This window comes from Pontibacter populi (assembly GCF_040278685.1).
Lineage (GTDB): Bacteria > Bacteroidota > Bacteroidia > Cytophagales > Hymenobacteraceae > Pontibacter > Pontibacter populi.
The window spans coordinates 56,410-171,752 of the sequence record NZ_JBEOKT010000002.1 but is presented as its reverse complement, the minus strand read 5'-3'; the positions used below and the strand labels follow the sequence as shown (position 1 = coordinate 171,752).

Genomic DNA, 115,343 nt, shown 5'->3' with positions numbered 1-115,343 from the left:
TTGTATAAAATCTGAAACTTTCTGTAGCATAAGCAGCGGCTGGTAAATTTTTCCTAATTTTGATGTATAGTTTGGACAAAAGACTACCGGATGAAGGATAAAAGAAAATTCCTTTATTAAAAATGTCTTTGATCCTTTGTCTGAGATCTAATGAAGTATACAAAATTACTGTTTTCTATTGTCTTTACCTTCCTGGCGCTGACAGTTTTCGGGCAACAGCCCCTTAAACGTGCACCTGGTACACCAAAACAACCGCCGGTAAAGCAGCAGCCAATCAGGGAACAGCAAATACCTGCCCGCCAGCAGCCTGCAACGCAGCAGCAAAATGGTAAGGTTGAGCTGCTCGGGGCTGATAACCTTGTTGGTTCTCTGGTGAACGGACGCCGGGTAGATAAACTGATAGGAAATGTACGTTTTAAACAACGCGATACGTACCTGTATGCTGACTCTGTGTACCAGTATGGCGGTAATACGCAGGTGCTGGAAGCCTTTAGTAATGTGCGTATTACACAGGGCGATACCCTAACTATAACCGGGGATCATGCCACTTACGATGGCACAAAACGAACAGCCCGCATTACCGGAAACGTGGTGATGCAGGACCCGCGCATGAACCTCACCACGCCAAGCCTGGACTATAACCTGAATACCAAAACGGCAGTCTACACCGAAGGAGGTATATTAATTGATCCCGAGAATAGACTGGAAAGTCGCCGTGGTTCTTATAATACCAACACCAAAGAATTTACCTTTCAGCAGAATGTTAAAGTTACCACCGCAGACTATAACATTACCGCCGAAAACATGCGCTACAATACCCAGAGCAAGATAGTTTACTTCCTGGGACCAACTGTAATTAAGGGTCAACGCGGAGACCTGTACGCTGAGCAAGGGAATTATAACACGCTTACCAAGGTCTCTAACTTCGGTAAAAACGCTTACATTCTTACCCCTGAGTACAGGTTAGGTGGCGACGAACTATACTATGACCAGAATACAGGATATGGCATAGCCCGCAAAAATGTATCGCTCAGGTCTTTGAAAGATGATGTAACGATACGTGGGCAGGTGGGCCGATACTGGCGCGACAGGGGCGTGGCAAAAGTTTCTGGTAGTCCTGTCATGGAAACCATCATGAAAAATGATACCCTTTACTTGTCTGCTGACTCGCTTATATCGAAAGAAGCACAGGGGCCGGGTACTAAAAGTATGCTGTTTGCTTATAACAATGTAAAGATATTTAAGCCGGACCTGCAGGGTAAATGCGACTCGCTCAGTTTTAACCGCACCGATTCTGTGATGCACATGAATGTGAAGCCGGTGCTCTGGAGCGAAAATAACCAGCTGGTTGCAGATACCATTCATATTTACCTCCGCAACAAGACTATTGACCGCATGTACATGTACAGCAACGCGTTCATGGCATCCGAAGATACCCTGAAGAACTATAACCAGGTGAAAGGGCGCAACATGGTAGCATTTTTTACCGACGGCGACCTGAAACGTGTTAACGTGAACGGAAACGGGGAAAGCATTTACTTTGCTTTGGAAGGTGATACCACGCTTACCGGCATGAACAAAGCTATCTGCAGTAACATGGTATTAAAGTTTGCAGAAAATAAACTCGACAGGATCTCGTTCCTCGTAAATCCGGATGCCAGTTTTATACCGCCACACGAGCTGAATGATACAGAAAAACAGCTGGAAGGTTTTACCTGGTACCAGGAACTACGGCCAAGCAAGCCGCAGATATTTGCACCAAGGGCAGCTGTAGCTCCTAAAAAGGCATCCGGTAATCAGAAGAAGACCAAAAAGCAAACAAAAGCGCAGCAAAAGAAACGCGAAATGCCTGCTAAAAGACAAACCAACCCAAGGCAGGGAAGAGGTTTGCAAAAACAATAGGCAGCCTTACGCAGGTTTATTCAGGTTAGCCCGATTCATAGTTGTAAATCATATGGATATTGTATAATTTTGCCCGTTCATGAAGAGAAGACTTTCCCATATCGTTGTGCTTTTAGCCCTGTTGCTTACGGCTGCCAGCTGTAGCAACTATCAGAAGCTGTTGAAAAGCAACGATGTACAGCAAAAGTACACTGCCGCTGTTAAGTATTACGAAAAAGGTGATTACTACCGCGCCAGTGAGTTATTGGATGCTGTTGCACCTTTGCTTACAGGTACCGAGCAGGCCGAAGATGCCCTTTTTTACCAGGCGAGCGCAAACTATGAGCTAGGCAATTACCTGCTTAGCGAAACGTATTTCCGTAACTTTTATACTACTTACCCGCGTAGCCCGAAAGCCGAAAAGGCCATGTTTATGCAGGTAAAGTCGTCGTATAACCAGTCTCCGGATTTTGAGCAGGACCAGGCAAGTACTTTAATAGCCATGGAGTCGGTTCAGGAATTTATGATTCGCTACCCGGAAAGTGAGTACACCGAAGAGGCCAGCCAGATACTGGAAAACCTGAGCATCAAACTTGACAAGAAAGCTTTCGACAGCGCGAAACTATACTATAAAATAAAGTACTTTAAAGCGGCTGTTGTAGCACTTGATAACTTCCTGAAAGAATATCCGTCTTCGCCTTACGCTGAAGAAGCCGCTTACATGAAGATCGAGTCGCAGTACGAGTTCGCGAAGGAAAGTGTGCCGGCAAAGCAGGAAGAACGTTATTACGAAGTGGTAGATTTTTACCAGAGCTTCGCAGACCAGTATCCTGAAAGTGAGTTTATGCGTAGTGCCAACCAGATCTACGACAACACGCTGGCTGAACTCGAAAGAATCAAAACAGAAAAATCAACTCAAGCAAATTCTTAAGTAACTATACATATGGCATCAGTTCCATCATCAATCGTAACACGCAACATGGCCGACTTCGCAGAGCAGACCGGCAACGTATATATGTCTGTGTCAGTTATCTCTAAAAGAGCTAACCAGATATCTGTGAAGCTGAAAGAGGAGTTGAACTCTAAGCTTGCTGAGTTTGCTACAACTGTAGATAACCTGGAAGAAGTGTTCGAGAACCGTGAGCAGATCGAGATCTCTAAATACTATGAGCGTATGCCAAAGCCAACCAGCCTTGCTATTGAGGAGTTCCTGGAAGGTAAAGTATACCTGCGTAATCCAGAGGATGAAGAAATGACAGAAGAAACGCTGTAATAGCGGCTCATGCTCCGGCATAAAAAAATAATACTGGGAGTTTGCGGAAGTATAGCTGCTTATAAAGCGGCTCTGCTGGTTCGCCAACTCGTAAAAGCAGAAGCAGAAGTACAGGTGATCCTGACCACTTCTGCTTCTGAGTTTATAACCCCGCTCACACTGGCCACGCTCTCTAAACGGCCCGTGCTCACCCAATTTGTCAGGGATGAAGGCGGCCTCTGGAATAACCACGTAGACCTTGGCCTTTGGGCCGATGCTATAGTTGTAGCCCCGGCAAGTGCCAATACCGTTGCCAAAATGGCCAACGGCTTCTGCGACAACCTGCTTACAGCCACCTACTTATCGGCGCGTTGCCCGGTGTTTGTTGCCCCGGCCATGGACCTTGATATGTACCAGCACCCATCTGTGCAAAGTAACTTTACAAAGCTGCGCGGCTATGGCAACTATATTATAGAAGCCGGTTTCGGCGAACTGGCAAGCGGACTGATAGGGCAGGGAAGATTAGCTGAGCCCGAAGAAATAATGGAGGTACTTCAGAACTTTTTTGCCCGTGAAGGAAAGATCGTTTAAAGGCAAGACCGTACTGCTGACCGCAGGCCCTACCTACGAAGCTATAGATCCGGTACGTTTTATCGGGAATCATTCGACAGGCAAAATGGGCTTTGCCATTGCTGAGGAATTTGCCGCGAAAGGAGCCGATGTTATTTTGGTTTCAGGCCCGACAAACCAGAAAACGACTACTCCAACTATAAACGTACTACCTGTATCCTCCGCCGACGAAATGTATGCTGCCGTACAGGCACATGCCGATGCGGCGGATATTATAGTTTATGCTGCTGCCGTAGCCGACTATAAGCCGAAAGTAGTTGCGGATAAAAAAATAAAGAAAGCCGGCAACGAACTCACAATAGAACTTGTTAAGAACGTTGATATAGCAGCAGCTATGGGCAAACAGAAAAAGCCGGGCCAGTTCTCGGTTGGTTTTGCCCTGGAAACAGATAACGAAAGTGCCAACGCTGCCGAAAAGCTAAAGAAAAAAAATCTGGATATGATCGTGTTAAACTCGCTGCGTGATGAAGGCGCCGGTTTTAAGCACGATACGAATAAAATTACCATTATAGAGCCTGATAAAACAACTGCTTTTGAGTTGAAACAGAAGACCGAAGTGGCGCAGGACATTGTAAACCTTGTTTGGGAACGACTACATGGCTAAGAAACTACTTTTGCTGGTAATGCTAACTATAGCTACGCTTGGCGCGAAGGCCCAGGAATTGCTATGCGATGTAGTCGTTAACAGCGATCAGATACAGTCTACGGACAAGCAGCTGTTTACTGAAATGCAGACCCGTATAGAGGAACTACTGAATACCCAACGGTGGAGCAACCAAGCCTACGGATCAGAAGAACGCATTAAATGTCGCCTGCTGATCAACCTGACCGAAATGCCACAGATCGGTATGTTCAGAGCGAATGTGCAGGTAGTTTCGGTAAGGCCGGCCTATGGTACCGGGTATGAATCTACGCTTTTTACGTTTATAGATAAGGACTGGCTTTTTGAGTACAACAACGCCCAGTTGCTGCAGTTTTCAGACAACAACTATAGTTCTAACCTTACCTCGATGCTGGCTTTTTATGCCTACCTGATAATAGGGATGGATAATGACAGCTTTGGAAAAATGGGAGGCGGACAGGCATTTGATAAGGCAAGAAGCGTCGTAAACCTGGCAGCATCGCAGGGCACTAACTACCCGGGCTGGAAAGCTTTTGATAGTAACCGTAACCGCTACTGGATCATCGATAATCTGCAGGACCCGCAATTTGCTGGTTTTAGGGAGGGTATTTATAAAATGCATCGCCAGGGATTGGATATGATGTCCGAAAATCCGGAAAAAGCACGCAAAACAGTACTGGAAGTGTTGCAGGAAGTAAACCGCCTGAATAAGCAGAAGCCGGGTGCCGCTATAGTTCGCTCGTTCTTCGAGGCCAAGTCTGACGAGCTGCTGAATATGTTTAAAAATGCCGCCCCGGCCGATAAGCAGGCAGCCTACACCTTGCTCACCGAAACCGACCCGACCAACCGCTCAAAATACGACCAATTACTCAAGCGCTAACTTTCCTGATTTGTTCTAAATCTCGGATAAAGCGCGTATCTTCACGGAGGCATAAACTATAGTTTTGCCAAGTTAAGTACATGGGCAAACGCCAGATTCGTATTTCCGGAACCAAGCTGCAACAACATATTCTAGAGCTACTGGATCGACCAGCAGTGCAAGTGGTGTTGCGCAGCAGAGTGGTGCTGGCCGGCAAACTGTTACAGGTAAATCCTGAAACTATAACCGTGCTGGATATGCGCCGAAGCAAACACGTTTTGCCCACTGATCAGATAGAAGAAATTATTTACGACTTAGAAGCGGCCTTTTAGTGTATGCTGATAGACCTTAAAATAAAGAATTACGCCTTAATTGAGCAGCTTGAGATGCACCCGTCGCCGGTGCTGAACATAATTACCGGTGAGACCGGGGCCGGTAAATCTATTATGCTGGGGGCCATTGGCCTGTTGCTGGGCAACCGCGCAGATACCAAACTGCTCTTTAACCAGGAACAGAAATGTGTGATAGAAGGCGTTTTCGATATCTCGCAGTATAATCTGCAGGAAGTATTTTCCGCCGAAGACCTGGACTTTGATAACACTTGTATCCTGCGCCGCGAGATAAGCCCTAGTGGTAAGTCCAGAGCTTTTGTAAATGATACACCGGTAACGCTGGATGTGATTCGCAAGATAGGGGAGAACCTGATGGATGTACACTCGCAGCATGATACGTTGCAGTTAGGCGATACCAGTTATCAGCTGAACATCCTGGATATTTATGCGGGCAATACCTCCCTGGATATCTACGCCGGAAACCTGTCGTACCTGAAAGCCTACAGCGAAACCTACCGCAACTATAAAAAGCTGGAATCAGACTATAAAAAGCTGGAAGACCAGTTGGCGCAGTCGCAGAAGGAGCTTGATTACAATACGTTTTTGCTGAACGAGTTTGAAGAAGCCAACCTGCAGGCCGATGAACAGGAAAGCCTTGAAGAAGAACTGAAGCAACTCGAGAATGCAGAAGACATTAAACTGAAACTGACACAGGCCGTGCAAAGCCTTACAGAATCAGATTTTAATATTACCTCTGCTTTAAAAGATACCGCTTACCTGATTGGCCAGCTTTCTCAGTTTTCGTCTAAGTATGATGAACTGCGTACCCGGGCTGAAAGTGCCCTGATTGAACTGAACGACATTGCCGGGGAACTGGAAGATGCCGAGCGCAAGACCGAAGCCGACCCGCAACGCACCCAGGAAGTACAGGAGCGTTTGAACATGATCTATACCCTGCAGCGCAAGCACCAGGTACAAACTATAACTGAGTTGCTAATTATACAGGAAGAGCTTTCGACCAAAGTAGGCAACGTACTTAACCTGGATACAGCCATCGCCAAAACCAAAAAGGAAATGGATGCGGCGTACCAGGAAGTACTGAAAAAAGCGAAAGAACTGTCGGATCGTCGTCAGGCTTCGTTTGCCAAATTTGAGCAGGAGCTACACAACCTGGTTGCGGACCTTGGTATGCCGAATGCCCGCATCGTTATTCAGCATAAAGAAGCCCAGCCAACTGCAACTGGTACTGACGAGATAAGTATCCTGTTCAGTGCCAATAAAGGTGCACAGCCGCAAACGCTGGTTAAAGCTGCTTCGGGTGGTGAATTCTCGCGTTTGATGCTAAGTGTAAAGTATATGCTGGCTGATAAAACCGCGCTGCCAACTATAGTTTTCGATGAGATCGATACTGGTATTTCGGGTGAAGTAGCAGTAAAAGTTGGTCGTATGATGCAGCAGATGGCACAGAAACACCAGATCATTGCTATCTCGCATTTACCGCAAATTGCAGCGCAAGGCGATTACCATTACTTTGTGTATAAAGAAGACCGCGAAGACCGAACGATAAGCCGCATCAAACAGCTGAACGACGAAGAGCGCGTAAACGAGATCGCTCACATGATAGCCGGTGCCAACCCAAGTGCCAATGCGTATCAAAGTGCGAAGGAGTTGCTTTCACTGTAACAAGATATTGCTATATTGCCGCCGCATTTCGGCTATCTATAGTTTAGAAGGCGGAAATATTGAAAAGGAACAAAAAATAACTTGATAAAGACATGTCTTACAATCTTTTAAAAGGAAAAAGAGGAATCATATTCGGTGCATTGGACGAAAAGTCTATCGCCTGGAAAGTAGCAATGCGTGCGAAGGAAGAAGGAGCAGAGTTTGTATTAACAAATGCACCGCTTGCCATGCGTATGGGCGAGATCAACAAACTGGCGGAGCAATGCAACGCGCAGATCATTCCGGCTGATGCAACTTCGGTAGAAGACCTGGAGAACCTGTTCACGCAGGCGCAGGAAATACTGGGTGGCAAGATCGACTTCGTGCTGCACTCTATTGGTATGAGCCCGAACATCCGTAAAGGCAAGTCTTACGGCGACCTGAACTATGAGTGGTTCCTGAAAACGCTTGATATCTCTGCACTGTCTTTCCATAAAGTAATGCATGTTGCTGAGAAGCAGGATGCCATGAGCGAGTGGGGTTCTATAGTTGCGCTTTCTTACATTGCAGCGCAGCGCGTGTTCCCTGACTATACCGATATGTCGCAGGCGAAAGCGGTGTTGGAGTCTATTGCCCGTAATTATGGTTACCGTTTAGGTCGTAGTAAAAAGATCCGTGTAAATACCATCTCTCAGTCGCCGACTAAAACTACAGCCGGTACAGGTGTTGGTGGTTTCGATGCATTCTTCGATTATGCTGATAAAATGTCGCCGCTTGGCAACGCTCCTGCAGATGCCTGCGCCGATTACTGTGTAACGCTGTTCTCAGACCTGACCCGTTACGTAACCATGCAGAATTTAATGCACGACGGTGGTTTCTCAACGATGGGTATCTCTGAGGATATCGTGGAGATGATCTCTAAGTAATTTGAAAGTTTAAAGATGGGATGATCTGAAAATGATCTTCTCATTCTGAATTATAAAAAATGCCCGGCTAACTATAGTCGGGCATTTTTGTTTTATAGTTATTATATGCCGAAAGTTTAGCGTCAGCGTAACTTGTGGCTTTACTTGAGGCCAGTTTGTAACTGGCGTGCAAACCATAAACTATAATTTCATGTGCTTTTTCGGATTTGCAATCCGAAAGCAAAGTATCCGCGGATTTGTAATCCGCAATAGCAACGGCGATAGCAACTGAAAAAAAACAGATTACAAATCCGCAGTTAATAGGTTCCGGATTACAAATTCGGAACAGCGGTGGCTAAACTATAATTGTGTATAAAGGCAGTTACAAACTGGCCTCAAGTAAAGCCACAAGTTACCACTGCGCTCAAACTGGCGGCATGCTATAAAAAAACCGCTGCCAAACTATAGCAGCGGTTTTTTTATAGTTGGACCTCCAAATCAACTGTCCTCGCGATTAACAGAGTTGATATCGAAAGCTGGGATGCAGACAGACCAGTACTCGGTTTCTTCGTCGTAAGGGTTGGCGTAACGGATGCGGGTACCTGCTTTTATCAGTATAGTTTCACCGGCTTTCACTTCCACTTCTTCGCCGTTGATCTCAATTAATTTGCGGCCGCGGGTAACGATAGTTATCTCGTCAAAGTCCGGGGTCTGGTGTGGTTCGCTCCAGTGTGGTGGGGCTACCATGTGGGCTACACTAAACGCATCGGTGCGGGTAGAGGCATGCCCGAAATGTTCTTCTATCAGTTTGCCATCAGTGGTTGGTACTATAAATGGCTTTGTCTGCTTTATGTATTTTTTCTCGCTCATCTTTCTTAGCTGCTAACTGTAGACCTATTCTTTGGTTGGGCATTCGCCTTTAGTGTAAGACATAACGCCGGCATTATCTGCAACACAGGCATTACCATATGTTTTGTTGTCGCATCCGCAAACAGGGTCGTATTGCATGGTACAGATGGCGTCGGGGTTAATTTTTGTAGGGTCGATGCAGGCAGTTTGCTCTTCGGTGGTTTTGCAGGCATAGAAACCACCTAGGCAAAGGATGGCGAGCGTTGCTACTGATTTTTTCATAGTATAAGGTTTTGTGTAAGTATAAAAATGGTCTCAGTTACTACGGTATCTATAGTTTAGCTAACTAACCGGTAAGGTAACCGTATGTAAACTGAAGCGCGAAATTACAACTAATTGTAAAAGTATACGCCTTTAAATTCAAGTAGGAGATAGCCGGCTTGCCCGGCACCTTCGCATATACATTAAACTTCACAAAAATTAAAGATGGATAAGAACGGAAAGATCCTTTTAGCGACGCTATCAGGCATTGGTGCGGGCATTGTAGCAGGTATTTTGCTGGCCCCGGACAACGGACAAACAACACGCGACAGCGTAAAGCGCAGCCTTACAAAAGCTGGCGAAGACATGGAAAAAACCATGAAGAACTGGATGAGTAAACTAGAGAGGTCCGGCAGAACTGAGCCAGGTAGCAGCTTAGTAATGCACGGCTCCTGGGACGATGTAAAAGGACAGTTAAAGCAGAATTACGCTGAGCTTACCGACGAAGACCTGACCTATGCCGAGGGCAAAGAAGATGAGCTGTTTGGCAAACTACAGGTTAAATTAGGTAAGACAAAAGAAGACATCGTTAGCCTGATTGATAATATTCGTAAGAGCCTATAGTTGTGATAACGTACAGCAGATGCATATTTTAGTCTGTTTACATTAACTATTCGTATATTCTATACTATAGATATAACTAAATACTATATTTAGACGTTATCAAACACACATACTATATGTGTGCAAAAACTTATAAATCATAAATAAAAATACGACTATGAAGGACAATAGCGGTAAAGTAATATTAGCTCTTTTGGCAGGTGCCAGCGCTGGTGTTATTGCTGGTTTAATGATGGCCCCTGACACTGGTGAAGCTACCAGAACAAGTGTAAAAAAATGGGCAAACAAAATGAGCAAAGACCTGGAGAAAAATCTTCAGACTGGCCTGGAAGAGATCAAAAACATGAAAGCCGGTGCTATGGATAAATTCGGTGAAATGAAGTCTGGTATGTCAGGTTCTGGCACTACTACTTCAGGCACTCAGAAAACTGGCACAACCGGTGGCAACAGCTCTACTGGTGGTTCTACTACTGGCGGAAACGCTTAAAAGAGTAACGCTGTACAATACTATGGCTTGTGGTTTAAGCCTTCGGGCTTGCTGAGGTAACTACAGCCTTTTTTGTACTTTTATAAAGCGCCTGTTCGGTATAGAGCAGGCGCTTTGTTTTTCTGTTGCTTCTAACTTTAGGGCAAAAGCCTACGTTTATACTAAGGCAGTACTGTACTGCGTTTACTAATTTTAATTAAACTATAAACCCCATAACTATGAAAACAACCTTGGAATGCAGAACTCTGGGAGAAGATAAAACGAACTATACAAATGCCAGTGTGCGCCAGATGCGACAATCAGATCTAACAACATCTGCCAGCACCGACAGTCATACAACCGGAACTCATACAACTGGTAGTCACACAGCCCGCACACCTTATAATGACGATTGGGATAGAGATAACCTTAACTACGGAACAAGGTCTGGCAAAACCAGCAGAAAAGGTAAGTCCGTTTCTTATGAATCGAAGCGTGAAGGAGTTTCTGGTGGTAAGATAATGGCAGGCGTTATTGCAGGTGCAAGTGTAGGCGTTTTAGCTGGTATATTGCTTGCTCCTGAAAAAGGCAAAGATCTGCGCAAGCAGGTTGCTAATTCGGCATCGCGTTTAGGGGGTAAAGTAACCAAAAGCTTTAACAGTACAAAAGATAAAGTTAGCTCCTGGACAAGCAAGAGCAACTCCGAACCAGACAGGTTTAACCATTACCAAAATCTTACAAACCAGAGCAGCTCCGAAGTAAACAGCATGTACAACGATCCTGCTTTAGGACCAACTGGCGGTACTAATGCACAGCGTTGTTTGTAATAAATACTGAACTACAAAAAAGCCCCTGCTATAGTTTAGCAGGGGCTTTTGTTTTATAGTTAAACTATAGTTACTCGTCTTTTTTCTCCGGCTTCATCTGCGGGAAGAACAGCACATCCTGTATAGAATTTGAGTTGGTCATGATCATTGTTAAACGATCTATACCTACCCCCAGACCTGCAGTTGGCGGCATACCATACTCCAGTGCACGCAGGAAATCTTCGTCCAGCGCCATCGCTTCTACGTCGCCACGTTTTGCCAGTTCCAGCTGCTCTTCAAAGCGGGCACGCTGGTCAACAGGGTCGTTTAGTTCCGAGAAGGCGTTACAAATTTCTTTACCGTTACAAATTGCCTCGAAACGCTCCACTAAACCTGGCTTGCTGCGGTGCTTCTTGGCCAGCGGGCTCATTTCTACAGGGTAATCTGTGATGAAAGTTGGCTGAATCAAATATGGCTCAGCTGTTTCACCAAATATCTCATCGATGATCTTCGCTTTACCCATTGTTGGATCTACATGGATGCCCAGTTTCTGAGCAGCCTGGCGTAGTTCCGGCTCTTCCATGTTCGAGATATCGATCTTTGTAAAGTGCTCGATAGCTTCGTACATGGTGTAGCGCTTCCATGGGCGTGCAAAGTTTATCAGGTTCTCACCAACCTGAACTTCTGTTTTACCGTGCAGGGCAAGGGCAACTTTCTCTACCATTTCCTCTACCAGCTCCATCATCCAGTTGTAGTCTTTGTAGGTAACGTAAAGCTCCATTACCGTAAACTCCGGGTTATGGAAACGGCTCATACCTTCGTTACGGAAGTCTTTAGCGAACTCGTACACACCATCAAAGCCACCAACTATAAGGCGCTTCAGGTATAGCTCGTTGGCAATACGCAGGTACAGCGTCATGTCCAGGGTGTTGTGGTGCGTTTTAAACGGACGGGCCGCCGCGCCACCATGTATAGGCTGAAGGATTGGCGTTTCTACTTCCAGGTAACCTTTGTCGCCTAAGAAATTACGCATGGTGCTAACCAGCTGCGAACGCTTCTTGAAAGTGTCGCGCACATGTGGGTTCACGATCAGGTCAACATAGCGCTGGCGGTAACGCAATTCAGGGTCGCTGAAGGCATCGTAAACATGCTCCACGCCATTCTCGTCAACCTCGCGCTTAACTATAGGCAGCGGGCGTAGCGATTTTGTAAGAACTGTAAGCTCGGTAACGTGAACAGAAATCTCGCCTACCTGGGTTACGAACGCGTAGCCTTTGATACCGATAAAGTCACCGATGTCGAGCATTTTCTTGAACACAGTGTTGTACATGTCCTTGTTCTCACCTGGTGCAATGTCGTCTCTGGATACATAGATCTGGATACGGCCTGTGCTGTCCATCAGCTCGGCGAAAGATGCTTTACCCATAATGCGGCGGCTCATTAAGCGGCCGGCCAGCGTTACTTCCTGGTAGTTGTTCTTCTCCTTATCGAAATTCTCCTTTATCTCCTTGGCAGTAGCCGTAACGTCAAATGTTTCAGATGGATAGGGATTGATGCCCATTTTCTCCAGCTCTTCGCGCTCATGGCGGCGGCGCAGTTCCTGTTCGCTTAGTTGCATGCGATTTTATACTAAAAGTGATGTCTCAAAATCAAGCTGCAAAATTAAGGAATAAATGTGAGAGTTTGGGAGTTTAGGAGTTAGAGAGTTTAGGAGTTGAGAAGGTTAAAAAGTTTGAAAGTTTTAATCAGGATTTAAGGAAAGTGTATTGCGTCTCTACATTAGCATTAATTCTTCTCAACGATAGTTCAGCAACTATAGCCTGGCCCTACAATCTATAAAATCTTAAAAATCTTAGTTCTGGTCGAATAAAAAAACTCCTGCAGGTATAAACCTGCAGGAGTTCAGGGTATAAGTAAAATGGAAAAGCTTATGCTGCTGCTCCCAGTTGATAATCTTCTTCGCCGGGTAGGAGCAGGGGTTTGATCTGTTCTTTAAGCCGGGCAGCAACAAATGAGTTTTGCAGGTGCTTTGGTAATTCCTGTACAAAGGCCTCATACTGTTGTAAACCCATGGCCTGTGCCACGTAGCATTCGTGTATGCCGTTCAGGTAGCTCACAATCTCCAGCAACGACTCATGGAACAGTTTAAAGTCAATCTCAGCCTGCACAAAACGCTCTATCTCTCGGTGCGAGCTGGAAATACGCAGTCTTGCCATCAGGTCGAATAAGGTTGTATAACCAATGCGCCAAGTAAGTTGCTGCCAGTGCTGCGGGCCAAACTTCTGTAAAATTTCACCAGTCTTACTACTTCGAATAGCTGTGGCTGCATTGCCCTGTACAAACTGGCGTACGGCTTTAGCTTTCATGCGGCGTGTCGTTCTTAAAAACTGGCCGATCTGTGCCTGTGCTTCCAGTTCTTTGCCAGCTATCTGCAAACCTGGTTTATAGTGCGCCAAAGGCAAACGGTGCACATTAAAGTCATCGTAATGTCCGGAGGCATAAAAGCTGATAGCATGCGGGTATGCATTCTTAACCACTAAACGTCCGGCTTCGCGCAATACAAGGGCATCGTTATTGGTATTTACGCCACGTGTGCGCAGAAAAGCCTGCAGACCAGCAAATACTGTATAGTAAGCCTGCGGGAAAGTCCAGTGCAGTGCATTACGCATATAGGCTTCATCGCCAAGTTCTGCCGTGGCACGCAAGGCATATTCGGTACTCCAGCTGTTCAGCAGTAAGCGCTTAACGGCTTCAGTATCTTTTTCGGTAAGTTCTGGCTTAACCTCTCTAAAAAATGCGAGTTGTTCCAGCCCATTACCGCTAGTATTTTTGATATGATAATTTATCGCAAAAAAGTAGTTCAGAAACACTTGCGCAGGTATGGATTTTTGCCACTCCTGAGACTCAGGTTGCTGCTCTTCAGCGTACAATGCTACAACGTTTTCTTCTTCTCTCTCTTTCATGTATAGTAAACATTCTGGAGTCGTTAACAGTTGCAAAAAGTATAGTTTTTTAGAGTTAATTATTGAATTTAAGTTACTGTTTTTCAGGTAGTTGTGGTGTATGGGTTAGAAATTTTTAAATAGAATGTAAAGCACTGTGAATGAAGCTGAAAGCAACTATAGTTAGGTGTGTATAGTATTAAAAAGCCAACTACAAATGCATCAAAATATGGAGCTTTCCTATATCCTTAACGAGCTGGGCGAAGAGCGTGAAAAGTACTACAATGCCGTAGCGCCGCCTATAGTGCAAACCAGTAATTTTACCTGCAAAACCGTAGCCGTAATGCGGGAGATGCTGAGGCATGAGCCTGAAGTTTACTTCTATACCCGTGGCAATAACCCAACTGTAACTATACTGGAGAAGAAACTGGCGGCCCTGGAAGGAGCGGAGCATGCCATTGCATTTGGGAGTGGCATAGCGGCTGTATCGGCAGCAGTGCTTTAGCAGGTGAAGGCCGGCGACCATGTAGTTTGCGTTAAAAAACCGTACTCCTGGACCAATGCCCTGATGCGGGATTTTTTGCCAAGGTTTGGGGTAGAAGTAACGATGGTAGACGGAACAGATGCTGCCAATTATAAAAATGCGTTAAAGCCCAATACCACTCTTTTGTACCTGGAAAGCCCAAACTCTTTTACATTTGAGCTGCAGGATATTGAAGCTATAGTTGCCATTGCCAAAGCGCATAACTGCATCACTATAATAGACAACAGCTTTGCTACACCGCTCTTCCAGAACCCGATCGCGATGGGAGTGGATCTGGTGGTGCATTCATGTACAAAATACATTGGTGGGCATTCGGATGTGATGGGAGGGATTATATGTGGGAAGCGCGAAACTATAAACCGAATTTTTGAAAAGGAATATATGACATTGGGGGCTGTTCTTTCTCCGAACGATGCCTGGCTATTGATACGCGGCTTACGCACATTGCCTGTACGCATGGAACGCATAGCTGCCACCACACAAAAAGTAGTAGCCTACCTAAGCCAGCACCCCAAAGTAGAGCAAATTCTGTATCCCTTCCTGGAAACGAACCCGCAGTACGAGCTTGCAAAAAAACAACTGCGCAGCAATACCGGCCAATTTACCATAAAGCTCCGCACCGATGATATTAAGAAAGTTGACCTGTTCTGTGATAGTTTAAACCATTTCCTGATGGCGGCTTCGTGGGGTGGGCACGAGTCCTTGATCTACCCGATGGCGGCGGCTTACAATTCCACCAACTATAAATCCAGTCTTCATTTCTCGCTTGTTCGGTTCTACATCGGGCTCGAAGATGCGGATTACCTTATAAAAGACTTAGAGCAGGCCTTGACAAAAGTATAAGGAACCTTAAATATATATCATCAAACAAATATTTATAGTTTGTGCTTTTCTTATGAATGTTTTGCTTTATCTGTGAATCTTAATATTGCTATAATAATCTTACAAAACCATAACATATAGTAACTGCTTAATTATTAGATTTGTGTTATGCGTCAGCTCTACACAAACCTTAGCCTTTGTATCAGCTCAAAAACAGGGTATAGCTTTCGCATGTTCCTTCATGCAATCAATCAACCTATACAACCTTTATTATGAGTAAACATTTACAAAAGCTTTGCGCTCTTGTGCTGGTTTGCTGCGCTTATTTTAGCAGCACTACAGCTTGGGGGCAGGTAAATCTCCAGCAATCACCTTACTCGGAGAATTTTGATGGCTTAAGTGCCGGCTACCCAACCGGGTGGACAGGGCTTCGTTTTGCTGGTTCTACAGCATCTAACGTAGGGGCTTTTTTATCACCTGTTCCAACAGATGGTAGTGCAAGTTCAGGGGCAGTGTATAGTGCAGGTCTGGATACTGATAGAGCAATGGGTTCGCTTGCGTCTGGCTCTACAATACCGGCTATGGGTGCATCATTTACTAACAACACTGGCAGTACCTTAAACCAGTTGAAAATTTCAGCTGTAATGGAACAGTGGAGAAGCGGTAGCAATGCAACACAAAACGAGGTTGTAAGATTTGAGTATAGCTTAAATGCTAATGCTTTAAATGATCCGAACGCTACCTGGACTGCTAAAACAGAACTAGATCTGAATGAGATATTAACTTCAACTACTGCAGCAGCAGCTATAAATGGCAACGATGCTGCAAATAAGGCTAATATTACTGCTGATCTAACTGCTTTAAACTGGACAGCTGGAAGTACGCTATGGATTAGATGGGTTGATACGGATAATACTGGTTCAGATGGTATTTATTCTGTCGATGATTTTAAAATTGAATTTGCATCTAACAGCACGACACCAGGTATTTTTGCCCCTAGCTCCCTGAACTTAGGCGAAACACTTATTAATACCCCTAAGGTATCGGAATACACTTTTACAGTATCGAATTTAACTGCTGATGTTACTGTAACAGCCGAAGCTCCTTTCATGATCTCGAAAACGGCAGATGGTACTTTTGCTTCTGAGATCACTTATACGGCTACTGAACTGCAATCTGAAGCTAAAGTATTTGTAAAAGTTACGCCAACCACTCTCGGTTCTGTAAGCGGTAAAATTACACATACAAGTGCGGGTGCTACAACTATAGAGCTTAATGCTACTGTATTTAGCCATAGTCCTTTTACCCAGGATTTTAACTTATGTAGCGGCGAGAGTCTTACAGGCGGCTGGATGCAGTATAGCGTAACCGGTGATCAGACATGGGCATGTACTACATTTGGTACTAATGATCCAGAAACTGGTAAAATGACTGGCGCCGTGCAGATGAGCGGTTTTGCGAGTGGCAACAATGCTAACGTAGACTGGCTGATCTCTCCAAAACTTGATCTTTCGGGTTATGATATTCCTTTAGTTAATGTAAACTATAGAACGAAGTTTGCCGGCGATGCCCTTAAAGTAATGGTATCTACAAACTATACCGGCGCTGGCGATCCAACTGCTGCAACCTGGACTGAATTAGTTTCTTTGCCTGCCGACGAAGCAGATGTTTGGAAACTTCTGGAAAACGTTGGTTTGCAGAACTATAAATCAGCAAACACTTACATTGCATTTGTTTACACCTCAACTACCGAAGCAGCTCCACGCTGGACACTTGATAACTTTGAAGTAGAAGACGTAAGCAATTACCTGAACACAAGCAACCTGTTCCTTAACTTTGCAGAAACTGCTCAGGGCAGTACGTCAGCAGCACAGGAGTTTACGTTTAGCGCCGTTGGTTTTACTGAAGAGGTGATAGTAACAGCTCCTGCTAACTTCGAGCTTTCTAAAGATGGAACTACTTACACAGCTTCTTTGAATTATACAGCAACTGAAGCGGCTGCAGACAATAAAATTTATGTGCGTTTTGCTCCTGCTACTACATCATTTATCAGTAGTGGGCCTATTACTTTCAGAAGCGGTGCAACCGAAATTACCCGTGGTATGGTTTCAGGCTCATCTTTGCTTAAAGCCAACACCCTGGAAGTTGTAACCTGGAACATGGAATGGTTTGGTGCCAGCGGTACCGGCCCAACAGACGACCAATTACAGTACGACAACGCTAAAATAGTACTGGAGCAGCTTAATGCTGACATAATCGGTGTACAGGAAGTGGTTGACGAAGCTAAAATGCAACAGCTTGCTACTGCTACAGGTTATACTTACATCTCGAGAACAATGAGCTGGCAGGCAGCTAACGAGCAGAAAGTTGGTTTCCTTTACAAGCCATCTGTTATAACCGTTAGAAAAGACAAAGTGCTGCTTTCTAAGTTATTTGCTGATATCAAAGCTGGCACCACAGACCTGGCTAACTATCCAACAGGTGATGAACTGTTCTGGGCTAGTGGTCGCCTGCCTTACATGATCGAGGTTGATGCAACAATAAACGGTGTGAAGCAAAGGCTGAATGTAGTAAACCTGCATGCCAAAGCTAACGGCGACAACAGTACGCAAGATTACCAAAGACGTTTATATGATGGCCAGGTGCTGAAAGATTCATTGGATGCACAATACGGTAACGCAAATTTAATTCTGCTAGGTGACTTTAACGACGATGTAGATGTGTCAGTAGTCGGTACAAACCAGAAATCTTCTTTCGATATGTTTGTAGCAAGCTCTGACTATACAACGCTTACTTATGACCTGAGTGTAGCCGGTAAAAACACATACGAGTCTGGTTCGCTTAAGAGCTTCCTGGATCACATCTTTATCTCTTCTGAGCTTAACGATGAGTATGTTGCAAGCTCAACTGCTATTGAAGAGCAGTTGCTGAACATAATTACGAACTATAGAACTACTACTTCTGATCACTTACCGGTATCTGCAAGATTTATGTTAACTGCCAGCCCAGCGTTGCCATCGGTAACATTCTCAGAAGCAAGCACTAGCAAAGCAGAAGATGCAGGCTCGTTTAATGTATCAGTTACACTTTCAGTAGCTTCGGCAACAGAGCAAACGGTAACTATAGCACCGATGACTGGCGCAACAGCTACAACTGCTGACTATACTATTACTGGAGCTACTAATGGTGCTGTTACGGTAACTATACCAGCCAATGCTACAACGGTTTCTTTCCAGGTAAACATTACAGATGATACTGACACTGAAGAAGCTGAGCAGGTTGTATTCGAGATCAAGAGCGCAAGCAGTGGTCTTGAAATTGGAACTGCTAAAACGTACACCCTGACTATTGAAGCCAATGACACCCCAACAGGTATTGCAGATGGTACAAAAGGCCAGTTCAGTGTATATCCTACGCTTGTAAATGGTGGCAATGTAAGATTGTTATTGCCAGAGCGCGTAGCTTCTACTGCTAAAGTTACCATGGTTGTTTACTCAGCTGAAGGCAGAAAAGTAATGAACGTTACGGGTACACAGGATGCTGTTCAAACTAAACTGAGCAACCGTGTTTCCAGCTTACCTGCTGGTATGTATATGATCCTTATCGAAACCGGAAAAGAATTCTTCCAGACAAAAATGGTGAAGAACTAAGGTATTTTGATCTATATAAAAACGGCCTGCTGGTTTTACCGGCAGGCCGTTTTTGTTTTAAGGCTTTTATCAAGGAGTAAAGAATATAAGAAGATTACCTCCTTGAGGAGGGTAGGGAGATGTTTTCATAGTTTTGAATTATCCAACCACCCCCAACCCCTCAGAGCTACGCTCGCTACCTTCGAAATCTCTTCTCGGTAGTCTAAGGCAGGGAGCTATTAGTCTTTACCAATTTTTAAGCTATAATTTTATAATTCTAACCTATCCCACGGACAGGTCGCGACCTGTCCCTACGAAACTATAGCCTCGATAAAACTCGAAGCTTACCGGTTCTAACTATAGAAAAGCTGGTGCTATGCGAAAGATCACAGTCTTTGGGTTGAGCGCCTTGTGAATATCTGGTGCCGCAGGCATTGCGACGAAGGAGCAAAAGAGATTCGCACAGCGCGATGCCCGAAGATGGGGCCTCCCGGCCGTGAGGGCACCGAAGCCTGATTGAAACGATTGGTAAGTAAAGCTCCCAGGATTGAAAGAGATTTGAAAGGATAGCTTGGTTCGAAAAGTAGAGTTTCAAACGATCCCTCGGCTTCGCTCGGGATGACAATAAAAAACTGTACCACAAGTTATATTCCATCGACTTTGATTATGATGACAGGCAGAAAGTTTTAAAAATCTTTCCCATAAACTCATCAAACTATAACTACCAGAAGTGTAAAACAAAAAGAGCCGGTTAATGCTAACCGGCTCTTAAACCATAAAATCAATGCTATATTACTTCAAATCTTTTGAAATGATCTCTACCGCTTCTTCCAGGTAAATATCCTGCTTCAGGCTCTTTAAAAACTCCTTGTTACGCGCAACTTTTGCAGTGTCGGTTCCAAGAGCTTTCAGGTCTTCAGGTAATCTGTTTACGGTTAGTACAGGAACTTCTTTCTGAGCGGCTTCGTAGCGTTTTGCTTCTGCTTCAGCACGCTTTTCTTCTTCCATATACTTAGTCAGGGCCAGAGAGCGAACTGTGTTATCAGACTGCTTCTTGAGGCGAGCTGCACTTTCTTCGATCAGCTTGAAGCTCTTGTTCGAATTGATACGGTTCTGGCTATGCTCTTTTACTGCGCTCAGGTTTATGTTGCTGTTTGTCCATGGCTTATAGTTGGCAGGCTTGATCTCATCAAATTCAAGCGGATAATCCTGCTCTTTTTCACCGAACTCCAGGTAAGCATACACATCAGGTAAAATAACGTCTGGTGTAACACCACGCAGCTGCGTAGTGCCACCATTTACACGGTAAAACTTCTGGGTAGTAAGTTTAAGAGCGCCAAATGGTTTGAAAGAGTCGAACTGAGCTGGCAATGCCTGGTCAAGTTCGAAGAACTGTTGCACGGTGCCTTTGCCATAGGTAGGGCTACCAACAATTACAGCACGCTTATAGTCCTGCATGGCAGCAGCCAGAATCTCGGAAGCAGACGCACTGTTGGCATTTACAAGTATTACAAGCGGGCCGGCATACTGCACCTGCGGGTCACGGTCATCCAAAACTATAGATTTGCCACGCGCATCTTTAACCTGAACAATAGGGCCCTGCGGAATGAACAGACCAGCCATTTCTACGGCATCGCTAAGCGAGCCACCGCCATTGTTACGCAGGTCAAGCACAAGGCCCTGCATGCCGGCAGCTTTTAATTTTTCTACTTCACGCTTAACATCTTCGCCACTGTTAGGGCCGCCTTTGTTTTCAAAGTCAGCATAAAAACCAGGTAGTTTAATGTAACCGATCTTGTCTTTGCCATCTATCAACGCTGATTGGGCATATGTTTCTTCAAAAACGATCACATCACGCACGATCGGTATAAGCTTTGTTGAGCCATCCGGCTTTTTAACGGTAAGCCTTACTTCAGTACCTTTTTTGCCACGAATCAGCTGTATGGCATCATCCAGGCGCATGCCTTCTACAATTACTGGCTCTTTAGCACCCTGCGCTACTTTTTGTATCACATCGCCAGGCTTCAGATCACCCTGCATGTAAGATGGGCTACCCGGTACAATTTCAGCAACTCTTATCTGGCCATCTTTTTCCTGAAGCGACGCTCCGATACCTTCCAGGCGGCCGGTAAACTCTATATCAAAGTCAGATTTGGCTTTAGGCGGAAAGTAACCGGTATGTGGGTCATAAACATTAGCAATAGCATTGATGTACGTAGAACGGCGGTCATCGAGAGTAACACGGTTAAGGCGTTCGTACAGGTCATCGTACAGGTCAAGTATCTTCTTGCGGGCTTCTGTTTCCATCTGCTCCACTGTGCGGGCTTCTTTCTTCTCACCCTTCTCTTTAGCCTGTTCCTGCTCTTTCTGCATATCGGCCAGGCGCACCAGTGTCTGGTACTTCAGTTGCTTGCGCCATGCTTCTTTCAGCTCGTTCTTGTCTTTCGCATAGGCCAGTTTTTCACCATCAAGTTCTATAGTTTCATCCTTGGTGAAATCAAAAGGCTTGGCCAGTATCTCTTTATAGTATGCCTGCGATTCTTTTACACGCTGGTCTATTAAACCGGCAGACAGATCGAAAAATTCGTAGCTGCCCTGGCGCAACTGGTCATCAATAGCGGTTTCGTATTTGCGAAGCTTGGCTACATCAGAACTCAGTAAGAATTTTTTGTTATAGTCAAGGCGATCGAGGTATAGTTTAAATGCCTTTTTAGAAAAAGCATCATCTACCTTCTCGGGTTGGAAGTGGCCGGTATTCAGGCCCTGCATCAGTACTTTTAACAGTATCTCATCTTTACCCTCCGGAGTTGAGTTAGAGCGGTAAAAAATAAATGATGCCGTCAGCAGTATAACTGCAAATACCGATAACATTATTTTTAGTCTGGTTGTCAAGGATAGCATTTAGTTAAGTTAGTTGTACTTCAGAATATATGCAAAAGTAGTGCCGCAAGTCTTGTGTCAGTTTACAGCTATAAAGTGTAATGTACTATAAAAAGTTATCTTTTCACAAATGAGTTCCTGCAGGCATATAAAGTTGCTATAGTTTAATAGGTAACATACGTAGCTTAAGTATGTTTCTTATAACTGAAAGTGGTTTTTTTTCGTTTTGAAATAAACAATCAAAATGAAAGCTATGAAAAACATGAATGAAAGAACATCGGAAGTATTAAATGAGTTAACTCAGTTCGTGAACGACAGAATTGAGGGCTATAAAACTGCCGCTAAGGAAACTAAAGATCCGACCCACAAGGCATATTATAATGAACTGGTTAGCCAGAGTCAGCAGTTCTCTAACGAACTGAACAGTTCCCTGAGCCGTGTAGGCGGCGAAACACAGCGCGACACCACGATAAAAGGCAAACTTTACAGAGGCTGGATGGATGTAAAATCCGGCATTACCGGTAAAGACGAAGAGGCCATTATAGAGTCGAACTTATACGGCGAAGAGTGGGCTCAGAAAGCTTATAACGATGCCCTGGAGCACCGTGGTGAATTGCCACAGGAAGTGGTGCAGATGGTAGAAAAGCAAAAACAGGCCAGCCTGGCTACCTGCGAGCACCTGAAGCAAATGAAAAACTCAGTAGATTAATTTTAGTTCTATAAGTTAAAAAGCGAGGGGTTGCCGGTTCGGTGACCCTTCGCTTTTTTTTTTAATAAATCGTTACAACTATAGTTAAGGCACCGCATGAAGAATATCCTGTTTTTTGGAGACAGTTTAACTGCCGGGTATGGTTTGCCAGCCTCGCAGGCTTACCCAAGCCTGATAAAAGAGAAGCTACAGCAAGAGGGCTTTACAAACTACAACGTAGTTAATGCCGGCCTTAGCGGCGACACAACGGCCAGTGGCGTGCACCGGCTGGACAAATGGCTGCACCAGGAGGTAGCTATTTTTGTGCTTGCCCTTGGTGCTAACGATGGACTGCGCGGCATACCTACCCGCGAAACAACTATAAACCTGCAGGAAATGCTGGACAAAGCCAAACGTACCTGGCCCGATGTTAAGATCATCCTGTCGGGCATGGAGATTCCGGATATTGTCCCGGGGCGCTATGCGGCTGAGTTCAGAGTGTTGTTCCGGGAATTGGCTATTCAGAATAATGTATCGTTTGTGCCGTTTTTGCTGGAAGGAGTGGCCGGTATGCGGCATTTAAACCTGCCGGATGGCGTGCACCCTAATGCGGAAGGGCAAAAGCTACTGGCAAAACATACCTGGGCTATACTCAAAGAGCTCCTCTGAAATACTTTAAACTATAGTTTAGGTCCGGTTCTTTAAAGCCAGCTGCAAAGCAAGTGCTTCTTCGTACTGCGCCCGTAATTCTTTTTCGGAAGTACGTGCCCATATACCGAAGGCAGTGGCATCAGCCGAAGTAATATCTTTCAGCACATCTTCGTACTCCTGTATCGTTTCTTTCTGTGCATCGGTCACCTTTTCCCAATAGGCTTTATCAAACTCTACATTCTGCTTTTCATTTAACTCTGTGATATGTTTCTGCTGATTATCCTGCAGGGTAGTATCCAGGGTTACATTGTAGGTTTGTGCCAGTTCCTGTAGTTCGGTGAGTTTGCTGGCGTGGAGTTGCTGCATTTTCTGTGCATGTTGCTTCACCTCGTCTGTAGTTGCTTTCTGGGCGGCCAGTTTACTCATTTCCTGTTGCAGCATTGTATGCCTGGCTATAGTTTGCATCAGCTCTTTTTTGTCATCTGTTATAGTAGAGTCTGAGGCTACAGTTGCGGTTTGTTCGTCGGTGGTGGTTTCTGCAACTTCTGCTTCTTCAGTTTTCTTGTCAGGTGTGCAGGATACAAATGTAACAGCGGCCATTAAAAAGGCGGCGGTGAGTATGCGTTTCATAGTTTATGTGTTAGGTAAAGTATATGGTTTACCTAGTTGCATACGAAACTATAGCAAATTGTTTACTAAGGACTTATATCTGCTGGGCCAGTATGTTCTGGAGCGAAGCCATGGAAAGCGGCTTTTCTATAAACCCGATAACAGAGCTGAAATGTTTTACACGCTCTTTATGCATCGGGTCGTTTGATGTGCTGAACATGGAAATAGCGGTGTTGTACTGATTGTTGTAGCCCAATATGTGGTAACGCTCCAGGAAATCGAAGCCATCCAGCTCAGGCATATTAATATCCAGCAATATCAGGTCCGGAAAAGTGGCATCCGGGTTGCCGTTCATGCTGCGTAGCAATTCCAGGGCCTCTACAGTACTCTGGCACACCGAAACCATGTTGCAAACATTAGCATCTTCCAGAATAATCTGTGAGAACAGGTTATTGATCTGATCATCATCAATTATCAGGATGTGCTCGAGTTTATACATAGTTGCTAGCGCCGAAAGGAAAGGGTGTAATAATCTGGAATTGCAATATAAAGCAGAAATCTATAACCGCCAAGTTAAGTTTTTCGGCAACCAGATTTAAATGTAAAAAGATGACTTGAGATGAATTAAGAAAAGAGTAGTAACCTATAGTTTAGCTAAGCAACTATAGGTTACTATAAAACAGAAAACGCCTGGCTTGTGCCAGGCGTTTTCTGTAATTAGATCTATAACAAAGTGTTAGTAATAGATGTGCTCTCCACGATGCTTCTGGAAATGCTCCTCAAAATAACGGGCATCTTCTGAGCTGTGAGGCTTAAAGCCAAGCACGATATTACCTTCCTTAATCCCAGTTTCGTAAACTTTAGCGCGTTCTTCAGGAATACCTGCTCCAACTAAAGCACCTAAAAGGCCACCAGTTAAACCACCGGCTCCGGCACCAGCCAGACCAGCCGCTAACGGACCAGCTACTACAAGGCCTAAACCAGGAATAGCGATAGATGTACCGATGGCAGCAATTGCACCAACTATGGCACCAAGTGTACCACCAATAGCAGAACCTGCGCCGGCACCTTCCAGAGATTTGTTACCTAGTTCTGTGGTGTCGTCAGCATCTTCATTTTTGAAGTGTCTTTTTCTTGCGTCGTCAGACATCACCACGTTAATATCATCTTTATCATAACCGCGTGCTCGTAATTCGTTAAATGCACGCTCTGCACTTTCTCTGTCACGGAACATGGCTGTCATCATGCCCGCTTTTTCTGTTTTGTTCATCATAGCTTTATTAGTTTTCTATTCGGTTTTATAAAGCAGCAATCTGTAATAGTTACATTTTGCTGTGGTTTATAATAACGGGGTAACCTGTTTTTAGTTACGGAACTGCTTCCAGGAAACAGAATTACCGGAACCCAAAATGCAATTTTTGAGCTTACTTTTTGGGTGGTATCAGTACCTTATCAATTACATGAATAATACCGTTTGAAGCCTCTACATCTGTGGCTGTTACATTGGCGCCACCTACTGTTATTTTCTGCCCACTCAACTGCACAATTATTTCTTCGCCCTGCGTTGTCTTAAGTGCCATTTTATCTTTCATTTCAGCTGCAGTAACCCGGTTTGGTAGTATATGCGACTGTAAGAGTTCCGTGAGTTCAAATTTATTAAGTGGCTGTTTCAGAACTTCCAGCGTGCCCTGTGGTAGCGCCGCAAAGGCCTCGTTGGTAGGAGCAAAAAACGTATAAGTACCCGGGCTTTCTAATGCTACAACCATGTCTGCGTTCCTGATAAGCTCAGATAATGTAGACAGGTTTGGATTTTGCCTGATAAGCGCCACCAGGTTCATTCTGCTCCCGAGCTGGTTGTTTGCCGAGATGTTTGTATCAACTGTATCTTCAGGCAGCACATCAGTTTCTGCTGCTGTAGCAGGCTGAGAGTCTATAGTTGTATCAGTAGTTGTTTCCTGGGTTGTACTGTCTGAACTGGCGCAGCCTGCAAACAGAAATGTAGCTATCAGCAGCATAAAAACAGAGTGGATAATTTTGTATTTCATAGGTATAGTTGATTAAGTGTTTTTTCTATAGTTGAGCAGGTAGTTATAAAACACAAAAGCCCCCGGGTTAACGAAGGGCTTGTGTATTTTATGTCCTGAATTAAAGTCTAGCGGAAGTCATCTTCCATAGCAACTTTGCTCGGTATTATCACATTATCTACAACATGTATTACACCATTAGAAGCTTCAACGTCGGAAACTATAATGTTGGCACCACCTACAGCTATCTGCTTGCCGCCTAGTTGTGTTGTTACCGGTATATATCTGTCCTTGTCAAGCGAAATACGCTGTGTTTCATTAAATGAGGTTGAGCCTACTTCGTTTGGCAGTATGTGCACCATCAGTATTTCAGATAGTTTGGCTTTATTCTGAGGAAGCAGCAGGTTCTCGAGGTCTTCCTGCGAAACTTTAGAGAAAGCTTCGTTTGTAGGTGCGAACAACGTATATGAGCCATCGGCTTTAAGGTCATCAGTCAGGCCGGCAGTTTCCATCAACTGTACAAATGTAGACAGGTTAGGGCTTTGCTTTGCAAGATCTATCAGACTATGGCTCTCTGTGTTTGCTACATTGTCAAACATGTTGTCAATTTCCTCTGTATTTTCAAGCGAAAGTGCTGCGATCGGGATAGTAGCAATTGGTGTTACAGCTACTACTTCTTCGGTAACTACAACTGCATCGGCATCATCAGTATCTCCTGCCATAGTTTGCGTTTCGCTCATGCTAACATCGCTTGCAGTTGTATTATCCATTCCGTCGTTAGAGCTGGCGCAGCCATAAAATGCTGCCGATGCAAGTACTATTGCTGCAAAAGACTTTACTTTTATCATTTTCATAGTTTGTCATTAATTAAATTGAACAATTATTTTCTGCCGGTATAATAGCCGGCGGGTTACTAACTATTTGCCTTTAAGGCAAAATACTTATTAGTATGTTTTAGGGTGATGGTGGCCGTCAGGCTTAGGATGTTCTGCTGATAATCAGCTTATAGTATAGTAGCTATAGTTGGCTTAGTTCGCGAATGGTTTAACCTCCGATTTCACTGGCGGTGATGACGTCATCTACTATGTGTACGACACCATTCGAAACCTCTACATTAGGTTTTACGATTTTTGCGCCGCCTATAGTTACAGTTTTGTCTGTACTTACCTCCACATTAATTACCTTATTGTCCGAGGTTTTAATACGTTGTGCGTCTCTGAAATCTGTAGCATAAACCTTATTTGGCAGGATGTGTGCCTGTAAGATCTTTATCAGTTTTACCTTGTTTTCAGGTTCAAGCAGTTCATTCAATTCTTTTTTGCTTAGATGATCGAATGCGGCGTTGGTGGGAATAAATACTGTAAAAGGCCCGTTTGATTTGAGAACATCAGTTATTTCGGCTTTCTCGGTTAAGGTTACAAAAGTGGTCAGGTTCTGGTTTGAGTTGGCAAGTGCCAGGATGTCAAACTGCCGGGTATTGCCAAGTTCCTCAAACATGTCGTTATAGTTTATCTCAGCGCCGCGTTTTCCTTCTGCGGCATCACCTTCCATTGTCTGTGTCTGGCTTATAGTTGTATTGTCAGTATCATCTATGTTTTCAGAGCTGGCACAGCCAAACAGTAGCAGCGATGCTGTAACTACAGCAGCTACCTGACTTAACATCTTGTTTTTCATAGCCTCACATATTATTTAATTCCCGATTTCTGATGTTTTCAGTACTTCTTAAACTGCTGTCAGGCTAAAATGTTAGATATACAAAAGCGAACGGCCTGTGCAAATTACAATGCACGGGCCGTTCGCTAAGTTATTTGGTAGGTTAACCTGTTAATTATAGACCTTAACCACAAAAACAAAATCTTTCAACTTTTTGAGCTGCTGTGGTCTGCTGTTACCGGCAAGCGTGTTTGCTTTAGGCAACGAAACCGGTGATAAAGTGGTAGCTAAAGGTAGTTCGCTGATAAGCTGCAGTAGGTACGCCGACTTAATGGCAAATGCCGCACCTTCCTGACCTGCCTGCTTCCCGCTGATCACCCCGATCAGGTTGCCTTTATCATCTAAAAGCGGGCCGCCGCTGTTACCCGGGTTAAGCGGAATAGATATCTGGTAAGCTGTCGTGTCGCCCTGGTATCCTGAAGTGGAGCTCAAAGACCCTTCCCCAAAAACGATGTCTTCGCGTGGGTAACCTAAGGTGTAAACCATTTCACCCAGGTCAGACTCAGTAGTTTTAAACGTGTAAGGCAGTTTACTGAAGCCCGCAAACCCCGGATCTTCAACTTTAAGTATAGACAGGTCGTGTACCTGATCGCGGTAAACTTCGCTTACTTTATATTTTGCCCCGGATGTATTCTCGATCATGATAGAATCGGCACCTTCCACAACGTGTGAGCTGGTAACCAGGTAACCGTTGGCACTAAGTGCAAAACCGGTGCCGCTAACACTTGCCGGGCGAGGGGCAGGCTTTGCCGTACTGTTAATGTCTTTTATAATGGCAGTCTGCGCTTTCTTCAGTTTGTCAACCTCCCTGCGAAGCTCAACATAATGGGCTGTCTGCTGTTTTACAGGCTCTTTCATTTGCTGCACACTCCACAGTGTTCCGAAAACGGAGAGTAGCGATACGCTGGCAGCTACGGCCATAGTTTGTGCATGGCGTTTCCAGAACTCACCCCAAAGTGGTATGGTGCCTTGAGTCGTTTTTTCTGTTTCCAGCTCGTTATGGATGGCGTTTAATTTGCGGCGAAGTTCCTGGCGCTGGCCATACTGCTGCATGGAGTTGAGCAGGGTGCGGTGTTCTTTTAATCGCTCGGCTAACCTTAAGTCAGTTTGCAGTAACGCCTCAAAAGCTGCTTTTTCATCAGCAACCATTTTGCCGGCCAGGTACCGCTCTATTTGTTCGTACATCAGGTATTCCATCTCTGCGCTATACTTATGCCTTCACAGGCGTATTAATTTCGGTCTGTAGCCAGAACTATACTTCAGCCTGGTAAGCGGTAAAGAATAATTTCTTCAGGCGCTGCAGGCATTTGTATTTCTGGTTTTTAGCGGTGTCGGTGTTGGTGTAACCAAATCTCTCGGTTATGTCCTGCATGTTCTGCATCCGGATGTAGTAATCTTCCAGAAGCGTTTTGCAGGGTTCGCCCAGTTGGTTCATGGCATCTTCCATCACCCCGAATCTTCGCTCATTTTCTTCCTGCTGCGGCACATCGTCCTCTAATGTCAGGTAGTTCTCTGCATCGTCCATTTTAGTGGCGAAGCGGCCTTTTTCGGCAAGCTTTTTTAGCCAGAGTCTGCGGCACACCGAGTAGAGGTATGTCTTTATCTGGCAGGTAAGCTCCAAACTGTCTGACTTTATCTTTTCGTAAAAAACGATAACGCCTTCCTGGTAAACGTCCTTGGCCTCGTCGTCGGTGCCGCTGTTATTGAGAATAAAATGAGAGATCATCGGGAAGTGGAGTTTGTACAGATGTGCCAGTGCCCGGTCGTCGCCGAACCGGATACCCTCTATGATCGCCTCATCCGTCTCATACAAACCTTTCTTCATTCCGCTCTGGTTTTAATACTGTTTTGTGGTTATAGTAACCCACTGAAAAATATTTTTATTTTTTTTCTCTGAGGCGGGTTACCTCTGTGCTTTTCTGGTATGAACTTCAAAATCGAAACCAAAACACTTAATTACAAACACAAAATGAAAAATTTATTCAAATTCGCCGTTGTAGCTTTCGCTCTTGTATCTTTCACAGCTTGCAACACTGAGCCAGCTACTACTGAAACTGAAGAAACTACTATCGAAGAAACTACAATTGAAGAGACTACAATCGATACTACTGGTACAACTGTAGATACTACTTCAACTACAACTACTACTGACTCTACTACTGTAGTTCAGTAATTAACTTCAGAACTTTAGGATAACACTTATAGTTCTAAAAACACATAAGAAGTCCTCTGTACTAAGGTGCAGAGGACTTCTTATTTTTAAAGCAACTATAAAAAATGCCCTGTTAACTATAGCAGGGCATTTTTTTATAGTTTACTTTTTAGCGTTCTTCCGGCGCTGCATTTCTTTATTTATCAGCGTAAACTCGCGGCTGCTCTGGCCGGCGATGGCTGTATTCTCGTTGGCGCGGCGCAGCAGGTACGGCATTACTTCCCTAACGGGGCCATAAGGCACATACTTGGCTACATTGTAACCTGCATTAGCCAGGTTATACGACAGGTTATCGCTCATGCCAAATAGCTGGGCAAAGTACACACGCTCATCGTCTCGGGCAATGTTGTGTTTGTCCATTAGCTCCATGAGCAAGTAGCAGCTGGCTTCGTTGTGCGTGCCGTTACAGAAAGCAATTCGGTCAATATTCTCCACGCAAAAGCGGAGGGCATTATTAAACAGATCATCGGTGGCCTGCTTGCTTGGGTTTATCGGGTTCGGGTAGCTCATTTCGGAAGCGCGCTTGGCTTCTTTTTCCATGTAGGCACCGCGCACCAGTTTGGCACCAAGGTAGTAATTTTTAGCTACTGCATTTTCAAAGTCGCGCTTCAAAACATCAAGGCGGTCGTGGCGGTATAGTTGGTAAGTGTTGTAAACAATGGTTTTCTCTTTGTTGTAGAGCTCCATCATTTCGTAGGTCAGGTTATCGATCGGTTCCTGAATCCAGCTTTCTTCAGCATCTATAAATACGCGCACATCAGCTTCGTAACATCTTTTACAGATAGCGTTTACGCGATCGCGGCCACGGGCAAAAGCAGCTTTTTCGGCTTCGGTTAAGGTGGTGCCTGCCTGTACTTTTTCCAGTAGTTTAATATCAACAAGGCCGGTAACTTTAAACACCGAGAACGGAATTGCCTTATTGCCACGTGCCTTTTCTACAGTTCTCAAAAGCTCGTTCATGGTTGCATCAAAGCTCTTTTCGTTACCTTCGCCTTCTACCGAATAATCCAGTATAGTTCCGATGTTATAGGCGTTGAGCTGTTTAATGGCTCTTTCAGATTCTTCTATCGTTTCACCGCCACAAAAATGGCTGAAAACAGTTGGCTTTATGATGAAACTAACCGGCAGGTGCAGGTTAATGGCTGTGTTTAAAAGCTTGCCGCCAAACTTTACCAGGGTGTTGTTGTTCATGGTCTTGAACAGCAGGAACATCTTGTATAGTTCGGCATCTGATTTAGATGAAAAAGCGACGGCAGTGTCGTCGAAAGATACGTTTGAAACAGGGTTCATGAAGTATAAAAGTAATGCTGCGCAAAGATAGTGCAACATCTATAGTTATCAACTTGTTTTTTGGTAAGATTTATAGTTGTAAACTGTACAGCAGCGGGCTTTTAAACCTGTAATTATACTTTGCTGCGCTATTTGCACTACCTTTGTGGTAAGAATTTTTTTACAGATGAAGTTCAAAGAAGAAGATAGTTTTTTCAGGAAACTGACCGGCGCGGAGCAACGGCCTGTTATTATAGCCGGCCCTTGCAGCGCCGAAACCGAAGAGCAGGTAATGCAGACAGCCCTTGCCCTGCGCGAACAGAAGGTGGATATTTTCCGGGCTGGTATCTGGAAGCCGCGCTCACGGCCGAATTCTTTTGAAGGTATTGGTTTGAAGGGCTTGCAATGGCTGGGCCGTGTTAAACGTGAATTGGGCATGCTTGTGAGTACCGAAGTGGCTACTGCCCACCACGTAGAAGAAGCCCTGAAACAGGGAATTGATGTACTTTGGATTGGCGCCCGCACCACTGTAAACCCATTTGCTGTGCAGGAGATTGCCGATGCGCTTAAAGGTACCAATGTGCCTGTGATGGTAAAGAACCCTGTAAACCCTGACCTGGCGTTGTGGATCGGTGCCTTAGAGCGTGTATATAATGCCGGCATTACAGATGTAGCAGCCATACACCGTGGTTTCTCAAGCTACGAAAAATCGAAGTACCGTAACGTGCCCTGGTGGCAGATACCGATAGAGCTGAAATCGAAGTTCAGAAGTTTGCCGCTTATAGTTGACCCAAGCCATATTTCCGGTAACCGCGAGCTGTTGCTGCCTGTTGCCCAGAAAGCCTTGGACCTAGGTTACGATGGCATCATGCTGGAGTCGCACCCTGACCCCGATAACGCTCTAAGCGACCCAGAACAACAAGTGACGCCGGCCGGATTGCAGGATATTTTATCGAAACTACAGGTGCGTAAAACTACTTACGACGACCAGGAGCTGATTAACCGGGCCGAGAAACTGCGTTTGCAGATAGACGAGGGCGACCAGCAAATACTGAGAGCACTTGCCCGGCGCATGGAACTGGTAGAACAGATAGGTTACTATAAAAAGCAGAACAACGTACAGATCTTACAGATAAGCCGCTGGAAAGAAATATTCCGGAGCCGACCGCAATGGGCAAAAGAGCTGGGCATGAACCCCGATTTCGTAGCCGAACTATACCGCCTGATCCACGTGGAATCTATACGCATGCAGACGGAAATAATGAAAAGAGAACTGTAGAATATAAAAGAGAAGCTTTTCAGGCTTCTCTTTTATATTCTAGGTTATAGTTATTACAAGCTGGCGCTTCTTTTCTTGCTCAAATAAGTTTCTATCAGTACTGCTGTTAGTGTAACAAAGCCTGCCCCAACAGCAAGCCCCAACTCTTGCAGGCTTAATGGGGTTAATCCGAAGAACTTATCCAGGAATGGAACATAAATAGCAGCTATCTGCAGCAGGAAAGTCAGGGCTGCCATCACTAAAATTAAAGGGTTTGATTTAAGCGAGAATACAGAGTGCCCGTAAGCTCTTAAGCCAAGTGCATGCCCAATCTGCGTAAAGCCAAGTGTAGCAAAGATCATAGTTTGCCAGCGGGTATCCTGCATGTTAGTCGGGTCAAAATAGAATGCACCCATACCTAGCGTAATGGTGGCGATCAAAATGCCAGACCAGGAAACATGTATCAGATCCTTTCGGGTGAGTACAGACTGTTCAGGTGAGCGAGGCGGACGTTTCATGGTATCAGCTTCAGCAGGTTCGGTTCCAAGCCCAAGTCCCATCAAACCATCAGTAAGCAGGTTTAGCCAGAGCAGTTGTAACGGTGTTAAAGCTATATTTATACCTAATAGCGGCGCACATAGCATTACCAGCACTTTCCCCAAGTTACCACCCAACGAGAACTTAACAAACCGGATAAGATTATCGTAGATCACGCGGCCTTCTTCCACGGCGGCTACAATGGTCGCAAAGTTATCATCCAGCAACACCATGTCAGATGCTTCCTTTGCCACATCAGTACCAGTTATACCCATTGCCACGCCTATATTCGCTGTTTTCAGGGCAGGAGAGTCGTTCACGCCATCTCCGGTCATGGCTACTACATCGCCTTTTTTCTGCAGCATTTCCACGATCCGCAATTTATCCTCCGGCGATACCCGTGCATAAATGGATACCCTTCCTACTGCTTCTTCCAGCTCTGTTTCTGACATGTTATTCAGCATTTCCCCAGTTATGGCTTCGGGGTTATCGGTTATGTGCAGTTCTTTGGCAATGGCAGCAGCTGTAAGCGGGTGGTCGCCGGTAATCATAATAGGTCGGATACCTGCAGTACGGCAGGTTGCTACCGCCGATTTAACAGCAGCCCGGGGCGGATCAATAATGCCCATCATGCCCACAAAGATCAGTTTCTCTTCCAGCGGTTTGCCATGGTTGTTGGGTTCCTGCAATTCACGAAATGCAATGCCCAGTACCCGCATACCATTCTGTGCGAGCTGGTTGTTTACTTCCAGCAACTGTTCATGCCATGCTGCTGTCATTTGTTCAGCCCGTCCAGCTACCCATACCTGGTCCGAAATTTTAAGCAGGCTGTCTACTGCACCTTTAGTGCAGGAAATATAAGATGCTTTTGCCAAATGATTAAGTTCTGGAAGATCAAATCCACCGGCTGGTATCTTATGTACAGTGGTCATGCGTTTGCGGGTAGAGTCGAAAGGTTCTTCGTGTACGCGCGGCAGGTGTTGCTCCAGTGCCTCTTTCTCATATCCAGCCCGGTTTGCAGCTAATAGTAATGCTCCTTCTGTAGGGTCGCCTATCACCTGTGGCTCGTTTTCATTATCCGATTTTATGATGCTGTCGTTGCAGAGCATACCTATAGTTAGGGCTAGCGCAGCTTTTTCAGGTACTTGTACACTTCCGTTACCTGTAAAATCGATTTGTTCATCGGGTAAGCTAATAGAAGTCACTGTCATCCGGTTTTCGGTGAGCGTACCCGTTTTGTCGGAGCAGATAATGGTAACAGAACCCAGTGTTTCAACGGCCGGAAGTTTGCGCATCAGGGCATGCCGTTTAAGCATACGTTGTGCGCCAATAGCCAGTGTAATGGTAACTACAGCCGGAAGTCCTTCGGGTACAACGGCAACCGCTAAACTTACTGCAGTCAGGAACATATCTTCCAAAGGTTCTCCTATCAGCACCCCGATGCCCAGCATGAGCGCTGCTGCCACAAAACCAAGTATAGCCAGTAATTTGCCCAGCTGGTCCAGCTTCTTTTGCAGTGGTGTTTGCTTGGCTTCTACTTCCTGTAACAGATCAGCTATTTTGCCGAGCTCTGTTTGCATGCCAGTGCCTGTTACTACTGCCATGCCACGTCCGTAGGCCACGTTAGTACCCAGGTAAACCATGTTTTTGCGGTCACCGAGGGGCAGGTCTTCGCTTTCGAACCTGTCAGTTTCTTTTTCAACTGCTTCCGATTCACCAGTAAGCGCTGCTTCCTGCACACGCAGGTTAGCGCTCTCCAGCACGCGCATATCGGCTGGTACTACGTTACCGGCTTCCAACAGCACCACATCGCCGGGCACCAGCTCTCTTGCCGAAAGCTCCTGAACTTTTCCGTTGCGGCGGGCTTTTACAGTGGGCACTACCATCCGTTTCAGGGCAGCCATCGCTTTTTCGGCGCGGTATTCCTGTACAAAACCCAGCACTCCAAACAGCACCACTATGGCAAGTATGGCTATCGTTTCGATATCCTTACCCAGAAGAGCAGAGATAATAGCGGCTACGATCAGAATAAGTACCATGGTTTGCGTAAACTGTTCCCATAGCATCCGTAACGGGCCTTTACCTGCGCGTTCCTGCAGTTCGTTGTGGCCATACTTTTTCAGCCGCTCGCTGGCCTCGGTTCCGCTAAGTCCGTTTGCTGAAGTACCTAGACTTTTAAGAACCTCATCCGTAGATTTTGTGTGCCAGATGCTCATAGTATATCCGTTTATAGTTAGGTGTATTATTTGGGTGGAGCTGTTTTGTGTTTTGGTAAAGCGTTGATTTGTAGGGTTATAGTTTTCTGCTAACTCTATTGTTTCGTTTATGCTTAAAAAAGTTTGGTACCAGAAGTTCGGCCTTGAGGAAATTCATTGTTTTGTGGCCTCTGCAACACGTATCTTTGTAATAGCTGCAGGTAAATAATACTTATTGAATCTTATTACGCTTAGGGCAGATAATTAATACATGCTCTGCAAATGTGCCTGGGCAAAAACAAACACAGAACATGAATACTGTATATATCGGTCAAGATGCCCTTCACGAGCTGCAAGACCTGTTACATAATAAAGCGTTCAGTAAAGTAGCTGTGCTGGTTGATGAGAATACACTGGCGCACTGCTACCCGCTGGTTAAGCCGTACTTACCGGAGCACCATCTTATACAAATACAAAGCGGCGAAGCCCATAAAACACTGCAGACCTGCGAGTACATCTGGCAACGCATGACGGAGCTTAACCTGGACCGTTGGTCGGTGCTGGTAAATTTAGGTGGCGGAGTGATAGGGGATATGGGCGGTTTTTGTGCAGCTTTGTTTAAGCGCGGAAGCTACTTTGTGCAGGTGCCAACCACATTACTGTCGCAGGTCGATGCCAGTGTGGGCGGTAAAACAGGAGTTGATTTCAAGGGACTAAAGAACCATATTGGGGTTTATAAAGAGCCGGTTGCTGTTTTTATCTATCCTGATTTTTTGCAGACATTGCCTCAGCGGGAGATAAAATCCGGTTACGCTGAAATCATAAAGCACTGGCTGATCGCTGATGCCGAAATGTTTGAAGAACAACGCCACATCGGGCTTTTTACAGAGAACTGGGAAGAGCTGATCCGGCATTCGGTAGCTATAAAATCTAAGGTGGTAGAAGTTGACCCACTGGAAGGCGGATACCGCAAAGTGCTGAATTTCGGCCATACTATAGGCCATGCCGTGGAAAGTTACATGCTGGAAAAACCGGGTCGCGAACTGCTGCACGGCGAAGCCATTGCCATTGGTATGCTCTGCGAAGCCTACCTGTCTGTTAAGAAAGATCTGCTGACCAAAGATGCGTTGGATAAGATCGAAACATTCCTGGTATCGGTATACGAAAAAGTACCGCTTACCGAAGATGACATCCAGGCCTTAAGCCGCCTGGCCTTGCACGACAAAAAGAATACCGGCGCAACTATAAACTGCACGCTGCTGCAACGTATAGGTAGTGCTGTATACGACCAACCAGTTACCTTACCCGAAATACAGGAAGCCCTGCGCTATTACTCTTTGCTATGATACAAACCGTTACACTCTCGCACCCGACCGGTGTACTTCACGGAACTATACAGCTGCCTGCTTCCAAGAGCGAGGCTAATCGTGCGTTGATCATAGCAGCTCTGGCTGGCGGAAATTCAACTATAGAAAACCTTTCCGAAGCTAACGATACCCAACTACTGCAGCGCCTGCTGAAAAGTGATGCTGAAACGATAGATGCCGAAGATGCCGGAACGGTAATGCGATTTCTGACAGCTTACTATGCCGTAACAGGCCAGCAGAAAACCCTGACCGGAACCGAGCGCATGTGCCAAAGGCCAATTAAAATTCTGGTGGAAGCCCTGCGCGAATTAGGAGCAACTATAGATTACTTACAGGAAGAAGGTTACCCGCCACTTAAGATTAAAGGCTTTAAAGGCAATGGAAGCAATAAACTGAAAGTGCGCAGCGATATCAGTAGTCAGTATATTTCTGCGTTGCTGATGATCGCGCCGTTGCTGCCTGATGGTTTGGAATTGGAACTGGAAGGAAAGATCGGGAGCCGGCCTTATATTGAAATGACACTGTCACTGATGGAGCATTTTGGAGTGTCGGCTACGTTTGAAGATAACTCGATAGTCGTGCCGCACCAAAACTATAAAACCGCCACTTTTGCCGTGGAGCCTGATTGGTCGGCGGCCAGTTACTGGTATAGTATAGTAGCATTGGCCAAGGAAGCGGAAATTACGCTGCCTGGTCTTAAAGAAGATTCGTACCAGGGCGATAAGGCTATCGTTGACATCATGAACCGACTTGGCGTTTATACCGAGTTTACAGCATCAGGCATCACACTCAGCAAAAAACACTGCGAAAAACGTGTTGCTTTCGATTTCAGCCATTGCCCTGATCTTGCTCAAACTGTAGTTGCTCTATGCGCCGCCCTTGGTGTAACCCTGGAAATGACAGGTTTAGAAAGCCTGCGTATAAAAGAAACTGACCGCATACAGGCCTTACAGATTGAGGTTTTAGGTATGGGTACGTCGCTGAACGAAATGACACCGGGCGTTTTCCGAATGGAGCCTGCCATATTAACTAAGCGCGAACTTACTTTCAGATCCTACCAGGACCACCGTATGGCCATGGCTTTCGCCCCAATTGCCTTGTTGGAAACCGTACAGATTCAGGAGCCTAACGTAGTGCGCAAATCGTATCCGGGATTTTGGCAGGATCTGGAGAAGGTGGGGTTTAGTGTAATAAATAATGCAGAATGAGTAGTAAGTAAATGCGCCAGTGCGAGCTAGTAGCTCGTATTGTTTAGACAGTTGTTTGAAAGTACGAGATACAAGCTAGCACTAGTCGAATAATTTCACTTCATCTATCACTCGCTGCAAATACGCTGGAGCCATCGCTAATCTGCTGCCGTACCAGCTGAACATCTCGCCATCTACTACTTTTATTTTTGCTTGAGGGCATATTGCCTGGAACTCTGCAATGTGCTTTTCTTTAAAAGGATAAGGCTCTGAAGATAGAAGTATAAGCTGTGGCCTGGCTTGTTGTAGTTGGTCTGACGTGATCTCAGGATAGCGTTCCAACTCAGAAAATACATTCTCAAAACCGCAACGCTGCAGGATATGGTTTATAAAGTTGTTGCCACCTACCGCCATATAAGGCCCACGCCATATAAAGTAAGCTGTTTTTATAGTTGGGGTTCCGGGCTGTAGTTTTTCAAATCCGGATGCTATAGTTTGGGCCAGTTCCGTTGCTTTGGTTTCAGTGCCGGTCAGGTTGCCAAGTTGCAGCATCATTTCCAGCGAGTCTTCAAACGTATAGATATCGCTCATCCAGACCGGGTACTTCGACTGTAGTTGCTCTATGCCTTCTTTATAGTTCTCCTCCTTGTTCCCGATGATCAGGTCAGGTTGCAGTTGATCTATTACATCAAACTTGAAATTTTTAGTGCCGCCAACTATAGTTTTGGTCTTTACCTGAGCTTTTGGGTGGATGCAAAATTTTGTGACGCCAACTATACGGTCGCCTAAGCCTAAATCAAAAAGGAGTTCTGTTTGTGAGGGCACCAAAGAAACGATACGCTGCGGCAAAGTTGGCAGCGTAACCTGGCGGCCCATCTGGTCGGAGAAGATCAATGAATAATGATGAATGAGTAATAAGTATGCTTTAGTTGCTTACGGTTTCGCAAAATAGAGTTTATGGCGCTGCTTTAACCCAACAAAAGGAACCAGGGACTTCAGAACATCTGAACCTGTCATGCCTATAGTTCTTCTTCGGAACTCAACTATAGTTACGATGTAAACCAGCAGCGATAGAAAAATGAACGTGGTGATCTCGACACCTTCACGTGAAGTAATGTAAATAGTTAACGCCATCCAGGGCAGCACCATTAAAATCCAGAAAAGGTAGCGGCTCATAGTTTTAGTCTTTATGGTTTTGCAAAATACAAGCGTTTCCACTCGTGGTAACCTAAACCCGGAACCATCGCTTTTATAGTTGCTGCAAGAGTTAACCCCACTTGTTTACGACGGATGTTAATAGTTATCAGATTCAGGATAAGTGTGTTAATGGCGAATACCCACGGGAATGGGGAGTCTTTACGAACTATAATTGTAACTATAAGGGCCAGCCAGGGTAGCCAGATAAGGAGCAGGAATTGGTAGCGTTTCATGGGCAGAGGGTTTTGTACCTTTAAGTTACACTATTCCTGCAAAAAACAAAACCCCAAAGCTCTTGCGAGGCCCTGGGGTTTTATACTTGGCTAAAAGTATATGTCTTATTTCAGGTAACGGAAGTCCTGCTTGTCTTCTATCTTCAGTATTGTTTCGTAGATCATCTTGATCACATTCTCCACGTCATCTTTATGCACGGTCTCAACAGTGGTGTGCATATACTTTAACGGAAGAGAGATAAGGGCAGAAGCTACGCCGGCATTAGAGTAAGCAAAAGCATCGGTATCGGTGCCGGTTGCACGTGAAACCGCCGAACGCTGGAATGGTATCTCTTTTTCCTGTGCTGTGTTGATGATCAGGTCGCGCAGGTTGTTCTGCACAGCAGGGCCATATGCTATAACCGGACCTTTACCGCAATGGATATCACCACTTGTCTTCTTCTCGTACATAGGCGACTGCGTGTCGTGGGTAACATCGGTAATAATTGCTACATCCGGTTTAATGCGGTGCGCGATCATCTCGGCACCACGCAGGCCAATTTCTTCCTGCACCGAGTTTACAATGTATAAACCAAAAGGCAGTTTGTGCTTACGCTCCTGTATCAGGCGGGCAACTTCAGCGATCATAAAGCCACCGATACGGTTATCCAGCGCACGACCAACATAATAGCGGTCGTTCATCACGGTGAACTCGTCTTCAAAAGTAGCTACGCAACCTACATGTATGCCCATCTTCTCTACTTCCTCGCGGTTAGCAGCGCCACAGTCTAAAAACACAGTTTCTATAGTTGGCGCTTTGTCCTGCTCTACTTTGCGTACGTGTATGGCCGGCCACCCGAAAACAGCTTTCACAATCCCTTTGGCTGTATAGATATTCACTCTTTTTGATGGCGCTATCAGGGCATCGGAACCACCATTACGCTTCAGGTAAATATAGCCTTCCGGGGTAATGTAGTTTACAAACCATGAGATCTCATCAGCATGGGCTTCTATCACTACTTTATAGTCTGCTTCGGGGTTAATTACGCCAACTACAGTACCATAAGTATCTACAAAATAATCGTCAATATATGGTTTCAGGTATTCCAGCCACAGTTTCTGCCCTTCCGACTCAAAACCGGTAGGAGAGGAGTTATTCAGGTATTTCTGCAGGAAGTCGAAAGATTCTTGTCGCATAAATTTCAGTTAGAAATTAAAAATTAGAAATTAAAAATTACAGAAACCAGAGTTTGCAGAATTTTTTATACGCGTCATTCCTAATTTCTAATTTTTAATTCATAATTAAATTAAAGTGGAATATTGCCGTGCTTTTTGCGTGGTAGTGTTACTGCCTTGTTTTCCAGCATCTTAAAGGCCTTAATCAATTTTGTGCGTGTTTCAGACGGAAGAATAACTTCATCTATAAAACCACGGTGCGCGGCACGGTAAGGTGTAGCAAACTTGTCTTTATATTCCTGTACTTTCTCAGCCAGTTTAGCAGCCGGGTCTTCAGCTTCTGCAATCTCACGCTTAAAGATGATCTCAGCAGCACCCTGTGCACCCATTACCGCAATCTCCGCAGTTGGCCATGCATAGTTCATGTCGGCGCCAATATGCTTGGAGTTCATAACGTCGTAAGCACCGCCATAAGCCTTGCGGGTAATTACCGTAATACGCGGAACAGTAGCCTCGCAGAATGCATAAAGTAACTTGGCACCGTTCGTAATAATGCCACGCCACTCCTGGTCAGTTCCTGGCAGGAAGCCCGGAACATCTTCTAACACTAAAAGCGGAACATTAAAGCTATCGCAGAAGCGTACGAAACGGGCTGCTTTGGTGCTGGCATTAATATCCAGTACACCGGCCAGTACCGCAGGCTGGTTACCAACTATACCAATGCTGCGACCACCTAAACGGGCAAAGCCAACTACAATGTTATCACCGAAATTCTTATGTACTTCAAAGAAAGAATCCGCATCAATAATACCATCTATTACTTCACGGATATCGTAAGGCTGGTTCGGGTTTTCCGGAACTATAGTATCCAGCACAGAGCGTGTTTCATCTTGTCCGGCTTCGTAAGGCAGGGAAGGAGGTAATTCCTCGCAGTTCTGCGGGATATAGCTAAGCAGTTTTTTAAGGTAGTTTATACACTCTACTTCGTTGGCGCAGGAGAAATGCGTAACACCACTTTTTGTGCTGTGTGTGCTGGCTCCGCCCAGTTCTTCCGATGTCACGTTCTCGTGCGTTACTGTCTTCACCACGTTTGGCCCTGTCACGAACATGTACGATGTGTCTTCCACCATCATGATAAAGTCGGTGATGGCAGGAGAATAAACCGCACCACCCGCGCATGGACCCATAATCGCTGAAAGCTGCGGGATTACACCGGATGCAAGCGTGTTTTTGTAAAAGATATCAGCATAACCACCCAGCGAAACCACGCCTTCCTGTATACGGGCACCACCCGAGTCGTTCAGACCGATAACAGGAGCGCCGTTCTTCATCGCCAGGTCCATTATCTTTACGATCTTTTCGGCATGCGTTTCAGAAAGCGAACCACCCAGTACCGTGAAATCCTGCGAGAAAACATAAACCAAACGGCCGTTGATCGTGCCATAACCGGTAACTACACCATCGCCCAGGTAATACTGTTTATCAAGGCCGAAGTCTTTGGAGCGGTGCATTACAAACTTGCCAATCTCTTCAAAAGAGCCTTCATCCATCAGCAAATGGATGCGCTCGCGTGCGGTTAGTTTGCCTTTTTTATGTTGTGCATCTATTCTGTCTTGTCCACCGCCAAGTAATGCTTCAGCGTTTTTGCGCTCCAGCGTTGCCAGTTGGGCCTCTCTAATTTCTCCAGCCATGTAAATTGTTGTATAACTAATTTATAATGTACAGTCTATATATTTCCCAAATTTAAAAACTATAGTTCGATTTCGGGTATAGTTCTATATTTTTTTGGATATATAGGCTAAGTATATGCTATAGTTGCAATGAACAGTGCTCTTTCGGATTTGCAATCCGAAAGTAAAGTAGTCGCGGGTTTGTAATCCTCAATAGTAAAGACAGTTGCTAAAGGCCAGCAGGCGGATTGCAAATCCGCATATAACAAGGTTCCGGATTGCAAATCCGGAATAGCGGAGAGAAGTCAACCAAAACAAAAAGGCCACCCAAATCGGATGGCCTTTTGCTATAGTTCAGGAAAGTTATTCTTTCGAGGTTTTGTCATTGTCAGGAGACTTGGTTGGCTCTTTGTCTTCATCTATTTCGTCAGAGGCTAAATTGGTTTTGCCTTTTTTGCTCTTCTTAGATGTAAACGTAAGTTGTTCCTTGCCTTCTTCATGATCAACCATAATCACGTCGCCCTGGTTTACTTCGGCTTTCAGTATCTCTTCCGCAATTGGATCTTCGATATACTTCTGAATAGCACGGTTCAACGGACGGGCACCATATTTCGGATCATACCCTTTCTCGGCAACATAGTCTTTCGCCTTATCGGTAAGCTCGATCTTGTAACCAAGTGTTTCGATACGCTTGAACAGTTTGCCAAGTGAGATATCGATGATCTTGTGCATGTCCTCACGGTTAAGCGAGTTGAACACGATCACGTCATCCAAACGGTTCAGGAACTCAGGCGAGAAGGTTTTCTTCAGGGCGCTGGCTATAGTTCCTTTCATAATGTCGTCCACGTTATCCTGCTTAGACTTAGACATGAAGCCGATACCGGCACCAAAGTCCTGTAAGTCACGGGCACCAATGTTAGATGTCATGATGATGATCGTGTTACGGAAGTCAACCTTACGGCCAAGTCCGTCTGTCAGGATACCATCATCCAGCACCTGTAGCAACAGGTTATAAACATCCGGGTGCGCTTTCTCGATCTCATCCAGCAATACAACAGAGTAAGGCTTACGACGGATCTTCTCGGTCAGCTGGCCACCTTCTTCGTAACCAACGTAGCCTGGAGGCGCTCCCACCAAGCGAGATACACTGAATTTCTCCATGTACTCACTCATATCAATTCTTACAAGCGAATCCTCTTTATCAAACAGGTAAGTGGCAAGCACTTTTGCAAGCTCGGTTTTACCAACACCAGTCGGGCCAAGGAATACGAACGAACCAATTGGCTTCTTCGGATCTTTCAGACCAACGCGGGTACGCTGGATAGCTTTCACCAGTTGCTTAATAGCTTTCTCCTGACCAATAACTTTACCGCTCAGTTCATCGGCCATGTTCAATAGCTTCTGGCCTTCGTTCTGCGCGATACGTTTTACCGGTATACCTGTCATCATGGCAATAACCTCTGCCACATTTTCCTCTTTTACCGTGTAACGCTTTTTCTTGGTCTCTTCTTCCCAGTTCTTCTTCGCAGAATCAAGCTGGTCGATAAGTTTTTTCTCTTTGTCGCGTAGCTGCGCAGCCTCTTCGTACTTCTGGCTCTTCACTACACGGTTTTTCTCTACCTTAATGTTCTCTATCTGCTCTTCCAGCTTCAGGATATCCTCAGGTACGATGATGTTATTGATGTGTACCCGCGCACCAGCCTCATCCAGCACGTCAATCGCCTTATCCGGAAGGAAACGGTCGCTCATGTAGCGGTCAGATAACTTCACGCAGGCTTCGATTGCCTTATCGGTATAGTTTACGTGGTGGTGATCCTGGTACTTGTCTTTGATATTATTCAGAATCTCAACAGTTTCCTCAGGCGTAGTTGGGTCTACCATTACAATCTGGAAACGACGGGCAAGCGCACCATCTTTCTCAATGTACTGGCGGTACTCATCCAGAGTAGTTGCACCGATGCATTGTATCTCGCCACGGGCAAGCGCAGGCTTGAACATGTTAGATGCATCCAGCGAGCCGGAAGCGCCACCGGCACCAACTATAGTATGCAGCTCATCAATGAACAGGATCACATCCGGAGATTTCTCCAACTCATTCATTACAGCTTTCATACGCTCTTCAAACTGACCACGGTACTTTGTACCAGCCACTAAAGAAGCAAGGTCAAGGGTAACTACACGCTTATTAAAGAGCACGCGGCTTACCTTTTTCTGGATAATACGCAGGGCAAGGCCTTCGGCGATGGCAGTTTTACCAACACCCGGCTCACCTATTAGTATAGGGTTGTTCTTTTTACGACGGCTCAGTACCTGGGCCACACGCTCGATCTCTTTCTCACGACCAACTATAGGGTCCAGCTTATCGTCTTCGGCCAGTTTTGTTAAGTCACGGCCAAAGTTGTCGAGTACCGGTGTGCGCGATTTTTCGCCTGGTTTTTTGCTGGTGCTACCTGATCGGGAAGAAGATGAGCTTCCAAATAATTTGTCTGAATCGTCACTATCGTCTGTGTCAGACGATGCCAGTGGATTATTGCTATGATAATCCAGGGAGTCTCTTATTGCTTCGTAGTTCACGTTGAATTTCGCTAAGATTTGTGAAGAAATGTTGTCCTCGTCCCGCAGGATGGACAATAGGAGGTGCTCGGTTCCTATAATATCACTCTTGAAGATCTTTGCCTCCAGGTAAGTGATCTTGAGTACCTTCTCAGTTTGTTTTGTAAGCGGGATGCTGCCTGTAATGTTACTGTTTTGCGAAGCGGTGTTACGTGTAGCCTGCTCTAAAGCGTACTTCAGTTCATCTATCGAAACACCCAGCTTCTTCAGCAGGGCGATGGCAGTTCCTTCTCCTTCCCGGATCATGCCCAGCACCAGGTGTTCGGTACCGATGTAGTCATGCCCAAGACGAATAGCTTCCTCACGGCTGAGTGAGATAACCTCTTTCACTCGGTTTGAGAATTTAGCTTCCATGTATAATTATTAATCTAAAAAAAGTCTTAAAACAGGTAATTGATTGAGGCTGACAGAATTAGCCTACTTCTAAACACGCCAGACAGCTTAATTGTTCAGCCTGACAGTCAAGCCTTTATGTAAGGTAAGTAAGTGATGCCGGCCCTTGTGTAAACAATAAGTCAATTATACTTAACTCTGGTACAAATTGTTTGCCAAATACTTGCGTATAGGGTTTTACGTGCAAATTGTCAGGAATGATTTTAGGATGTATCCTGTTTCGCAGGTCCAGCACGTTTGCCGGCGTTTCTGACTGGTACGCGTCTGTGAAAAAAAGTGGCTTATTTATCTTGAGTAATTTAAGATAAAGCTTCAACAGTTCAACGTTTAGCTGGAATAAATATTTTGGCTGCCGCGCATAAACCTGCTGTATATAGTCTCCATAAAATTCAAAATAGGGCGCCCGGCCGTAAGCTGCCTGTATGGTTCGCCAGTGAACGTTGTACCACTTCTGGCTATAGTCTATCTCGATCTCTGTTATAATAGTTTTGTTCTTACTGTTTCCTTTCAGGATCGGGATACTGAGCGGCACCACGCCCTGCGCTGTAAGCACGTGGCAGCGGTTGCGGTAACTCTGCTTTACATAATTCTCATGCTGCTCTAAAAGCAAACCATCAGAATGAAGCAGTTGCCGGAAGTAAGTAACCGGCGGGTTATACATTAGTTCTGTAAGTAGGATCAAATTATGAATTATGAATTAGAAATTATGAATGGCTATTTAAAGGTGTTGCTTTCCTGGTTGAAACAGATTACGCTAATAAAATCTAAATAATCTAAAGGAAAAAGTCTTACCTGTACTTTGTAGGAGTAATTCCTCTTTCTATCTATAGTTTTCAACTTACGGAAGTGAAGGTTTTATTACTATGGCCTAATTTCTAATGCATAATTCATAATTTTTAATTCATATAGATTGTACCTTTGCAGCGCAGTTACGAACTATGGCCAGAGATCAGCAAATTCCTTTCTATTATTATCCGCTTGGGCTATTGCTCAAAGGTTTATCGTTGCTTCCGCTTCCGGTTTTATACCTGCTGTCTGATGTGCTTTATTTTATAGTTTATCATGTAATAGGGTATCGCAAAAAAGTAGTTTTAAATAACCTGCGCAATTCTTTTCCTGAAAAATCAGAAGGTGAGATTCAAACTATAGCTAAAGCATTTTACCGGCAGTTTACCGATGTTGTAGTAGAGATACTGAAACTGCGCACAATGAGCAGAGCAGAAATGCAGCGCCGTATAGTTTTCGCCAACCAGGAGTTGCTGGATGATTTTGTGAAAACCGGTACGCCTGTTATTACCATGGGTTCGCACTCCTGTAACTGGGAATGGGTACTGCCTGCCGGAGTTGTTCAGTTCAGTTTTCCGGCCGACGGAATTTATAAGCCGCTTAATAACCCGTTCTTCGAAGACTTTATGTTAAAGACTCGGAGTCAGTTAGGGGCAAGGCTGATAAAGATGAAAGATACGTTGCGTGATTTTGCTGCTCACCGCCATGTACCACGTGTTATTGCCATGCTCTCTGATCAAACCCCGTTAAAAAGCGAGATCACTTTCTGGACCACTTTCCTGAACCAGGACACACCTTTTTATGAAGGAGCTGAAAAGCTGGCCAAAAAATTCAGATACCCGGTACTATTCCTGGATATAAAACGCACAAAACGCGGACATTACACGTTAACGTTCGAAACAATTTCGGATGGTACTTCTGACACTGTGCCGATCACCGAGATATTTGCCCAAAAACTGGAAGCATCCATTCGCCGAGCTCCCGCCGATTACCTCTGGACCCACAAACGCTGGAAACATAAGCGGCCAGAGGCCGCTAGTTAAAAAGTTGAGAAGTTAGAAAGTTAAAATGCTGTTCTTAAAATATACTTTCTAACTTCTCAACTTTCTAATTTTCTAATTATAAGGACTCTTAACCCCCAACGATGCTTCGATTCGAGAACTACAGTAAGAGATTCGGAAGTAAAACGGTGCTTACTGTTCCTGAGCTTACCCTGGAGAGAGGATTGTACTGGCTAAAAGGAGAGAATGGCAGCGGCAAAACAACCTTCCTGAAATCTATTGCCGGACTTATTCCGTTTGATGGTACAATCCAGCTGAACGACATCAGTATAAAACAACAGCCTATAGAGTATAGGCGGCTTGTTAATTTTGCTGAAGCAGAACCTTTATACCCGGGGTTTCTTACCGGAAACGACCTGATCAGTTTTTATACAGAAACGAAGCAGGCACAGAAAGAGCAGGTAGCCCTATTAATAGATGCGTTTGATATCGGTGGTTTTATTGGCGAAAAAGTAGGAGCCTATTCCAGCGGGATGGTGAAGAAGCTATCGCTGGTGCTGGCCTTTGTTGGTAACTCAGATCTTATTTTACTAGATGAGCCTTTTATTACCCTCGACCACAAAGCCTTGCAGGTATTACCTGAAATTATTGATGATTATCAGCAGAAGGGCACCTCTTTCCTCATCAGTTCGCACCAGCCATTTACTTTACTCGAGCCTTCGGTTTTAACAGTCGCTAACAAAACGGTGCTGCCAGCATCTGCACTATGCTAAGCACTGTTTCGCTGCTTTTTAAAACACTGGTTATCCAGTTCTATAAGGTGAATGCTGGCTTTTTCCTTTTTGTTTTCCTGGTGCTGTTTGGGATAATGGATGCGCGGGAGATCGTGCTGTTTCATGTTAGCCTGATGCAGGCTATAGTTGGAACGGTAACCGGTTTGCTGGTTGCACTGAGTGTTTGGGCGCTATACAACTATAAATGTGTGGTGTTTGTGCTTAACAACTTGGATAAACCGCAGAATAGTTTTCTTATCCAGCTTCAGGCTTTTTCGGCTTCAAAGCAAGTTCTGGTTTTCCTATTTTGCCAGCTTATAGTTTACCTGCCAGTGTTAATGTATGCTGTTTTTGTTGTAAGCATTGGGGTTGAGAATGGGGAGTTTATTAAATCGGCAACTATAGTTTTATTCCTGCTGCTGATGTGCTTTGGCAGTGCGTATCTCTATTCCCGGAAAATAAACAGCTTCCATAAACCGGGAGTGGCAATTCAGATATGGTTTCCTTTTTCGGGTAAGATCAGCAAACAGCCGGTTTTATTCTTGACTTATCATTTACTGCACGAACGTAAACTTGCCTGGGTTGCTTTAAAGGTGTTTTCGTCGCTTATCTTTTACCTTGTTTTTGTAAGGCACTATAACGATTTCTCTCTGGGCTATTTCCGGTTGTTATTCCTGATAGCAACTATAGCGCACAGCATGCTGGTTTTCTATAGTTTCGAATTTGTAGAAAAGCAGCTGGCCTTTACCAGGAACCTGCCACTAACACGAACCTACCGTCTGCTATTTTACCTGTGTGCGTACTTGTTTATGCTGTTGCCTGAGTTTTGCTGGATGTGGGTATATGCCGATGGGCTGATGACCTGGCCCGAAATACTGCTTACTTTTAGTACCGGGCTCGGGCAATTATTACTGCTGACTGCTGTACTATACTTACCAAACATGAACCTGCAGCGCTTTGCCTGGTTTACATGCCTCATCTATTTTGCTACAGCTATCTTACTGCCGTCTGGTATAACTATAGTTTTGATTTCAGAAGTAGCCCTCGCACTTTTTATCTACTATAGAAACTTTTATAAGTTAGAAAGTTAAAAAGTTTGGAAGTTAGAAAGTTATAGTGCTATGCAGTTCTTGGAATACCCTTTCTAACTTACCCTTTTCTAACTTTCTAACTATAAAAACTCTTCAATATCTCCTGCGCCCTGGCGTAGTACTTCGAAGTTGTTGTTGGTTGCATCCACTACCGTAGAGGCGATGTTGTTTCCTGGGCCGCCGTCAATTACCATATCTACCAGGTTTCGGTATTTCTCATAGATCAACTCCGGGTCGGTGCTGTATTCCAGTACTTCGTCTTCGTCGCGGATAGAGGTGGATAGGATCGGGTTGCCCAGTTCGCGCACCAGGGCCAGGGCAATATTGTTTTCAGGTACACGTATTCCCACGGTTTTCTTTTTGGCAGCGGCGTATTTAGGGGCATTGCTTGTCGCATTCAGCACGAACGTAAATGGTCCCGGCAACGCTTTCTTCATCACCTTATAAGTAGGCGTGTCTATTTTGGCGTAATCCGAAATGTGGGTAAGGTCGGAGCAGATAAAGGATAGGTTTACTTTGTCTGGTTTTACGCCTTTTATCTGGCATACCCGCTCTATGGCGCGCGCGTTGTGTATATCGCAACCCATGCCATAAATGGTGTCGGTTGGGTAAATAATCACGCCGCCGTTTCGCAGCACTTCTACAGCTTCACGAATTTTTTTCTCCTGCGGGTTGTCCGGGTGTATCTGTAAAAAGACAGCATTACTCATAGTTCTGGGTGTGTTTTATAGTTCGAAGTATTACCTAGGATACTCTATTACGATCTTAAACGTTTTGCTATAGTTTAAGGCGATGCTGCTAAACCTATAGTTTGTTTTAAGCCAGTAGGTGCAGTTGCGCAAATATAATTCATGCATTCGGATAGCTACTCATTCGCAATTAGCAACATAAGTGTTATTTTTGAACCTGATATAACAACAGGTGCAGAAACTATAAACCACGTTTGCGCCTTTATTATTTATTATGGCTAAGAAAGTCACTACATCCAAAAGAAAGAAAAAAGAGAAAAGTAAGGTAATTCCTGCCCTGTCGGTGCTGTTTGTGCTGCTTTTCGTGAGCTTCTCCTATTATGCGTACCAGATCGTGTACACGACCAACGTAGACACAAAAGATCAGGATACCTATGTTTACATCCCGACGGGCGCCACTTACGAACAGGCCATGGACTCCGTGGAAGCAAGCGGCGTAATCATCGACCCGTTGTCGCTGCGCTTTATGGCCAAGCTGATGGACTACGACAAACTGGTAAAACCGGGCCGTTATAAACTGGAAAGTGGCTGGGGCAACCGCCAGTTGGTTGGTGTGTTACGTGCCGGCCAGCAAACTCCTGTTAAACTTACCTTTACCAATGTGCGCCTGCGCAGCCAGCTTGCAGAAAAACTTGCTTCCGAAGTAGAGCCGTCCGAAGCTGAAATAGATGCCTTGCTGAGCGATCCGGAATACCTGGAAACCCTGGACTTCGACACTACCAACGTGGTAAGTATGTTTATCCCGAATACTTACGAAGTATACTGGACCATTTCTGCCAAAGAACTGATGGAACGCATGAAGTCGGAATACGATAAGTTCTGGACGGAAGAGCGGTTAGAGAAAGCTGAAAAGCTAAATTTGACTCAACAGCAGGTTTCTACGCTGGCATCTATAGTTCAGGCCGAAACTATAAAAAACGACGAAAAGCCTCGCGTTGCCGGTGTTTACCTGAACCGCCTCGAAAAAGGAATGCTATTGCAGGCTGACCCAACGGTAGTTTTTGCTGTTGGCGATTTTAATATTCGCCGTGTACTGAACGTGCATTTGCGCCACGATTCGCCTTACAATACCTATCGTTATAAAGGCCTGCCTCCGGGCCCGATAAACGTACCAAACATCTCAAGTATAGATGCGGTGCTGAACCCGGAAAGCCACGACTATATTTATTTCTGCGCCAAAGAAGATTTTTCAGGGTACCATAGTTTTGCGGTAACAGTAGCTGAACACCAGGCCAACGCCCGCCGCTACCAGAAAGCCCTGAACGAGCGCAAGATCATGAAGTAATATTGATTGCTGAATGGCTGAATTGTTAAATTGTTGATCAGGTAAAGTACAGTTCTGGTTATGCAAACAACAGTTCAGCCATTTAACAATTTAACCATATAACCATTTAAGCAGTGTTTGAATCAGAAGTACAGATACGCGTGCGCTACGCCGAAACCGACCAGATGGGCTATGTATACTATGGCAACTATGGCGCTTATTACGAAGTAGCTCGCACCGAAGTGTTTCGCAGGCTGGGCATCCATTACAAAGAGATGGAAGCCACCGGAACCATGATGCCTGTACTGGAGCTCAAATGCAAATATATTCGCCCGGCCAAGTACGACGACCTGCTAACTATAAAGCTGTTTGTAAAGCATAAGCCGCATGGCACACGTATAAAGTTTGAATACGAAGTGTACAACGAGGAGCAAACGCTGCTTAACGTGGGTGAAACTACGATGGTGTTTGTAGACATGCAGACTGGCAGGCCAACCGCTATTCCGGAACTGATACACCAGAAAATGGACTCGTATTTTAGCGAATGAAGTATAACCAGCAATACCTGAAGCGCCGCAGGGCTTACCGTAAGTTTATCGTTTTCCTGAAAAGATGGCGGTTTAACAACGGGCAGTCATCGGTGTACGAGGTGGCCGATGTGCTGCTGGGCGAGCTGCGCCTGGACTCCATCACGAAGCGCGCCTCTTACATGGCCTTTAACTTTACGCTGGCAATTTTCCCAAGCATCATCTTCCTTTTCACGCTCATCCCTTACATACCCAGTGTGCTGCAAATGGACCTGAGCGAGAACATTCTGAACTTTATCACCGATTTTCTGCCCGCTGAAATGTATTCGGTAGCTTACGGAACTATAGAGGATATCGTGAATAAGCCGCGTGGGGGCTTATTATCTTTCGGTTTTTTGTTTGCCCTGATACTGTCTACCAATGGCATTATGTCGCTGATGGATGCGTTTGATAAGAAATACCACACCTTTTATAAACGCACCTACGTCAGGAAACGCCTGATAGCAACTATACTTACTGTGGCGCTGTCGCTGATTCTTTTTACGGCAGTGGCGGCTATCTTCTTCGGGCAATGGATACTGGATGCGCTGGTGTTTTATGAAGTGGTGACCGAGAGCTACACTTATACCCTGATCGTGATCCTGAAGTATGTGGCAATCGTGCTGCTGTTCCTGCTGGCTACGTCACTTATCTATTATTACGTTCCGGCTATCGAGGATAAATGGCCTTTCTTTTCGGCTGGCGCTGTGGTGGCAACCGGTCTGATATTTCTGGTGTCGATGATCTTTTCGATGTACATCAGCGCTTTCGATACTTATAACAAATTCTATGGGTCTATCGGGGCGTTGATAGGTCTGATGATCTGGCTCGACTTTATTTCGATGATCCTGATACTGGGTTTCGAGATAAATGTAAGTATCGATTCGGTGACAAAACGCCTAGTGCGCCGCAAAAAACTGGTTGCAGAAAGTGCACTGTAGGGTAGAAGCTAGAGTAACTATAAAATTTTGTTCTTATGAATCAGGTGTTTATAGTTTAAGCGGTAAATCAAGCAAAAAATATTGCCGTATAGTTTTGAAAATTGAGCGCAGCACTATACTTTTGTGCACGATTAATTACAGAGAGTTGGCGGAGTGGTCGAACGCGGCGGTCTTGAAAACCGTTGACTGTAACAGGTCCGGGGGTTCGAATCCCTCACTCTCTGCAAAGCCTGAGCTACCCAGCTCAGGCTTTTTTGTTTTAAGGCCTGTCTGCTCTTGCAGCTCATCAAACCTAACACGGTTCTTCTTTTTATTATCTTTCAGGATATTCCTAATTGTTAAAATAAAACTAATATGAAGCTATATTTTCAAAACTTCTCGGTTAGCAGCCTATGTACAGTCTTTTGCCTGTTTTGCTTTGTGATGCTGTTTGTAAATTGCAAGTCTAGAAGTGAGGACACAGGTAAGAATATGCCAGAGGGGAGGAACATAGAAACATGCTACTATGATGTAATCTATGAAGAGCTGAAGCCTAATGAGTTGGGTGTGCCAGGGGTAATATTTAAAATGAAAGCTGAAGATGATCAACTCTACAAAGCAATTAAAAATAATGAAGTAGAAAGGATTTTATTTTGGGATAAAGCCGATAAAAGTGCAGCCGACTCTACAGCAACAGGGGATATTCGAACCACTTGCAAAGCAAGAAATTGGAAGGGGAATACATATGAACTGGTTTGGGCTACAACTGATTATATGCCAATACCTACAAGATTTTCTAAAAACTATAGTAATACTCCGCCCTTTAATAAAGACAGCCTGATGCTGAACTCACTGATAAGAATAATTGATAAAAATGGCAGGGTTTGGAATATTAAGTCATGTGCAACTTCTGAGTAAATCTACTTCCCAAACCAATCCAGCACAAAGCCTTCCGGCCATAGCCAAACTATAAGCAAACCTGCTACAAGCGAAAGACCAAACAACAAAGCAACTCTGGTAAATAATGCCCTGCTGCCAAGTACAGCAACCATAGCTCCTTTAAACGCGATATTGGAAAGCGCTGCGATCATGATCACTTTCCAGCCGGTATCTAAGCCTATAGTTTGGTTGTTCATGAGCCGCGATGTAGAGAGCGTAATGGCATCCACATCTGTAAGCCCGGAAATAATAGCAACTATAAACAATCCGCTGTCCCCGAAATGGTCTTTGGCGGCGGCTGTTGCCAGAATAACTATAGCGTAAATGGCTCCAAACACTAAGGCGGTTTTTAGCTGAGCCGGGTTTTCCTGCTCCGGCATTTGCCCGGCGTCTTCTTTCTTAAACAGGAAACCAACAACTATAAGTATAGCCATAAGCAGCAAGAGGCTGATCAAAGGAGGAGCTACTTTGCCAAGTGTTGTTGGAGCTACCACCGTTATCTCCACTATAATGCGCAACAACGAAACAGCTGTAGCTATAAAAATAACCAATGCTATCAGGTTATTGCTTGCTGTTTGGCTGTCGTGGGTTTTAGAGCGTTTGGCATACGTTACGGTAGTAGCTGTGCTCGAAATTAAGCCGCCTAAAACCCCGCCAAGCAAGGTGCCTGCTCTTCCGCCAAATATCTTGTAAGCAAAATAACCTGCCAGACCTATACCAACTATAAGCACCACCATCAGCCAGATGTTGTAGGGGTTCAGTACCTCGTAAGGACCGTAAGTTTCGTTGGGAAGTACCGGCAATATCACCAGCGAGATAACCACAAACTGCATAATGGCGCGCAGGTCTGTTTCGCCAAGTTTAGCTATGGCCTGGTGCAGGGTTTCTTTTAAATGCAGCAGCACCGCCACCACACCACCCAATGCCACCGCTACCGATGTTTTACCTATTACCAGGTAAGCGCCTATGGCAAACATAAGCAACATGGCCGCTTCGGTGGTCTGGCCAACATCAACGTGCTGTTCGCGCCGTTGAAGCAGGTTAGCTGCCACAACTATAGCTGCAGTAGCAACTGCACCGGCCGCAATTATCCAGCCGCCAAAATCCTGGGCCAGCCAGGCGCAGACAGTACCAAAAACTGTTATTAAAGGGAAGGTTCGGATACCGGCAATGCGAGCTTTTTCGTGTTGGCGCTGCAGCCCTACAAGCAACCCTAACCCGAGTGAGATGGCTAAGATCTGGAAGAGTTCGATATCCGGCATAGTATGGTTTGATATAGCGGCTTTGTGATATGGGAATAAAACACAAAAGTATAGCCGAAACTATACTTTTATACTTTAATATTAAGAAAGAGTTATATACTATGGCGTTGTTACCAGCGAACTGCTGAGTCTTTTAAGTTCGGTTTCGGCAGCTTTGGCTTCGTATCGGATATCGATCAGCCTGTTTTCGGCAACTAACTGGTTACGCTGTGCCTCACGCAGCTCTATAGATGTAAGCAAGCCTAAACGGTAACGCTCCAGGGCTATGTTGGCATTTTCTTCGGCCAGCAACACATTCGATTCCTCCAGTTCCAGCAACTGCAGTCGGTTGGCGTAGCGGCTGTAAGCACGTGCCAGTTCCGACTCCAGTTGGTTCTGTACCTGCCTGTATTCCAGTTCAGATGTTTCCACGGCAATGCGGGCGTTCTGAGCCTGCCTGTTAATATTAAACCCATTAAAAATAGGCACGCTCAGTGTTAAGCCATAGTTATAGCCATGGTTACGGTTAAACCTGGCCTGGAAATCGTTCAGTGGCTCGGCCTCGTTACGCGAAAAGTTATAAGCACTTGTAAACCCTATTACCGGGAAGCGGCTGGCGCGTACAGCTTTCACATCGAGGTGGGCAAGCTCGCGGTTAAGTTGCAGGCGTTGCAATAACGGATTGGCACCGGTCAGCCCGGCGTTCATATTGCCAATAGCCAGCGTCTTATCTACACTAATAGAGTCCTCTGTATCAAAAGTGATGTTCGGGTCGCGGCCAAGCAGTTGGTTAAGGGTAATGCGGGCGTTCTGCAAGCTTTCCTGCTGGTTTAGCAGTTCCGAGCGGTCCGTGTTATAGTCAACCTGTGCACGTAGTATCTCTACTTTAGCGCTTACTCCTACTTCGTATTGTGCTTCGGTCAGGTCTATTCTTGCTTTAGAAATAGCAATGGCATCTTCCAGCGCTTTTATCTTCCCTTCCTGGCGCACTACTTCGAAATAAGCGTCTGTTATATCTGCAACGGTGTTCTCTACAGTTTCGCGGGTGAACAGTTTTCCGGCTTTTTCAAGAGCCTTCAGGCGATCGTAGTTGATGAACATCCCCATACCATCAAACAAAGTCCAGTTCAGGTTAACGCTGCTGCTGAGGTTATTCGAGCTGGCACCGGTTCGTTCTATCGGCTCGCGGCCCGAAAACTCCTGTCTCGAATTGTTTTCGTTAAACAAGCGGGTAGCGCGGCCATCTACCGTTGGCAGAAAACCGGCATTGCCCAGCGTTACATTGTTCGAGGCAATATCGTCCTGCCTGTCTGCTATCCGGATACTATAGTTATTCTCTAAACCGATCTTGATGGCCTGTTCCAGTGTCAGGAGTTCCTGGCTGTAAGTGGTGGCTGGAAGAAGCAGCGCAACTATAGTTAGTAGCAGCGCTGCAGCTTTTATAGGAAACATTACTTTCTTATCCAAGGGAGTATATGCTGAGATAATTCGTGAAATTTTATTTACTGTAAGCTGGTTCTGCTTGCTCGTGGTGCAGTTCTTCCTCTTCTTCTTCTGGCATCCGACCAACGTTAGCCTCAGCAGATGAGAAATAGGAATAAATGGCCGGGATCACATACAACGTAAGGCCTGTTGAGAAGATAAGTCCGCCAACTACAGCAATACCCATCGATACGCGGCTCTCGGCACCGGCACCCAGGGCAAGCGCAATCGGCAACGTACCCAGTATCGTCGACATCGACGTCATCAGGATTGGGCGGAAACGCTGTACGGCTGCATCAGTGGCGGCTTCCAGTTTGTTAAGGCCTGCCTCTTTACGCTGGTTGGCAAATTCCACGAGCAGGATACCGTTTTTGGTAACTAGGCCCACCAGCATGATCATACCGATCTGGCTGAAGATGTTAAGCGTTTGCCCGAAATACCAGATAGAAAGCAAAGCACCAGCAAGTGCCAATGGCACGGTAAACATGATGATAATAGGATCTCTGAAACTCTCGAACTGAGCCGAAAGGGCCAGGTAAATGAGACCAAGCGCCAGCACAAAAGCAAACAGTAAACTACTGGAGCTTTCGGAGAAGTCGCGCGACTGTCCTGCCAGTGATGTCTGGTATGATTCGTCGAGCACCTTGTCGGCAATGGCATCCATGGCGGCAATACCATCGCTTATAGTTTTCCCTTTGGCCAGCGACGCGCTGAACGTAGCAGATGCAAAACGATTAAAGCGGTATAGTTGCGGCGAAGCACTTTCCTCGCTCAACTCTATCAGGTTATCCAGTTGTATCAGCTGGCCTTCGTTGTTCTTTACATAAAGGCTGCGCAGGTCGATAGGGGCAGAGCGGTTTTCGCGGGCTACCTGGCCTAACACCTGGTACTGCTTTCCATCTTTAATAAAGTAACCGAAGCGCTGACCGCTAAGGCCGGCCTGCAGGGTCTGGGCAACATCGCGTACGCTTACACCCATGGCCTGTGCTTTTTCGCGGTTTATCTCTACGCGGAGCTCAGGTTTATTAAACTTCAGGTTCACGTCTACAAAACCAAATGTAGGGTCCTGGCGGGCGAGGTCCATTATCTGCGGTATGATGTCGCGGAGTTTAGATCCGTCTGGCGACTGCACCACGAACTGAACCGGCTGGCCTGAACCACGTCCACCACCAAGGCCTTTATCGCCTGAGCCGAACGCACGGGCACCTGTCAATTGGTTTGATAGTCTGCCGATCTCATCCACGATCTCCTGCTGAGACTTATCGCGTAGTTGCGGATCAACTAGTTTTACTCGCAGGAAACCGGAGTTGGAACCACCACCGCCAAAGCCTGGCGAGGTCATAGCTACCATGTTGTCGATACCGCTTATAGAGTCGTTCACAAGCTGCGTCAGTTCGCTCATGTATTCATCCATAAACTCGTAAGAAGCACCTTCAGGGCCCGTAACACTGATACGCAAACCGTTACGATCTTCGTCAGGGGCAAGCTCGGAAGGCAGTGTAGCCATGAACAGGTAAATAGCACCCGCCGAAACTACAATAATGACGAAGGCTACCCAGCGCACACGCATAAAGCTCTCGAGACTGCTACGGTAACCGTTGGTAAGGGCTGTAAAGAATGGCTCTGTTTTACGGTAGAACCAGTTTGGTCTTTCGCGGTGCTTCAGCATTCGCGAGCACATCATCGGTGTCAGGGTAAGCGATACAAAAGACGAAATGATAACGGAGCCTGCCACCACGATACCAAACTCACGGAACAGGCGGCCTGTGATACCCTCCAGGAAGATAACCGGCATAAATACCGCTGCCAGTGCCACCGTAGTAGAGATAATAGCAAAATAGATCTCTTCCGATCCTTTTTTAGCCGCCTTCATCGGTTGCTGGCCGTTCTCAATCCTGGAGTAGATGTTTTCCAGCATTACAATGGCATCATCCACCACCAGACCAATTGCCAGTACTATACCAAGCAGGGTCAGAACGTTAATGGAGAAATCCATCAGGTACATGATAAAGAAGGCACCTATAAGCGATACCGGAATAGCCACTACAGGAATTACAGTAGAGCGCCAGTCGCGGAGGAACAGGAAGATGATGATCACTACCAGTCCGAATGCTACGAAAATGGTTTCCTGAACTTCGGCTATAGATGCTTTGATGTATTGGGTGTTGTCGAAGCCAATTACAACTTCAATATCTTCCGGCAGATCTTTTTTGATCTGTTCTAAACGCACATAAAACTCATCGGCTATCTCGACCTGGTTTGAGCCAGGCTGCGGAATAAGCACTACGCCCACCATGGGTATACCGTCGCGGCGAAGGATAGATTTTTCGTTTTCAGGGGCAAGTTCGGCGTGGCCGATATCGCTGAAACGGATCAGGCGGTCGTCGTCTTCGCGAACGATAAGGTTGTTGAACTGCTCTGGTGTAGAGATGCGGCCCATGGTGCGTACCGATAACTCTGTTGTTGCGCCTTCAATTCTACCCGAAGGCAGTTCAAGGTTCTGGCGTACAAGGGCATTCTGCACTTCTATGGGTGTAACCTGCAGGGCAGCCAACTTATCAGGGTCCAGCCACAGGCGCATGGCATAGCGTTTCTCACCCCAGATATCAATAGAGCTTACACCCGGTATAGTTTGAAGGCGCTCCTTAAACACGTTCTGGGCAATTGCCGAAATATCTAACAGGTTACGGGTAGCACTTTTTATACCTACAAATATGATCGGGTTGGCATCGGCATCAGCTTTAGACACGGTTGGAGGGTCGGCATCGTCGGGCAGGCGGCGCTGTGCACGTGCTACGCGGTCGCGCACGTCATTGGCGGCGGCTTCCATATCTACTCCCAGGTTAAACTCTACGGTAATGTTGCTGCTACCTTCGCGACTGCTCGATGTTAGTGTACGAATACCGGCAATACCGTTTATCGATTCTTCCAGCGGCTCGGTTATTTCCGATTCTATAGTTTCGGAGTTGGCACCGGGGTAACTTGTTGATACGTTCACGATAGGAGGGTCAACACTTGGGTATTCGCGCACCCCCAGGAACGAGATACCTATTATACCAAATACTATGATCGTGATACTCATCACGATGGCTAGTACTGGTCGTTTAATACTTATGGATGATAAGCTTGCCATACTTTTCTTAGATCAAAAAAATTAGTTGGGTAACCCCTGTAGCTGCAAACCAGAAGGCTGCTCTCACATCAAAAAAAACAACTATTCTCCGGTTTTTACCCTGCGTATAGTAAGGTCGGAGCCAGGGCGTGCCTGCAACACACCAGACTGGATAATGGTATCACCTGGTTCTACGCCTTCCAGTATCTGGATAAGCGACTCGGAGCGCTGCCCGATCTTTACCATCTGCGGTACAGCTTTGCCACCCTTCACCAGGAATAATTTATGGCCTTCCGCTTCCGGTATGATCGACTCGGTTGGTACTAGTATTGCCTGCTCCACTTCCTTCAGGCCAAGGTTTATTCTTACAAAAGCGCCCGGCTTTACTTCTTCGTTCTTGTTATCGAACAGGGCACGTACCTGCAGGGTACGGGTAGCAGGGTCTATGTTTGGCTGAATGGCGTAAATCTTAGCTTCATACGTTTTTGGGCTGCCTTCTGCTGTAAAGGTTATTGGGTTACCTTCCTTTATCATCTGGCTGTAACGGCCTGGTATAGCAAAATCTATTTTTACAGGGCTGATATCCACGATGCGGGCAATTGGGGTAGCAGCAGTTACATAGCTCCCTTCGCTTATCTGGCGCAGGCCTATCACACCATCAAAAGGGGCACGCACGTAGGCTTTATCCATAGTTGCGCGCAGTGCTCTTATGTCGGCGGTAGCGGTGGCCAGCTGGTTGCTTACCTGGTCGTATTCCTGTTTGCTGATGTATTCTTTCTCGAGTAGGGTGCGGTTGCGTTGCTCCATATCACGGTACAGGGCCTGGTTCGACTGCAGCTTCTGTAACTGGGCGCGCATTTCGGCATCGTTAACAGTTAACAGTAACTGTCCTTTTTTAACGCGGCTGCCCTCCTGGAAATTGATGTTGGTAACGCGGCCGGATATTTCGCTGCGTAGTTCTACGTCTTCGTTCGGGATAACTGTACCGGTCGAAACAATGGTGTTCTGGAAAGCGGTAGGAGATACCACAAACACATCAACAGATACTTTCTCAGCCATTGGGCCGCCGGTAGGGCCGCCTGTCTTCGCTTCATCGTTTCCGGAAAATACTTTGCTGTACAACAGGTAGCCAATGGCCGTAGCAGCCACCAGGATCAGGATCGTTTTAACAGTTTTATTCATTTAATTTGCTTGTGCGAATATAGTTGGGTGCTGAAATTTACTAACTTAACACGGTTGATTAAAGCGCATCGGGTTTAATTCTACGAACTATAAAAGTTTAAACACCAATAGTATTTAATTATCGTTAAAACCCGGGATCTGCAAAGTTCAGCGTAAGAAATCAAACTTACAAAGCGCTGTATATCGTTTATCCGGATAACCCTGCATACTACCGTTGATGTAAGACTAACAACAGCGCTATAAGTTTAATTGTTCTTGATATAAAGTTGTAGCCCGCTTAGATAACTACTTGTAAATGAAACCGGAAAAGGAGAATTTTTTTGAAAATGTATACGAAGTGGTAAAACTGATACCTGAAGGCCGGGTTACCAGCTATGGTGCTATTGCCAGTTACTTAGGCTCTAAAGGATCGGCGAGGATGGTGGGGTGGGCACTTATTGCATCGCAGCCATTTACTAAAATACCGGCGCACCGGGTAGTAAACCGCATGGGCATGCTTACCGGCAAGCAGCACTTTGAAGCCGGCAATGCCATGCAGGACCGCCTGGAAAAAGAAGGTGTAAAAGTAGAGAACGACCAGGTAGTAGATTTTGATAAACTGTTCTGGGACCCGGCTAAAGAGTTGTTGTAACAGGTAGGCTATAGTTTACAATTGCTGTAAAATGTATCTGCAAACTATAGTTTTGAAGGTTAGTGTGTAATTTCCATATCGAGTTGTGTTCCGTTTTTAACGGCTTTTTTATCCAGAGATGTTCCTACAGCAGCGCCGATTGCCATACCTATAGGCAAACATATTCCTAAAAAAGCCATATTACCTAAAAATAACCCGAACATTACGCCAAGTGGTAAGCCAAAGGTGCTCATCCCCAGCGGCAACCACAAATTACGGTAGTGGTTTTTAGTTACCAGCTTAAGCTCTTTCTCAAGTTGTTTTAAGATTCCGGACTGACTCGTACTTACCTGTTTTGCCAATGCTTTCTCTGAGCCTGTAGTTGAGTTGATCAGGTTAATTTCGTTGTTGATGTATACTGTCACCGCATCAGGAAGCTCCCTGGTTTCCAATACATTCAGTAGTCTTTCAAACTGTGTGAAATTTTTGCTCAGTCTTTTGTTCTGCTCAATTTCCGGCCTTGGGTTAAGTTGGGTAATTTCCATATATCGCTTTAAACTATAGTTTACAGTTGCCTGGTCATATTTAGTTATTCCTGTTGTTCTTGCAGGTATATGTGGACTTATACTTTTAACGCTCCCCGGAAAGCCCGCGCTGCATAGTATGATTGCGCCCCATTGTGGTACAGAAAGACGGTGTCGTAGCGGCGGTCGCAGAACAAGGCGCCGCCCAGTTTCCGGATCTCCGATGGCGTTTGCACCCAGCTCGATGTTTTCAGGTCGAATTTGCCGAGTTGCTGTAGTTCGCGGTATTGTGCTTCGGTTAAAAGTTGTATGCCCATGTCGGTGGCCATTTCTACAGCACTGTTTTCCGGTTTATGCTCCTTCCGTTCTTCCAGCGCCTGGTGGTCATAGCAAAGGCTTCGCCGACCTTTAGGGCTTTCGGCAGCACAATCGTAAAAAGTATATTTGTCTGTACCTGCATCATAACCAACTACATCCGGCTCACCGCCGGTTCTTTCCATCTCGCTCAGCGACCATAGTTTCTCAGGGTTAGCTTCCAGTCTTGCCTGTACACTTGACCACTCAATGCCTTTATGCCGGGCCATGTTTTTCTCAAAACGGGTTTGTAAGGTATGGAGCAGTTCTTCCTGTTGGGCTGGCGATAGTTGATTTTTATAGTTCATAGTTCTGGGTTGCTACGATAATAGTACAGAAATTTACTTAGTTTTCCGGTCTGTTTCTGCTATCTTTTCAAATGGATTTTCATCATTATATCAGTCTGTTCTTCATTGCCTAATCTGAAAATATGTTTGTCGAAGGCCACGAAACCGTTCTTCTTATAAAAATTGATGGCTCTCGGGTTTTCTTCCCATACACCTAACCAAACATAGCTGGCCTTCACCTGATCTGCAATTTGTAATGCCTTTTCGTAAAGTACCTGCCCGACGCCTTTCCCATGATATTCTTTCAGCACGTAGATCCGTTCTATTTCAAGCGCCCTGTAGTTTTTTAGTTCTGTTTGCGCCTCACCGAAGTTTAGTTTTAAGTAACCAATTACCTTATTATCTATAGTTGCAAAATAAAATTGTGAGTTTGGGTTATCAACTTCAGCTGCCAGTTTTTCAGTCGTAAATCCTTCAGAAAGGTATTGCTTCATATTCTCCTCGGTATTTCCTTCGGAAAATGTTTCGGAGAAAGTTTGTCTTCCTATCTGCTGCAGTTGGGCAATGTCGTTTAGCGTAACGCTTCTTATATTTATGTTATCCATCCTGTTTTGAGTTTGATGTTGTAAGACCAATGCCTGCCTTTAGATAAGATTGCATAACCATTACTTACCGATAAACAATTTATTTTACTTATAGCCAGGCTTTAGTTGCAGCAACTATAGTCTTCCACATTGCGTGCAAATTGGAAAATAATCGTTTTAGCCCGACCTTCGTGGAAACCAGCATACCCGATGAAGATCAAATTAATAGCCATAGGCAAAACCGACGAAAAGTTTCTGGAAGAGGGGATAGACAAATACCTGAAACGCCTGAAGCATTACCACCCGTTCGAGTTTATAGTTATACCCGATATAAAACAGGGCGGCAAGTATAGTGCTGATAAACTGAAGGAAGAAGAAGGCAAACTGATCTTACAGAAAGTGCAGGAAGGCGATTTTTTAATTTTGCTGGATGAAAAAGGAAAAATGTTTACGTCCGGGGAGTTTGCCACTTTTCTGCAGAAGAAACTGAACACCGTAACCACCAACCTGATATTTGTGATTGGCGGAGCTTTCGGTTTTTCGGAAGCTGTTTATAACCGGGCCAACGATAAAATGGCGCTCTCTAAAATGACCTTCACGCACCAGATGATACGACTGTTCTTTACCGAGCAACTATACCGCGGTTTTACAATTCTGCGCGGCGAAAAATACCATAACGATTAAAATGCTATTGTTGACTTAGTTCAGTTCTGCACTTAGTAAAACCTGTCAGATTACGGTTACTCCATTCTTTCCAGGATTTTCTTCATCTGGGCAATCTCTTTTTCCTGCGTTTTAATTATTTGTCTGGCAAGCTCTTGCACTTCCGGGTCTTGCAGATTGGCTTGTCCGCTTACCAATATGGCCGAGGAGTGGTGCGGGATCATGGAATGCATAAACTGTTTGTCGCCAACGGCGGTTTGGTTGCGCAGCATGGCAAAGGCCCCAACTATAACGGCTAAACTGGCAACTATGATCAAGGTGTTCAGCTTTTTGTCTTTATACATCATCGGCATAAAGGCCAGCATCACGAGTGCCATCGGTGCCACCATCAGCAAAGCCATATACAGGCGGTTCAGGTTCAGGTAAATGTGGTCGGTGCTGGCCACATTCAAGAACATAACGCCATACATAATCACGAAAGATACCAGCAGCATCAGTAAAAATTTACTATAGTTTCCTTTGTCCATGGTTGATATAGTTTACATTTCTAACAGGTTGTGTTGTAGTACGAAGCTATAGTTGTTTGGGTGCGTTTATGAATTTTGCTTTTAATATTGGTCCTTCATTCGCACACTTATGAAAATAAAAACACAACAACTGAATTGTAAATTAGAAGGAGGGAAGGTTCTTTTTGGAAAGACAATAAGCAGCATTAATTACCCCCCTTAGGAAAGGGAATACAAAGTGAAACTTACAAACTATAGTTACCAGCTGTAAAGAAATGAGCTGTTTATAGTTAAGCGAAGTTTTTAAGGCCTGGGCGCAGCTTATCTATGGTTAGTTACTCTGAATGGAACGGCAAATCCATTTACCGATACAGCTTTGCCATCGTGTTTGGCAGGTAGTATGTTTGGTATTGCTTGTAAGATAGCCGTGATTTCCTCCTGAACTATAGGTTCCTCATCTAATACTGATTTGCCGTATGGCTTAATTAAGCTGCCATTTAGCTTACCATCCTTATCTATAAATATTTGTAAAGGATATAATTTGCCAGCACCTGAATCTTTCAGAATTACGCTCGATTTTTTGAAGCCGGCAATCAGTTGTTTTTTCAGGGCCGGGTGAAAGTCTCCGTTTATAAGAATATCCTCAGGCACACCTTTTACCAATATCTTGGGAGTGACATCTACATCTTCAATATGCATGGTATCGGCATAGGCAATTCGTTGCTGTAGTTTAAATTTTAGTAGTTCCGCTGCATCACGGTCGCCAAGCTTAACGCCGGTTTGCAGGTACGCAAGCCCCTTCTCTTTGTGCCCATATTCATAGTATATAACACCAAGGTTAAACAGCGAGTTTTTGTGCTTCGGGTTTATAGTTAGTGCTTCCTCAAACTTTGCTACTGCTTCGGGTAGTTGGTTCTGGCTGTAAAAAGTAACGCCTTCATCGTAAATGCTGTCCGCCAATGTCAGGCTTTTCTGAGCAAATAACGGGTTCGTAGCAAAAGCAACTATAAAAAGGGCAAGTACTAAGTTTGTCAGTTTCATGGGTAAGATGATCCGGAGGAATAGTTCTGTTGAGCAAATATATAGCTTTTGGTAAGAACAGGATAAAGCTAACAGATGCGATTAAATCTTTTTGCCTGAAAAGCTGTTGGGCTGGTATAGTTTGCTGCTGATGTTTATAGTTTGGCCGGTCGTCTAAAAGCCCTGAGTGCCAGTAACAGACGTGTGAGATAAAGTTTACCTTTGTAAAATGGAAGTAAAGTTGAGTTCAGAAAGTGTAGTAAATACCGGAACCTGGAGCCTGCCTGATTTCAGGAGCCTTATTCAGCACCGGGTTTTGCTGCACCTCATGTTCTGGGTAATTTATGTCGTATTCTTCGGGTTGCTGTATGGCAGCTATATTGATGATTACTACAATGCCTTTATGGTGGAGTTGGTGGAGCTTCCGTTTAAAATGGCGCTGGTGTACTTTAACATGTATTACCTTATGCCGAAATTCCTGCTAAAAAAGCGTTACCTGGAGTTTGGCGTTTACCTTCTGCTGCTAACCGGCGCCATTGCTGGACTGATGCAGTTTGTGTTGCTACCATTCCTGATACACCCGGTTTTTTGCCCTACCACCTGCACCCAGGATAACCTGTCGCTTTACCGTTTTATAAAGAACATTGTAAACATAAACTACCTGGTCGTTATTTCGGCCACTGTGGTGCTGCTGCGCAACTGGTATCAGCAGCAGCAATCTACCCGCACGCTGTCGCAGGATAAACTCGAGGCCGAACTTAAATTTCTGAAAGGCCAGATACACCCGCACTTCCTGTTTAACACCCTCAACAGCCTGTATTCGCTTACCCTCAAAAAGTCAGAAAACGCCCCCGAAATGGTACTGAAGCTGTCCGGGTTGATGGATTATATGTTGTATGATGCCAATGCCGAAAAAGTGCCTCTGGAGAAAGAGCTGAACTATATCCGCAACTACATAGATCTGGAGCGCATGCGTTATGGCAACCGTGTCGATATCAGCTTTACCGAATCCGGACCTATACTTGGTACAAACATTGCGCCCATGATGCTGTTACCTTTTGTAGAAAATGCCTTTAAGCACGGCGTTAGCACCGAGACCGAAAATGCCTGGGTGCGCATAGATGTAAAAGTGCTGCATGGCAAACTCAGCTTACGTGTTGAGAACTGTAAATGCACCGAAAAAGCCGAGCGAACAGCTAAAGAAATGGCATCCGGGATTGGCCTGAAAAATGTGGGGCGCCGTTTAGAGTTGCTTTACAAAGATGCCTATAGATTAGAGATCGAAGATGAGCCGGACGTGTACGCTGTGCACCTGGAATTAGACCTTAACGACAGAACCTATGAAGATTAGATGCCTGATAGTAGACGATGAACCTCTGGCCCTTGACGTGCTTGAAACCTACATCAGCCGCCTGGATAACCTGGAACTGGTGTGCCGCTGCAACAATGCCGTAGAAGCCTACAACTGCCTGCAAACCGAGCAGATAGATCTCATGTTCCTGGATATACAAATGCCTAAGCTAACAGGTATTGATTTTCTGAAGTCGCTGCCCAACCCACCCAAGGTTATCTTCACCACCGCTTACCGCGACTATGCCGTAGAAGGCTACGAACTGAACGCCGTGGATTACCTGCTAAAACCCATTTCGTTTGACCGTTTCCTGAAAGCCATTGCCAAAGTAACACCCCAGGAAACCAAGCCAGCTGTAACTATAGCCACATCAGAACCAGACTATAAAGACGCATTTATTTACCTGAAAGCCGACAAGAAAATGGTGAAGGTGATGCTCACGGATATTCTGTACATCGAAAGCCTGAAAGACTATATCCGGGTAAAGACCGAAACTAAAGAGATCATTTCGTACCAGAAGATATCTTTCCTGGAAGAGAAATTGCCAGCTGATAAATTCCTGCGCATCCACCGTTCGTTCATTATTGCTTTAGATAAAGTACAAGCCTTCTCAGCCACTGCCGTAGACCTTGGTAAAAACGAAATTCCGATCGGCCGCCTCTATAAAAACGAAGTGCTGCAGATACTGGGTAGAAACAACTTGCTGGAAGCGTAGTTTATTTTAATGACTAATTAAGAATGATCAATGAGTAATAAAAAATGGTAAATGGCGCGAGCGTCCATGCTCGTGTCAAACTATAGCGGGGCCTCTGGCCCTTTTTTTATTTTTTTCCGAACTATAATTAGCAAAAACTTTCATCTCGACGATAGGAGAGATCTATAGAGAATAGGCCTGAACATATCTCAAATAGATTTCTCACTTAAAGAGGGCCCCTTCCCCAGTTCAAAATGACAGCATAGAATGTTGCTTCATTAAATTTTTATTTCCTGCTGATACTATAACAGAAGCTATAGTTTCATTAACTTATCAACTATAAAACTATAGCTCCTGTTCTCAAGTATAATTCCCTGCTCTCATCATTCATTCGCCATTAGTAATTACTCATTCGCCCTTGAACTCCATTTCCAAAAAGAAGCTGTTTTTTCCGGTTAACAGAGATCTGCGCAAGTACCTGTATACGTATGGCCGCAGCTCAAAACTGCCTGTGCATTACGAAGACCTGCTGCATTACTCCGACTCGTTCCCGTATTACGACAAGAAAGGGGTTGACACGCTCTGGGAAACTGTGATGTACGAACAGCAGTCGCAGGACGAACTGAACCATGGCCTGACCATGATCTATGCCCTGCTGAAAACGGACGGGGATATGTCGGTGATGGAGCATCTGTATGTGTCGCGGATAGATTACTGCACCTTTGGTAACTCCAATCCTTTCCGGGTGCAGATCATGAACCAGCTCAACGATAACTACGATTATTTTTATGTGAAACGCGCCGATGCTTCGCGAATTTATGGCCTGGAGTTGGAGCACATTTTATCGCCAAGCCGCATTAACTACCTTGTGCACAGCGATACACTTATAGAGGAGCACATTGCTGGCATACCGGGAGACGCTTTTATAAAAGACTATGTAAATAGGCCTGGTACCAACAAGGTGCGCTTGGCAAAAGAGTTCGTAAAGTTTAACGAGCGTTGCTTTATCCGGCTGCTGGGCGACATGCGTTCTTACAATTATGTTGTCGATATTACTCCTGATTTTGAAGACGAGCAATACCGCGTGCGCCCTATCGACTTCGACCAGCAATCGTACGAAGGCCGCAAAACAATGTACCTGCCGCAGTTCTTTAAAGACAATAATGTTATAGTTGACCTGGTGCTGAAGTTGCTTAAACCCGAAACCGTAAAGCAGTATCAGAATGAAGAGCGCACGCTCATGTTCCGCCGCTTAAAGTCTGCACGCTACCGCCTCAAAGACCTGATAGACTGCATGCGCAAAGACACCATTTCCACTCCCGAAAAGATAGACCAGTTACGGAAAGAGCTTGCCGAGCATCATAAGTCAGAGGAATTTCTGAAGTGTAAGTGCATGGGTGACCTGGTAAGGTTAAATCTGAAGATTATGCTCGTTAAAGCTCCTAACATTGCAGTTGGGAGCGAATAGATTTCGTCATTTCGGTGTAGCCGAGAAATCTAATGTGTCCTATAGTTGAGGCTATAGTTTGATCGAACCATAAAACAACGTAATGGTATTACGTCGCTACAATCTTATTTCGTAAGGATAGGTCGCGACCTGTCCGCGTGACAGGCTGTAACTATAGAACAATAAAGTCAACTATAGCTATAGCAGAAAGTCCCCCTTTGAAGGGGGTGAAGGGGGATGTTAAAAGTCAACTATAAAACACCTCCCTGCCCTCCTCAAGGAGGGAGTCATCTTATAATACCATAGCTCCTTCCCCTGTTTTTAGAGGAAGGGTGGAAAGGGGTGAAACAGCAACTATAGAACTATAGCCAAAGCTACTACTGGCCTTGTCCCTGCCGGGCCAGTCGAGTAAGGAGACTCAACACCATCGTAAGTCACGAGTCTGGAGACTCGCGCCAGCATTACGAAAAACCTACAGCCTTTCCAGATCCGTCCGGGTCCTTTCGCTGCTCTCCAGGTTGCCGGTGTTTACAGTAGAGGCAGGTTCAAATAAAAGAACTTCAGCTTCTACAGGTGCAACGGGTTTATGTTCTACACCGCGGGGTATAACGATACATTCTCCCGGATTCAGGGTTATGACTTTATCTCGGAGGTGCATTTCAAAACTGCCGCTCACCACCAGGAAAAACTCGTCTTCGTGTTCGTGATGATGCCAGTCGAATTCGCCTTTAAACTTTGCCAGTTTTACCTGCTGTCCATTTAATTCGCCGGCAATGCGTGGGTTCCAGAAATCTGGTATCTGCTTAAACTTGTCTGCGAGGTTTATCTTTTCTATCGTGCTCATGGAAATGGTGATGAAGATCACTTAAATTTATTTGGACTTATTCTAAATAGCCTGTACATTTGTAACACTATGAATCAGCCAGAAGTGAAGTTAGGAGAGAAGATGCAGATTTCCGCGGCCATGCAGGAGATTTTTACAACCGATAACGGAGCCGTTTACCAATGCGATAAAAGTAACAGGTTGCTGGTTAGCTTCGGCGACTCTCTTGCCGAGCTAAAAGTGGAGACATTCCTGAGGCTTAAAAAAGCAGTAGATAGCATTAACCTGAGTACCATGGCTGTAAATACGGGCCGGTCTTCAGACTACGAACTTATTACAGTTTTTGGCTGCGACAAACTATATGTGCTTACCCTTCCGGAGATCTATAGTTTTAAAGAGCTTTTAAGTGGCGCAAAGTTTATACTGGAGCTAAACAGCATGCTGCACGAACGCCTTTACGCGCAACTGGCATAACACAAGATATTTTACTGATAATTGAAAGCACAGCTAACCCTGTGCTTTCTTTATTTAGACTGCTTCCATATTTGCCCCCGGGCCTTTCAGATCTGAACATAATCCTTAAATTTAAGTAAAAATAAAGGGTGGTTTATACCTGCTAAGCATTCATCATCACTCCAAAAAGCACTATACTTTTATGAAGGATTTATTGAGACTCAGAACATCCCTTACAGAGGAAATTGAGAAAGTACTGAACGAACAGATAAAAATGGAAGCCGATGCTTCGGCGATGTACCTGTCAATGAGCGCATGGTGCGACCGTAATGGCTTCGATTTCAGTGCCGGTTATTTCAAAAACCAATCTGATGAGGAGCGTGAGCACATGTTGCGTTTATTTAAATATGTTTCGGATATGGGTGGCCGTGCCGTATCTCCGGATACAACCAACGTGCAGATAGAGTTCGAATCGCTGAGAGGTGTGTTTGAGCAGGCCCTGCAACAGGAAATAGCCGTAACCCAATCATTCAACCGCATTGCCGACCGTTGCCAGAAATCAAAAGACTACGTTACGTTCACGTTCCTGCAGTGGTTCCTGAAAGAGCAGATAGAAGAAGAATATGTAGCGCGTCGTGCCCTCGAACTGTTTGAAGTGATAGGCGAAGAAGGCACCGGCCTTTACGAAATTGACAAGCGTGTGCCAAAAATAAAGTACGAAGACACGTACTAAGAGCACTTTACAACTATAAAAAAGCCTCTGGTTAACTCCGGAGGCTTTTGTTTTATAGTTTGGTTATGCAGTCGGCGTGTCCGGTTTATCCAGCACGTGGTCTTTAAATGCCTGCAAGGCCTGTTGTTCGGTGGTGTGGTGCATCCAGTAATTATCCGGCTGAAAACACATAACAGGAGCGAAATCGCACCGGTCGGTACATTCTGTCTTTACAACTTCTACGCGTCCTTTCAGGCCCATTAGTTTTATAAGCTCCCGCAAGGCTTTGCCGTTCTCTTTGCCGCCTTTCTTTTTGCATTTGCTGCCGGTGCAAACATAAATTACTTTCTCGGGTGTCTGGAAGTTTTTGCTCATGTAGTATAATTGGGTTACTGTTCCTTTAAGTGCAAAACGCGCTAATTTGTTTCAAAGAGGGTAAAAGTAGGGGAGATGATATAGAACTCAGTTGTATTTTTAGTAAGCCTGGTTTTCGTTCGCATTAATCAGTTTTAGTTGTCCATCGGTTTGCCTCTGATAAGGTGCCGGAATTGGGGCGCCAGTTATAACAGCTGAACCTGCTTCCTGAAACCCTACATAAGACCGGCCGTCTTTTCCAGGAATTCCGGTTTTACCTGCTTGGGTCATGATGTTGATGTGCCGGGTTGCTTTCTGACTATAGCGTGCATTACGATTAAAGTTAATAACAAATTCATCAGAGCTATAAGTCAGCGTTATATCGCCGCCACTACCTCCAGACCCGGCTGCAGTTCCTTTTTCCCCTTCAGAGCCCGTTTTAACTATAACTGTTTTATAGACAGTGGTATAATTACCATCGGGTTGCATAACTTTGGTTGCTACTTTTTGAGATACAGGTTTACTTCCATTTTTACCTGAATACCCATTCCCTCCGCCACCACCCCGGGTATCTATAGCCAGGCTACCCAGTTTTATAAAATGTATACTAAGTTTGAGGTCTCCACCATTTTCGCCATTTGTTGCCGGCCCGTTGCGTTTTCCATGTTCACCGTCAGTACCTGTAGAAGTTATAGTACAGCCATCTCCAATATAAGCTGCTTTCACAACCATAGTTCCTGCTGTGTTTGCCGCAAACTTAATTTCTGCCTTATTATGCATTATGAGTGTATCAACTATAAGATTGTTATCCGGCCGTACAACATACACTTGTCCTGATTTTATTTCCAGCTTAGGAACTGACTGCCCCTTAACTGTGACTATAAGATTCAGAAGCAGGAGAAGAGTTATAATTGTCGTGTTAGTCATGGGATAGAGTATAGTTTAAACAGGGAAAGTTAATGTATAACTAGCCTGTTAGTCGTGTGCTGTAGCTGTATTTGCTTTATATAGCCTGATCTGCCCGTCTACAGAGCCTGGTTCTTTTTTATGTTCTAGTATACCGTCTGCGCTCTGGAAGCCGCCAAGCCCGGGCTTGCCATCTCTGCCTGCGTCGCCAACGGTGTGTAACAATGTAATGCTGTTTCTGGCCTTAGAGTGGTTAAATACGGGGATGAAATTTTTAGTGGAGTACGTGAAGCTGATATTGCCGCCGTTTCCACCCGGCAGTCCTGTAGTTGCGTTGGTGCCATTAGTTCCGGGAGTGCCGGGTATATGTTCGTAGGTAATTATATCCTGGCCTTTGGCGCCTTTAATTATCTTTTTTTCTCTGCGGTCTTTTATCCCGTTCTTTCCATTTCTGCCATCTCTTCCGTCTCCGCCGGTACCGCCGCGTGTATCAATTACCAGGCTTTTCAGTTTGTCAAAATGCATGGTAATATCCAGGTCGCCACCATTTTTACCGCGTGTACCGCGTGTTTTATATTCAGAATCCTGCCCGTTTTCCCCTCTCGATGCGATCTCACAATTACTGCCAACTATAGCCACAGCAGCTTTTAAAACGCCGGGCTTTTCGGGTGAGAACTGAATAACAGACTTATCATGCATGATCAGGGTATCTACCGATAGGGTATTGTCGGGACCAACTATATACACCTGCTTTGGCTTTAGCTCCAGTTTACCGATATGTGTTGTTTGTGCAAACGCTGATATTGTACATAGCACAAGTAGGGCGGGTAGTAAGTTTTTGATTTTCATATAGTTCGGATTGACGTAAATATAGTTGATTGTCTCGGTCAGGATTAATTTGAAGAAGAACCAATTCTTTTAACTTCAAAATGTCCATCATTGCTTGCTTTAGTTGGAGTATATATCAGCGTTCCATCTATGCTTCCTATACCGCCTCTGCCTGGCGTTCCGTCTTTCGCTTTTCCTCCTCCAGCATAAAGTATAAGAATGTTATGTTCTTTTCTGTTACTTTGGTTAATAGTCGGTGTAAATGATCGTGAACTATAAGCTAACTTAAGCTGACCACCATTTCCGCCGCTGCCACCTCTGGTAGCATTTTCACCATCAGTTCCGGGATCGCCTAATTCAATAATTACAGTTTTGGTTTGAGAATTGCCTTTAGCGTCTTTATAAGTTATCTGTTCAGTCTTAGTTTCTTTACCCCTGAATCCGGATTTCCCATTTGCACCTTTGCCGCCATTTCCGCCTCTGATATCTATAGTAAGTCCCCCCAGGCTTTCAAAATTGATAATCATATCTAACTCGCCTCCATTTTCTCCATCATCCCCGGAGTTAGCGCTATTACCACTTATGCCATCTGCGCCCTTAGCGGTTATTTTACAATTGCGGCCTATAAAAGCAGTCCTTGCTGTTAGTTTTGCTGGCTTAGACGGGTCGAACCTGAGAATAGAGTTGTTGTGCATGATCAGTGTGTCAAGGTCAAGTTCGTTCTCAGGTCCTACAAAAAATATTTCGTAAGAATGAATTTCAAGCTTTCTGCTATTATTGGTTTGGGCATCAGCTTCGATAGCCAGCAACAATAAGAACAAGGTGAGAAGTAAGTTTTTGATTTTCATGCGAAGGAGGGGTTTGTGTGTAGCAATATTCCAAGCAATAATATTGCCAGATTTGAATATATGAATTTTTAAAAAGCAGGCCTATTCAAATTAAACTATTCTGGTTAAATTACATCTAAGCTCTACTAACTAACCTATTACCTCAATCTGATATGAACTTCTACAAAACTAAAACGGCAGGTATAGCGCTGCTGGGCCTGTTGCTGTTGGGTAGCTCCCCGGTTCCGGTGGTCTTTGCGCAAGGCAACCAGGACTTGAACCTGACCTACCAGCGACCACCGAAAACAATTGCAGACATCATAGATGCCCCGGCAACACCAGGCGTAAGCATAAACTCCAAAGGCGACCTGATGCTGTTACTGGAGCGCCCTGGCTACCCGAGCATAGAAGAACTGGCACAGCCAGAAAGCCGCCTGGCTGGGTTGCGCATTAACCCAGCTACCAACGGCCAGAGCCGCGGGTCATCTATCAGCAACATTAAAATTAAACAGGTAAAAGGTGGCCAGGAAAGCCAGGTCACAGGTTTACCCCAAAATGCACGTCTGTCTTACATTACATGGTCTCCTGACGAGAAGTATATCGCTTTCACCAACACCATTGCAACTGGTATCGAACTATGGGTGGCAGATATCAGCACAAAACAGGCGAAGAAACTAACAAACGCAACTATAAACGATGCCTACAGCGGTAGCCCGTTCTCCTGGACATCGGATAGTAAAGCCCTGGTGGTAAAGTTTGTGGATGAGAACCGCGGGGAAATACCAAAGCCTGCACTGGCTCCGGCTGGCCCGACCATCCAGCAGAACATTGGCAAAGTAAAACCATCGCGCACCTACCAGGACCTGCTAAAGAACCGCAATGACGAACAACTGTTCGACTATTACATGCAGACGCAACTGAAGCTTGTAACACTGGATGGACAGCAGCAAACTATAGGCAAGGCTGGCATTGTTAAAAGTGTGGAAGTATCTCCGGATGGGCAGTACCTGTTGGTTGAAACGATCCAAAAGCCTTACTCTTACCTGGTGCCGCATTATTATTTCCCTTACAACGTAGAAGTGTGGAGCCGGGATGGTAAAGTAATTAAGCAGCTGGCACAACTGCCATTGGCCGAGGATATTCCGATCGCATTTGATGCTGTAGCCAAAGGCCCGCGCAGCTATAACTGGCGCCCTGATAAAGCAGCTACCCTTTACTGGGCCGAAGCTCAGGACGGGGGAGATGCTAACAAAGAAGTTGCGGTACGTGATATAGTTTATACACTGGACGCACCTTTTACCGCAAAGCCTGCAAAATTAGCTTCTACCAAGTACAGATACCGTGGTGTGCAGTGGGGTGATAACCTGGCGTTGGTAAACGAACGCTGGTGGAAGACCCGTGCAGAGCGCGTAACTATGGTTGATCCGGCTAAACCTTCCAAAGCAACTGTACTTATCGAGCGATCTTACGAGGATGGTTATAACGATCCGGGCTCACCTGTTTTTACAAAGAACAAGTATGGCCGCAACGTACTTTTAACAGACAAGAAAGGCCAGCATATTTACATGATCTCGGAAGGTGGCTCGCCGCAAGGTAACCGTCCGTTCCTGAGCGAATTTGATCTTAAATCAAAAAAGGCTAATATCCTGTTCCGTTCCGAAGCTCCTTATTACGAGCGCCCGGTAGACATTATTGACCTGGGTAAAAAGCAGATCATCACCAGGAGAGAATCGGAGAATGACCCGCCTAACTACTTTGTGCGCGACCTGGGTAAGAAGCAACTGACGCAGGTAACAACTTTCCCGCACCCAACTCCGCAACTGGAAGGTGTGCAAAAGGAAATGCTGCAATACGAGCGTAACGACGGTGTAAAACTGAATGCTGTTCTGTACTTACCGAAAGACTATAAGAAAGGCGATGCACCACTGCCAATGTTAATGTGGGCTTACCCGCGCGAGTTTAAAAATGCAGCTACCGCAGGCCAGGTTAAAAGCTCCCCATATGAATTTACCCGTATCAGCTCTGGTTCGCCGTTGTTCTGGGTAACACAAGGCTATGCCGTTTTAGACCGAACCGATATGCCTATAGTTGGCGAAGGCGATGCACAACCAAACGATACCTATAACGAACAATTAGTGGCCAGCGCTAAAGCAGCTATAGATAAAGTAGTGAGTATGGGAGTAGTTGATCCGAAACGTGTAGCAGTGGGTGGCCATTCGTATGGCGCTTTTATGACAGCAAACCTGTTAGCGCACTCTGACCTGTTTGCAGCTGGTATTGCACGCAGCGGTGCCTATAACCGTACGCTCACGCCATTTGGTTTCCAGCAGGAGGAACGCTCTTACTGGCAGGCGCCTGAAGTGTATCACCGCATGTCGCCGTTCTCTTTTGCTGATAAGATAGATGAGCCGATCCTGCTTATCCATGGTGAAGCCGATAATAACTCTGGTACCTTCCCGATCCAGAGCGAGCGATTCTACAACGCTTTGAAAGGCCATGGTGCAACTACGCGTTTGGTGTTCCTGCCACACGAAAGTCATGGCTATGCCGCCAAAGAATCTATCTTGCACATGCTATGGGAGATGGATACTTGGTTAAATACTTACGTGAAGAACCGACAAGTACAGTAACTATAGTTCTGTACTATCAGGAAAGGCCCCCGCTAAATTATAGCCGGGGCCTTTTTTATGCAGATGCCACTGTTTGCGGATGCCAGGTAGCTGATTGCTTTAAGTTCGCAGCTGGGTCTTGGTTAAGCAGCTTAGACAAGCAACTATAGATTTCCGGATGCTCCTGCTGTAAGAGTTGTGGCAATTCAAAAAATAACTCTACAGCTACGGCAAAAAACTCATGGGAATCGGGGGCAGAACTAAGTCTCCGGAAGATACTTTTCTCTGTCTGAAAGCGCTGCCGCTCAGTTTCAGAAGTGTTTTCCCAATGGCACAGGTACTCCCTGTTCAGAAAGTCGAATTCATCGTTCCGGATGCTGTTTTCTAGGTGCAGCGCGTGTGCCAGTTCATGTAGTCCCAGGTTTAATCCATCGGCCGGGTTATAGTTGCCAGTTTCAAAGTCACGCCACGAGAGTACAATAAGGCCTCGCATATTCACTTCTCCGCAATGGTATTGTTTGTAAATAGTAGAGTAGTAGCGGTCTGGGTAAAGCAGAAAAGTTTTAAAGTGTGAGAAGTGTATCTCAGGCAAACCAAAGGTAAGCTGAACGGCACAGGCCGCTATTTTTACCTTCATCTCGGTGGTTATTTCCAGGCCTGTTCCACGTGCTATAAAATCCTTCTGCTGTATAAACCGGACAATCCGATCTTCAAATTCCTGTTTGTGTGGCTCTTTTAATCTGCTATAGTAGGGCGTAGGGTGTTGCCAGAGCGTAGCACGAATAAGATCAGAATCTGATGAATGTTCTTTCTGATGCTTTTTCCACATGATGAAAAATTCAAGTCCTGCAAGAGAGAAAGCGGCTGCCAGATACGCTGCAAAAGATATATCCTGTGAAAGTAAACAGTAAACAACAAGAGCAAAAAGTATAAGTCTGAGTAGAAGCAGCATAAACAGCAGTTTTTATAAAAGTACATAGTTGTTTTTACATATCTACACTATTTAGAAGATCAGGATTTCCTTAACCTGTTGATTGGGTCGCCGGGGTAATGTCAAGCAACTATAAATAATGAATACAGTATTAATTCTGGTGAATTGATCGTTACTGATCTTGTATCTGTAATATAAACAAAATGATAGCTTTATGAAAAATAGATATCTGTTACTTTCTTCGGCTGCACTTGCCGGTTTATTGCTGTCGGGTTGTAGTTCCTCTACCACTACTGATGATGCTGCAAGCACCGCTTCTGCCAGTACAACAGAAATGAACATGGGCACAGGGCTGGACCTTGCAAACCTGGATACTACAGTTAATCCCTGCGAAGATTTTTACCAGTATGCCAACGGTGGTTGGGTCAAAAATAACCCGATACCGGCTTCAGAAAGCATGTGGGGCTCCTTTAACGAACTGGCCGAAAAGAACAATGCCGTACTGCGCGAGCTCCTGACAGAAGCAGCCTCTAACGCAACAACTACCAAAGGCTCAGCAGCGCAGCTTGTCGGCGATTTTTATGCAGCCGGCATGGACTCTGTAGCGGTTAACAAAGCCGGCATGACGCCCATTAAACCAGAAATGCAACAGATTGCCGCTGCTAAAACTACCGACGAACTTTTAAAGACAGTAGCAGACCTTAAAACCAAGGGTGTAAGCGGTTACTTTACTATGTATGTTACCCAGGACGATAAGATAAGTACACAATATGCGCTTTGGGCCATGCAGGGTGGCTTAGGCTTACCGGACCGTGATTATTACCTTAAAGATGACGAGCGTTCCAAGACCATCCGCACGGAATACCTGAAGCACCTGCAGAATACATTCCAGCTTATTGGTGATGACGCTGCTACTGCCCAGAAAAAAGCCAGAACGGTAATGGACATGGAAACCAGGTTGGCAAAAGCTTCCAGGACCCGCGTAGAGTTACGTGACCCTTATGCCAACTATAACAAAATGACCATCCAGGAATTTGCCAAACAGAACCCAAACCTGAAGATAACACAGCTCCTGACAAATTTGGGTGCACAGGCCTCAAAAGAACTTATAGTTGGACAGCCTGCTTTCTTTAAAGAACTAAATGGTATGCTGAAAAGTATTCCTGTTACCGACTGGAAAACTTACACCCAGTGGCATTTGGCACGCACGTCAGCACCTTACCTTAGCGAGGAATTTGTGAAGGAAAACTTCAGTTTTTATGGTAAAGTACTGAATGGTGCTAAAGAAATGCAGCCTCGCTGGAAACGTGTTTTGCGCGCAACCGACGGTGCCATGGGCGAAGCGTTGGGCCAGTTATATGTACAGAAAACGTTCTCGCCAGAAGCCAAGACGAAAGCACTGGAAATGGTAAACAACCTGCAGGAAGCTTTTAAAGAACACGTTCGAGATCTTGACTGGATGAGTGAAGAAACTAAAGAACGCGCACTCGAGAAGCTGAATGCCTTTGCTGTTAAGATTGGCTACCCTGACAAGTGGGAAGACTATAAAGGACTGAATATAACCCGCGACTCTTATGCTGAAAATGTGATGCTGGCAAGTCAGCATGCCTTCAGGAAGAACATTGGCAAAATTGGTAAGCCCGTAGATCGCACAGAATGGTTTATGTCGCCACCAACTGTAAATGCTTACTATAACCCAAGCATGAACGAGATCGTTTTTCCGGCGGGTATTTTGCAGCCTCCGTTCTTCGACCCTAACGCGGACGATGCTGTAAATTATGGCGGTATGGGCGCTGTAATTGGCCACGAGCTTACGCACGGTTTCGATGATCAGGGAGCAAAATACGATTTTGAGGGCAACCTGAAAGACTGGTGGACCAAAGAAGACCTGGATAAATTTAACGCGCATGCCGCCATGGTTGATGAGCAATACAGTGGCTACACCGTTTTAGATAACCTGCACGTAAATGGTAAGCTAACTATGGGAGAGAACATTGCCGATATTGGCGGCCTGAACATCGCCTACACTGCCTTGCAGAAAGCGCTGGACGAAAAGAACCCGGGTCTGATTGCAGGCTTTACACCGGAGCAGCGCTTCTTCCTGGCGTGGGCGCAGATCTGGCGTGTAAACATGCGCGATGAAGCTCAAAACCAGCAAATACTAACAGACCCGCACTCACCTGGCCGCTTCAGAACAAATGGTCCGGTATCTAACATGCCACAGTTCTACGAAGCCTTTGGATGTGAGCAGGGCGATAACATGTTCCGTGCTGATAATAACCGGGTGAAGATCTGGTAACTGTAAACATATAACCAAAAACAAAGGCGCTGCAGTAATGTAGCGCCTTTGTTTTTGTAGGTAAACTATAAATCAATGCATTCCTGCAGTCTGCTAACTATAAATATTATATTTGTAATATAGCAACCTTTAGCTGTCTTCCATCCCGATGCCTGAAAACGTTACAACTTTCCCTGATCTGTCAGTAGTCATACCTGTTTATAATGAGGGTAAAAATTTGACAGTTTTATATGACAGGCTACTATCTGTTTTGCAGCAAATGCATGTAAGCTACGAACTGATCTTTGTAAATGATGGAAGTTCAGATGACTCACTTCAATTTATTAAGACGGTAGCAAGTAGCAACAATGAAGTAAACTATATTAGCCTGAGCAGGAATTTCGGGCACCAGGTTGCTGTTTCGGCGGGGTTGGATGTGGCAATAGGTAAAGCCGTAGTAGTAATGGATGCAGATCTCCAGGATCCTCCTGAGCTTATACCTCAATTATTCGCTAAAATGCAGGAAGGCTTTGAGGTTGTATACGGCCGCAGAATATATCGTAAAGGTGAAAGCTACCTGAAAAAAGCTACAGCAAAGTTCTTTTACCGACTGCTCTCCAGGATCACCCATGTAAACATCCCCCTCGATACCGGCGATTTCAGGATCATGGATGCCAGGGTGGTGCAAGTCCTGAAGCAGATGCCGGAGCGTAATAAATTTCTGCGCGGGCAGGTAGCCTGGGTTGGCTTCCGGCAAACCTGGATAAACTATACCCGTGATGAGCGGTTTGAGGGGTCGACTGGCTATACCTATCGTAAAATGCTGCGATTTGCCTTCGATGGCATCACCTCTTTCTCTGACTTCCCGCTTAAAATGGCTTCCATGCTTGGGTTTATAGTTTCAGGGGGGGCGTTTATAGTTATGATCTATACTTTGCTGGCTCGCCTTGTTTTTAAAGATTATGTAGAAGGATGGGCTTCTATTATTTTAAGTGTTTTGTTTTTAGGTGGAGTGCAGTTGATCTGTATTGGTATTGCAGGTGAATATCTGGCGCGTGTATTTAACAACGTACAAGGAAGGCCGCTGTATGTAGTTGATGAATCCAGTAAGGATAAGCAAACTAAATCAGAAGTAAGCTAATAATAGCTCTACTCCACTTTTATAGTATGCAGCACCGATTGTCTAGGCCAGTTGCTGGCATCTACAGGTTCGTTTGCAATTTTGTCTACCACATCCAGGCCTGCTATTACCTCCCCGAAAACAGTATACTCAGTATCTAAAGATGGTTTGCCGCCTATAGTCTGGTAAAGCTTGATCTCTTCGGGCGTATATTTAATGCCGTGCTGCTCTTCCCAACTACGGATCTCATGAAGCGGTACCGGCTCGCCTTGCACGATATAAAAGTTGTGCGAGGATGATTCTTTATCCGGGTTGCGCTCATCGCCGTAACGGGCCATGGCCAGGGCACCTTTCTTATGTATGTACTTGCGGTTAAACTCCTGTGGTATTTTGTAAGAGGTCTGCTTCATGGTTCGGTTATCGGAGTCGCCACCCTGCACGGCAAACCCTTTTACTACCCTGTAAAATTCTCCCTGATCGTAAAACCCTGATTTGGTAAGACGAACAAAGTTAGCGCGGTGCAGCGGTGTCTCTTTATACAACCGCACTTTTATATCGCCATGGCGGGTGCTGATGGTGGCAATGCTGTCGGGGTGTTGCACTGCATAAGCGGTAAGTACTTCTGTAACATTATCAGAGCTTAGCGGAATAAGGGCCGGGTCAGTTTCAACTTCTTTGGCAACGGTGTCTTTTTCAGCAGTTTCTTTTTGCTGCCCACATGCAACTATCAATAAAATATTGAAAATCAGGAATATATTATTTAAAGAAAATTTAAGAGATGGGTTTTTCACGGCGATTGCTGTTTTGTTCAGGTTCAAGCTACAAAATTCAGATCATTTATGCCAATCTGTTGGGCTTTAGTAAATTAAGAAATTGAACTATATGAATAATATGCATTTTGGATGTAACTACTTCTATAGTAAAACGGGTATACGTTGCTACCTCTGTAAAGTAGAAGTACTGAAGTAAAACACTTGCAAAAGATGTTGTTAAGGATTGTGATAGAGATCAGCCTGAAAGAAATTTTTTTATCAAAAAAAGATCGCCTGTTTTGGCAAGTGAGCGCCGATTTTGGTGAAATGATCAAGAATTTTATATATCTAAATTTGCATATGTATCGATGATTCAATACCTTACATAAAATCCGGATTTTTTTAGTACCTATTATTTTTCACTTTAACACCTTAAAACCAATGAAGAACACCTTACAAATTCGTAACACTATGCGGTCTTTACTGCTGGGTACTGCTGTAGTTGCAGTATCATGTACGTTCACTGCATGCGACAGCGAAACTGTTGATGCTGTAGCAACACAAGATGCAATGCAGCAGAATAGTGAGAACGGAGCGGTTATCAGCGGACAATACATAGTTGTATTTAAGCAAGGTCAACTGCGTATGAGCGAAACTGCTACATATGCACAGAGTGTTGAAAGAGCACGCCAGTTTGGAGCGGATGTTTTTAACGATAATAATATTGCTGACTTCGCTATAGAAAGATCTTACGGCAAAGCTTTAACAGGTGTAGTTGCAAAACTGACCCCGGCTGATGTTGAAAAACTTCGTGGCGATGAGCGCATTGCATATATTGAGCAGGACAGAATTGTAATGCTTGGCAAGCCAGGAACTGGCGGCGGTGGCTCAACAGGCGAGGAGATACCTTACGGTATCACGCGTGTTGGTTCTGCCAGTGGTGCCGGTAAAACTGCCTGGGTTATTGATTCTGGTATCGACCTGGATCACCCGGACCTGAATGTTGACGTTGCAAGAAGCGTAACTATGTTTACTTCTGGCAGAGATGCTGGCAGTGCTGATGATGGTAATGGACACGGAACTCACGTAGCTGGTACGATCGGTGCTATTAAAGGCAACGGTATTGGTGTAGTAGGTGTGGCTTACGGTGCAACTGTTGTTGCCGTAAAAGTGCTTGACTCACGTGGTAGCGGTTCTTACTCTGGCGTTATCGCTGGTGTAGATTATGTGGCTGCAAATGGTAAGTCAGGTGATGCTGCCAATATGAGCTTAGGTGGACCAGTTTCTCAGGCACTAGATGATGCTGTAATTGCAGCTGCTTCTAAGGGTATCAAGTTTGCTTTAGCTGCTGGTAACGAAAGCACGCATGCAAACAACTCATCTCCGGCTCGTGCTAACCATAGCAATATCTACACGGTTTCTGCAATGGATGTGAACAACCGTTTTGCTTCATTCTCTAATTATGGCAACCCGCCGGTAGATGTTTGCGCACCAGGTGTAAGCATTAAGTCTACCTGGAAAGGTGGTGCTTATAACACGATCAGTGGTACGTCTATGGCATCGCCACACGTAGCAGGTCTGTTGCTGTTAGGTAACATCAGCACTGATGGTTATGTATCTAACGATCCGGATGGTAATGCAGACCCGATCGCACACCTATAGTAAACTATAAATTTGTTTGCTTAAGTTTAAAGTTGAGAAAAGGGCGGCCATATGGCTGCCCTTTTTTTATTTACAGTTGCTTCCGCATCACAAAATCGTTCATCCAGTAGGGCCCGATTGGGATGTCTTCTTCGTGGTGCACGTGGTAGCCGCAAATCTCGTAAAAAGCTTTTGCCTTGTTATACTTGTTCACGTTCAGGTCAAGGTATCTGCCGCCAAGTTCACGTACTTCATTCTCCGCATAAGTTAGCAGCAACTTACCCAACCCTTTGCCCTGGCAGACTGGTAACAGGTAGATCTTGTTTAGCTTATAAATCTGTTCTACAGCGTCTTTTAAACTATAGCTTGCGAAGCCCAGCGGTTTTTTCTGTTCATCAAACAATAACAAAAACTTCTGCTCGTCCTGCATCTGTTGCTGAAGCGCTTCCGAACTATAGATCACATCAAACATATAATCTATCTGCTCTTTTTCTAAGATACTTTTATAGGTTGGTTCCCAGGTGGCTTCGGCCAGGGTTTTTATAGTTGAGATGTCGGAAATGGTGGCAGTTCGAATGCTATAGTTGTTCATGCGTGCAAGTTAAGCGCTGCAAGTATAAATGCCAACCTTGCTACGGCTTTGCCCTTTTCTCAGAAATGATACCTTTGTACTAGATCAAATGACAAACCGACACATGAAAGCCATATACCTTGAAGCCATAAACTCCCCGTTTGTACTCATAGAAAAAGAGAAGCCTGTTGCCGGCCCCGGCGAAGCTATAGTTAAAGTAAAAGCCGCTGCCTTGAACCACCGCGACGTGTACATACAATATGGTCGCTATTTTACGAAAGAGTACCCTACTATACTGGGCTCGGATGGTGCAGGTATAGTTACAGAGGTTGGCGAGGGCGTGGATACAAGCTGGATAGGCAAAGAAGTGATCATAGATCCGTCAGCTGATTGGGGCGACAACCCCCGGGCGCACGGGAAAAACTTTAAAGTGCTGGGCATGCCCGAAGATGGTGCTTTTGCTGAGTTTGTAAAAGTACGAGCCGCTAACTTACACGAGAAACCGGATCACCTGAGCTGGGAAGAAGCTGCTGCTTTGCCATTGGCCGGCGTAACCGCTTACCGGGCCATGTTTACCAAATGCAACTTAAAGGCTGGTGAGAAAGTGCTGATAACAGGGGCAGGCGGTGGCGTGGCTCTGTTTGCAGTGCAGTTTGCCGTAGCAGCCGGAGCGGAGGTCTGGGTGACTTCAGGCTCTGACGACAAGATAGAAGCAGCCAAAAAACTGGGCGCAACCGGCGGTATCAACTATAAAAAGGAGAACTGGGGCAAAGAACTTAAAACTATAGTTGGCGGCTTTGATGTGAGTATAGATGGCGCAGCCGGGGAAGGCTTTGTGCAACTGGTAAAACTGGCTAAACCGGGCGGCAGAATAGGTATGTACGGCGGCACAACCGGCATGATCGGACAGATAAACCCAGCAGAGATATTCTGGAAACAACTGGCCATACACGGCAGCACCATGGGCACCAGCCAGGATTTCGCCGAAATGGCAGCTTTTGTACGTGAGAAGAAAGTAACTCCTATAGTTGACAGCATTTTCCCGCTGGAGAAAACCGAAGAAGCCATGCGTTACATGGAAGCGGGGAAACAGTTCGGGAAGATCGTGGTTAGCGTGAACTAAGATTTTTAAGATTAGTGGAATTCTGGATTTCTAATTTGTCATCTCGACGAAAGGAGAGATCTATCTCAAATTCCAGATAGATTTCTCGCTGCACTCGAAATGACAAGCTAGAAAGATAAGCTGAACCAATCATAAAAAATCCCGCTGCTAAACTATAGCAGCGGGATTTTTACTTTATCAGATAGCTTGCTGATAGGTAAAATCAGCTTTAACCTGTGGTCTGATTAACGTTGTCCTGTGGTTTCAGCGTTTGCCAACCCTGCCAGCTTTAGGAAGAAGGCATATTGCAGCGCTGTTTCGCGGTATGGGCGGAAACGGCCGGATGCGCCGCCATGTCCTGCTTCCATGTTAGTTTGCAGTAACAGCAGGTTATTATCCGTCTTCATCTCACGTAATTTGGCAACCCATTTGGCCGGCTCAAAATACTGTACCTGCGAGTCGTGGAGGCCGGTTGTTACGAGCATGTTCGGGTATTCCTTAGCTTCTACGTTATCGTATGGCGAGTATGACAGCATGTAGTCGTAAGCAGGCTTCTCGGCAGGGTTACCCCACTCATCAAACTCTCCGGTTGTCAACGGAATACTGGTGTCCAGCATGGTAGTAACCACATCTACAAACGGTACGGCTGCGTGCACGCCTTTGTATAGTTCAGGGCGCATGTTAACTATAGCACCCATCAATAGGCCGCCGGCGCTCCCACCTTGAGCAAATAGTTTTTCCGGGCTGGTGTATTTCTGCTCAATCAGATACTCCGATGCATCAATAAAGTCGGTGAAGGTGTTCTTCTTCTTCATCATTTTACCGTCTTCGTACCATTGGCGACCCATTTCCTGGCCACCTCTGATGTGCGCAATAGCATAAACAAAACCACGATCCAGCAAACTCAGGCGTGCAGAGTTAAAACCCGGGTTCATGCTGATGCCATACGAGCCATAGGCGTACAGTAGGGTAGGGTTGTTGCCATTCAGTTCCAGGCCTTTGCGATACACCAACGAGATCGGAATTTTAGTGCCATCGTCGGCAGTGGCATAGATACGCTTCGCTTCGTAATTGTTCTTGTCAAAATCGCCCACTACTTCCTGTTCTTTCAGCAGCGTTTTCTCTTTCGTAACCATATTATAGTCGTAGGTAGAGACTGGCGTGGTGAGTGAGCTATAGTTGTAGCGCAGCACTTTGCTGTCAAAATCCGGGTTTATGCTGATGCCGGCAGTATAGGTTTCCTCTCCAAAATCAACATAGTAGTCAGTTTTCGGGTCGTTCCATTTTTTGATGCGCAGCTGCGTAAGTCCGTTTTTACGCTCTTGCAGCACCAGGTAATCTTTAAAGATCTCGGTGCCCTCTAAGTAGGTATCTGGGCGGTGCGGAATTACTTCTTTCCAGTTCTCTTTAGTGGTTTTGCCAACCGGGGTTTTCATCAGCTTAAAGTTGGTTGCGCCATCTTTGTTGGTTCTGATGTAAAAGCTGTCGCCAAAATGGTCCACGTCGTACTCCAGGCCACGCTCACGGGGCTGAATCACTTTAAGAGCAGCTGTAGGGTTAGAGGCATCTACATAACGATACTCCTGCGCCATAGTGCTGCTGGAACCGATGATGATGTATTTGTCGGATTTGGTCTTGTATACAAAGGTGCTGAATGTCTCGTCGGCTTCGTGGTATACTTCCTTGTCCTGCGACGATGGCGTACCCAGTGTATGGCGGAAGATCTTGAACGAGCGCAGCGACGGGTCCTTCATGGTATAGAACACGGTCTTGTTATCGTTGGCCCACACAGCGGAGCCGGTGGTGTTCTTAATGCGGTCCGGTAACAGTTCCCCGGTCTTCAGGTTTTTAAACCGGATGGTGTACTGGCGGCGGCTCACGGTGTCTTCGCCAAAGGCAAGCAGGTTGTTGTTCGGGCTAACGCTTAAGCCGGCAGCAGAGTAGTAGCTTTGTCCTTCAGCGCGTTCGTTCGCGTTCAGCATGACCTCTTCCGGAGCTTCCATGGTGCCTTTTCGGCGGGCATAGATCGGGTATTCCTTTCCGGCCTCAAAGCGTGAATAATAGTAGTAGCCATCGTCTTTATAAGGTACCGACTCATCAGTTTGTTTGATGCGGCCCACGATCTCTTTGAAAAGTTTTTCCTGCAGTTCCTCGGTATCAGCCATTACCGCTTTGGTATAGTCGTTCTCGGCATTCAGGTAGGCTATCACCTCCGGGTTCTCGCGCTCGTTCAGCCAGTAATAGTTGTCGGTGCGGGTATGGCCGTGGGTGGTAAGTTCTTTCGGTATCTTTTTAGCGACAGGTGGTTGCGGCTCGGCTACAGTAACGGTCTGCTCGGTGGTGGTAGTTGTTGTGTCGGCGGTGGTGGTGTTGCTGCTGGTGCAACCCGAGCCAACTACAAGCGAAGCCGTTAGCAGCGTGCCCACACAGGCAGCAGCAGGTTTCAGGTTCTTCATAGTGTATCGTCTGATTTTTTTGATTTGAGTTTCGTGTTTACAGAAAGCAACTAAATGTACGTAGTTTGCAGTAAAAAGAAAAGTGACTATAAAGTTATGCTTGCATACTATATTTTGTTTAAATTGGTACATCATCAAACTATAACTACAAACTATGGCTACCCAACAGGAATTTGAAAGCGCCGTGGAGCGCTCTAAAACACTAACCGAACGCCCTTCTAATGATGTATTGCTGCAGCTATACGGTTTATATAAACAAGCCTCTGAAGGCGATGTGAACACAGAACGCCCGGGCGGCTTTGATTTTAAGAACATTGCCAAATGGGATGCCTGGAAAAAGCAGGAAGGAAAACCTCAGGACGAAGCCCGCGAAGAATATGTGCAGCTGGTAAACAAACTAGCAGGCGCGTAAGTCTATATTTTAAAATATACTGGCCTCGTCCCGAAAGCTTTCGGGATGTGAGTTACCGGTGGCGTCCCACCACTTGTGCAATTACAATTTTGGTATGCTCTTTAGTCTGACACTTAGAACCATAAATTAAAGCGGCCAGAGTCCGCTTGTACCTCACACTTGCGGGACGCGAGCGAGGGCGAATATTATAGAATAAAAGCCAACTATAGCTAAATAAAAAAGGGAGCCGTTCAGCTCCCTTTTTTATTTTACCTTCCAGGTGTTGCCGCAGTCGTAGCAGCGGTACTTGTGGCTTATAAACGGCAACGGAAACCCGAAAAGCAGGTAGCTTAACGAGAAAACCGTTTTGTTGTATTTTTCTTCGGCAATGTGGTCAGAACCGCACTTAGGGCAGGTAGTAGCAATTACGTGTTCCTGCATGGGTGGGGCAAGCTCAATGTTATCGTCCAGCAGAAACTCGCCGGTACCGCCTTGTATGCGGGCCAGTACTTCACGTGCTTCTTCGGCATCCTGCTCCGTAACTTTAAGCTTTACACCACCAACCGCTACCGAATAAAATGGCTGCGCACCAACTATATGCTCATCGCTCAGGAAACATAGAATGCCTTCCGCCTCCAGCCGGCCCTTCATAATGTGGGCTTCGGTGGGCTCGTTAAAAGCAGCTATAGTTACTAAGCGTTCAGCCATGGTGTGTTTATAGTATCAACTATAGTTTATAGTTAAGCTTTCTTCTCAGGCAGGTCAAAAGCTACTGCATCGTGTTCGAAGTGGCCTTTGTGCGAACCATCGCAGAAGGGTTTGTTTTTAGAAAGTCCGCAGCGGCACACAGAAACCAGTGTACGACCACCCAGGCCGTAAGCGTTTCCGTCCTTATCCACTATTTCAAACTCGCCTTCAATGCGCAGCGAGCCGTTATTGTTTACTGTTATTTTGGTTTTCGACATTAGTAAAAATATGAGGTGTTAAGCAAATATAGCTATTTATACTTGTATTTGGTGCCATTATGGGCATATAAAAGCCGAAGCGACTACAAGGAAAACCCCGTAGCCGCTTCGGCTTAAACTAATGTGCTTTTTTACTTAGTTACTATATAAGTAAGTAAATGTCTGGGCCTGGCCGTTTGGTGATGTTACCGTCTGGCTGGTTGGGTAGCCGCGCTCATCATACTTGTAAGTATACGTGTAACGGTAAGACTTTTTGCTGGCATGTACCAGTGTAGAAGCTACAGTTATGTTGTTTGGGCTGGCTGCTGCACCCGGCTCGCCGTGTGCAAAGAATGGGTTCTGGTTAGAGTCGTACGAATACGTAGTAGTAGAGAACAGTTTTCCTTTGCCTTTGCTGTCAACAACGTATTGTTTTTCCTGGCCATAGTTGCCGTTCGGAAGTACTTCGTATTTTGTGTAAGACTTTAATTTTGCAGAAGAAACATCCTTGCCTTCGTATACTGTTTTCTTTTCTAACTCCTTTTTAGAGTTGTAGTCGAATGTGGTAACAGCGCTATACTCTAGGCTGCTGCCATTGTAGTAAGAAGTTGTAGTTTGTGTTAGCTGGTTCTTGTCGTTGTACTTATAATCCTGTTCAGATAGCATGGCGTGATTTGCACCGGCGTGAGAAGAGGATTTGATGATGTTGCCTTTCGAGTCGCGGATATACTTCTCGAAAGACTCCAGGTCACCGGTTTCTTTGTCGTAGTAGTTTACCTGGGTAAGCGATTTACCTGCATAGTTATAAGAGGTTACCTCCGCAGAGTCTACCATTACATGAGAGATAGCACCCTGCTCAAAAGTTGGCTGAAGTGTATCTTTTTCCCTGTCATCGCAAGATGAGAAGGCTACCACGCCAAAAAATAACATGGCAGGCATAATTCTGTTTTTCAATTTCATTTGGCTAAAAGTTGAAAACGTGAAAACTAAATTTCACCAGTTACCTAAGCTGGTGTTGGTTTAAGAACGGCGCAAAGCAAAAAATAATTGCACTTGGTAATAAAAAACAACAAAATAAATTCAGGGACACGTTATGTGTATAGTTTGAAATCGTGTACAACTAATTGGTTAACAGTTGATTTAGTGTTAAATATAGAAATTAAAAATAGGTTGCATAAATTCATAAAATGCAATCAATATATAACTTTACCTATTTATCTGGTTTGGGTTTAACTAATTAAGGCTTGCATTTTGCGCGATTGCCAGCAGTTCGTCACCGGAGTCTATATCATGGCGAAGCTGTTCCTTAAAGCTTACCGATACACGGATGGCCTTTAAGCCCTGCACGCCTTGCATCTCGTCCACCTCCAGCAATTCAACATCTTTCTCAATATAACCTTCCGACTGCAGAAACTCTATGTAGCGCATATACTCTGTAGCCTCTTTGTGCTGGGTGTAAACTATAGCTATCTTGCCAGGCTGTGTCAGGCGCTCTTCGGTGTCGCGAACGGTGGCTTTATCTAAACGTTTTTTTATGATCTCATAGCGTATGTTGCTGGCACCTTCTACGTCAAATTTCTTCTCATCCAGCCTGAATCTGATCGAAATCGGGTCGCTGTGCACGAGTATGAGCTGCGCGATCTCTAAAGGTAGTTTCAGCGTAGCACGCAGGTTTTGTATGCGTCGGGCAATTTCGCAAGTAAGCATAAGTTGCCACAGGCGCATATTTTTAAGATAGATCTTTTCAAAATTGCCACTATTCAGCAAAGACGACCCGATGTAAATATTATACTCCAACCCATCGGTCTTGTACTTCTCAAAATAATGCGGAAAAATCTCCTGCGCCTTTTCTTCTTCGCGGTCCAGGAACGACGAGATGGTTTCGTTAATCAGGTACAGGCTTTCTTCGTAGGCTCGGCGCTTATTATATACCACATGGTGCGGGTTAGTGATCGCATCTTTGTATCTTTTTATGGTTGCCACTGTTTGCGGGTCTGTTTTCAGGAAGTAATTGAACAGCGCCTCCACCTCTGATCTCAGAAACTCGAGTACCTGTGCCTCGTCATCAGAGCCAAGCTCCGACATGATATCATGCGAGAACTTATCTATCTTAAAGGTAAGCTCATCCAGGATTGGCAACGGTAAATTGTCTTTTGCAGACAGCAATACTTCTTTAGCCAACACCAACTGGTCCAGCAAGTCACCTTGTATAGCTTTGTTACGTTCTGATGCGGAGTTGCGCACATCTGACACGCCATATAGCGGGTAAATATCACGAAACACAATTGGCTCTATCTCGGCGGTGGCATTGCGTTCCCTTCTGTCCAGGAAGTTGATGGCAGCTTGTGTAAACCTCCATTCCACAACCGGGTGTATAGCAGTGTATTTCTCTTTAATAACGTTTTGGATGCTGCTGCGGAGTTCTTCCAGGCCGCGGTGCATGGCCAGGGCAAAAAGCGGCAACACTTCTTTCAAACGGATCATGGAAAGCGCGTTCAACTCGCCTGGTATTGGCGAGGCTACTTCCAGCAAACCAATGATCTGTCCTTCGTATTGCAGTGGCGCTATGATCAGGTTGCGGTTGCCATCTTCCTGTAATTTCTTTTCTATCAGGGTAGGGTTTGTGAACAGTTTCAGATCCTCTACTATAATGGTGTGGCCAGATTTAATCACGGGTTCGTAAATAGAGCCGCGCAGGTCGTCTAGTTTCAGGTCGCAGTTTTGAGTTAGCACCAAACCATTCCATATCTTACGGGCATACGTGGTATCGAACTCCTGCATAGCAGGGCAGGAGGCAAGCCCGAATTTTATACCAGGCAGGCCAAACAATACACGTAGTTTTTGTTGCAGGTTCCGGATGCTGCCTTCTGCTGTAACAGCGTTTTGCTCCAGCAGGTCGTAACGCAACGAAGAAATGGTTTCTTCCATGGTTACATCCGTAAAATCGTAGATGGCAAATCCTGTAAACTCAAAGTTTTGTGGTGGCAGCCACTTCATCCAAAGGTCCAGGTTGTTGTAGCGGTTTATCAGGAAGTTTATTTCCTGCGGCTTTAGGTTCTTTAGTTCACCGGTTGCTTTCACGTCCATAAACTTAAGGTCAATGCTTAGTTTATAGTGTCGCTCGAGCTGTGTGAACTTGTCTTTTATAACAAATATGAAAGGCTGTTCTACTTCAAAATTGGCCTTGTAAAATTTCTCCAGTATGATAGCGTAGGCCGAAAGGGTAAGCCTGAACAAAAGTGTTTTCAGGTCCAGGTTCAGTTTTTCGGTATAGTTGCCGCCGCCCAGCAGTTGCAGTTCTTCCAGGCGCGGGGTAGCATAAAAGCTTTCGAAATGGAAGGGCAGTACTGTGGCGCGCAGGTCGTTTTCCCAGAGCGCACTCGGAAAAATGTCCTCCATCAATATATCAATGGTGCTAATGTGCTCCTCAATCAGGGCAGTGTCTTCCACAGGTTCCAGTAGGGCAGGGGTTTTACGCAGTAGGTCGGCCAGTTCCTGTACACGCGAAATGTTACAGCTAGGGTCGGTGTCTGCTTTGTTTTCCCAGTAAGAAACAAGCGGGGACAGACTAAGCGTTGTTCTGAACGGAAACTTGTCCGTACTCAGAATAATCTCATCTTTATTTGTGATGGAAACAACAGTTTCGTGGAAGCTGCTCCTTGGGTTACTCATAGGGCGATTTTGATTTTGAAGACCTGGCAGTCGAAAATTAGATGCGTTCAGGTATAGGATTCTATAGTTTTAACTCATTTAACGTAATCGGCTGGTAAAGGATAGTGCAATTTTAGCGAAGGCGTTTTAGAGCTATAGTTGCTTGCTGTTATGGCTTTTTTGCGCAGGAATATAGTTTTGGCATAATATTTACAGGGAGTCTGGTGTTATAAGATGAGAAAACCTGTAGTTATATGAGAGCTTTGAGAAAATACCTGCTAGCCGTTTTATTTACCGCAACTATAGTTGGTGTGCAGGCACAAACAAAAACACAACTGGAGCAAGACCTGGACAACCTGCGTACCTGGATGCGCAAAAAGTCAGTACAGGCCGACAGTGTGACACGCGCCGAGTGGCCCAGCGTAAAGCAGGAATTTAAAACCCTGACATCCTCTCTGGATAAGAATACAGAAAAGCTGTCAGAAGAATCGAAGGCGGAATACAGCCAGTATAAAAGCCGCTACGGCGAGTGGGAAGAACGCAACGAAATAAGAAAAGCCGTTGACCTGGACGGCCGCGAACTGGAGCGGTGGGAGAAACAGATGACCGGAACTACCCGCATTGGCAACATCAGGCCTGAAGACCTGCGTGACGCTTACATACGCTTAACAGACTATACCCGTGTCTATCGCCGCAACTGGAACCTGCGCGACTGGGACTATGCCGAATTTGTATTTGGAGAACTGAACACCCGCAAAGCCGAAGTGCTGGACAAGCTGAACAACAGCGATAAAATAAAGATAGCCGCACTGCAGGTAGAGTTTGCCACCCTTATAAAGAGCCGGGAAGCCCAGGAACTGTATAACGATATGCGTGAGAAGCGTTAAACTATAGTTTAGTTGTTTGTAATTTAATAGCCCCTGAAGTAGCTGCTTCCGGGGCTTTGTTTTTAAATAGCGTTCTTACCTTTTGTACCCCCAGACGGATCTTTGTCCTTGTTACGGCCCTGGTCCGTGCTTTTATCTTTCTGCTGATCCTTTAACTGACGGTTCTGATCCTGGTTGGCTGCGTTTGTTGGTATTTTACCGGTTTGCTTGTGATGGCTTTGGTTGTGTCCCTTCGTCATGGCTTTCTGTAATTGGTGTACTATTATGTACGCCTAAACCGGGGTGCAGTTTAAAATCTGCAATAAGCAGTAACTATAAATATTGTGTTTATTATACAATAAAACATATATATTGTACAGTACGCATGTAAGCAAAAAGCCTTACTTTTGTTTTCAGCTTTTACCAAAATTATAGTTTTATATGCACATTGCGATCGTCGGTAACATTGGCGCCGGCAAAACTACCCTTGCCACTAAACTGTCTCAGCATTTTAAGTGGGACCTGTACTTAGAGGCAGTTGAGAACAACCCTTACCTGAAGGATTTTTATGATGACATGGAGCGTTGGGCTTTCCATTTGCAAGTATTTTTCCTGAACAGCCGTTTCGGGCAGGTGCAGGAAATCCAGAAGACCGATCGCAGCGTGATACAGGACCGCACTATTTACGAAGATGCGCACATCTTTGCCAAAAACCTGCACCAGTCAGGGTTAATGAGCACCCGCGATTACGAGAACTACTTTGCCCTGTTCCAGTCTATGATCAGTATGGTAAAAGCACCTGACCTGATGATCTACCTGAAAGCTGACCTGCCAAAACTGATAGGCCAGATAGAGAAGCGTAACCGCGACTACGAAAGCAGCATCAGTATAAACTACCTGCGCAACCTGAACGACCATTACAACGAGTGGATGGGCAACTATAAACAGGGTAAACTTTTAGTGATAGACGTAAATAACCTCGACTTTGTGGCAAATCCTGAAGACCTGGGCGGAATCATCGAGAAGATTCAGGCTGAGTTATTCGGGTTGTTTTAGACTATAACATATCCATTCTTAACCTATAAAGCCGCTGCTTTCCCCGGAGAGTAGCGGCTTTATAGGTTAAGAAATTGTTGCCATTTAAACATCTGTAATTATAATCTCTATAATTATAAATATTTATATATTTATTTGTAACTATTTAATTGCTTTTTAGTAATACTGCTTGATTAATAACTTATGTTATTTAAATGAAAATGCTAAAAGCACTAACCAAATTAAGCCTCGGCCTAGGTGCCGTGTTGCTTATGTTTTCATGTTCTAAAGACATGGAAGATGTCAACCCTTCGTCAAACTTTAATAGTGCGTCGTCAGGCGCTGCTAAAGTTGCAAATACTACAAGCCCACTTACTATTTCTGGCCTGAGCACCAGTAATGGCAAAACATGGATGTTCACGGTACAGAAAACAGCAGATGGCAATGTTTCAAACATTGGATCGCTGTTGCTAACACTTACAGGCTGTGATGATCAGCGGATCGCTTTATCAAGTGCCAATGTAGTTTCTGCATCTGTTACAGGCTCTATGGAGCAGTCATTGGCACCGTCCTATAAAGAAGGAAATGGTTCTGCCTGCGATATGTCGGCAGAAACCGGCTACCTGAAACTTTCAGACTTCCAGGAAAAACTGACTGATGGTAGCGTTTATACTGTTCGGTTTACATTAAGCGAGGCCATCCAGGTTAAAACTGCAATTGTTTGGGCCAGAATCGGCAATAGCTGCTATCCTGTTGCTGTAAACGGGCCGGGTTGTGAGATGGATCTTTGTGGAGAAGGGCAAGGTGCTTTCCATAAACCAGGCAGCTGGAATGGCTATACTGTTACATTAGGTGGCTATAACTATACAGAAGCTGAAGGTCTTTCCATTATGACTCCTAACGGCAATAGTGCTGGTGGCCTTAAAGATTCAAGAGCTTCCTTCTCGCAAGGTGCTACAGTATTACTGAACAGACAAATGGGATATATTTCAGCTACGGCCTATGCCGCTGAACTGGCTGCTATCAATATTTACTTGGTAACACTAGATAAACTTACAACTTACGATATTGATGATATGCCTACCGGTAATGCCGCAGCCAAAGCAGCTGCCGGATACATTGGAGGTAACATTAAGTGTGCTGATGCAGAATAATATCTGACCTGATTTATAGTTAAGAGAGATGAGGCACTGAGCTTCATCTCTTTTTTTATGAGGTCATAAGAGCAAAAAACTATAGTTTATAGTTACCTGTTAAACTATAGGTTGCTGCAACTTAGATAGCTGATTTTCAATACAACTATAAATTTACTATATTCAATACCTGAACCAATAACACTATAATGAAACCACACCATATATTATTTGCCTCTGCACTGGCTGTTGCTACAGTTGGTTGCACAAGTAAAACTACTGAAGAAGGCAGCATCAACACCGAAACTGCCACAACACAAGCCGGCGACAGCCTGCAGCAGAAACTGGACATGTATACCAACGTGCGCCTGACTGCTGATATGAGTAAACTGACCGAAAATGAGCGCCAGATGATTCCGTTGCTGATAGAGGCCGGTAAAATTATGGACAAACTGTTTTGGTACGAAGCTTACGGCAAAGGCGATTCTCTGCTGGCTGCCCTGGATAATGCAGCGGCCAAGCAGTTTGTAAAGATAAACTATGGTCCCTGGGACCGTCTGAATAACAACGAGCCTTTTATAGCGGGTGTTGGCCCTAAGCCTGCTGGTTCAAATTTTTACCCCGCCGACATGACTAAGAAAGAGTTTGAGCAGTCTACTTTAAAAGATAAGGCCAGCCTGTACACGTTTGTGCGTCGCGATGCGAGTGGCAAATTAATTACCGTGCCTTACCATGTGCAGTTTAAAGACGAGGTGAAGCGGGCATCCGATCTGCTGAAGCAGGCTGCTGGTTTAGCTGAAGACGCCGGACTTAAAAAATACCTTACCCTTCGTGCCCAGGCTTTGCTCGACGACAACTACCAGCCAAGCGACCTGGCCTGGATGGATATGAAGAACAACAAAATAGATGTGGTGATCGGCCCTATAGAGACTTACGAAGATGCGTTGTTTGGTTACAAGGCTGCCCACGAAGCTTATGTGTTGATTAAGGATACGGAGTGGAGTGAGCGTCTGGCTAAGTATGCGGCTTTCCTGCCGGAACTGCAGCGCGGCTTGCCGGTGGCGGCCAATTATAAAAAAGAGACCCCGGGTACCGACTCCGACCTGAATGCTTACGATGTAGTGTTTTATGGCGGCGACAGCAATGCAGGCAGCAAAACGATAGCCATTAACCTGCCAAACGACGAAGAAGTACAGCTTAAAAAAGGTACTCGACGCCTTCAGCTAAAAAATGCCATGCGCGCCAAATTTGATAAGATCATGGTGCCGATCTCGGATGAGCTGATCGCAGAAGACCAGCAGAAACATGTAACCTTCGATGCGTTCTTTGCCAACACCATGTTCCATGAAGTAGCGCATGGCCTGGGTATTAAAAACACTATTAATGGCAAGGGCACCGTTCGCGAAGCCCTGAAAGAGCATGCATCTGCCCTCGAAGAAGGTAAAGCTGATATCCTGGGTCTGTACATGATCACGCAGCTGCACGAGAAAGGTGAAGTGGAAGGCAGCCTGGAAGATTACTATACCACGTTCCTGGCCGGCATTTTCCGTTCAGTTAGGTTTGGTGCTGCCAGTGCACATGGCAAGGCTAACATGGTTCGTTTCAACTTCTTTAAAGAGAATGGTGCTTTTGAGCGCGACGAAACTACAGGCAGATATCGCGTGAACTATACCAAAATGCGTGAGGCCATGAACAAACTATCTGAGAAGATACTAACCCTGCAGGGCAACGGCGATTATGCCGGTGTTGGTAACTTACTGAACCAGCAGGGCCAGGTAGATGCAAAATTACAAGCCGACCTGGACCGCCTGAGCAAAGCTAACATACCAGTTGATGTAGTGTTTGAGCAGGGCGTGGATGTACTTGGTCTGAAATAAGATATATAGTTGATGAACACGCTGCACTGGAGACAGAAAGACTGGTCGGGCCGTGAGTTTGCCTTAGGAACTATGGACAGGCCATTGGGGAATATTACCTTTAGCGGCTGGTCGAGTTACGATGCTGTTTATACGTCTGCAGTCACCACTATCTCTTTTAAAAATAAGGGATGGGTTGATCAGGAGGTAGCCATAACCTATAACGGTGAAGAAATCGGGAAGGCTACATCGTCGTTGTTCGGTAAAACTGAATTACGGCTGGACTCAGGTGAAAGCTATTTTCTGAAAAGCGAGGCATTTTCGTATAATCGTACGGTGCAGGATGCGTCCGGTAAAATACTGATCAGTTTTAAGCAGCCCGTATTCAGTTTCGGGAAAGGTGATATTGCTGTTTCGGATGAATTGCCGGAGCTTAGCAAAGAGGTATTGGTAAGTACAAGCCTTTACCTGAAAGCAGTGGCAGAGCACCAGGCCGCCATCCTGATTATCATTTTTATACCAATATTTGTGCGCAACATTTTAGGCGATTAACCTATAGTTGCATTAGGAAAGCCCGGCCATCAGGTCGGGCTTTTTTATTTTTAGGGCTGTAGTTTATAGTTGCTTTTAATACAGAAGTAGTTTAGTATTTTTCTATCGTTAATATATGCCCTTGCTGCGTGTTTTCACCAGCAAGTTTAAATACCAGCTAATTGGATTGCTGGTGAAAACACCAACAATGGCTCGTTTTCATTTACATAACCATAAATCCTGAACAGGTTAAACATTTATGCTGAATTGTAGGCTGTAAATCAGTTAGATACGATATAATAAATACTCGATTTTATAAAGTTGGCATAACTGTTGAATCAGGGATAATACCGGTTGCAGGAGAAGTTGGATTATTAGATAGAAAGCGGCCGGGTTTTACTTGAAATTGATCGTTATGAAAGATATCAAAACATTTATTGCTTACCTGTTAGTGGCTGTTTTCCTGTTAGGCTCTATAGCTGCCAGCGCAAACGCATTCCCTGAATATCCGGAAAGTCAAACTATGGACTATAGCCCGGTGATGGATGCCGGGATTGATAGGTAAATTTCAGTAAATTCCTGTCTTGTGTCAGGTAGATTTTATTGAACCCTAGACCAAAACAGCATTACAAAAGAGAAGTGTTTACTGAAATTAAACTATAGAATTTAAGGGCCGGCTGTACCTGAATGGTGTGGCCGGTTTCTTTTTTATAACTATAAAAAGGATGCATTGCAATTGGTAGCATTTTCGGAGCTATATAGAGAACAAAACATTCAGCTTATCAGTATTAAGGCTTTCAATTAGTTATAAATCAATTATTTAAGCCGGCACTGTAACATGAAAAGCTTTTATGACTTTAACACCGACAGCCCGAAAGAGCGGACAGAAAGAAACAAATTGTACCCGGAACTTGCCAGCTTCCATATTGCGCTGCGTGAGGAATTAAGTGAAGAAGAATATCAGCAATTCTATAAAGCGGAGAAAGAGATTTCTCAGAGATACATGCCCCAGAACCAAAACCCAACACACAAATGGATATCAGCTTAGCAGACAGGAAAAGTTCTAACTAAAAGGGAAGTCACATAAAGCGACTTCCCTTTTTTTATGGCTTATAGTCTATGGTTGGTCAGAAGTGTCCGGCTGAAATTCCAGGATATCGCCGGGCTGGCAGTTCAGCACTTCGCAAATGGCTTCAAGGGTGGAAAAGCGTATGGCTTTGGCTTTGCCCGTTTTAAGAATAGAAAGATTTGCCAATGTAAGTCCCACCCGCTCCGATAGTTCATTCAGCGACATTTTCCTGCGGGCCATCATCACATCCAGGTTCACGATTATTGCCATTATATAGTCAGTTGCTCCGCTTCGTATAGTTTGTTTCCTTCTTTAAATATCTCGGCAAGAATAAAGGCACCTAAGGCGAAGGCTAGTGGAACAACCCCGATAGAAAAGCTCATACGTGTATGGTGGCTTACTTCAAACCATTTAATGCAATTGAGCAAAGCTATTGCCACGCAGTATATCCCGATCTTCCAGAAAGCATGACTATTGTTTTCCCTGAAAGTTTCAAACGCCTTCACAGACCGGATGATCCTGCTGACCTGGCTTATGATCAGGATCAAAAGAATAAACTGCCCCACAGTCTGGAGATAATGAAAGTAAAAAGAGACGTGGCTTATCTGGGAGAGTGTTCCTATAGTGTCTGCTTGTATGCTGTCTTCAGGTTCAGTAAGGGTATCATTGTGTTTAAAAACATACTTAACTTCGTTTGAGCTATCTATTGTCACAAGCACATCTTTGTAGGTTTCAGGAGCTATATGCCAGTGTGCCAGCACTACGGCCATTGCCACAATCAGAAGTACAAAAAAAGCTTTAGCGATATTACTTATAGCTAAGGCAAAAGTTAAGAGTCTGTTCTTTTCCATAGTTGTTAATGTTTTACCAAAGATAACAGCTATTTTAGAATAAGCAATAAAAATTTATCGTTTTTCGATAATAATTTATAGTTGCTGTAAAACCAGCTCAGCGCCCTCTTCGCCAACCAATGAGCCGATAGCCACGCCCATGCCGCCCATGCGCACGGCACAGCTTATTCTATCAGATACTGGCTGAACTATAGTTGTTTTTTCGGTGCCTACGCCCATAATGCCGCTCCAGCGTTGCTCTACTTCAAATGGTATGCCCGGCAGAATGACTTGTTTCAGCAGTTCTTCCAGTTTGTTTTGCACCAGTTCGGTCAGCGCCATTTCGGTAGTTTCTTCGGTTTTAAAGTCCAGGTTGCGGCCGCCACCAAAAAGTACCCGCTGCCCAATGTTCCGGAAGTAATAGTAGCCTTTGTCGTAATGGAAAGTGCCTTTCAGTTTTAACCCATCAATGGGTTTAGTAATAAGCACCTGGGCACGGGCCGGGATAACCTGTAGTTGTGGCAGCAGTTGTTTCGCAAAGCCATTGGTAGCAACTAAGGCAGCGCGGGCTTTCAGGGTTATGCCTTTGTCAGTGGCGGCAACTATGGATTTGCCTTCGTCGTGCAGCTGCAGTATTTCGAGGTTGTTAAGTATGATCACGCCCAGGGCCTGTACTTTCTGGGTCAGCGCCAGGATCATTTTACCTGTATCGATCTGCCCTTCGGCAGTACTTTCCAGTAAATGGTCTACGCCTTTAAATCCGAAGGTATTTATCTTATCATCAGCAACTCTAAAAACATTGGGCTCACCAACTATAGTTTGCAGGTGCTTGTTTAGGTAAGGGAGCTGGGTTATAGTTTGCTCGTATAGCTGGCGCTGTGTGTTGTTAAATAATTCGTAGCCACCCCAGCGGTGGTAATCTATAGTTGCATCTCCGAGGTTACGGCGAAGGCGTTGCAGTCCTTTCCAGCGGCGCTCTACCAAACTAAAAACCTGGTCTTCGGTGTGGTGGGTAAGGTCGTCGAGCAATTCGGTGGGGCTGCCAAAACAGGCGAACCCGGCATTTTTAGAGCTGGCACCCGTTGGCAACAGACCACGTTCGGCAACTATAACTTTTAATGCAGGCTGCGTGGTTTTCAGGTGCAATGCGGCATTCAGGCCAACTATACCGCTGCCCACAATCAGCACATCAATGTTACTGAAATACGTATCCTGCTCCCAGAAACTGAACTGCATCGGCTTAATCTTCGCGGTAATAAGGGTGGTCGTAGGTACGGGCTTCGCGCTCCTCAATCAGCTCGTAAGATGTAAGCATTATTTCGCGCTCGCCGTTGTTCATGCCTTTCACAAATTGGCCGTCCGGGGTTTCGTAAATGGCGTAGTTGTGTTTGCCAAACGGGTACAGGTTGTTGCTTTTAAGTATAGTGGCCTGTGTCAGTTCTACTTGCTGGCCGTCTGCTGTTTTAGCGATGTATCTGTTTTTGTCCATTGCTGTTCTAAAATTTTGCTCAAGATAGCACTTATTTCATCCGCCTCGTGCATCACCATTAAATGTTCACCTTTAGGTATAGTGATCAAATCAGGACGCGGACAACACGGTAGTATCAGGTCGGATGTGCCATGGATCTGTATCAGGTCTGGAAGAATTTTGTCCTGCTCCCAGTCCAGTAAACGGCTCAACGACCAGCGCAGAAATTTCTCATCTATCCCCAGTATCACGTCTTTCAGTAGTTTACGCTCAGGTGTAGTATGTGCACCAAAAAAGAAAGGTGCCAGCGGGTAAACTGATTTCATTACCTTAAACGGAAGCCATTTGTGCAGGCGTGTTTTACCGAGTTGCCTGTAGTACCAGGGCAGGTCATGGCGCGAGGCTAAGCTGGAGATGATTATAGTTGCTGTAGGCTGTACCAGTTTGCTCAGTTCTATAGCTATCAGTCCGCCAAACGATAAGCCTACTAGTATTGGGTTTGGCTCTGTTATCTGCTCTTTCAGCCTTTGGACATACGACGCTAGCGGTTCATCTTCAGTTAGCGGTTCTAACCAGGAGACCTGCTGTTGTGGTAAAAACTCAGGCAACTTCAGAAACTGGAACATGCGCCAATCGGCCCCTAACCCACTGATGAAGTATATTTTGCTCATGTTGTGCTATACGTGCTATGCTAAAGGTAACCGGTAAAGCTAAACTATAGTTTGATAATAAGGCTATAGTTTAGGTTTTTCAGCAGATGAAATTAGCGGTTGAGAACAAGATCTCCGCTCAGGAAGTGCAATGCATCCTGCACAGTTTCGTATGGTATTTCTTCCATGGGTACGTGGCCGGCACCCGGGTACAGTTTAAGTTGTGCTCTTTTTATAGTTTGCTTAAAATAGGCTGCATCGGTTACCGGAACCCATGCATCTGCTTCGCCCCAGAGCAGTAAAGTAGGAGCCTGTATCTTTGCCAGTTTATGCAGGTTGACGGTATCTTTAGTATTCATGCGGGAGATAAAAGCTTCGCGATTTCCCTGGCGTAGTAACATTTCGTGGCTCAGAGTTATAGTTTGGTCTGTCAGTTTGCTATCATCTCCGTAAACTTCTTTCAGGCTTTTTTTTACTATAAAACGGGGTGTAATATATTTCAATGCGTGTTTCAGCAAAGGTGTCTGCGCCATCCGGAAAGGTAGGCTAATATTTTTGTCGTTGGCATTTGTAACACCGGTCGGTGCTAAAAGTATCATTTTATGAACCCGTTCCGGATAGGTAGCCGCGAAATCATAGGTGATCTGTCCGCCAAGTGAGCTGCCTGCAAGGTGAGCCTTCTCAATACCTTGCTCATCCATAAAGTGTAGCAGCAGTTCGGTGTAATTTGCAATACTATAGTTATCCGTCGTATTTCTTCCTGTCAGCCCAAAACCAGGAAGATCGAACCGTAACACGCGGTAACTTTTGCCCAGCTCTTTTGCCCAGCCATCCCAAGTGTGCAGCGATGCAGCAGTACCGTGTAAAAGAATGATTGGAGTGCCTTGCCCTTCGTCGTGGTAATGCAGGTTGGCGCCATTTATCGTTACAAACCGGGAAGCTGACGTAGCGTACTTTTGTTTCAGATCTTCGGCAGGGATGTCTTTACGGATAAGCAGGGCAGTCGCAGCTATAACTAAACCAGCAGCAGCAAGCCCGAGGTGTTTGGCTTTAAATCTCATAGTTTTGTAAGGTGGCATGGGTAATAATCAACTCTAAAATAAGAGTTTATCATTTACTTTTGACCAGTTCCAACTATAAAATCAGCCACATCACTTTCTGACTGTTCAGACTCTCGGTGTTCTTCTGGCTTCTGTGGCGTGCAGCGAGTCTTTTCTCCAGATGGCAGACCAGCCTCCGCCGTATGAGCCCTCCACTTTGCCTTTCACAAAACTGAGGCTGGCAACCGCTGCTCCAATTACCATATCATTTAAAATAGCTGTAGTTGGTTCGTAACCCAATACCCAGGGAGCCAGCAATAACCATAAACCCAGCGGTACATTATACAGGCGCAGGACCCGGGTAGCTTCCCACCACGAAATGACTGCAAACGAGGTGATGATCGGGCCTACAATGTGCGCGTTATTAGAGATGGTCTTATCTTCGAAACCGAGTATGGCAGGAGAGACCATCAGCCAGAGTCCGAGTAGTGCGTTTATAACTTGTGCCCACATATTAAATTACGTTACCTTGTACTTTCTTATATCCCCAGAATGCTTTCCAGAGGGAGCCGTTAGCATCTTTTACCCGCTTCATGTACTGCAGACTTGCCAGCATTTCATCCATAGCAGGGCCAATCATTAACACCGAAACTACAGCAGAAGCCAGGCAAAGCGTACACCAGGCATCATACAAAACAGGTTGCAGCACCACCAGCAATACACTTATCATACCCAACGGGCCCACCATTACACCAAACAAAATCACGATCCAGGGCATGGTGCGCCACCTTCTGATCCCGCCAACTATACCGGCAACTGCATCTACCAGGTAACCAAAAGCACCTAATATGGCATCGGGTACAGGTAAGATCTTTGAAGTGGCGGATGTCAGTATTTTCTGGCTTCCGTTTCCAAAAAAGGGCTCCCAAACAGTAGAAACCACTTTAAGCTGAAAAAGACCGAGGTAAGTGGCAATAGCAAGGCCAAGGATTGCCAGCCCGACTATAGGCAGGCGCTGCGCCCATGAAGCCGGGTTGTAACTCCAGCCTGGTGGAATGGCATCGGTAGTGTTGCGCATAGTTTTATCTTTTTTTGATGTATTAACTACGTGACCAATAGGGCAGTGTTCCGATTTATTGTTCGAGGGGCTGTAAAACAGGCGAGCCCGCTCTTTTTAGAAAGCAGGCTCGTCTTATATATAAACCATAAAGAACTAGTCCGGGGAGTTTTGTTTTGAGAACCGGCTACCGAAGAAATAATAAACAGGTATGCCCAGTGCAACTATAATAAGCCCCGGCCAGGTGTAAACCGGTTTATAGATAAGCAGAATAATACAGATAGCCGAAGCCAGCAAAATATACATAGCAGGCAGTATCGGGTAACCAAAAGCTTTGTAAGGTCGTGGCAAGTCCGGACGTTTTACGCGCAGCACAAATACACCAACTATAGTTATAATGTAAAACAGCATCACGGCAAAGATCACATAATCGAGGAGTTGGTTGTATGAACCGGAAAGGCAAAGCAGGCACGCCCAGATGCATTGCAGCCAAAGGGCCGCAGCCGGTACGCCATGCTTATTAAGCTCACCCATTTTTTTAAAGAACAGGCCGTCTTTGGCAATGGCATAGTATACCCGGGCTCCCGAAAGTATAGCGCCATTGTTACAACCAAACGTCGAGATCATGATAAGAACCGCAATGGCAATAGTAGCCTTATAACCCCCGATAACTTCGGCGGCGGCGGTAGCTACACGGTCGTTACTGGCAAATGTAATTCCCTGGCCCATTACGTCGGTGGCTAGCTCGCTGCCGTGCATGGGCAACACCAGCAAATAAACCAGGTTAATGAGCAGGTAAATACCCGTAACAAGCGCCGACCCGATCACCATACTTAACACGATCGTTCGCTTGGGGTTCACGATCTCATCACCCGAAAAACCAATGTTGTTCCAGGAATCGGCAGAGAATAACGCACCGACCATGGCCATGCCAATAGCTGTTACCAGTGCAATACCGGCAGGAGGTAACAGTGTAGAACCGTCCGTAGCAGTCTGAGAACCCCAGAAATTAGAGAAATTGGCATCAATGGCTGTTTCGTTTATCCCGAATAATAAGCCTAACAGTATAAGTCCGAAGAGTGCGATGAGTTTGGTACTGCCGAAAATGTTCTGGATCAGTTTGCCGCTTTTTACACCCCTGGAGTTAATGTAGGTAAGATACACGATACTGGTAATGGCCAGCAACTGCACCGTGCTGAACTGAAAACTGCCTAACCTGAACAGTACATTGTCGTCAGAAAACCAGGGAAAGATAACGCCTGTAAATTTGGCAAAAGCTACGCCTACCGCTGCAATTACACCGGTCTGTATTACAAGGAACAGCGACCAGCCATACAGGAAAGCCACTAATTTGTTATAAGCTTCTTTCAGGTACACATACTGCCCACCCACATTCGGGAACATAGACGATAGCTCGCCATAGCTGATAGCGCCAACTATAGTTAAGAAACCGGATACAACCCACACCAGCAACATGTTGGCGGGCGTTACTACGGCTCTCGAAATATCGGCTGTAACTATAAAAATGCCTGACCCGATCATACCACCCGTCACGATCATGATGGCATCGAAAAGGGTGATCTCGCGCTTAAACCCGGTTTGGGAATCCTGAACTTCTGCGGTCTCTTGTGTTAGTTTTTGCTTCATACAAAATAAATAGGACTGTAAAGTTAAGGCAATATGTGATGGATTGTTGACTGAAGGACTCAAAGTAAAAACAGTAAGCGGAAAAATGGTGTGATTCAGAAGTACGGAGGAGGTTTAAACTGCTATTTTTTCTTCAGATTTTCATCTGCTTAAAACGACCGTTCACGGAGAAAAACAGGTTGTTGGTATAAGTTAGTAGTAATATATGTAACAGTAGCTTGCATTACATAGTACTGTATAATATCTTTGTTGCATAAATAATTGTAAAACACTTATAACACTTAAAATTATGAAAATCCTGATCCTACTTTCTGCTTCTTTATTCGGTTTCGGACTTGCTTGCCAGGAGGCTACAAGTGTACCGGCCCCAGCCACTATCAATGCTGCCTACACTGTTTACGAAGAGCCAGTGGCAACTATAGCCTTAGATACAATTGAGGTTGTGTATGAAGCTCCGGCTTCGCTTGCCGGTGTTGCACGCTAATCTATAGTTTAAAGCTGTCAGGCTGGCATATTATAGTTTTTGGGATTGCAGCTTAGCAACCACTTTTCTGCAGTTTCAAAATCCATAAAGTTCTTCATAAGGAAGGGCGGCACCATACGCCCGCGCAGGTCGCGGGCCGAGAGTTGGCTAAACATGCTATGAGAATAAATATGGGCCAGGCACCTTAAACCTGCTTTATATACTGCCGGCAGCCAGTCAAACTCCAGCCAGTCGTTTGCATCCTGCCAGTCGCCGGTAACCTCAGATTTATCGTTGAGCAGCTTCGAACAGGGATGTTCTTCTATAAATTCGAGAAAGACTTTGGCTGCTTTTATCACCTCATCGGCTGTAATATGGCCGTGCCATTTAGCTAATGTGTAAAAAGTATGCTGGCTTATAGTTACATAGTTTTCACCCTGCGCATTTACCAGCTCTACTTTGCTTAGTTGGACTTCCTTCATGTAATACAGAAAAGTTGAAGTGAATTTCTCTAAAAAGAATAGTAGGTGCGTTTTATCTTGACGGCTGTTTATAAGAAAGTTCGTAGCCTTGAGCATTTACGATGCTTGTGGGGTAGCTTCTCATTATACGGCGATAATACGTTCGGGTATAAGGCCTGACTTATGGTCATTATATTACCGGATTTGGTGCGCTGTTTATAGTTGACAGGCATCTCCTAATACCTGCAGCAAGCTTATAGTTTGCCTGTTGGGAGGGTTACACGAATGGCCACAGCGGTAGCCTGAACCGGCATCGACTCCATAACAGCACCATCAAACCAAACTTCTACCTCGTGGCCTTCTTTTAACTGACCTGCTTTTATCCGTTTCCCATCCTTGTCTTCTATCAGGGTATTTTCATCTACTTTAACACTTGCCTGCGGGTAAGCCGATTCAACGCCTTTTCCTGCTTCTACAAGTAGCTGTAGCCTGCTGTTCTTTTCTGTTGTTCCGGTTTCGGTAAGGCTGGTAATTTTTCCGTTTATATCAGGTAGTGTATCCGGCATGCGCTTCAATTCATCGCCGCGGCAAGAAACTATAGCAACTATAACTAAACTATAAGCCAGTATTTTTAAAAGTATGTTCACGCTAAATAGAAATATAAAATGTATACTGAATACACGCTATCTACGGTGAAGCGATGTTTTTGATAGTATAGTTTGTAAAAAGAATGCAGTTGATAACTGGAAACAACTGTTGTAGTAAAAAGAAAAAGGGCCATGTTTCAGCTAAATGAAACATGGCCCTTTGTGCAACCTTAAGATATATTATGCTACACGTAGTACGTGGTCTTCGTTCAACGCTCTCCGGATAGTAGCTTCAGATGTATAGTAACATAAATAATCGTTTCGGCGGGATACCTTATTTAGTGGGCGCTGCATCAGCACAACTTTACTTCTTTTACCAACCGTTATCAAACCTAAGCCTTTCTGGTGGCACATGTCAAGTAATGTTTTGGCCAAAGCATTGTTGCGTAGCACCAGGCTGCTGATTGATAAACCGATCCATTGCTCATCTGCAGGTGCCAGTTTTACATTATCAAGCAGTGTTTCGAGCTGGCGGTGATTGTATTTTTTAATAAGGAATGTATGCAGCATAAACCCGATAGGTGCCACAACTATTGGCGCGATCAGCATGACAAGTATGTTGCCGGTTGTTTTGCCAAGTACGAAACAAAGAGCAGCTAATACCAGTGGCGTTAACAATCTTAATTTGCCCAGGCCGTTCTTTTTGTAGTTAGTAAGCATCCCAACCAAGCGGCCGGACTGTTGCATACTGATATTGGCTAGGAAAGCTTCGCCGGTAGGTTTTTTAAATGCCAGCATACCGTCGGTGGTGATACCTCGCTTTGTTTTCTCGTTCTGGCCAACAAGTATATTACCAGTTGTGTACTGCTGCGTGTAGTAATTTTTCAGATAGTCGAACGCAAAGTCCTCAATCTTGCTTTCTAGTTGGTTTGCCATGTTGGTCTGTTAAGATAAGAAACAGAATTAAACGGTACCTGGCTAGTGTAATAAAACACTTTAAATAGCTAAAATACGGCTTTAAGGGTGTCTGGTTCTTAAAGTAATTTAAAGATTTTTTAACAGAAAAAATCAAAAAGTTCTTTGCCTACTACAAACATAGTGTAGGAAATATATAGAAGCAAGTATCTGTATTTTTTTATTTTTTGATTAAATACTTCTAATAGATGCTATGTTATAACCTGGCTTACTACACTTATTAGGTATCTAATTGTAATATTTAAATACCTCTCAGCCATCTCTTTATGTATGCTATAGTTATTTATGCATTATTTGCAGCGCTGTATATCTTTTGAAAAATGCATTTTGTCTGTTGCCCTAACGCTATTTTACTAAAACTCATTCAAATTGCTTAGTTTTACTTTACTGACAAATTAAAAGCCTGCCCACTACACCATGGCACACACTATAACTATGAAATTCCGATCTATCGTATTTTGCCTTTTTGTGGCGTTCAATATATTATCGTTCGTTGCTTCAGAGGTTCAGGCGCAAGCCCCACAAAGAACATCGTCTGCAGACATCCTGCACCAGCTTAAAAAACTGAATGTGCTGGGCACGGTGCTGTATGTGGCTGCTCACCCCGACGATGAGAATACCCGCCTGATAACACATTTAGCAAACGAAAAACTATACAACACCGGCTACTTATCGGTAACGCGCGGCGATGGCGGTCAGAACCTGATCGGTCCCGAGATAAGCAAAGATCTTGGCATTATACGCACGCAGGAGTTATTGCAGGCCCGCCGTACCGATGGAGGCGTGCAGTTCTTTACCCGTGCCAACGACTTCGGCTACTCTAAAAACGCTGACGAGACTTTTAACATCTGGAACAAAGAACAGGTGCTGTCCGATATGGTGTGGGTGATTCGCAAGTTCAGGCCCGATGTGATGATCACGCGTTTTCCGCCGGATGAACGCGCCGGGCACGGGCAACACACTGCCTCTGCAGTACTAGCCGCCGAAGCCTTTATCGCCGCCGGCGACCCAAAACGTTTTCCAGAGCAACTGAAGTATGTAGAAGTGTGGCAACCCAAACGCCTGCTCTGGAACACGGGTGTATGGTCGTTTGGGAGTCAGGCCGAGTTTGATAAGTATGTAGATAAACTGCTGAAGGTAGATGTGGGTGGCTATAATCCGTTACTGGGGCAGTCGTATGGCGAAATTGCTGCAGCCAGCCGAAGCATGCATAAAAGCCAGGGTTTCGGCGCATCAGCATCGCGGGGTACTTCAATAGAATATTTACAGCACACGCTGGGAGATAAAGCGGAAAAAGAACTGCTGGAAGGCATAAACACTACCTGGGCTCGCGTGAAAGGTGGCGATAAAGTAGAAAAGCTGATACAGAAAGCCATTGATACGTACAAGCCAACAGAGCCGGCAACTATAGTTCCGACCTTACTGGCTGCCCGCAAAGAGCTACAGAAGTTACCTGACAGCCACTGGAAGCAGGTTAAAACAGACGCCATTAACGAGGTGATACAGGATGCACTGGGCTTGTACCTGGAAGTAGCAGCCTCCGATTTTTCAGCTGCGCCTGGTCAGCCTGTAGCTTTTAACATTGAGGCTATAAATCGCTCTGCCATGCCCGTAACTATAAAGTCCATCAACTATAGTTTTGCCAAACAAGACACTACCCTGCAAAAAGCTTTGTCGCCTAACGAACCTGTAAAGTACAGCACAACTATAAAACTGCCTGCTGACATGGCCTATTCGCAACCTTACTGGCTGCGCAAAGCTGGTTCGCTGGGTATGTTTGCTGTGGAAGGTTTTGAGAATATAGGGAAGCCTGAAAATGATCCTGCTGCTGAAGTTACCTTTAACTTAACTATAGCGGGTGAGCCTTTACAAGTTAAAGTACCCGTAGTTTACAAACGCACCGACCCGGTAGAAGGGGAAGTGTACAGGCCATTTATAGTTACGCCACCTGTATTTGTGAATGTAGCCGAAGGCGTTTACATGTTTGCCGACCAGCAGCCAAAGCAGGTAAATGTGCGGGTGAAGGCTGGTAAAGCAAATGTTGCTGGGAATGTAAGTTTGAATTTACCGAAGGGCTGGAAAGCTGAGCCATCAACTATAGCTTTTAATTTACAGGCCAAAGGAGCAGAGCAGAATGTGAGTTTTATAGTTACACCACCCAAAGGCCAGCACGAAGCTGAACTGAAAGCTGTTGCTACTATAGACGGCCAAAACTATAGGCAGAGCCTGAACGAGATCAACTATAGCCACATCCCGGCGCAAACCACTTTCCCGGAGGCAACAGCCAAGATAGTAAAACTGGACCTGAAAAAGAACGGCGAAAAAATAGGCTACGTGATGGGAGCCGGAGACGACATACCTACCAGTCTGCGCCAGATCGGTTATGACGTAACCATACTTCGCGACAGCGACATGCGTCTGAATTACCTGCAGCAGTTCGATGCCATTATACTGGGTGTTCGCGCCTATAATACAATAGACAGGTTAAAGTTTCATCAGCCAACTTTACTGGAATACGTGAAGAATGGTGGAAACCTGATCGTGCAGTACAACACCAACCACGCACTGGTAATGCCAAATGTAGGCCCTTATCCATTAAAATTATCCCGCGACAGAGTAACCGTAGAAGAAGCCGAAGTACGTTTCCTGAAGCCGAACCACCCGGTGCTGAACACACCAAACAAGATCACCAAAAAAGACTTTGAAGGCTGGGTGCAGGAGCGCGGTTTATACTTCCCGAACGAATGGAGTAATGAATACGAAGCCATCCTGTCATCAAACGACCCCGGCGAGCCTGCCCGCGATGGTGGACTGCTGGTAGCCAAATATGGTAAAGGCAACTATATCTATACCGGTTATTCGTGGTTCCGGGAACTGCCTGCCGGTGTGCCGGGCGCTTACCGCCTTTTCGTAAACCTGATCTCGCTGGGCAAACACGATGGCTCCGGCAATGCATCTAAATCAAGTATAAAATAGACAATAGACTTTTAGACAAAGGACAAAAGACTATGCAAAAGCTCTTTCGGATTTGTAATCTGATTTTTATCAAGTCCATTGTCTTTTGTCATCTAGTCTATTGTCAATAAAGAACCATGAAGAAAAATCACCCTGTAGACGAAGAGCCACCAATTGATAAGCCACCTTTTTTTAAAACCTGGAAAGGTATGTACTGGCTGGTGCTGGGCAACCTGGCTTTCATGATTCTTCTGTTCTACGCCATCACTAAACTCTACGAATGAGAACCTTAGACTGGATCGTGCTGCTGGGCACTATCGGCTTTATAGTTATTTACGGCATCTGGAAAACACGCGGCAGCAAAGACATAGAAGGCTACCTGAAAGGCGACAACTCCATGAAGTGGTGGACTATCGGTCTGTCTATTATGGCGACCCAGGCCAGTGCGATCACCTTTTTATCTACACCAGGTCAGGCCTACGAAGACGGGATGCGTTTTATACAATTCTACTTCGGCTTGCCGATCGCCATGGTCATTATCTCGGTCACGATCATTCCCATATTTTACAGGCTTAAAGTATTTACCGCCTACGAGTTCCTGGAGAACCGTTTTGACCTGAAAACACGCTCGCTGGCAGCTCTGCTGTTCTTAGTGCAGCGTGGCCTTGCTGCCGGTATCACTATTTATGCGCCGGCCATTATACTTTCTACTATGCTGGGCTGGAGCTTAACGATAACCAACCTGGTTATTGGCGTGGTCGTGATTGTGTATACCATGTCGGGGGGCACGAAGGCGGTGAGCGTAACGCAGAAGCAACAGATGGCCGTGATGATGGGCGGTATGATCGTAGCTGGTATTATGGTGGTGAGTTACCTGCCGGATAATGTGGGCTTTGGCGATGCTGTGGCTGTAGCGGGCAAACTCGGTAAAATGAATGTGGTAGATTTTAGCTGGGACTGGAAAACCAGCTGGGATGACCGCTATAATTTCTGGTCGGGCATTACAGGTGGTTTGTTCCTGGCCCTATCATATTTCGGAACTGACCAAAGCCAGGTGGCACGTTACTTAGGTGGTAAATCAATAGGAGAGAGCCGGTTGGGGTTGCTGTTTAATGGCTTGCTGAAGATACCGATGCAGTTCCTGATCCTGTTTATAGGCGTAATGGTGTTTGTGTTTTACCAGTTTAACCAGCCACCGGTGTTCTTTAACGAAGCCGCTAAAAACAAAGTATACGCCACCGCCCACGCCGATGAACTTCGCACGCTGGAAGGGGAGTACAATACCATTTTTGAACAAAAGCAGGCCGCAGTGCATGAGTTGGTAGCCGCTATCAAAACCGACGATGAAGCCGCTATAGTTGCTGCCCAAACGCAGGTACAGACCTATACCGACGCCGGAAAAGAAGTGCGCGAACAGGTAAAAACGGTCATCAAAACAGCCACCCCCGATGCCGAAACCAAAGACACCGACTACGTTTTCATCTCCTTTGTGATGAAGTATCTGCCTGCCGGCTTGGTAGGTTTGCTACTGGCGGTTATCTTTTCGGCTGCCATGTCATCTACCGCTTCGGAGCTGAATGCACTGGCAAGTACAACGGTCGTAGATATTTACAAACGCTCTGTGAAAAGCAACGGCGATCCGAAACATTACCTGAACGCATCCAAGCTCTTTACGCTTGCCTGGGGACTTATTGCTATTCTGTTTGCCACTTATGCGTCGTTGCTGGATAACCTGATACAGGCTGTTAACATCATCGGGTCTATTTTCTACGGAACGATATTGGGCATTTTTCTGGTAGCATTTTACTTTAAGCGCATTAAAGGCAACGCCGTTTTCTTTGCCGCTATCCTCGCTGAGTTGGTCGTACTCTACTGCTTCTATTTCACCGAGATCGCTTTCTTGTGGTTCAACGTGATCGGTTGTGTGGCTGTGATATTGTTTGGGTTTATACTGCAGGGTTTGATCGGCAAAAAGAATGAGGAGTTGGTAAAAGCATAGTTTATAGTATGGATGTTTGCTGTTTAAAAGCAGGGGAGTTGGGTTATCTATAACTATGGTTCAAGTTATAGTTTTATAGTAGCCGTTTGTCATCCCCCTACCCCCTTCAAAGGGGGACTTTCTGCTATTGCCATATTAAAAGCTATAGTTCTATAATTACAGCTCATGAGCAGGCAGGCGTAGCCTGGCCCACGAAACTATACCCACGATAAAGGTCGGAGCTTATCGGATCAAACTATAGTTAGCAGACGCTATGTGAAAGATTGCAGTCTTTGGGTGGGGGTGCAGGGGCCCCCTTTAAGGAGCGCCTTATGAATATTTGGTGCCGTAGGCATTGCGAGGAACGAGCAAAAGAGATTCGCACAGCGCGATGCCCGAAGACGGGGCCTCCCGGCCGTGAGGGCACCAAAGCCTGATTGAAACGATAGGTTTGTAGAGCTCCCAGGATTAATGGTGACTTGAAAGGATAGCTTGGTTCAAGTTGGAAAGGTATCAAACTATAGCCTATCTCAACTACTCTCAAAAACCTGATTCAGACAAATTCAAGCCATCAACAATTTAGTAATTCAGCCATCAGAGATAAAAAAGTTTAGTTACTTTTGCCTTATAACCCCCTTGAGAAATTAAGATCATGGAATTAAAGAAAATAGCTTTAAACGATGTACACGAAGCAATGGGCGCTAAAATGGTGCCTTTTGCCGGATATAATATGCCTGTTCGTTACTCTTCGGACCTGGAAGAGCACAACACGGTACGTAATGCAGTAGGCATTTTTGATGTGTCGCACATGGGCGAGTTCCTGGTGCAGGGGCCGGGCGCGCTGGACCTGATTCAGTACGTAACGTCTAATGATGCATCCAAACTGACGCCGGGTAAAATTCAGTACTCATGCTTCCCGAACGAGCAGGGCGGTATAGTGGACGACCTGCTGGTTTACTGCCTGGGTGAAGAAGATTACATGCTGGTAGTTAATGCCTCTAACATAGACAAAGACTGGGAGTGGATAAATAAGTACAACAAAGGCGGTGTGAAGCTGACAAACATTTCAGATGAGATGTCGCTGTTTGCAGTGCAGGGACCAAAAACGGTTGAAGCATTGCAGCCGCTTACCTCACTCGACCTGGCCAACATGGTGTACTATACATTTGATAAAGGTGAGTTTGCCGGTGTGCCGGATGTTATAGTTTCAGCTACAGGTTATACCGGTTCTGGCGGATTTGAGATCTACGTGAAGAACGAAGATGCCAAGCGCGTTTTTGATGCCATTATGGAAGCGGGTAAGGAGCATGGCATTAAGCCAATCGGATTGGGTGCCCGCGATACGCTACGCCTGGAAATGGGTTTCTGCCTGTACGGCAACGACATCAACGATACTACTTCTCCGCTGGAAGCCGGCTTAGGCTGGATCACGAAGTTTGACAAGGAATTTGTGAACTCTGAGAACCTGAAGGCTCAGAAAGAAGCTGGTGTTACTAAAAAACTGGTTGGTTTCGAGATGCAGGAAAAAGCTATCCCAAGAGCGCATTATGAAATCGTGAACGCCGAAGGTGAGCAGATCGGTGAAGTAACATCAGGTACTATGTCGCCATCATTAGGTAAAGGTGTTGGTCTGGGTTATGTAACCACTGAGTACAGCAAGCCGGGCACCGAGATCTTCGTTCGCGTGCGCAATAAAGACATGAAAGGCCAGATCGTGAAACTGCCGATTCTTAAAAAGTAAATTTAGTTGTTGATCTCCTGGTAAAATCATCCCCCTACCCCCTTCAAAGGGGGACTTTTTCTTCTATCGTAAAACTATAGTTTAGAATTACACAAGGTGAGTGTCCCCCTTAGAAGGGGGCAGGGGGATGACAAACCAGTGCCCTATCATAAGCAGGGTTAATAGCTGATCAACAATCAACCATCTAACAATTTAACAATCAAAAATGCCAAGTATAGATGTGTGCTTCAGCCCAGAGCTGTTGCACTTGTATGATTTGAAGGGCAAAGCCGTTGTGGCTGTGGACATACTTCGCGCTACTTCTACTATGGTGGCTGCCTTTGCACATGGCGCTATCGATATTATTCCGGTGATGAAGCTGGAAGAATGCCAGGCTTACGCCGAGAAAGGTTGCCTGATTGCTGCCGAGCGTGATGGTATAAAAGCGGAAGGTTTTGACCTGGGTAACTCGCCGTTTGCGTACATGGATGGCAATGTGCAGGGCCGAACGATAGCTATTACGACCACCAACGGGACGCGCGCTATTAATTTATCCATGGAGGCCGATGAAATTATAGTTGGCTCTTTTTTAAACCTGCAGACTGTTGTGGATCACCTGAAAGAACTGCAACTGGATGTTATCGTGGTTTGTGCCGGCTGGAAAGGTAAATTTAACCTGGAAGATACTTTGTACGCAGGTGCATTGGCTGAGAGACTTCAGGATACTTTTACGTTTGAAAATGATGCCACCCTTGCCTCCCTGCATCTTTACCAGACTGCTAAAAATGACCTGGTTTCTTTCTTAAGACAATCCTCACATGTACGTCGCCTGGAGAATCTGGAAATTCACAAAGACATTGAGTTCTGCCTGCTGCATGATAAGTACAGCGTACTCCCTGTCTGGAAAAACGACAGGCTGGTAGATCTTGGAGTTAAGGAGTTGAGGAGTTAGAAAGTTAGAAGGTTAGAAAGTTAAAAAGGGAAGTGCGGATGTTATCTGTGCTTCCCTTTTTTGTTTTAGGCTATACTATAACTATAGTTCAGCTTAGTAGGCGAGCGAGGGCAGCAAGGTCAATTGCAGTATTAAGACGCAAAATAAGCGCCTTTACTTTTATCAAAACTTTTAACTCCCCAACTCTCTAACTCCCAAACTCTTCAACTTTCTAACCTTCTAACTTTATAACTTTCTAATTTTCTAACTTACTTCAGTTTTGGGTTTTGCTTGTGGCGGTCGCTGTCGCGTTGTGTTTTCTTAGCCAGATTTTTTTCCAGGGCTTCGGTCAGGTTTACGCCGGTTTGGTTGGCCAGGCAGATAAGTACAAACAATACATCAGCTAGTTCATCGCCTAAATCTTTGCCGGTATCGCTTTGCTTGAAGGATTGTTCACCGTATTGCCTGGAGATAATGCGGGCCACTTCACCTACTTCTTCGGTTAGTATGGCCATGTTGGTGAGCTCACTGAAATAGCGCACGCCATTTTCCTTAATCCAGTTATCTACTATCTGCTGCGCGTCTTGTATGGTCATGGTCAGGTTTTATTTCCCGAATTTAACCACAAAATCAACATAAGGCACGCCAATAACGATACT

The 115,343-nt window shown here is 45.3% G+C and carries 112 protein-coding genes, 1 tRNA gene and 2 pseudogenes (2 of these 115 only partly in view); 54 read left to right on the top strand and 61 right to left on the bottom strand.

What is annotated here, in order from left to right; translation table 11 throughout:
• Positions 1–30 carry the beginning of a tRNA lysidine(34) synthetase TilS gene (gene tilS / locus ABS362_RS02610; protein ID WP_350410724.1) on the bottom strand. The gene continues 1,302 nt to the left of window position 1, outside the view, so 30 of the gene's 1,332 nt are visible here — the first part of the coding sequence; its start codon is at positions 28–30; its stop codon lies off the left edge, out of view.
• 120 nt (positions 31–150) lie between these two features.
• Here tilS and ABS362_RS02605 point away from each other — a divergent pair, with 120 nt between their 5' ends.
• From ABS362_RS02605 to ABS362_RS02565, 9 genes are all read left to right on the top strand, one after another.
• Entirely contained in the window at positions 151–1,902 is a 1,752-nt protein-coding gene (locus tag ABS362_RS02605) for an OstA-like protein (protein ID WP_350410723.1), read from the top strand.
• 79 nt (positions 1,903–1,981) lie between these two features.
• The gene (locus tag ABS362_RS02600; RefSeq protein ID WP_350410722.1) at positions 1,982–2,812 is read left to right on the top strand and encodes an outer membrane protein assembly factor BamD; all 831 of its coding nucleotides are present in this window, start codon (positions 1,982–1,984) and stop codon (positions 2,810–2,812) included.
• A 12-nt stretch (positions 2,813–2,824) separates the two neighbouring features.
• A complete protein-coding gene (locus ABS362_RS02595; protein ID WP_350410721.1) occupies positions 2,825–3,154 on the top strand; it encodes a DNA-directed RNA polymerase subunit omega in 330 nt (109 codons plus the stop codon).
• Positions 3,155–3,163: 9 nt separating this feature from the next.
• Positions 3,164–3,724 (top strand): flavoprotein, encoded by a 561-nt coding sequence (locus ABS362_RS02590; protein WP_350410720.1) that lies wholly within the window; start codon positions 3,164–3,166, stop codon positions 3,722–3,724.
• Positions 3,705–4,367 carry a bifunctional phosphopantothenoylcysteine decarboxylase/phosphopantothenate--cysteine ligase CoaBC gene (gene coaBC, locus ABS362_RS02585; RefSeq protein WP_350410719.1) on the top strand — a complete coding sequence of 221 codons (663 nt, stop codon included), beginning with the start codon at positions 3,705–3,707 and terminating at the stop codon, positions 4,365–4,367. Before ABS362_RS02590 ends, coaBC begins: the two co-directional genes overlap by 20 nt.
• Positions 4,342–5,265: a type IX secretion system protein PorD gene (gene porD, locus ABS362_RS02580; protein WP_350410718.1), complete on the top strand. Its 924-nt coding sequence runs from the start codon at positions 4,342–4,344 to the stop codon at positions 5,263–5,265. The genes coaBC and porD overlap by 26 nt, the downstream gene beginning before the upstream one ends.
• Positions 5,266–5,345: 80 nt before the next feature.
• Positions 5,346–5,576: a hypothetical protein gene (locus ABS362_RS02575; protein WP_350410717.1), complete on the top strand. Its 231-nt coding sequence runs from the start codon at positions 5,346–5,348 to the stop codon at positions 5,574–5,576.
• A gap of 3 nt (positions 5,577–5,579) precedes the next feature.
• Positions 5,580–7,259 carry a DNA repair protein RecN gene (recN, locus tag ABS362_RS02570; protein WP_350410716.1) on the top strand — a complete coding sequence of 560 codons (1,680 nt, stop codon included), beginning with the start codon at positions 5,580–5,582 and terminating at the stop codon, positions 7,257–7,259.
• A gap of 92 nt (positions 7,260–7,351) precedes the next feature.
• Positions 7,352–8,164: an enoyl-ACP reductase FabI gene (locus ABS362_RS02565; protein WP_350410715.1), complete on the top strand. Its 813-nt coding sequence runs from the start codon at positions 7,352–7,354 to the stop codon at positions 8,162–8,164.
• Between the two features lie 477 nt (positions 8,165–8,641).
• Here ABS362_RS02565 and ABS362_RS02560 read toward each other — a convergent pair whose 3' ends face one another.
• Positions 8,642–9,013, bottom strand: coding sequence for a cupin domain-containing protein (locus ABS362_RS02560; protein WP_350410714.1), 372 nt, complete (start codon positions 9,011–9,013; stop codon positions 8,642–8,644).
• A 24-nt stretch (positions 9,014–9,037) separates the two neighbouring features.
• Entirely contained in the window at positions 9,038–9,274 is a 237-nt protein-coding gene (locus ABS362_RS02555; RefSeq protein ID WP_350410713.1) for a Kazal-type serine protease inhibitor family protein, read from the bottom strand.
• A gap of 204 nt (positions 9,275–9,478) precedes the next feature.
• On the opposite strand from ABS362_RS02555, the gene ABS362_RS02550 reads away from it, so the two are divergent.
• The 3 genes from ABS362_RS02550 to ABS362_RS02540 all read left to right on the top strand — a co-directional run bounded on the left by ABS362_RS02550 (position 9,479) and on the right by ABS362_RS02540 (position 11,170).
• Entirely contained in the window at positions 9,479–9,877 is a 399-nt protein-coding gene (locus ABS362_RS02550; RefSeq protein ID WP_350410712.1) for a CsbD family protein, read from the top strand.
• Between the two features lie 157 nt (positions 9,878–10,034).
• A complete protein-coding gene (locus ABS362_RS02545) occupies positions 10,035–10,364 on the top strand; it encodes a YtxH domain-containing protein (protein WP_350410711.1) in 330 nt (109 codons plus the stop codon).
• A gap of 218 nt (positions 10,365–10,582) precedes the next feature.
• Positions 10,583–11,170: a YtxH domain-containing protein gene (locus ABS362_RS02540; protein WP_350410710.1), complete on the top strand. Its 588-nt coding sequence runs from the start codon at positions 10,583–10,585 to the stop codon at positions 11,168–11,170.
• A 70-nt stretch (positions 11,171–11,240) separates the two neighbouring features.
• Here the strand turns inward: ABS362_RS02540 and lysS are convergent, their stop codons facing one another.
• Positions 11,241–12,767: a lysine--tRNA ligase gene (gene lysS / locus ABS362_RS02535; protein WP_350410709.1), complete on the bottom strand. Its 1,527-nt coding sequence runs from the start codon at positions 12,765–12,767 to the stop codon at positions 11,241–11,243.
• Positions 12,768–13,077: 310 nt separating this feature from the next.
• Entirely contained in the window at positions 13,078–14,112 is a 1,035-nt protein-coding gene (locus tag ABS362_RS02530) for a hypothetical protein (protein WP_350410708.1), read from the bottom strand.
• Between the two features lie 196 nt (positions 14,113–14,308).
• On the opposite strand from ABS362_RS02530, the pseudogene ABS362_RS02525 reads away from it, so the two are divergent.
• Together ABS362_RS02525 and ABS362_RS02520 are read left to right on the top strand one after the other, a co-directional pair.
• Positions 14,309–15,478, top strand: a pseudogene (locus ABS362_RS02525) (trans-sulfuration enzyme family protein).
• A 251-nt stretch (positions 15,479–15,729) separates the two neighbouring features.
• On the top strand, positions 15,730–19,107 hold the full coding sequence (locus tag ABS362_RS02520) for a T9SS-dependent choice-of-anchor J family protein (RefSeq protein ID WP_350410707.1): 3,378 nt from the start codon (positions 15,730–15,732) through the stop codon (positions 19,105–19,107).
• Between the two features lie 771 nt (positions 19,108–19,878).
• On the opposite strand, the gene ABS362_RS02515 is transcribed toward ABS362_RS02520, so the two are convergent.
• Complete coding sequence (locus ABS362_RS02515; RefSeq protein ID WP_350410706.1) at positions 19,879–21,957, bottom strand: carboxy terminal-processing peptidase; 2,079 nt, start codon at positions 21,955–21,957, stop codon at positions 19,879–19,881.
• Between the two features lie 262 nt (positions 21,958–22,219).
• On the opposite strand from ABS362_RS02515, the gene ABS362_RS02510 reads away from it, so the two are divergent.
• Positions 22,220–22,675, top strand: a complete 456-nt coding sequence (locus tag ABS362_RS02510) for a ferritin-like domain-containing protein (RefSeq protein ID WP_350410705.1) — start codon at positions 22,220–22,222, stop codon at positions 22,673–22,675.
• Between the two features lie 96 nt (positions 22,676–22,771).
• The gene (locus ABS362_RS02505; protein ID WP_350410704.1) at positions 22,772–23,323 is read left to right on the top strand and encodes an arylesterase; all 552 of its coding nucleotides are present in this window, start codon (positions 22,772–22,774) and stop codon (positions 23,321–23,323) included.
• 18 nt (positions 23,324–23,341) lie between these two features.
• Here the strand turns inward: ABS362_RS02505 and ABS362_RS02500 are convergent, their stop codons facing one another.
• From ABS362_RS02500 to ABS362_RS02465, 8 genes are all read right to left on the bottom strand, one after another.
• Complete coding sequence (locus tag ABS362_RS02500) at positions 23,342–23,935, bottom strand: DUF4142 domain-containing protein (RefSeq protein ID WP_350410703.1); 594 nt, start codon at positions 23,933–23,935, stop codon at positions 23,342–23,344.
• Between the two features lie 73 nt (positions 23,936–24,008).
• Positions 24,009–24,413: a response regulator gene (locus tag ABS362_RS02495; protein WP_350410701.1), complete on the bottom strand. Its 405-nt coding sequence runs from the start codon at positions 24,411–24,413 to the stop codon at positions 24,009–24,011.
• A gap of 237 nt (positions 24,414–24,650) precedes the next feature.
• The gene (locus ABS362_RS02490) at positions 24,651–25,184 is read right to left on the bottom strand and encodes a hypothetical protein (RefSeq protein ID WP_350410903.1); all 534 of its coding nucleotides are present in this window, start codon (positions 25,182–25,184) and stop codon (positions 24,651–24,653) included.
• Between the two features lie 154 nt (positions 25,185–25,338).
• Positions 25,339–25,959: a fasciclin domain-containing protein gene (locus ABS362_RS02485; protein WP_350410700.1), complete on the bottom strand. Its 621-nt coding sequence runs from the start codon at positions 25,957–25,959 to the stop codon at positions 25,339–25,341.
• Positions 25,960–26,066: 107 nt separating this feature from the next.
• Positions 26,067–26,792, bottom strand: coding sequence for a fasciclin domain-containing protein (locus tag ABS362_RS02480; RefSeq protein ID WP_350410699.1), 726 nt, complete (start codon positions 26,790–26,792; stop codon positions 26,067–26,069).
• Positions 26,793–26,982: 190 nt separating this feature from the next.
• The gene (locus ABS362_RS02475) at positions 26,983–27,612 is read right to left on the bottom strand and encodes a fasciclin domain-containing protein (RefSeq protein WP_350410697.1); all 630 of its coding nucleotides are present in this window, start codon (positions 27,610–27,612) and stop codon (positions 26,983–26,985) included.
• A 150-nt stretch (positions 27,613–27,762) separates the two neighbouring features.
• Positions 27,763–28,848 carry a S1C family serine protease gene (locus tag ABS362_RS02470; protein WP_350410696.1) on the bottom strand — a complete coding sequence of 362 codons (1,086 nt, stop codon included), beginning with the start codon at positions 28,846–28,848 and terminating at the stop codon, positions 27,763–27,765.
• Between the two features lie 55 nt (positions 28,849–28,903).
• A complete protein-coding gene (locus ABS362_RS02465) occupies positions 28,904–29,476 on the bottom strand; it encodes an RNA polymerase sigma factor (protein ID WP_350410695.1) in 573 nt (190 codons plus the stop codon).
• 144 nt (positions 29,477–29,620) lie between these two features.
• Here ABS362_RS02465 and ABS362_RS02460 point away from each other — a divergent pair, with 144 nt between their 5' ends.
• Positions 29,621–29,824, top strand: a complete 204-nt coding sequence (locus tag ABS362_RS02460; protein WP_350410694.1) for a hypothetical protein — start codon at positions 29,621–29,623, stop codon at positions 29,822–29,824.
• Positions 29,825–29,965: 141 nt separating this feature from the next.
• Here ABS362_RS02460 and ABS362_RS02455 read toward each other — a convergent pair whose 3' ends face one another.
• The gene (locus ABS362_RS02455; protein WP_350410693.1) at positions 29,966–31,153 is read right to left on the bottom strand and encodes a proline dehydrogenase family protein; all 1,188 of its coding nucleotides are present in this window, start codon (positions 31,151–31,153) and stop codon (positions 29,966–29,968) included.
• A 166-nt stretch (positions 31,154–31,319) separates the two neighbouring features.
• Between ABS362_RS02455 and ABS362_RS02450 the strand changes: the two genes are divergently transcribed.
• On the top strand, positions 31,320–32,411 hold the full coding sequence (locus tag ABS362_RS02450; protein WP_350410692.1) for a chorismate mutase: 1,092 nt from the start codon (positions 31,320–31,322) through the stop codon (positions 32,409–32,411).
• A gap of 53 nt (positions 32,412–32,464) precedes the next feature.
• Here ABS362_RS02450 and ABS362_RS02445 read toward each other — a convergent pair whose 3' ends face one another.
• Positions 32,465–35,143 carry a cation-translocating P-type ATPase gene (locus ABS362_RS02445; protein WP_350410691.1) on the bottom strand — a complete coding sequence of 893 codons (2,679 nt, stop codon included), beginning with the start codon at positions 35,141–35,143 and terminating at the stop codon, positions 32,465–32,467.
• A 290-nt stretch (positions 35,144–35,433) separates the two neighbouring features.
• On the opposite strand from ABS362_RS02445, the gene aroB reads away from it, so the two are divergent.
• Both aroB and ABS362_RS02435 read left to right on the top strand, forming a co-directional pair.
• On the top strand, positions 35,434–36,468 hold the full coding sequence (gene aroB, locus ABS362_RS02440) for a 3-dehydroquinate synthase (protein ID WP_350410690.1): 1,035 nt from the start codon (positions 35,434–35,436) through the stop codon (positions 36,466–36,468).
• Positions 36,465–37,697, top strand: a complete 1,233-nt coding sequence (locus ABS362_RS02435) for a 3-phosphoshikimate 1-carboxyvinyltransferase (protein ID WP_350410689.1) — start codon at positions 36,465–36,467, stop codon at positions 37,695–37,697. Before aroB ends, ABS362_RS02435 begins: the two co-directional genes overlap by 4 nt.
• Before the next feature lie 81 nt (positions 37,698–37,778).
• Here ABS362_RS02435 and ABS362_RS02430 read toward each other — a convergent pair whose 3' ends face one another.
• From ABS362_RS02430 to ABS362_RS02400, 7 genes are all read right to left on the bottom strand, one after another.
• Positions 37,779–38,552, bottom strand: a complete 774-nt coding sequence (locus ABS362_RS02430; protein ID WP_350410902.1) for an ABC transporter substrate-binding protein — start codon at positions 38,550–38,552, stop codon at positions 37,779–37,781.
• Between the two features lie 57 nt (positions 38,553–38,609).
• Positions 38,610–38,852 carry a hypothetical protein gene (locus ABS362_RS02425; protein WP_350410688.1) on the bottom strand — a complete coding sequence of 81 codons (243 nt, stop codon included), beginning with the start codon at positions 38,850–38,852 and terminating at the stop codon, positions 38,610–38,612.
• A gap of 11 nt (positions 38,853–38,863) precedes the next feature.
• Positions 38,864–39,106 (bottom strand): hypothetical protein, encoded by a 243-nt coding sequence (locus tag ABS362_RS02420; protein ID WP_350410686.1) that lies wholly within the window; start codon positions 39,104–39,106, stop codon positions 38,864–38,866.
• 105 nt (positions 39,107–39,211) lie between these two features.
• On the bottom strand, positions 39,212–40,282 hold the full coding sequence (locus tag ABS362_RS02415) for a M42 family metallopeptidase (RefSeq protein ID WP_350410684.1): 1,071 nt from the start codon (positions 40,280–40,282) through the stop codon (positions 39,212–39,214).
• Between the two features lie 110 nt (positions 40,283–40,392).
• Positions 40,393–41,952 (bottom strand): acyl-CoA carboxylase subunit beta, encoded by a 1,560-nt coding sequence (locus tag ABS362_RS02410; RefSeq protein ID WP_350410683.1) that lies wholly within the window; start codon positions 41,950–41,952, stop codon positions 40,393–40,395.
• A 342-nt stretch (positions 41,953–42,294) separates the two neighbouring features.
• Positions 42,295–44,898 carry an ATP-dependent Clp protease ATP-binding subunit gene (locus ABS362_RS02405; RefSeq protein WP_350410681.1) on the bottom strand — a complete coding sequence of 868 codons (2,604 nt, stop codon included), beginning with the start codon at positions 44,896–44,898 and terminating at the stop codon, positions 42,295–42,297.
• A gap of 115 nt (positions 44,899–45,013) precedes the next feature.
• Complete coding sequence (locus ABS362_RS02400; protein WP_350410679.1) at positions 45,014–45,619, bottom strand: WbqC family protein; 606 nt, start codon at positions 45,617–45,619, stop codon at positions 45,014–45,016.
• 256 nt (positions 45,620–45,875) lie between these two features.
• Between ABS362_RS02400 and ABS362_RS02395 the strand changes: the two genes are divergently transcribed.
• From ABS362_RS02395 to ABS362_RS02385, 3 genes are all read left to right on the top strand, one after another.
• Positions 45,876–46,766 (top strand): lysophospholipid acyltransferase family protein, encoded by an 891-nt coding sequence (locus ABS362_RS02395; RefSeq protein WP_350410677.1) that lies wholly within the window; start codon positions 45,876–45,878, stop codon positions 46,764–46,766.
• Positions 46,767–46,867: 101 nt separating this feature from the next.
• Positions 46,868–47,497 (top strand): ABC transporter ATP-binding protein, encoded by a 630-nt coding sequence (locus ABS362_RS02390; protein ID WP_350410675.1) that lies wholly within the window; start codon positions 46,868–46,870, stop codon positions 47,495–47,497.
• Positions 47,491–48,588, top strand: a complete 1,098-nt coding sequence (locus tag ABS362_RS02385) for a hypothetical protein (RefSeq protein WP_350410674.1) — start codon at positions 47,491–47,493, stop codon at positions 48,586–48,588. The genes ABS362_RS02390 and ABS362_RS02385 overlap by 7 nt, the downstream gene beginning before the upstream one ends.
• A gap of 80 nt (positions 48,589–48,668) precedes the next feature.
• Here ABS362_RS02385 and ABS362_RS02380 read toward each other — a convergent pair whose 3' ends face one another.
• Positions 48,669–49,298, bottom strand: a complete 630-nt coding sequence (locus ABS362_RS02380; RefSeq protein WP_350410672.1) for an L-threonylcarbamoyladenylate synthase — start codon at positions 49,296–49,298, stop codon at positions 48,669–48,671.
• A 253-nt stretch (positions 49,299–49,551) separates the two neighbouring features.
• On the opposite strand from ABS362_RS02380, the gene mltG reads away from it, so the two are divergent.
• From mltG to ABS362_RS02355, 5 genes are all read left to right on the top strand, one after another.
• The gene (gene mltG, locus ABS362_RS02375) at positions 49,552–50,622 is read left to right on the top strand and encodes an endolytic transglycosylase MltG (protein ID WP_350410670.1); all 1,071 of its coding nucleotides are present in this window, start codon (positions 49,552–49,554) and stop codon (positions 50,620–50,622) included.
• Positions 50,623–50,735: 113 nt separating this feature from the next.
• Positions 50,736–51,149: an acyl-CoA thioesterase gene (locus ABS362_RS02370; protein ID WP_162427401.1), complete on the top strand. Its 414-nt coding sequence runs from the start codon at positions 50,736–50,738 to the stop codon at positions 51,147–51,149.
• Positions 51,146–52,108 (top strand): YihY/virulence factor BrkB family protein, encoded by a 963-nt coding sequence (locus ABS362_RS02365; RefSeq protein WP_350410668.1) that lies wholly within the window; start codon positions 51,146–51,148, stop codon positions 52,106–52,108. The genes ABS362_RS02370 and ABS362_RS02365 overlap by 4 nt, the downstream gene beginning before the upstream one ends.
• Before the next feature lie 139 nt (positions 52,109–52,247).
• Positions 52,248–52,332 (top strand) — tRNA-Ser (locus tag ABS362_RS02360).
• A 130-nt stretch (positions 52,333–52,462) separates the two neighbouring features.
• Positions 52,463–53,005: a hypothetical protein gene (locus tag ABS362_RS02355; RefSeq protein WP_350410666.1), complete on the top strand. Its 543-nt coding sequence runs from the start codon at positions 52,463–52,465 to the stop codon at positions 53,003–53,005.
• Between the two features lie 2 nt (positions 53,006–53,007).
• Here the strand turns inward: ABS362_RS02355 and ABS362_RS02350 are convergent, their stop codons facing one another.
• The 4 genes from ABS362_RS02350 to ABS362_RS02335 all read right to left on the bottom strand — a co-directional run bounded on the left by ABS362_RS02350 (position 53,008) and on the right by ABS362_RS02335 (position 60,043).
• The gene (locus ABS362_RS02350; RefSeq protein ID WP_350410664.1) at positions 53,008–54,288 is read right to left on the bottom strand and encodes an MgtC/SapB family protein; all 1,281 of its coding nucleotides are present in this window, start codon (positions 54,286–54,288) and stop codon (positions 53,008–53,010) included.
• 99 nt (positions 54,289–54,387) lie between these two features.
• Positions 54,388–55,734: a TolC family protein gene (locus ABS362_RS02345; RefSeq protein ID WP_350410663.1), complete on the bottom strand. Its 1,347-nt coding sequence runs from the start codon at positions 55,732–55,734 to the stop codon at positions 54,388–54,390.
• A 31-nt stretch (positions 55,735–55,765) separates the two neighbouring features.
• Positions 55,766–58,882: an efflux RND transporter permease subunit gene (locus tag ABS362_RS02340; protein WP_350410661.1), complete on the bottom strand. Its 3,117-nt coding sequence runs from the start codon at positions 58,880–58,882 to the stop codon at positions 55,766–55,768.
• 81 nt (positions 58,883–58,963) lie between these two features.
• Positions 58,964–60,043 (bottom strand): efflux RND transporter periplasmic adaptor subunit, encoded by a 1,080-nt coding sequence (locus ABS362_RS02335; RefSeq protein WP_350410660.1) that lies wholly within the window; start codon positions 60,041–60,043, stop codon positions 58,964–58,966.
• Positions 60,044–60,338: 295 nt separating this feature from the next.
• On the opposite strand from ABS362_RS02335, the gene ABS362_RS02330 reads away from it, so the two are divergent.
• A complete protein-coding gene (locus ABS362_RS02330; protein ID WP_350410658.1) occupies positions 60,339–60,674 on the top strand; it encodes an MGMT family protein in 336 nt (111 codons plus the stop codon).
• Positions 60,675–60,733: 59 nt separating this feature from the next.
• Here the strand turns inward: ABS362_RS02330 and ABS362_RS02325 are convergent, their stop codons facing one another.
• The 3 genes from ABS362_RS02325 to ABS362_RS02315 form a co-directional block, all read right to left on the bottom strand.
• Complete coding sequence (locus tag ABS362_RS02325; protein ID WP_350410656.1) at positions 60,734–61,198, bottom strand: hypothetical protein; 465 nt, start codon at positions 61,196–61,198, stop codon at positions 60,734–60,736.
• 77 nt (positions 61,199–61,275) lie between these two features.
• Positions 61,276–61,839 carry a DUF4256 domain-containing protein gene (locus ABS362_RS02320; protein ID WP_350410654.1) on the bottom strand — a complete coding sequence of 188 codons (564 nt, stop codon included), beginning with the start codon at positions 61,837–61,839 and terminating at the stop codon, positions 61,276–61,278.
• A 59-nt stretch (positions 61,840–61,898) separates the two neighbouring features.
• The gene (locus ABS362_RS02315) at positions 61,899–62,423 is read right to left on the bottom strand and encodes a GNAT family N-acetyltransferase (protein WP_350410652.1); all 525 of its coding nucleotides are present in this window, start codon (positions 62,421–62,423) and stop codon (positions 61,899–61,901) included.
• A 189-nt stretch (positions 62,424–62,612) separates the two neighbouring features.
• Here ABS362_RS02315 and rlmH point away from each other — a divergent pair, with 189 nt between their 5' ends.
• On the top strand, positions 62,613–63,086 hold the full coding sequence (gene rlmH, locus ABS362_RS02310) for a 23S rRNA (pseudouridine(1915)-N(3))-methyltransferase RlmH (protein WP_350410650.1): 474 nt from the start codon (positions 62,613–62,615) through the stop codon (positions 63,084–63,086).
• 56 nt (positions 63,087–63,142) lie between these two features.
• Here the strand turns inward: rlmH and ABS362_RS02305 are convergent, their stop codons facing one another.
• Both ABS362_RS02305 and ABS362_RS02300 read right to left on the bottom strand, forming a co-directional pair.
• Complete coding sequence (locus ABS362_RS02305; protein ID WP_350410649.1) at positions 63,143–63,592, bottom strand: DUF305 domain-containing protein; 450 nt, start codon at positions 63,590–63,592, stop codon at positions 63,143–63,145.
• A 300-nt stretch (positions 63,593–63,892) separates the two neighbouring features.
• Positions 63,893–64,612 (bottom strand): tetratricopeptide repeat protein, encoded by a 720-nt coding sequence (locus ABS362_RS02300; protein ID WP_350410647.1) that lies wholly within the window; start codon positions 64,610–64,612, stop codon positions 63,893–63,895.
• 208 nt (positions 64,613–64,820) lie between these two features.
• Between ABS362_RS02300 and ABS362_RS02295 the strand changes: the two genes are divergently transcribed.
• The 3 genes from ABS362_RS02295 (at position 64,821) to ABS362_RS02285 (ending at position 68,104) form a co-directional block, all read left to right on the top strand.
• Entirely contained in the window at positions 64,821–65,942 is a 1,122-nt protein-coding gene (locus ABS362_RS02295; protein WP_350410645.1) for a sensor histidine kinase, read from the top strand.
• Entirely contained in the window at positions 65,932–66,657 is a 726-nt protein-coding gene (locus ABS362_RS02290) for a LytR/AlgR family response regulator transcription factor (protein WP_350410643.1), read from the top strand. The genes ABS362_RS02295 and ABS362_RS02290 overlap by 11 nt, the downstream gene beginning before the upstream one ends.
• Before the next feature lie 397 nt (positions 66,658–67,054).
• A complete protein-coding gene (locus tag ABS362_RS02285) occupies positions 67,055–68,104 on the top strand; it encodes a hypothetical protein (protein ID WP_350410641.1) in 1,050 nt (349 codons plus the stop codon).
• 451 nt (positions 68,105–68,555) lie between these two features.
• On the opposite strand, the gene ABS362_RS02280 is transcribed toward ABS362_RS02285, so the two are convergent.
• Positions 68,556–68,927, bottom strand: a complete 372-nt coding sequence (locus tag ABS362_RS02280; RefSeq protein WP_350410640.1) for a cupin domain-containing protein — start codon at positions 68,925–68,927, stop codon at positions 68,556–68,558.
• Positions 68,928–68,996: 69 nt separating this feature from the next.
• On the opposite strand from ABS362_RS02280, the gene ABS362_RS02275 reads away from it, so the two are divergent.
• Positions 68,997–69,380, top strand: a complete 384-nt coding sequence (locus ABS362_RS02275) for a hypothetical protein (protein WP_350410638.1) — start codon at positions 68,997–68,999, stop codon at positions 69,378–69,380.
• Between the two features lie 181 nt (positions 69,381–69,561).
• Positions 69,562–70,092, top strand: coding sequence for a ferritin (locus ABS362_RS02270; RefSeq protein ID WP_350410637.1), 531 nt, complete (start codon positions 69,562–69,564; stop codon positions 70,090–70,092).
• A 63-nt stretch (positions 70,093–70,155) separates the two neighbouring features.
• Here ABS362_RS02270 and ABS362_RS02265 read toward each other — a convergent pair.
• The 4 genes and pseudogenes from ABS362_RS02265 to ABS362_RS02250 all read right to left on the bottom strand — a co-directional run.
• A pseudogene (locus ABS362_RS02265) lies at positions 70,156–70,452 on the bottom strand (NAD(P)H-dependent oxidoreductase subunit E); the annotation flags it as partial.
• Positions 70,453–70,545: 93 nt separating this feature from the next.
• Entirely contained in the window at positions 70,546–71,205 is a 660-nt protein-coding gene (locus tag ABS362_RS02260; protein WP_350410635.1) for a hypothetical protein, read from the bottom strand.
• A 195-nt stretch (positions 71,206–71,400) separates the two neighbouring features.
• Positions 71,401–72,147 (bottom strand): hypothetical protein, encoded by a 747-nt coding sequence (locus tag ABS362_RS02255; RefSeq protein WP_350410633.1) that lies wholly within the window; start codon positions 72,145–72,147, stop codon positions 71,401–71,403.
• Positions 72,148–72,224: 77 nt separating this feature from the next.
• Positions 72,225–73,007: a hypothetical protein gene (locus ABS362_RS02250; RefSeq protein ID WP_350410632.1), complete on the bottom strand. Its 783-nt coding sequence runs from the start codon at positions 73,005–73,007 to the stop codon at positions 72,225–72,227.
• A gap of 152 nt (positions 73,008–73,159) precedes the next feature.
• Here ABS362_RS02250 and ABS362_RS02245 point away from each other — a divergent pair, with 152 nt between their 5' ends.
• Complete coding sequence (locus ABS362_RS02245) at positions 73,160–75,616, top strand: S9 family peptidase (RefSeq protein WP_350410631.1); 2,457 nt, start codon at positions 73,160–73,162, stop codon at positions 75,614–75,616.
• Positions 75,617–75,671: 55 nt separating this feature from the next.
• Here the strand turns inward: ABS362_RS02245 and ABS362_RS02240 are convergent, their stop codons facing one another.
• A complete protein-coding gene (locus ABS362_RS02240) occupies positions 75,672–76,547 on the bottom strand; it encodes a zinc-dependent peptidase (RefSeq protein WP_350410629.1) in 876 nt (291 codons plus the stop codon).
• A 193-nt stretch (positions 76,548–76,740) separates the two neighbouring features.
• On the opposite strand from ABS362_RS02240, the gene ABS362_RS02235 reads away from it, so the two are divergent.
• Together ABS362_RS02235 and ABS362_RS02230 are read left to right on the top strand one after the other, a co-directional pair.
• A complete protein-coding gene (locus tag ABS362_RS02235) occupies positions 76,741–78,825 on the top strand; it encodes a M13 family metallopeptidase (protein WP_350410626.1) in 2,085 nt (694 codons plus the stop codon).
• 148 nt (positions 78,826–78,973) lie between these two features.
• Positions 78,974–79,945 carry a glycosyltransferase family 2 protein gene (locus tag ABS362_RS02230; protein ID WP_350410625.1) on the top strand — a complete coding sequence of 324 codons (972 nt, stop codon included), beginning with the start codon at positions 78,974–78,976 and terminating at the stop codon, positions 79,943–79,945.
• An 8-nt stretch (positions 79,946–79,953) separates the two neighbouring features.
• On the opposite strand, the gene ABS362_RS02225 is transcribed toward ABS362_RS02230, so the two are convergent.
• Positions 79,954–80,715: a peptidylprolyl isomerase gene (locus ABS362_RS02225; protein ID WP_350410622.1), complete on the bottom strand. Its 762-nt coding sequence runs from the start codon at positions 80,713–80,715 to the stop codon at positions 79,954–79,956.
• Between the two features lie 402 nt (positions 80,716–81,117).
• Here ABS362_RS02225 and ABS362_RS02220 point away from each other — a divergent pair, with 402 nt between their 5' ends.
• Positions 81,118–82,338 carry a S8 family peptidase gene (locus ABS362_RS02220; protein WP_350410620.1) on the top strand — a complete coding sequence of 407 codons (1,221 nt, stop codon included), beginning with the start codon at positions 81,118–81,120 and terminating at the stop codon, positions 82,336–82,338.
• A 70-nt stretch (positions 82,339–82,408) separates the two neighbouring features.
• Here the strand turns inward: ABS362_RS02220 and ABS362_RS02215 are convergent, their stop codons facing one another.
• A complete protein-coding gene (locus ABS362_RS02215; RefSeq protein ID WP_350410618.1) occupies positions 82,409–82,909 on the bottom strand; it encodes a GNAT family N-acetyltransferase in 501 nt (166 codons plus the stop codon).
• A gap of 103 nt (positions 82,910–83,012) precedes the next feature.
• Between ABS362_RS02215 and ABS362_RS02210 the strand changes: the two genes are divergently transcribed.
• A complete protein-coding gene (locus ABS362_RS02210) occupies positions 83,013–84,011 on the top strand; it encodes a quinone oxidoreductase family protein (protein ID WP_350410616.1) in 999 nt (332 codons plus the stop codon).
• 224 nt (positions 84,012–84,235) lie between these two features.
• On the opposite strand, the gene ABS362_RS02205 is transcribed toward ABS362_RS02210, so the two are convergent.
• Positions 84,236–86,446, bottom strand: a complete 2,211-nt coding sequence (locus ABS362_RS02205) for a S9 family peptidase (RefSeq protein WP_350410614.1) — start codon at positions 86,444–86,446, stop codon at positions 84,236–84,238.
• A 154-nt stretch (positions 86,447–86,600) separates the two neighbouring features.
• Here ABS362_RS02205 and ABS362_RS02200 point away from each other — a divergent pair, with 154 nt between their 5' ends.
• Positions 86,601–86,858, top strand: coding sequence for an acyl-CoA-binding protein (locus ABS362_RS02200; RefSeq protein ID WP_350410612.1), 258 nt, complete (start codon positions 86,601–86,603; stop codon positions 86,856–86,858).
• 243 nt (positions 86,859–87,101) lie between these two features.
• Here ABS362_RS02200 and ABS362_RS02195 read toward each other — a convergent pair whose 3' ends face one another.
• From ABS362_RS02195 to ABS362_RS02180, 4 genes are all read right to left on the bottom strand, one after another.
• Positions 87,102–87,545 (bottom strand): putative signal transducing protein, encoded by a 444-nt coding sequence (locus ABS362_RS02195; RefSeq protein WP_350410610.1) that lies wholly within the window; start codon positions 87,543–87,545, stop codon positions 87,102–87,104.
• A 32-nt stretch (positions 87,546–87,577) separates the two neighbouring features.
• Positions 87,578–87,802: a CDGSH iron-sulfur domain-containing protein gene (locus ABS362_RS02190; protein ID WP_350410608.1), complete on the bottom strand. Its 225-nt coding sequence runs from the start codon at positions 87,800–87,802 to the stop codon at positions 87,578–87,580.
• A gap of 135 nt (positions 87,803–87,937) precedes the next feature.
• The gene (locus tag ABS362_RS02185; RefSeq protein ID WP_350410606.1) at positions 87,938–88,741 is read right to left on the bottom strand and encodes a hypothetical protein; all 804 of its coding nucleotides are present in this window, start codon (positions 88,739–88,741) and stop codon (positions 87,938–87,940) included.
• Between the two features lie 273 nt (positions 88,742–89,014).
• Positions 89,015–91,453 (bottom strand): GAF domain-containing protein, encoded by a 2,439-nt coding sequence (locus ABS362_RS02180; protein ID WP_350410604.1) that lies wholly within the window; start codon positions 91,451–91,453, stop codon positions 89,015–89,017.
• Between the two features lie 233 nt (positions 91,454–91,686).
• Between ABS362_RS02180 and ABS362_RS02175 the strand changes: the two genes are divergently transcribed.
• Positions 91,687–92,319 (top strand): hypothetical protein, encoded by a 633-nt coding sequence (locus ABS362_RS02175; protein WP_350410602.1) that lies wholly within the window; start codon positions 91,687–91,689, stop codon positions 92,317–92,319.
• 62 nt (positions 92,320–92,381) lie between these two features.
• Here ABS362_RS02175 and ABS362_RS02170 read toward each other — a convergent pair whose 3' ends face one another.
• Positions 92,382–92,558: a hypothetical protein gene (locus ABS362_RS02170; RefSeq protein WP_350410601.1), complete on the bottom strand. Its 177-nt coding sequence runs from the start codon at positions 92,556–92,558 to the stop codon at positions 92,382–92,384.
• Between the two features lie 181 nt (positions 92,559–92,739).
• On the opposite strand from ABS362_RS02170, the gene ABS362_RS02165 reads away from it, so the two are divergent.
• From ABS362_RS02165 to ABS362_RS02140, 6 genes are all read left to right on the top strand, one after another.
• On the top strand, positions 92,740–93,354 hold the full coding sequence (locus ABS362_RS02165) for a deoxynucleoside kinase (RefSeq protein ID WP_350410598.1): 615 nt from the start codon (positions 92,740–92,742) through the stop codon (positions 93,352–93,354).
• Positions 93,355–93,626: 272 nt separating this feature from the next.
• Positions 93,627–94,487 (top strand): hypothetical protein, encoded by an 861-nt coding sequence (locus ABS362_RS02160; RefSeq protein WP_350410596.1) that lies wholly within the window; start codon positions 93,627–93,629, stop codon positions 94,485–94,487.
• 188 nt (positions 94,488–94,675) lie between these two features.
• Positions 94,676–96,343, top strand: a complete 1,668-nt coding sequence (locus ABS362_RS02155) for a DUF8614 domain-containing protein (RefSeq protein ID WP_350410595.1) — start codon at positions 94,676–94,678, stop codon at positions 96,341–96,343.
• Between the two features lie 12 nt (positions 96,344–96,355).
• Positions 96,356–96,874, top strand: coding sequence for a hypothetical protein (locus ABS362_RS02150; protein WP_350410594.1), 519 nt, complete (start codon positions 96,356–96,358; stop codon positions 96,872–96,874).
• Between the two features lie 394 nt (positions 96,875–97,268).
• On the top strand, positions 97,269–97,418 hold the full coding sequence (locus tag ABS362_RS02145) for a hypothetical protein (protein ID WP_350410592.1): 150 nt from the start codon (positions 97,269–97,271) through the stop codon (positions 97,416–97,418).
• Positions 97,419–97,691: 273 nt separating this feature from the next.
• Complete coding sequence (locus ABS362_RS02140; RefSeq protein ID WP_350410590.1) at positions 97,692–97,901, top strand: hypothetical protein; 210 nt, start codon at positions 97,692–97,694, stop codon at positions 97,899–97,901.
• A gap of 69 nt (positions 97,902–97,970) precedes the next feature.
• Here the strand turns inward: ABS362_RS02140 and ABS362_RS02135 are convergent, their stop codons facing one another.
• From ABS362_RS02135 to ABS362_RS02095, 9 genes are all read right to left on the bottom strand, one after another.
• Entirely contained in the window at positions 97,971–98,192 is a 222-nt protein-coding gene (locus ABS362_RS02135; protein ID WP_350410588.1) for a helix-turn-helix domain-containing protein, read from the bottom strand.
• Positions 98,192–98,773 carry a DUF2975 domain-containing protein gene (locus ABS362_RS02130; protein ID WP_350410586.1) on the bottom strand — a complete coding sequence of 194 codons (582 nt, stop codon included), beginning with the start codon at positions 98,771–98,773 and terminating at the stop codon, positions 98,192–98,194. The genes ABS362_RS02135 and ABS362_RS02130 overlap by 1 nt, the downstream gene beginning before the upstream one ends.
• A gap of 75 nt (positions 98,774–98,848) precedes the next feature.
• Positions 98,849–99,988 (bottom strand): NAD(P)/FAD-dependent oxidoreductase, encoded by a 1,140-nt coding sequence (locus ABS362_RS02125; RefSeq protein WP_350410584.1) that lies wholly within the window; start codon positions 99,986–99,988, stop codon positions 98,849–98,851.
• Positions 99,989–99,992: 4 nt separating this feature from the next.
• The gene (locus ABS362_RS02120) at positions 99,993–100,241 is read right to left on the bottom strand and encodes a hypothetical protein (protein ID WP_350410582.1); all 249 of its coding nucleotides are present in this window, start codon (positions 100,239–100,241) and stop codon (positions 99,993–99,995) included.
• A complete protein-coding gene (locus ABS362_RS02115) occupies positions 100,193–100,891 on the bottom strand; it encodes an alpha/beta hydrolase (RefSeq protein WP_350410579.1) in 699 nt (232 codons plus the stop codon). Before ABS362_RS02115 ends, ABS362_RS02120 begins: the two co-directional genes overlap by 49 nt.
• Before the next feature lie 92 nt (positions 100,892–100,983).
• Positions 100,984–101,931 (bottom strand): alpha/beta fold hydrolase, encoded by a 948-nt coding sequence (locus ABS362_RS02110; protein ID WP_350410577.1) that lies wholly within the window; start codon positions 101,929–101,931, stop codon positions 100,984–100,986.
• A gap of 105 nt (positions 101,932–102,036) precedes the next feature.
• Positions 102,037–102,423: an SPW repeat protein gene (locus ABS362_RS02105; RefSeq protein ID WP_350410575.1), complete on the bottom strand. Its 387-nt coding sequence runs from the start codon at positions 102,421–102,423 to the stop codon at positions 102,037–102,039.
• 1 nt (position 102,424) lies between these two features.
• Positions 102,425–102,988: a vitamin K epoxide reductase family protein gene (locus tag ABS362_RS02100; RefSeq protein WP_350410573.1), complete on the bottom strand. Its 564-nt coding sequence runs from the start codon at positions 102,986–102,988 to the stop codon at positions 102,425–102,427.
• A gap of 135 nt (positions 102,989–103,123) precedes the next feature.
• Positions 103,124–104,614 (bottom strand): APC family permease, encoded by a 1,491-nt coding sequence (locus tag ABS362_RS02095; protein WP_350410571.1) that lies wholly within the window; start codon positions 104,612–104,614, stop codon positions 103,124–103,126.
• 289 nt (positions 104,615–104,903) lie between these two features.
• Between ABS362_RS02095 and ABS362_RS02090 the strand changes: the two genes are divergently transcribed.
• Entirely contained in the window at positions 104,904–105,098 is a 195-nt protein-coding gene (locus ABS362_RS02090) for a hypothetical protein (RefSeq protein ID WP_350410570.1), read from the top strand.
• 17 nt (positions 105,099–105,115) lie between these two features.
• On the opposite strand, the gene ABS362_RS02085 is transcribed toward ABS362_RS02090, so the two are convergent.
• From ABS362_RS02085 to ABS362_RS02075, 3 genes are all read right to left on the bottom strand, one after another.
• Positions 105,116–105,559 (bottom strand): hypothetical protein, encoded by a 444-nt coding sequence (locus ABS362_RS02085; RefSeq protein WP_350410568.1) that lies wholly within the window; start codon positions 105,557–105,559, stop codon positions 105,116–105,118.
• Between the two features lie 233 nt (positions 105,560–105,792).
• A complete protein-coding gene (locus ABS362_RS02080) occupies positions 105,793–106,185 on the bottom strand; it encodes a DUF3221 domain-containing protein (RefSeq protein ID WP_350410566.1) in 393 nt (130 codons plus the stop codon).
• 180 nt (positions 106,186–106,365) lie between these two features.
• Positions 106,366–107,061, bottom strand: coding sequence for a hypothetical protein (locus ABS362_RS02075; RefSeq protein ID WP_350410564.1), 696 nt, complete (start codon positions 107,059–107,061; stop codon positions 106,366–106,368).
• Between the two features lie 474 nt (positions 107,062–107,535).
• Here ABS362_RS02075 and ABS362_RS02070 point away from each other — a divergent pair, with 474 nt between their 5' ends.
• From ABS362_RS02070 to ABS362_RS02050, 5 genes are all read left to right on the top strand, one after another.
• Positions 107,536–110,076 (top strand): PIG-L family deacetylase, encoded by a 2,541-nt coding sequence (locus ABS362_RS02070; protein ID WP_350410562.1) that lies wholly within the window; start codon positions 107,536–107,538, stop codon positions 110,074–110,076.
• A 116-nt stretch (positions 110,077–110,192) separates the two neighbouring features.
• On the top strand, positions 110,193–110,339 hold the full coding sequence (locus tag ABS362_RS02065) for a hypothetical protein (RefSeq protein WP_350410560.1): 147 nt from the start codon (positions 110,193–110,195) through the stop codon (positions 110,337–110,339).
• The gene (locus ABS362_RS02060; protein WP_350410558.1) at positions 110,336–112,054 is read left to right on the top strand and encodes a sodium:solute symporter family protein; all 1,719 of its coding nucleotides are present in this window, start codon (positions 110,336–110,338) and stop codon (positions 112,052–112,054) included. Before ABS362_RS02065 ends, ABS362_RS02060 begins: the two co-directional genes overlap by 4 nt.
• A gap of 631 nt (positions 112,055–112,685) precedes the next feature.
• A complete protein-coding gene (gene gcvT, locus ABS362_RS02055; RefSeq protein WP_350410557.1) occupies positions 112,686–113,774 on the top strand; it encodes a glycine cleavage system aminomethyltransferase GcvT in 1,089 nt (362 codons plus the stop codon).
• Between the two features lie 205 nt (positions 113,775–113,979).
• A complete protein-coding gene (locus ABS362_RS02050) occupies positions 113,980–114,705 on the top strand; it encodes a 2-phosphosulfolactate phosphatase (protein ID WP_350410555.1) in 726 nt (241 codons plus the stop codon).
• A 248-nt stretch (positions 114,706–114,953) separates the two neighbouring features.
• On the opposite strand, the gene ABS362_RS02045 is transcribed toward ABS362_RS02050, so the two are convergent.
• Positions 114,954–115,280, bottom strand: coding sequence for a nucleotide pyrophosphohydrolase (locus tag ABS362_RS02045; RefSeq protein ID WP_350410554.1), 327 nt, complete (start codon positions 115,278–115,280; stop codon positions 114,954–114,956).
• 9 nt (positions 115,281–115,289) lie between these two features.
• A protein-coding gene (locus ABS362_RS02040) for a hypothetical protein (RefSeq protein ID WP_350410553.1) crosses the window boundary here: on the bottom strand, positions 115,290–115,343 show its final stretch. 861 nt of this gene lie beyond the right edge of the window; the window shows 54 of its 915 coding nt (coding positions 862–915); the start codon falls outside the window, past its right edge; it ends in the stop codon at positions 115,290–115,292.

Coding starts and splice junctions, on each gene's coding strand:
- ABS362_RS02605 (WP_350410723.1), top strand. CDS start 151: ATGAAGTATACAAAATTACTGTTTTCTATTGTCTTTACCTTCCTGGCG.
- ABS362_RS02600 (WP_350410722.1), top strand. CDS start 1,982: ATGAAGAGAAGACTTTCCCATATCGTTGTGCTTTTAGCCCTGTTGCTT.
- ABS362_RS02595 (WP_350410721.1), top strand. CDS start 2,825: ATGGCATCAGTTCCATCATCAATCGTAACACGCAACATGGCCGACTTC.
- ABS362_RS02590 (WP_350410720.1), top strand. CDS start 3,164: ATGCTCCGGCATAAAAAAATAATACTGGGAGTTTGCGGAAGTATAGCT.
- ABS362_RS02575 (WP_350410717.1), top strand. CDS start 5,346: ATGGGCAAACGCCAGATTCGTATTTCCGGAACCAAGCTGCAACAACAT.
- recN (WP_350410716.1), top strand. CDS start 5,580: ATGCTGATAGACCTTAAAATAAAGAATTACGCCTTAATTGAGCAGCTT.
- ABS362_RS02565 (WP_350410715.1), top strand. CDS start 7,352: ATGTCTTACAATCTTTTAAAAGGAAAAAGAGGAATCATATTCGGTGCA.
- ABS362_RS02560 (WP_350410714.1), bottom strand. CDS start 9,013: ATGAGCGAGAAAAAATACATAAAGCAGACAAAGCCATTTATAGTACCA.
- ABS362_RS02555 (WP_350410713.1), bottom strand. CDS start 9,274: ATGAAAAAATCAGTAGCAACGCTCGCCATCCTTTGCCTAGGTGGTTTC.
- ABS362_RS02550 (WP_350410712.1), top strand. CDS start 9,479: ATGGATAAGAACGGAAAGATCCTTTTAGCGACGCTATCAGGCATTGGT.
- ABS362_RS02545 (WP_350410711.1), top strand. CDS start 10,035: ATGAAGGACAATAGCGGTAAAGTAATATTAGCTCTTTTGGCAGGTGCC.
- ABS362_RS02540 (WP_350410710.1), top strand. CDS start 10,583: ATGAAAACAACCTTGGAATGCAGAACTCTGGGAGAAGATAAAACGAAC.
- lysS (WP_350410709.1), bottom strand. CDS start 12,767: ATGCAACTAAGCGAACAGGAACTGCGCCGCCGCCATGAGCGCGAAGAG.
- ABS362_RS02530 (WP_350410708.1), bottom strand. CDS start 14,112: ATGAAAGAGAGAGAAGAAGAAAACGTTGTAGCATTGTACGCTGAAGAG.
- ABS362_RS02520 (WP_350410707.1), top strand. CDS start 15,730: ATGAGTAAACATTTACAAAAGCTTTGCGCTCTTGTGCTGGTTTGCTGC.
- ABS362_RS02515 (WP_350410706.1), bottom strand. CDS start 21,957: ATGTTATCGGTATTTGCAGTTATACTGCTGACGGCATCATTTATTTTT.
- ABS362_RS02510 (WP_350410705.1), top strand. CDS start 22,220: ATGAAAAACATGAATGAAAGAACATCGGAAGTATTAAATGAGTTAACT.
- ABS362_RS02505 (WP_350410704.1), top strand. CDS start 22,772: ATGAAGAATATCCTGTTTTTTGGAGACAGTTTAACTGCCGGGTATGGT.
- ABS362_RS02500 (WP_350410703.1), bottom strand. CDS start 23,935: ATGAAACGCATACTCACCGCCGCCTTTTTAATGGCCGCTGTTACATTT.
- ABS362_RS02495 (WP_350410701.1), bottom strand. CDS start 24,413: ATGTATAAACTCGAGCACATCCTGATAATTGATGATGATCAGATCAAT.
- ABS362_RS02490 (WP_350410903.1), bottom strand. CDS start 25,184: ATGAACAAAACAGAAAAAGCGGGCATGATGACAGCCATGTTCCGTGAC.
- ABS362_RS02485 (WP_350410700.1), bottom strand. CDS start 25,959: ATGAAATACAAAATTATCCACTCTGTTTTTATGCTGCTGATAGCTACA.
- ABS362_RS02480 (WP_350410699.1), bottom strand. CDS start 26,792: ATGAAAATGATAAAAGTAAAGTCTTTTGCAGCAATAGTACTTGCATCG.
- ABS362_RS02475 (WP_350410697.1), bottom strand. CDS start 27,612: ATGAAAAACAAGATGTTAAGTCAGGTAGCTGCTGTAGTTACAGCATCG.
- ABS362_RS02470 (WP_350410696.1), bottom strand. CDS start 28,848: ATGGAATACCTGATGTACGAACAAATAGAGCGGTACCTGGCCGGCAAA.
- ABS362_RS02465 (WP_350410695.1), bottom strand. CDS start 29,476: ATGAAGAAAGGTTTGTATGAGACGGATGAGGCGATCATAGAGGGTATC.
- ABS362_RS02460 (WP_350410694.1), top strand. CDS start 29,621: ATGAAAAATTTATTCAAATTCGCCGTTGTAGCTTTCGCTCTTGTATCT.
- ABS362_RS02455 (WP_350410693.1), bottom strand. CDS start 31,153: ATGAACCCTGTTTCAAACGTATCTTTCGACGACACTGCCGTCGCTTTT.
- ABS362_RS02450 (WP_350410692.1), top strand. CDS start 31,320: ATGAAGTTCAAAGAAGAAGATAGTTTTTTCAGGAAACTGACCGGCGCG.
- ABS362_RS02445 (WP_350410691.1), bottom strand. CDS start 35,143: ATGAGCATCTGGCACACAAAATCTACGGATGAGGTTCTTAAAAGTCTA.
- aroB (WP_350410690.1), top strand. CDS start 35,434: ATGAATACTGTATATATCGGTCAAGATGCCCTTCACGAGCTGCAAGAC.
- ABS362_RS02435 (WP_350410689.1), top strand. CDS start 36,465: ATGATACAAACCGTTACACTCTCGCACCCGACCGGTGTACTTCACGGA.
- ABS362_RS02430 (WP_350410902.1), bottom strand. CDS start 38,552: ATGGGCCGCCAGGTTACGCTGCCAACTTTGCCGCAGCGTATCGTTTCT.
- ABS362_RS02425 (WP_350410688.1), bottom strand. CDS start 38,852: ATGAGCCGCTACCTTTTCTGGATTTTAATGGTGCTGCCCTGGATGGCG.
- ABS362_RS02420 (WP_350410686.1), bottom strand. CDS start 39,106: ATGAAACGCTACCAATTCCTGCTCCTTATCTGGCTACCCTGGCTGGCC.
- ABS362_RS02415 (WP_350410684.1), bottom strand. CDS start 40,282: ATGCGACAAGAATCTTTCGACTTCCTGCAGAAATACCTGAATAACTCC.
- ABS362_RS02410 (WP_350410683.1), bottom strand. CDS start 41,952: ATGGCTGGAGAAATTAGAGAGGCCCAACTGGCAACGCTGGAGCGCAAA.
- ABS362_RS02405 (WP_350410681.1), bottom strand. CDS start 44,898: ATGGAAGCTAAATTCTCAAACCGAGTGAAAGAGGTTATCTCACTCAGC.
- ABS362_RS02395 (WP_350410677.1), top strand. CDS start 45,876: ATGGCCAGAGATCAGCAAATTCCTTTCTATTATTATCCGCTTGGGCTA.
- ABS362_RS02390 (WP_350410675.1), top strand. CDS start 46,868: ATGCTTCGATTCGAGAACTACAGTAAGAGATTCGGAAGTAAAACGGTG.
- ABS362_RS02385 (WP_350410674.1), top strand. CDS start 47,491: ATGCTAAGCACTGTTTCGCTGCTTTTTAAAACACTGGTTATCCAGTTC.
- ABS362_RS02380 (WP_350410672.1), bottom strand. CDS start 49,298: ATGAGTAATGCTGTCTTTTTACAGATACACCCGGACAACCCGCAGGAG.
- mltG (WP_350410670.1), top strand. CDS start 49,552: ATGGCTAAGAAAGTCACTACATCCAAAAGAAAGAAAAAAGAGAAAAGT.
- ABS362_RS02365 (WP_350410668.1), top strand. CDS start 51,146: ATGAAGTATAACCAGCAATACCTGAAGCGCCGCAGGGCTTACCGTAAG.
- ABS362_RS02355 (WP_350410666.1), top strand. CDS start 52,463: ATGAAGCTATATTTTCAAAACTTCTCGGTTAGCAGCCTATGTACAGTC.
- ABS362_RS02350 (WP_350410664.1), bottom strand. CDS start 54,288: ATGCCGGATATCGAACTCTTCCAGATCTTAGCCATCTCACTCGGGTTA.
- ABS362_RS02340 (WP_350410661.1), bottom strand. CDS start 58,882: ATGGCAAGCTTATCATCCATAAGTATTAAACGACCAGTACTAGCCATC.
- ABS362_RS02335 (WP_350410660.1), bottom strand. CDS start 60,043: ATGAATAAAACTGTTAAAACGATCCTGATCCTGGTGGCTGCTACGGCC.
- ABS362_RS02330 (WP_350410658.1), top strand. CDS start 60,339: ATGAAACCGGAAAAGGAGAATTTTTTTGAAAATGTATACGAAGTGGTA.
- ABS362_RS02325 (WP_350410656.1), bottom strand. CDS start 61,198: ATGGAAATTACCCAACTTAACCCAAGGCCGGAAATTGAGCAGAACAAA.
- ABS362_RS02320 (WP_350410654.1), bottom strand. CDS start 61,839: ATGAACTATAAAAATCAACTATCGCCAGCCCAACAGGAAGAACTGCTC.
- ABS362_RS02315 (WP_350410652.1), bottom strand. CDS start 62,423: ATGGATAACATAAATATAAGAAGCGTTACGCTAAACGACATTGCCCAA.
- rlmH (WP_350410650.1), top strand. CDS start 62,613: ATGAAGATCAAATTAATAGCCATAGGCAAAACCGACGAAAAGTTTCTG.
- ABS362_RS02305 (WP_350410649.1), bottom strand. CDS start 63,592: ATGGACAAAGGAAACTATAGTAAATTTTTACTGATGCTGCTGGTATCT.
- ABS362_RS02300 (WP_350410647.1), bottom strand. CDS start 64,612: ATGAAACTGACAAACTTAGTACTTGCCCTTTTTATAGTTGCTTTTGCT.
- ABS362_RS02295 (WP_350410645.1), top strand. CDS start 64,821: ATGGAAGTAAAGTTGAGTTCAGAAAGTGTAGTAAATACCGGAACCTGG.
- ABS362_RS02290 (WP_350410643.1), top strand. CDS start 65,932: ATGAAGATTAGATGCCTGATAGTAGACGATGAACCTCTGGCCCTTGAC.
- ABS362_RS02280 (WP_350410640.1), bottom strand. CDS start 68,927: ATGAGCACGATAGAAAAGATAAACCTCGCAGACAAGTTTAAGCAGATA.
- ABS362_RS02275 (WP_350410638.1), top strand. CDS start 68,997: ATGAATCAGCCAGAAGTGAAGTTAGGAGAGAAGATGCAGATTTCCGCG.
- ABS362_RS02270 (WP_350410637.1), top strand. CDS start 69,562: ATGAAGGATTTATTGAGACTCAGAACATCCCTTACAGAGGAAATTGAG.
- ABS362_RS02260 (WP_350410635.1), bottom strand. CDS start 71,205: ATGCATAATAAGGCAGAAATTAAGTTTGCGGCAAACACAGCAGGAACT.
- ABS362_RS02250 (WP_350410632.1), bottom strand. CDS start 73,007: ATGAAAATCAAAAACTTACTTCTCACCTTGTTCTTATTGTTGCTGGCT.
- ABS362_RS02245 (WP_350410631.1), top strand. CDS start 73,160: ATGAACTTCTACAAAACTAAAACGGCAGGTATAGCGCTGCTGGGCCTG.
- ABS362_RS02240 (WP_350410629.1), bottom strand. CDS start 76,547: ATGCTGCTTCTACTCAGACTTATACTTTTTGCTCTTGTTGTTTACTGT.
- ABS362_RS02235 (WP_350410626.1), top strand. CDS start 76,741: ATGAAAAATAGATATCTGTTACTTTCTTCGGCTGCACTTGCCGGTTTA.
- ABS362_RS02230 (WP_350410625.1), top strand. CDS start 78,974: ATGCCTGAAAACGTTACAACTTTCCCTGATCTGTCAGTAGTCATACCT.
- ABS362_RS02220 (WP_350410620.1), top strand. CDS start 81,118: ATGAAGAACACCTTACAAATTCGTAACACTATGCGGTCTTTACTGCTG.
- ABS362_RS02215 (WP_350410618.1), bottom strand. CDS start 82,909: ATGAACAACTATAGCATTCGAACTGCCACCATTTCCGACATCTCAACT.
- ABS362_RS02210 (WP_350410616.1), top strand. CDS start 83,013: ATGAAAGCCATATACCTTGAAGCCATAAACTCCCCGTTTGTACTCATA.
- ABS362_RS02205 (WP_350410614.1), bottom strand. CDS start 86,446: ATGAAGAACCTGAAACCTGCTGCTGCCTGTGTGGGCACGCTGCTAACG.
- ABS362_RS02200 (WP_350410612.1), top strand. CDS start 86,601: ATGGCTACCCAACAGGAATTTGAAAGCGCCGTGGAGCGCTCTAAAACA.
- ABS362_RS02195 (WP_350410610.1), bottom strand. CDS start 87,545: ATGGCTGAACGCTTAGTAACTATAGCTGCTTTTAACGAGCCCACCGAA.
- ABS362_RS02190 (WP_350410608.1), bottom strand. CDS start 87,802: ATGTCGAAAACCAAAATAACAGTAAACAATAACGGCTCGCTGCGCATT.
- ABS362_RS02185 (WP_350410606.1), bottom strand. CDS start 88,741: ATGAAATTGAAAAACAGAATTATGCCTGCCATGTTATTTTTTGGCGTG.
- ABS362_RS02180 (WP_350410604.1), bottom strand. CDS start 91,453: ATGAGTAACCCAAGGAGCAGCTTCCACGAAACTGTTGTTTCCATCACA.
- ABS362_RS02175 (WP_350410602.1), top strand. CDS start 91,687: ATGAGAGCTTTGAGAAAATACCTGCTAGCCGTTTTATTTACCGCAACT.
- ABS362_RS02170 (WP_350410601.1), bottom strand. CDS start 92,558: ATGACGAAGGGACACAACCAAAGCCATCACAAGCAAACCGGTAAAATA.
- ABS362_RS02165 (WP_350410598.1), top strand. CDS start 92,740: ATGCACATTGCGATCGTCGGTAACATTGGCGCCGGCAAAACTACCCTT.
- ABS362_RS02160 (WP_350410596.1), top strand. CDS start 93,627: ATGGAAGATGTCAACCCTTCGTCAAACTTTAATAGTGCGTCGTCAGGC.
- ABS362_RS02155 (WP_350410595.1), top strand. CDS start 94,676: ATGAAACCACACCATATATTATTTGCCTCTGCACTGGCTGTTGCTACA.
- ABS362_RS02150 (WP_350410594.1), top strand. CDS start 96,356: ATGAACACGCTGCACTGGAGACAGAAAGACTGGTCGGGCCGTGAGTTT.
- ABS362_RS02145 (WP_350410592.1), top strand. CDS start 97,269: ATGAAAGATATCAAAACATTTATTGCTTACCTGTTAGTGGCTGTTTTC.
- ABS362_RS02140 (WP_350410590.1), top strand. CDS start 97,692: ATGAAAAGCTTTTATGACTTTAACACCGACAGCCCGAAAGAGCGGACA.
- ABS362_RS02135 (WP_350410588.1), bottom strand. CDS start 98,192: ATGGCAATAATCGTGAACCTGGATGTGATGATGGCCCGCAGGAAAATG.
- ABS362_RS02130 (WP_350410586.1), bottom strand. CDS start 98,773: ATGGAAAAGAACAGACTCTTAACTTTTGCCTTAGCTATAAGTAATATC.
- ABS362_RS02125 (WP_350410584.1), bottom strand. CDS start 99,988: ATGCAGTTCAGTTTCTGGGAGCAGGATACGTATTTCAGTAACATTGAT.
- ABS362_RS02120 (WP_350410582.1), bottom strand. CDS start 100,241: ATGGACAAAAACAGATACATCGCTAAAACAGCAGACGGCCAGCAAGTA.
- ABS362_RS02115 (WP_350410579.1), bottom strand. CDS start 100,891: ATGAGCAAAATATACTTCATCAGTGGGTTAGGGGCCGATTGGCGCATG.
- ABS362_RS02110 (WP_350410577.1), bottom strand. CDS start 101,931: ATGAGATTTAAAGCCAAACACCTCGGGCTTGCTGCTGCTGGTTTAGTT.
- ABS362_RS02105 (WP_350410575.1), bottom strand. CDS start 102,423: ATGTGGGCACAAGTTATAAACGCACTACTCGGACTCTGGCTGATGGTC.
- ABS362_RS02100 (WP_350410573.1), bottom strand. CDS start 102,988: ATGCGCAACACTACCGATGCCATTCCACCAGGCTGGAGTTACAACCCG.
- ABS362_RS02095 (WP_350410571.1), bottom strand. CDS start 104,614: ATGAAGCAAAAACTAACACAAGAGACCGCAGAAGTTCAGGATTCCCAA.
- ABS362_RS02090 (WP_350410570.1), top strand. CDS start 104,904: ATGAAAATCCTGATCCTACTTTCTGCTTCTTTATTCGGTTTCGGACTT.
- ABS362_RS02085 (WP_350410568.1), bottom strand. CDS start 105,559: ATGAAGGAAGTCCAACTAAGCAAAGTAGAGCTGGTAAATGCGCAGGGT.
- ABS362_RS02075 (WP_350410564.1), bottom strand. CDS start 107,061: ATGGCAAACCAACTAGAAAGCAAGATTGAGGACTTTGCGTTCGACTAT.
- ABS362_RS02070 (WP_350410562.1), top strand. CDS start 107,536: ATGAAATTCCGATCTATCGTATTTTGCCTTTTTGTGGCGTTCAATATA.
- ABS362_RS02065 (WP_350410560.1), top strand. CDS start 110,193: ATGAAGAAAAATCACCCTGTAGACGAAGAGCCACCAATTGATAAGCCA.
- ABS362_RS02060 (WP_350410558.1), top strand. CDS start 110,336: ATGAGAACCTTAGACTGGATCGTGCTGCTGGGCACTATCGGCTTTATA.
- gcvT (WP_350410557.1), top strand. CDS start 112,686: ATGGAATTAAAGAAAATAGCTTTAAACGATGTACACGAAGCAATGGGC.
- ABS362_RS02050 (WP_350410555.1), top strand. CDS start 113,980: ATGCCAAGTATAGATGTGTGCTTCAGCCCAGAGCTGTTGCACTTGTAT.
- ABS362_RS02045 (WP_350410554.1), bottom strand. CDS start 115,280: ATGACCATACAAGACGCGCAGCAGATAGTAGATAACTGGATTAAGGAA.